At 46.1% G+C, this 115,343-nt stretch carries 98 protein-coding genes, 2 tRNA genes, 1 rRNA gene, 3 riboswitches and 1 other annotated feature (1 of these 105 running past the window's edge); of the genes, 25 read left to right on the forward strand and 76 right to left on the reverse strand.

What is annotated here, in order from left to right:
* The 46 genes from NLX82_RS16245 to NLX82_RS16470 form a co-directional block, all read right to left on the reverse strand.
* A 16S ribosomal RNA gene (locus tag NLX82_RS16245) occupies positions 1 to 64 on the reverse strand; the annotation flags it as partial.
* 490 nt (positions 65 to 554) lie between these two features.
* The gene (locus NLX82_RS16250; protein WP_254348610.1) at positions 555 to 2,165 is read right to left on the reverse strand and encodes a LysM peptidoglycan-binding domain-containing protein; all 1,611 of its coding nucleotides are present in this window, start codon (positions 2,163 to 2,165) and stop codon (positions 555 to 557) included.
* A 159-nt stretch (positions 2,166 to 2,324) separates the two neighbouring features.
* The gene (gene ilvE / locus NLX82_RS16255) at positions 2,325 to 3,209 is read right to left on the reverse strand and encodes a branched-chain-amino-acid transaminase (protein ID WP_254348612.1); all 885 of its coding nucleotides are present in this window, start codon (positions 3,207 to 3,209) and stop codon (positions 2,325 to 2,327) included.
* Positions 3,210 to 3,226: 17 nt separating this feature from the next.
* A complete protein-coding gene (gene pheA, locus NLX82_RS16260; RefSeq protein ID WP_254348613.1) occupies positions 3,227 to 4,126 on the reverse strand; it encodes a prephenate dehydratase in 900 nt (299 codons plus the stop codon).
* Positions 4,123 to 5,091: a homoserine kinase gene (gene thrB / locus NLX82_RS16265; protein WP_254348615.1), complete on the reverse strand. Its 969-nt coding sequence runs from the start codon at positions 5,089 to 5,091 to the stop codon at positions 4,123 to 4,125. Before thrB ends, pheA begins: the two co-directional genes overlap by 4 nt.
* Before the next feature lie 27 nt (positions 5,092 to 5,118).
* Complete coding sequence (locus tag NLX82_RS16270) at positions 5,119 to 6,405, reverse strand: homoserine dehydrogenase (protein WP_023989944.1); 1,287 nt, start codon at positions 6,403 to 6,405, stop codon at positions 5,119 to 5,121.
* A gap of 43 nt (positions 6,406 to 6,448) precedes the next feature.
* Complete coding sequence (locus NLX82_RS16275) at positions 6,449 to 6,886, reverse strand: ACT domain-containing protein (protein WP_013311587.1); 438 nt, start codon at positions 6,884 to 6,886, stop codon at positions 6,449 to 6,451.
* A 157-nt stretch (positions 6,887 to 7,043) separates the two neighbouring features.
* Positions 7,044 to 8,354, reverse strand: coding sequence for a GTPase ObgE (obgE, locus tag NLX82_RS16280; protein ID WP_023989945.1), 1,311 nt, complete (start codon positions 8,352 to 8,354; stop codon positions 7,044 to 7,046).
* 13 nt (positions 8,355 to 8,367) lie between these two features.
* Positions 8,368 to 9,105 carry a Spo0B domain-containing protein gene (locus tag NLX82_RS16285; protein ID WP_013311589.1) on the reverse strand — a complete coding sequence of 246 codons (738 nt, stop codon included), beginning with the start codon at positions 9,103 to 9,105 and terminating at the stop codon, positions 8,368 to 8,370.
* Between the two features lie 145 nt (positions 9,106 to 9,250).
* A complete protein-coding gene (rpmA, locus tag NLX82_RS16290; RefSeq protein ID WP_013311590.1) occupies positions 9,251 to 9,568 on the reverse strand; it encodes a 50S ribosomal protein L27 in 318 nt (105 codons plus the stop codon).
* A 5-nt stretch (positions 9,569 to 9,573) separates the two neighbouring features.
* Positions 9,574 to 9,912 carry a ribosomal-processing cysteine protease Prp gene (locus NLX82_RS16295; RefSeq protein ID WP_013311591.1) on the reverse strand — a complete coding sequence of 113 codons (339 nt, stop codon included), beginning with the start codon at positions 9,910 to 9,912 and terminating at the stop codon, positions 9,574 to 9,576.
* 13 nt (positions 9,913 to 9,925) lie between these two features.
* On the reverse strand, positions 9,926 to 10,237 hold the full coding sequence (gene rplU, locus NLX82_RS16300; RefSeq protein WP_013311592.1) for a 50S ribosomal protein L21: 312 nt from the start codon (positions 10,235 to 10,237) through the stop codon (positions 9,926 to 9,928).
* A gap of 13 nt (positions 10,238 to 10,250) precedes the next feature.
* Positions 10,251 to 10,338, reverse strand: a sequence feature (ribosomal protein L21 leader region).
* 98 nt (positions 10,339 to 10,436) lie between these two features.
* Positions 10,437 to 11,621: an Rne/Rng family ribonuclease gene (locus tag NLX82_RS16305; protein ID WP_254348617.1), complete on the reverse strand. Its 1,185-nt coding sequence runs from the start codon at positions 11,619 to 11,621 to the stop codon at positions 10,437 to 10,439.
* 48 nt (positions 11,622 to 11,669) lie between these two features.
* Complete coding sequence (locus NLX82_RS16310) at positions 11,670 to 12,548, reverse strand: M50 family metallopeptidase (RefSeq protein WP_023989949.1); 879 nt, start codon at positions 12,546 to 12,548, stop codon at positions 11,670 to 11,672.
* A complete protein-coding gene (locus tag NLX82_RS16315) occupies positions 12,541 to 13,389 on the reverse strand; it encodes a peptidoglycan DD-metalloendopeptidase family protein (RefSeq protein WP_254348619.1) in 849 nt (282 codons plus the stop codon). Before NLX82_RS16315 ends, NLX82_RS16310 begins: the two co-directional genes overlap by 8 nt.
* A gap of 340 nt (positions 13,390 to 13,729) precedes the next feature.
* A complete protein-coding gene (gene minD / locus NLX82_RS16320; protein WP_013311596.1) occupies positions 13,730 to 14,527 on the reverse strand; it encodes a septum site-determining protein MinD in 798 nt (265 codons plus the stop codon).
* 3 nt (positions 14,528 to 14,530) lie between these two features.
* Positions 14,531 to 15,193: a septum site-determining protein MinC gene (gene minC / locus NLX82_RS16325; RefSeq protein WP_013311597.1), complete on the reverse strand. Its 663-nt coding sequence runs from the start codon at positions 15,191 to 15,193 to the stop codon at positions 14,531 to 14,533.
* Positions 15,194 to 15,275: 82 nt separating this feature from the next.
* Positions 15,276 to 15,806: a rod shape-determining protein MreD gene (mreD, locus tag NLX82_RS16330; RefSeq protein ID WP_023989951.1), complete on the reverse strand. Its 531-nt coding sequence runs from the start codon at positions 15,804 to 15,806 to the stop codon at positions 15,276 to 15,278.
* On the reverse strand, positions 15,806 to 16,627 hold the full coding sequence (gene mreC, locus NLX82_RS16335; protein ID WP_023989952.1) for a rod shape-determining protein MreC: 822 nt from the start codon (positions 16,625 to 16,627) through the stop codon (positions 15,806 to 15,808). Before mreC ends, mreD begins: the two co-directional genes overlap by 1 nt.
* A 55-nt stretch (positions 16,628 to 16,682) precedes the next feature.
* A complete protein-coding gene (locus tag NLX82_RS16340) occupies positions 16,683 to 17,717 on the reverse strand; it encodes a rod shape-determining protein (RefSeq protein ID WP_013311600.1) in 1,035 nt (344 codons plus the stop codon).
* Between the two features lie 105 nt (positions 17,718 to 17,822).
* On the reverse strand, positions 17,823 to 18,515 hold the full coding sequence (gene radC, locus NLX82_RS16345; protein WP_025722728.1) for a RadC family protein: 693 nt from the start codon (positions 18,513 to 18,515) through the stop codon (positions 17,823 to 17,825).
* A gap of 13 nt (positions 18,516 to 18,528) precedes the next feature.
* A complete protein-coding gene (locus tag NLX82_RS16350) occupies positions 18,529 to 19,137 on the reverse strand; it encodes a Maf family protein (RefSeq protein WP_254348621.1) in 609 nt (202 codons plus the stop codon).
* A gap of 22 nt (positions 19,138 to 19,159) precedes the next feature.
* Positions 19,160 to 19,402 (reverse strand): DUF4321 domain-containing protein, encoded by a 243-nt coding sequence (locus tag NLX82_RS16355; protein ID WP_023989955.1) that lies wholly within the window; start codon positions 19,400 to 19,402, stop codon positions 19,160 to 19,162.
* 121 nt (positions 19,403 to 19,523) lie between these two features.
* Entirely contained in the window at positions 19,524 to 20,744 is a 1,221-nt protein-coding gene (locus tag NLX82_RS16360; protein WP_023989956.1) for an SPOR domain-containing protein, read from the reverse strand.
* A 167-nt stretch (positions 20,745 to 20,911) separates the two neighbouring features.
* Positions 20,912 to 22,291, reverse strand: a complete 1,380-nt coding sequence (gene murC, locus NLX82_RS16365) for a UDP-N-acetylmuramate--L-alanine ligase (protein ID WP_013311605.1) — start codon at positions 22,289 to 22,291, stop codon at positions 20,912 to 20,914.
* Positions 22,292 to 22,297: 6 nt separating this feature from the next.
* Positions 22,298 to 23,674 carry a bifunctional folylpolyglutamate synthase/dihydrofolate synthase gene (locus NLX82_RS16370; RefSeq protein ID WP_254348623.1) on the reverse strand — a complete coding sequence of 459 codons (1,377 nt, stop codon included), beginning with the start codon at positions 23,672 to 23,674 and terminating at the stop codon, positions 22,298 to 22,300.
* 36 nt (positions 23,675 to 23,710) lie between these two features.
* The gene (locus NLX82_RS16375) at positions 23,711 to 26,377 is read right to left on the reverse strand and encodes a valine--tRNA ligase (protein WP_023989958.1); all 2,667 of its coding nucleotides are present in this window, start codon (positions 26,375 to 26,377) and stop codon (positions 23,711 to 23,713) included.
* A gap of 409 nt (positions 26,378 to 26,786) precedes the next feature.
* Entirely contained in the window at positions 26,787 to 28,118 is a 1,332-nt protein-coding gene (locus NLX82_RS16380; protein WP_367995887.1) for a LysM peptidoglycan-binding domain-containing protein, read from the reverse strand.
* 126 nt (positions 28,119 to 28,244) lie between these two features.
* Positions 28,245 to 29,159, reverse strand: a complete 915-nt coding sequence (locus NLX82_RS16385; RefSeq protein ID WP_254348636.1) for an RluA family pseudouridine synthase — start codon at positions 29,157 to 29,159, stop codon at positions 28,245 to 28,247.
* Entirely contained in the window at positions 29,156 to 30,460 is a 1,305-nt protein-coding gene (hemL, locus tag NLX82_RS16390; protein WP_028541575.1) for a glutamate-1-semialdehyde 2,1-aminomutase, read from the reverse strand. The genes NLX82_RS16385 and hemL overlap by 4 nt, the downstream gene beginning before the upstream one ends.
* Before the next feature lie 30 nt (positions 30,461 to 30,490).
* Positions 30,491 to 31,489, reverse strand: coding sequence for a porphobilinogen synthase (gene hemB, locus NLX82_RS16395; protein WP_023989962.1), 999 nt, complete (start codon positions 31,487 to 31,489; stop codon positions 30,491 to 30,493).
* Between the two features lie 47 nt (positions 31,490 to 31,536).
* Positions 31,537 to 33,093: a uroporphyrinogen-III C-methyltransferase gene (cobA, locus tag NLX82_RS16400; RefSeq protein ID WP_023989963.1), complete on the reverse strand. Its 1,557-nt coding sequence runs from the start codon at positions 33,091 to 33,093 to the stop codon at positions 31,537 to 31,539.
* A 4-nt stretch (positions 33,094 to 33,097) separates the two neighbouring features.
* Positions 33,098 to 34,024 (reverse strand): hydroxymethylbilane synthase, encoded by a 927-nt coding sequence (gene hemC, locus NLX82_RS16405; RefSeq protein WP_023989964.1) that lies wholly within the window; start codon positions 34,022 to 34,024, stop codon positions 33,098 to 33,100.
* A 1-nt stretch (position 34,025) separates the two neighbouring features.
* Positions 34,026 to 34,673, reverse strand: coding sequence for a precorrin-2 dehydrogenase/sirohydrochlorin ferrochelatase family protein (locus tag NLX82_RS16410; protein WP_071558351.1), 648 nt, complete (start codon positions 34,671 to 34,673; stop codon positions 34,026 to 34,028).
* An 8-nt stretch (positions 34,674 to 34,681) separates the two neighbouring features.
* Positions 34,682 to 35,509: a cytochrome c biogenesis protein CcsA gene (gene ccsA / locus NLX82_RS16415; RefSeq protein WP_023989966.1), complete on the reverse strand. Its 828-nt coding sequence runs from the start codon at positions 35,507 to 35,509 to the stop codon at positions 34,682 to 34,684.
* Between the two features lie 16 nt (positions 35,510 to 35,525).
* On the reverse strand, positions 35,526 to 36,920 hold the full coding sequence (hemA, locus tag NLX82_RS16420) for a glutamyl-tRNA reductase (protein ID WP_013311616.1): 1,395 nt from the start codon (positions 36,918 to 36,920) through the stop codon (positions 35,526 to 35,528).
* Positions 36,921 to 37,168: 248 nt separating this feature from the next.
* On the reverse strand, positions 37,169 to 37,567 hold the full coding sequence (speD, locus tag NLX82_RS16425; RefSeq protein ID WP_053326605.1) for an adenosylmethionine decarboxylase: 399 nt from the start codon (positions 37,565 to 37,567) through the stop codon (positions 37,169 to 37,171).
* Between the two features lie 267 nt (positions 37,568 to 37,834).
* Positions 37,835 to 38,422: a hypothetical protein gene (locus NLX82_RS16430; protein WP_023989968.1), complete on the reverse strand. Its 588-nt coding sequence runs from the start codon at positions 38,420 to 38,422 to the stop codon at positions 37,835 to 37,837.
* Positions 38,423 to 38,710: 288 nt separating this feature from the next.
* On the reverse strand, positions 38,711 to 39,322 hold the full coding sequence (gene yihA, locus NLX82_RS16435) for a ribosome biogenesis GTP-binding protein YihA/YsxC (protein WP_053325975.1): 612 nt from the start codon (positions 39,320 to 39,322) through the stop codon (positions 38,711 to 38,713).
* An 18-nt stretch (positions 39,323 to 39,340) separates the two neighbouring features.
* Positions 39,341 to 41,677, reverse strand: coding sequence for an endopeptidase La (lon, locus tag NLX82_RS16440; protein ID WP_023989969.1), 2,337 nt, complete (start codon positions 41,675 to 41,677; stop codon positions 39,341 to 39,343).
* Between the two features lie 110 nt (positions 41,678 to 41,787).
* Entirely contained in the window at positions 41,788 to 43,515 is a 1,728-nt protein-coding gene (gene lonB, locus NLX82_RS16445) for an ATP-dependent protease LonB (RefSeq protein WP_076160836.1), read from the reverse strand.
* Positions 43,516 to 43,732: 217 nt separating this feature from the next.
* A complete protein-coding gene (gene ispG, locus NLX82_RS16450) occupies positions 43,733 to 44,851 on the reverse strand; it encodes a flavodoxin-dependent (E)-4-hydroxy-3-methylbut-2-enyl-diphosphate synthase (RefSeq protein WP_023989971.1) in 1,119 nt (372 codons plus the stop codon).
* A 110-nt stretch (positions 44,852 to 44,961) separates the two neighbouring features.
* Positions 44,962 to 46,218, reverse strand: coding sequence for an ATP-dependent protease ATP-binding subunit ClpX (gene clpX / locus NLX82_RS16455; RefSeq protein ID WP_023989972.1), 1,257 nt, complete (start codon positions 46,216 to 46,218; stop codon positions 44,962 to 44,964).
* A 12-nt stretch (positions 46,219 to 46,230) separates the two neighbouring features.
* Complete coding sequence (gene clpP, locus NLX82_RS16460) at positions 46,231 to 46,821, reverse strand: ATP-dependent Clp endopeptidase proteolytic subunit ClpP (RefSeq protein WP_016324659.1); 591 nt, start codon at positions 46,819 to 46,821, stop codon at positions 46,231 to 46,233.
* Between the two features lie 410 nt (positions 46,822 to 47,231).
* Positions 47,232 to 48,545, reverse strand: a complete 1,314-nt coding sequence (tig, locus tag NLX82_RS16465) for a trigger factor (protein WP_028541569.1) — start codon at positions 48,543 to 48,545, stop codon at positions 47,232 to 47,234.
* Between the two features lie 143 nt (positions 48,546 to 48,688).
* Complete coding sequence (locus NLX82_RS16470; protein WP_023989974.1) at positions 48,689 to 49,597, reverse strand: hypothetical protein; 909 nt, start codon at positions 49,595 to 49,597, stop codon at positions 48,689 to 48,691.
* A 257-nt stretch (positions 49,598 to 49,854) separates the two neighbouring features.
* Here NLX82_RS16470 and NLX82_RS16475 point away from each other — a divergent pair.
* The 3 genes from NLX82_RS16475 to NLX82_RS16485 all read left to right on the forward strand — a co-directional run bounded on the left by NLX82_RS16475 (position 49,855) and on the right by NLX82_RS16485 (position 52,100).
* A tRNA-Arg gene (locus NLX82_RS16475) sits at positions 49,855 to 49,928 on the forward strand.
* Positions 49,929 to 50,239: 311 nt separating this feature from the next.
* Positions 50,240 to 51,319, forward strand: a complete 1,080-nt coding sequence (locus tag NLX82_RS16480) for a hypothetical protein (protein ID WP_254348638.1) — start codon at positions 50,240 to 50,242, stop codon at positions 51,317 to 51,319.
* A gap of 16 nt (positions 51,320 to 51,335) precedes the next feature.
* Positions 51,336 to 52,100, forward strand: coding sequence for an exodeoxyribonuclease III (locus NLX82_RS16485; RefSeq protein ID WP_023989976.1), 765 nt, complete (start codon positions 51,336 to 51,338; stop codon positions 52,098 to 52,100).
* A gap of 86 nt (positions 52,101 to 52,186) precedes the next feature.
* Here NLX82_RS16485 and NLX82_RS16490 read toward each other — a convergent pair whose 3' ends face one another.
* The 5 genes from NLX82_RS16490 to NLX82_RS16510 all read right to left on the reverse strand — a co-directional run bounded on the left by NLX82_RS16490 (position 52,187) and on the right by NLX82_RS16510 (position 59,919).
* A complete protein-coding gene (locus tag NLX82_RS16490; protein WP_254348639.1) occupies positions 52,187 to 55,420 on the reverse strand; it encodes a cellobiose phosphorylase in 3,234 nt (1,077 codons plus the stop codon).
* 18 nt (positions 55,421 to 55,438) lie between these two features.
* Positions 55,439 to 56,785 carry a GH1 family beta-glucosidase gene (locus NLX82_RS16495; RefSeq protein WP_254348641.1) on the reverse strand — a complete coding sequence of 449 codons (1,347 nt, stop codon included), beginning with the start codon at positions 56,783 to 56,785 and terminating at the stop codon, positions 55,439 to 55,441.
* 23 nt (positions 56,786 to 56,808) lie between these two features.
* On the reverse strand, positions 56,809 to 57,627 hold the full coding sequence (locus tag NLX82_RS16500) for a carbohydrate ABC transporter permease (RefSeq protein ID WP_028541564.1): 819 nt from the start codon (positions 57,625 to 57,627) through the stop codon (positions 56,809 to 56,811).
* Positions 57,627 to 58,520: a carbohydrate ABC transporter permease gene (locus tag NLX82_RS16505; protein WP_254348643.1), complete on the reverse strand. Its 894-nt coding sequence runs from the start codon at positions 58,518 to 58,520 to the stop codon at positions 57,627 to 57,629. Before NLX82_RS16505 ends, NLX82_RS16500 begins: the two co-directional genes overlap by 1 nt.
* A gap of 70 nt (positions 58,521 to 58,590) precedes the next feature.
* Positions 58,591 to 59,919: an ABC transporter substrate-binding protein gene (locus NLX82_RS16510; RefSeq protein WP_028541562.1), complete on the reverse strand. Its 1,329-nt coding sequence runs from the start codon at positions 59,917 to 59,919 to the stop codon at positions 58,591 to 58,593.
* Positions 59,920 to 60,203: 284 nt separating this feature from the next.
* Here NLX82_RS16510 and NLX82_RS16515 point away from each other — a divergent pair, with 284 nt between their 5' ends.
* Positions 60,204 to 61,244, forward strand: coding sequence for a LacI family DNA-binding transcriptional regulator (locus NLX82_RS16515; RefSeq protein ID WP_254348645.1), 1,041 nt, complete (start codon positions 60,204 to 60,206; stop codon positions 61,242 to 61,244).
* Between the two features lie 85 nt (positions 61,245 to 61,329).
* On the opposite strand, the gene glpK is transcribed toward NLX82_RS16515, so the two are convergent.
* Positions 61,330 to 62,823, reverse strand: coding sequence for a glycerol kinase GlpK (gene glpK, locus NLX82_RS16520; RefSeq protein ID WP_053325979.1), 1,494 nt, complete (start codon positions 62,821 to 62,823; stop codon positions 61,330 to 61,332).
* 32 nt (positions 62,824 to 62,855) lie between these two features.
* A complete protein-coding gene (locus NLX82_RS16525) occupies positions 62,856 to 63,680 on the reverse strand; it encodes an MIP/aquaporin family protein (RefSeq protein ID WP_053325980.1) in 825 nt (274 codons plus the stop codon).
* A gap of 316 nt (positions 63,681 to 63,996) precedes the next feature.
* Here NLX82_RS16525 and NLX82_RS16530 point away from each other — a divergent pair, with 316 nt between their 5' ends.
* Positions 63,997 to 65,475: a PTS transporter subunit EIIC gene (locus NLX82_RS16530; protein ID WP_028541559.1), complete on the forward strand. Its 1,479-nt coding sequence runs from the start codon at positions 63,997 to 63,999 to the stop codon at positions 65,473 to 65,475.
* Positions 65,476 to 65,616: 141 nt separating this feature from the next.
* On the opposite strand, the gene NLX82_RS16535 is transcribed toward NLX82_RS16530, so the two are convergent.
* The 7 genes from NLX82_RS16535 to NLX82_RS16565 all read right to left on the reverse strand — a co-directional run bounded on the left by NLX82_RS16535 (position 65,617) and on the right by NLX82_RS16565 (position 72,766).
* Entirely contained in the window at positions 65,617 to 66,747 is a 1,131-nt protein-coding gene (locus tag NLX82_RS16535) for an acyltransferase (protein WP_068941700.1), read from the reverse strand.
* A 79-nt stretch (positions 66,748 to 66,826) separates the two neighbouring features.
* The gene (locus NLX82_RS16540) at positions 66,827 to 67,447 is read right to left on the reverse strand and encodes a malonate decarboxylase holo-ACP synthase (RefSeq protein WP_068941702.1); all 621 of its coding nucleotides are present in this window, start codon (positions 67,445 to 67,447) and stop codon (positions 66,827 to 66,829) included.
* Positions 67,441 to 69,114 carry a biotin-independent malonate decarboxylase subunit beta gene (gene mdcD, locus NLX82_RS16545; protein ID WP_254348647.1) on the reverse strand — a complete coding sequence of 558 codons (1,674 nt, stop codon included), beginning with the start codon at positions 69,112 to 69,114 and terminating at the stop codon, positions 67,441 to 67,443. Before mdcD ends, NLX82_RS16540 begins: the two co-directional genes overlap by 7 nt.
* On the reverse strand, positions 69,104 to 69,403 hold the full coding sequence (locus tag NLX82_RS16550) for a malonate decarboxylase subunit delta (protein WP_023989989.1): 300 nt from the start codon (positions 69,401 to 69,403) through the stop codon (positions 69,104 to 69,106). The genes mdcD and NLX82_RS16550 overlap by 11 nt, the downstream gene beginning before the upstream one ends.
* Before the next feature lie 27 nt (positions 69,404 to 69,430).
* The gene (locus NLX82_RS16555; protein WP_023989990.1) at positions 69,431 to 70,255 is read right to left on the reverse strand and encodes a triphosphoribosyl-dephospho-CoA synthase; all 825 of its coding nucleotides are present in this window, start codon (positions 70,253 to 70,255) and stop codon (positions 69,431 to 69,433) included.
* Positions 70,256 to 70,259: 4 nt separating this feature from the next.
* Positions 70,260 to 71,906, reverse strand: a complete 1,647-nt coding sequence (gene mdcA, locus NLX82_RS16560) for a malonate decarboxylase subunit alpha (protein ID WP_023989991.1) — start codon at positions 71,904 to 71,906, stop codon at positions 70,260 to 70,262.
* The gene (locus NLX82_RS16565) at positions 71,903 to 72,766 is read right to left on the reverse strand and encodes an ACP S-malonyltransferase (RefSeq protein ID WP_023989992.1); all 864 of its coding nucleotides are present in this window, start codon (positions 72,764 to 72,766) and stop codon (positions 71,903 to 71,905) included. The genes mdcA and NLX82_RS16565 overlap by 4 nt, the downstream gene beginning before the upstream one ends.
* 175 nt (positions 72,767 to 72,941) lie before the next feature.
* Here NLX82_RS16565 and NLX82_RS16570 point away from each other — a divergent pair, with 175 nt between their 5' ends.
* The 5 genes from NLX82_RS16570 to NLX82_RS16590 all read left to right on the forward strand — a co-directional run bounded on the left by NLX82_RS16570 (position 72,942) and on the right by NLX82_RS16590 (position 78,408).
* On the forward strand, positions 72,942 to 73,814 hold the full coding sequence (locus NLX82_RS16570; RefSeq protein ID WP_023989993.1) for a LysR family transcriptional regulator: 873 nt from the start codon (positions 72,942 to 72,944) through the stop codon (positions 73,812 to 73,814).
* 229 nt (positions 73,815 to 74,043) lie between these two features.
* Positions 74,044 to 75,327 carry an ABC transporter substrate-binding protein gene (locus tag NLX82_RS16575; protein WP_023989994.1) on the forward strand — a complete coding sequence of 428 codons (1,284 nt, stop codon included), beginning with the start codon at positions 74,044 to 74,046 and terminating at the stop codon, positions 75,325 to 75,327.
* Positions 75,328 to 75,358: 31 nt separating this feature from the next.
* Complete coding sequence (locus NLX82_RS16580; RefSeq protein ID WP_034095207.1) at positions 75,359 to 76,234, forward strand: carbohydrate ABC transporter permease; 876 nt, start codon at positions 75,359 to 75,361, stop codon at positions 76,232 to 76,234.
* 22 nt (positions 76,235 to 76,256) lie between these two features.
* Complete coding sequence (locus tag NLX82_RS16585; RefSeq protein ID WP_023989996.1) at positions 76,257 to 77,084, forward strand: carbohydrate ABC transporter permease; 828 nt, start codon at positions 76,257 to 76,259, stop codon at positions 77,082 to 77,084.
* A 151-nt stretch (positions 77,085 to 77,235) separates the two neighbouring features.
* On the forward strand, positions 77,236 to 78,408 hold the full coding sequence (locus tag NLX82_RS16590; RefSeq protein WP_053325982.1) for an iron-containing alcohol dehydrogenase: 1,173 nt from the start codon (positions 77,236 to 77,238) through the stop codon (positions 78,406 to 78,408).
* Between the two features lie 57 nt (positions 78,409 to 78,465).
* Here the strand turns inward: NLX82_RS16590 and NLX82_RS16595 are convergent, their stop codons facing one another.
* Both NLX82_RS16595 and NLX82_RS16600 read right to left on the reverse strand, forming a co-directional pair.
* Positions 78,466 to 79,884 (reverse strand): alanine/glycine:cation symporter family protein, encoded by a 1,419-nt coding sequence (locus NLX82_RS16595; RefSeq protein ID WP_023989998.1) that lies wholly within the window; start codon positions 79,882 to 79,884, stop codon positions 78,466 to 78,468.
* 159 nt (positions 79,885 to 80,043) lie between these two features.
* Positions 80,044 to 80,138, reverse strand: a riboswitch (glycine riboswitch).
* A gap of 18 nt (positions 80,139 to 80,156) precedes the next feature.
* A riboswitch (glycine riboswitch) is annotated at positions 80,157 to 80,233 on the reverse strand.
* Between the two features lie 169 nt (positions 80,234 to 80,402).
* Complete coding sequence (locus NLX82_RS16600; RefSeq protein WP_068941708.1) at positions 80,403 to 81,860, reverse strand: glycoside hydrolase family 1 protein; 1,458 nt, start codon at positions 81,858 to 81,860, stop codon at positions 80,403 to 80,405.
* A 213-nt stretch (positions 81,861 to 82,073) separates the two neighbouring features.
* Here NLX82_RS16600 and NLX82_RS16605 point away from each other — a divergent pair, with 213 nt between their 5' ends.
* The 4 genes from NLX82_RS16605 (at position 82,074) to NLX82_RS16620 (ending at position 86,980) form a co-directional block, all read left to right on the forward strand.
* Positions 82,074 to 83,045 carry a LacI family DNA-binding transcriptional regulator gene (locus NLX82_RS16605; RefSeq protein WP_023990000.1) on the forward strand — a complete coding sequence of 324 codons (972 nt, stop codon included), beginning with the start codon at positions 82,074 to 82,076 and terminating at the stop codon, positions 83,043 to 83,045.
* A 233-nt stretch (positions 83,046 to 83,278) separates the two neighbouring features.
* Positions 83,279 to 84,121 carry a BglG family transcription antiterminator LicT gene (gene licT, locus NLX82_RS16610; protein ID WP_023990001.1) on the forward strand — a complete coding sequence of 281 codons (843 nt, stop codon included), beginning with the start codon at positions 83,279 to 83,281 and terminating at the stop codon, positions 84,119 to 84,121.
* Positions 84,122 to 84,351: 230 nt separating this feature from the next.
* Complete coding sequence (locus NLX82_RS16615; protein WP_068941709.1) at positions 84,352 to 86,208, forward strand: beta-glucoside-specific PTS transporter subunit IIABC; 1,857 nt, start codon at positions 84,352 to 84,354, stop codon at positions 86,206 to 86,208.
* A 256-nt stretch (positions 86,209 to 86,464) separates the two neighbouring features.
* Positions 86,465 to 86,980 carry a thioredoxin family protein gene (locus tag NLX82_RS16620; RefSeq protein WP_023990003.1) on the forward strand — a complete coding sequence of 172 codons (516 nt, stop codon included), beginning with the start codon at positions 86,465 to 86,467 and terminating at the stop codon, positions 86,978 to 86,980.
* 196 nt (positions 86,981 to 87,176) lie between these two features.
* Here NLX82_RS16620 and NLX82_RS16625 read toward each other — a convergent pair whose 3' ends face one another.
* Entirely contained in the window at positions 87,177 to 88,535 is a 1,359-nt protein-coding gene (locus NLX82_RS16625; protein WP_049827706.1) for a sugar phosphate nucleotidyltransferase, read from the reverse strand.
* Positions 88,536 to 88,695: 160 nt separating this feature from the next.
* Here NLX82_RS16625 and NLX82_RS16630 point away from each other — a divergent pair, with 160 nt between their 5' ends.
* A complete protein-coding gene (locus NLX82_RS16630) occupies positions 88,696 to 89,391 on the forward strand; it encodes a response regulator transcription factor (protein WP_023990005.1) in 696 nt (231 codons plus the stop codon).
* A gap of 42 nt (positions 89,392 to 89,433) precedes the next feature.
* On the opposite strand, the gene NLX82_RS16635 is transcribed toward NLX82_RS16630, so the two are convergent.
* The 3 genes from NLX82_RS16635 to NLX82_RS16645 are packed head-to-tail and all read right to left on the reverse strand — an operon-like array spanning position 89,434 to position 96,097.
* Entirely contained in the window at positions 89,434 to 93,864 is a 4,431-nt protein-coding gene (locus NLX82_RS16635) for a polysaccharide biosynthesis protein (protein WP_075154657.1), read from the reverse strand.
* Between the two features lie 50 nt (positions 93,865 to 93,914).
* Positions 93,915 to 95,651: an ATP-binding protein gene (locus NLX82_RS16640; protein WP_076160814.1), complete on the reverse strand. Its 1,737-nt coding sequence runs from the start codon at positions 95,649 to 95,651 to the stop codon at positions 93,915 to 93,917.
* Positions 95,648 to 96,097 carry a hypothetical protein gene (locus NLX82_RS16645; RefSeq protein WP_028541546.1) on the reverse strand — a complete coding sequence of 150 codons (450 nt, stop codon included), beginning with the start codon at positions 96,095 to 96,097 and terminating at the stop codon, positions 95,648 to 95,650. Before NLX82_RS16645 ends, NLX82_RS16640 begins: the two co-directional genes overlap by 4 nt.
* A 45-nt stretch (positions 96,098 to 96,142) precedes the next feature.
* Here NLX82_RS16645 and NLX82_RS16650 point away from each other — a divergent pair, with 45 nt between their 5' ends.
* On the forward strand, positions 96,143 to 96,847 hold the full coding sequence (locus NLX82_RS16650; protein ID WP_023990009.1) for a response regulator: 705 nt from the start codon (positions 96,143 to 96,145) through the stop codon (positions 96,845 to 96,847).
* Here NLX82_RS16650 and NLX82_RS16655 read toward each other — a convergent pair.
* The 4 genes from NLX82_RS16655 to NLX82_RS16670 are packed head-to-tail and all read right to left on the reverse strand — an operon-like array spanning position 96,815 to position 101,287.
* On the reverse strand, positions 96,815 to 97,726 hold the full coding sequence (locus tag NLX82_RS16655) for a glycosyltransferase family 2 protein (RefSeq protein ID WP_023990010.1): 912 nt from the start codon (positions 97,724 to 97,726) through the stop codon (positions 96,815 to 96,817). The two genes, NLX82_RS16650 and NLX82_RS16655, sit on opposite strands and share 33 nt — an antisense overlap.
* Positions 97,686 to 98,912 (reverse strand): glycosyltransferase family 4 protein, encoded by a 1,227-nt coding sequence (locus NLX82_RS16660; RefSeq protein ID WP_023990011.1) that lies wholly within the window; start codon positions 98,910 to 98,912, stop codon positions 97,686 to 97,688. The genes NLX82_RS16655 and NLX82_RS16660 overlap by 41 nt, the downstream gene beginning before the upstream one ends.
* Positions 98,896 to 100,161 (reverse strand): polysaccharide biosynthesis protein, encoded by a 1,266-nt coding sequence (locus tag NLX82_RS16665; protein WP_076295604.1) that lies wholly within the window; start codon positions 100,159 to 100,161, stop codon positions 98,896 to 98,898. Before NLX82_RS16665 ends, NLX82_RS16660 begins: the two co-directional genes overlap by 17 nt.
* 4 nt (positions 100,162 to 100,165) lie before the next feature.
* Positions 100,166 to 101,287, reverse strand: a complete 1,122-nt coding sequence (locus NLX82_RS16670) for a glycosyltransferase (RefSeq protein ID WP_028541542.1) — start codon at positions 101,285 to 101,287, stop codon at positions 100,166 to 100,168.
* 505 nt (positions 101,288 to 101,792) lie between these two features.
* Here NLX82_RS16670 and NLX82_RS16675 point away from each other — a divergent pair.
* From NLX82_RS16675 to thiE, 5 genes are all read left to right on the forward strand, one after another.
* On the forward strand, positions 101,793 to 103,514 hold the full coding sequence (locus NLX82_RS16675) for an NAD-dependent malic enzyme (RefSeq protein WP_023990014.1): 1,722 nt from the start codon (positions 101,793 to 101,795) through the stop codon (positions 103,512 to 103,514).
* Positions 103,515 to 103,606: 92 nt separating this feature from the next.
* Positions 103,607 to 103,709, forward strand: a riboswitch (TPP riboswitch).
* A gap of 136 nt (positions 103,710 to 103,845) precedes the next feature.
* Positions 103,846 to 104,535 (forward strand): thiaminase II, encoded by a 690-nt coding sequence (gene tenA / locus NLX82_RS16680; RefSeq protein WP_254348649.1) that lies wholly within the window; start codon positions 103,846 to 103,848, stop codon positions 104,533 to 104,535.
* 73 nt (positions 104,536 to 104,608) lie between these two features.
* Positions 104,609 to 105,451, forward strand: coding sequence for a hydroxyethylthiazole kinase (gene thiM / locus NLX82_RS16685; RefSeq protein ID WP_254348651.1), 843 nt, complete (start codon positions 104,609 to 104,611; stop codon positions 105,449 to 105,451).
* Positions 105,448 to 106,278 carry a bifunctional hydroxymethylpyrimidine kinase/phosphomethylpyrimidine kinase gene (gene thiD / locus NLX82_RS16690; protein ID WP_254348653.1) on the forward strand — a complete coding sequence of 277 codons (831 nt, stop codon included), beginning with the start codon at positions 105,448 to 105,450 and terminating at the stop codon, positions 106,276 to 106,278. Before thiM ends, thiD begins: the two co-directional genes overlap by 4 nt.
* Positions 106,275 to 106,988 (forward strand): thiamine phosphate synthase, encoded by a 714-nt coding sequence (thiE, locus tag NLX82_RS16695; protein ID WP_254348655.1) that lies wholly within the window; start codon positions 106,275 to 106,277, stop codon positions 106,986 to 106,988. The genes thiD and thiE overlap by 4 nt, the downstream gene beginning before the upstream one ends.
* Here the strand turns inward: thiE and NLX82_RS16700 are convergent.
* From NLX82_RS16700 to NLX82_RS16710, 3 genes are all read right to left on the reverse strand, one after another.
* Positions 106,933 to 107,100: an aspartyl-phosphate phosphatase Spo0E family protein gene (locus NLX82_RS16700; protein WP_071558335.1), complete on the reverse strand. Its 168-nt coding sequence runs from the start codon at positions 107,098 to 107,100 to the stop codon at positions 106,933 to 106,935. The genes thiE and NLX82_RS16700 overlap by 56 nt on opposite strands.
* Positions 107,101 to 107,492: 392 nt before the next feature.
* Positions 107,493 to 108,911 carry a helix-turn-helix domain-containing protein gene (locus tag NLX82_RS16705; RefSeq protein ID WP_254348661.1) on the reverse strand — a complete coding sequence of 473 codons (1,419 nt, stop codon included), beginning with the start codon at positions 108,909 to 108,911 and terminating at the stop codon, positions 107,493 to 107,495.
* Between the two features lie 158 nt (positions 108,912 to 109,069).
* Positions 109,070 to 110,044, reverse strand: coding sequence for a LacI family DNA-binding transcriptional regulator (locus NLX82_RS16710; RefSeq protein WP_254348663.1), 975 nt, complete (start codon positions 110,042 to 110,044; stop codon positions 109,070 to 109,072).
* A 185-nt stretch (positions 110,045 to 110,229) separates the two neighbouring features.
* Here NLX82_RS16710 and NLX82_RS16715 point away from each other — a divergent pair, with 185 nt between their 5' ends.
* A complete protein-coding gene (locus NLX82_RS16715) occupies positions 110,230 to 111,573 on the forward strand; it encodes a 6-phospho-beta-glucosidase (RefSeq protein ID WP_013311670.1) in 1,344 nt (447 codons plus the stop codon).
* Between the two features lie 95 nt (positions 111,574 to 111,668).
* Here the strand turns inward: NLX82_RS16715 and NLX82_RS16720 are convergent, their stop codons facing one another.
* Positions 111,669 to 112,643 (reverse strand): nitronate monooxygenase, encoded by a 975-nt coding sequence (locus NLX82_RS16720; RefSeq protein WP_023990023.1) that lies wholly within the window; start codon positions 112,641 to 112,643, stop codon positions 111,669 to 111,671.
* Between the two features lie 191 nt (positions 112,644 to 112,834).
* Here NLX82_RS16720 and NLX82_RS16725 point away from each other — a divergent pair, with 191 nt between their 5' ends.
* Positions 112,835 to 113,443 (forward strand): TetR family transcriptional regulator, encoded by a 609-nt coding sequence (locus NLX82_RS16725; protein ID WP_069080426.1) that lies wholly within the window; start codon positions 112,835 to 112,837, stop codon positions 113,441 to 113,443.
* A gap of 127 nt (positions 113,444 to 113,570) precedes the next feature.
* On the opposite strand, the gene NLX82_RS16730 is transcribed toward NLX82_RS16725, so the two are convergent.
* Positions 113,571 to 113,644 (reverse strand) — tRNA-Arg (locus NLX82_RS16730).
* 174 nt (positions 113,645 to 113,818) lie between these two features.
* Here NLX82_RS16730 and NLX82_RS16735 point away from each other — a divergent pair.
* Positions 113,819 to 114,112 carry a magnetosome magnetite crystal formation protein family gene (locus NLX82_RS16735; protein WP_016324668.1) on the forward strand — a complete coding sequence of 98 codons (294 nt, stop codon included), beginning with the start codon at positions 113,819 to 113,821 and terminating at the stop codon, positions 114,110 to 114,112.
* A gap of 319 nt (positions 114,113 to 114,431) precedes the next feature.
* Here NLX82_RS16735 and NLX82_RS16740 read toward each other — a convergent pair whose 3' ends face one another.
* Positions 114,432 to 114,791: a hypothetical protein gene (locus NLX82_RS16740; protein WP_028541533.1), complete on the reverse strand. Its 360-nt coding sequence runs from the start codon at positions 114,789 to 114,791 to the stop codon at positions 114,432 to 114,434.
* A gap of 163 nt (positions 114,792 to 114,954) precedes the next feature.
* Between NLX82_RS16740 and asnB the strand changes: the two genes are divergently transcribed.
* A protein-coding gene (gene asnB, locus NLX82_RS16745; RefSeq protein ID WP_254348665.1) for an asparagine synthase (glutamine-hydrolyzing) crosses the window boundary here: on the forward strand, positions 114,955 to 115,343 show its 5' portion. It continues 1,456 nt past the right edge of the window; only the first 389 of its 1,845 coding nucleotides appear in the window; the start codon lies at positions 114,955 to 114,957; its stop codon lies beyond the right edge, outside the window.

Genomic DNA, 115,343 nt, shown 5'->3' on the forward strand with positions numbered 1-115,343 from the left:
CGACTTGCATGTATTAGGCACGCCGCCAGCGTTCGTCCTGAGCCAGGATCAAACTCTCCATTAAAGACCAACCGAAGCTGGTTTATAGAAAGAGCGATAAGCTCATTTTGAAACTGACGAGATAAAATATCTCTTGTTTGATTTCGCGAACAAAATCATTTTACTCACTCGTTGTTCAGTTTTCAAAGATCAAACCTGCATAATGTCTCGCTTTGTTTCACCACCGCATCTCAGCGGCGACTTAAATAATATATCATGTTTTCTACGTCTTTGCAACACTTTTTTTCAAGAGAATTTTTTAATCAATTCTGCTTTGTTTTTGTGTTGCTAACTATCTTGTAAAAGACAGCTATAAGAATATACCACATAAATATGCTAAATAGCAACACCTTTTTTTGAATTCTTTTTTCATCTTTAAATCACTGCATTTAAATAAAGAGACCATTATTCCCACAAGCAGAATAACAGTCTCTTTAACATTCATTTCTTTCTCTTAATGAATAATAAAGCCGGGGCACTACTAGGAGGTCCCTCTCTTTTTACATTTAGCCACGTCAGTCCTTAATCCATGGATTTTTACGCGAACGAGCATTATAGGATGAGGAACGGGGTTCTCCTCCACTTGAATTATGGGATTTTTGCTTCTTATTGCTAGCATTTTTACTGGAAACCTTGGCTTTGGACGTCTCTTCTTTGGATGTACTGCCAGAACCGTCTTTTGATTTACCTTTACGCACGCTACGATCCTTTGGTTTAGAAGAAGAAATAACTTCATTTTGGGATGCAATAGTCAGATTGTTACCCATCTCCTGCGTTCCTGGAATTGCTGGTGCCGACTGGACATTCTCTTCCCGGCATCCACAGTCTGGCATAAACATATAGGGGGTTGTATATCCCTCTAATGGATACATAGGTGCATTCCCATGCGCAAACGGATGATAAGGGGAATTCGCAGATTGTTGTCCTTGTAGCTGGCTATAGTTGGACACGTTTCCACCCGTAGGCAAACCATATTGAGGTCCTCCCCATGCCTGGCTCCATTGACTGCCCTGGACTGTACTCTCTGGATACTGCTGTGGATGCCCTTGATGGATAAATGGAGGATAGACAGGGTAGGATGCATTTTCAGACGCCTCATGACTCGGATAATATCCGGGGGCGCAGCAATCTGAGTAGGCAGGATAAGGTGTTGGATGGGCATTTATGGGTGATGTCTGCACAGGCCCCCAGCACCATGGATGCTCACAGTCATGATGATAGCCCTGATCAGAAACTACAGTAGGAGAAGCATATTCTGCTAAGGAGGTATTTATAGGCGCATTCCCCGAAGTTTGTGGAGACCCAATCCCCGGATACCACGAGTTCGGCATTGCATTTATTTGTGGGCTATAATCAAATGTCGGCTGTTGTATCGACCACTCGGAATTTACCATCGGCTCCGATTTTGTGCAGCCGCAAAATTTTTCAGCTACAGGTTGCTTCACAACAGTTGTAGGAAGCTGTGGCTTAGATGCAATCGGTTGGGTAACTATGGGCTGCATTTGAGGTGGAGCAGGTGGAGTAACTATGGGCTGCATTTGAGGTGGAGCAGGATTTACGGGTGCCATAGGAACTTCAGGCAGTTTTAATTCAGGAAGCTTAGGAGGATTCACTGTTTCTTTTGGCTGTGTCATCTCTTCTTTAGGGCTAGGCATATTCTCCTGCTTAGGCTGCGTCAACTCCGCCTTGGGCTGGGTAAGTTCTTGCTTGGTTGGGGATTCAGGTTTAGGCTGTGTCATCTCTTCTTTGACTGCGGTATTTTTTTTATTCTCAGTAAAATCAGACGCCTCTTCTTTGTAGTGTGGAATATTAACTGTTTCTCCAACCAGAAGTGCGTTCGGGTTTTTAAGCTGGGAATTGGCATCAATAATTAGCTTAAGCGGTACATTCCACGCCTTGGACAACTTCCACAATGAATCTCCTTGCTTAACCTTGTGTTGATATACCGTTGACGGCTGTGTTTCCATCGTAACAGGGTCTGTTGGAATTTTAATTTTCTCGCCGATGCTCAACTGATTAGGGTCTGCCAATTGGGGATTGGCGGCAATAACTTTCTCCAGCGTCACATTATACTTCTGTGCCAGCAAGTACAGAGTGTCACCTTTTTTGACGATGTGTATTTTCACAGGTCACAAACCTCCTAGACTTTCGTTCGGGCGGGATAAACGCCCGGCTTCTGTTATTACATCCTATGCACCTCCCGGGCGAATGACCCCATACAAACAAAAAAATCCTCTCAACCGAATACTCTCACGAGCATTCAGCTAAAAGGATTCGGTTTTATTTTAGTCCTGCCACACTTTGTAGCCATCCTGATCCACGATCTTCCGGAACTCAGCCAAGAGCTCCAAAGTCACTGGGCCAGCAACACCGGAGCCGATCGTACGACCATCCACTTCATAAGCTGCAATAACTTCTGCCGCAGTTCCTGTAAAAAACACCTCGTCCGCAACATATACATCATGCAGTGTAAAAGGTTGTTCCTTAAGGGGGTATTCAAGCTTAGTACACAAATCGATAATAGCATTACGAGTAATCCCTTCAAGCGCTCCCAAATAGCAAGGAGGTGTATATAACACTCCGTTTTTGACAATGAAAATGTTGTCCGCAGAGCCTTCTGTCACATACCCTTGGGAATTGAGCATAATAGCCTCACCTACACCAGCATAGTTAGACTGGATCTTCACGAGGATATTGTTGAGATAGTTCAATGATTTAATCTTCGGATTCAAAGCATCTGGGATGTTGCGACGCTGAGAGACAGAAATTGTCTTCAGGCCAGTCAAGTAAGCTTCTTCCGGGTAAATGGCGAGCTGTTCCACGATAATGATGACACTCGCCTTCGCACAACGAAGAGGATCTAAACCTAGATTTCCTGCACCTCGGGATACAATCAGACGGATATATCCGTTACGCATTTCGTTAAGACGAATCGTTTCAGCCATTGCTTCCAACATCTCATCAGGAGACAACGGAATGTTTAACTGAATGGATTTCGCAGAATCATACAGACGCTCCAAGTGCTCCTTACATTTAAAAATATTCCCGTTATAGATACGAATGCCCTCAAATATACCGTCTCCGTACAAGAATCCATGATCATATACGGAAACCTTTGCGTTTTCCTTAGTCACATGCTGCCCATCCAGATAGATCCATTGTTCTGCCATTAAAACCACACCTCCGATTAATGTTCCTTTAAAATAGGTTCGATCGCTGCTTCAACATACTTGTAACTTGGATAAGAGCCAAGAATACGTACATGGCATCCCAAAGCCTCAATCTCTGCAAAGGCTGCCGGAAGCAGAACGGAATGCAGAGATTCCAAAACTTCAATGTAAAAATAATAATTCCCCAATTGCTTTTTGGTCGGACGCGATTCAATACGGGACAGATTTAACCTGCGCCATGCAAATGCGGATAAAACCTGATGCAGCGCTCCCGGGAAATCCTGCGGTGGCGTGACCAAAATACTGGTTCGCTGACCTTCAGGTGTACCCGGGAGACTTATAGGTTGATGGCCGATCAAGACAAAGCGGGTAAAGTTGTTATCGTGATCCGTTACTTTGCTGGCCAAAATATCCAATCCGTGTTTGGCAGCCGCGAGCTTGGTTCCGAGAGCGGTCCAGCCTTTACCGGGGTTATGTTTAACAATTTCGACGGCTTCTGCCGTACTTCCTGCACCCTCCAGCTCGGCCTGAGGAGCGGAAGCCTGTATGAATTCTTTACACTGGGGAAGCGCTACAGGATGAGACATAATTTTGACCACTTTGCTCAAATCCAGCTTGTCCAAATCCTTCGTAAATTCACTACGATGTCCAATAAGATTTTGAATTGAAGGATATACCCATTCCGCCTGCATTTGAATGTCTACTTCATGTACAAGCCAATCCATATGCAAACTTACAGAGCCATCAATCGTATTTTCAATGGGAATTACACTATAGTCTGCCTGTCCCTTGTCTACTGCCTGAAATACGTCCGCAATATGCTTGTAAAACAGTAATTCATGGGGCATATCTCCTAACAAATACTTAATCGCTTCATGAGAAACGGTCCCCTCAGGAAGAAGTGCAATTCGTTTCATATCGTAAGTTCCCCTTTAATCATATCCATAAAAGGGAGTGTATTCCCTTCTGTATATACTTTAACTCCTGCACTCTCAGGGCGCAATTTTAAAACAGAAGCAGTGATCCCCTCTTTGTTCATGGTATCCGTTAAATACTGCTCCAGCTCCGCTTTCCGATTCTCCCGTTGATCCATCAATGCCAGCAGCGTCGGTCCAGCCCCACTGAGAGCCACACCCAAGGCACCATAATGGTGCGCATCCTGCAGGATCTCTGTCATACCCGGCACAAGCGCCGCACGGTAAGGCTGATGAAGCTGATCACGCATCGCTTCGGCAATTAAATCGGTTCTTCCCGACGCCAATGCTGCTACCAGCATGGAAGCATGACTTATATTATATACGGCATCCTTCAATGATACATGCGCGGGTAGAACCTCTCTGGCTTTCGACGTGGACAGCTGAAAATCTGGAATAACTACCATAACCTCCAGATTAGCATCCGGTTCAAGTCGTAAATGCCTAGCATGCTCGCCATCCCACATCGCTGTAATAATACCACCAAACAGGGAAGCTCCAACATTATCCGGATGTTTTTCAATGGCGCTTGCCATATCAAACAGCTTGGAATCCGGCAGAGGCGAGCCAATCAACGTATTAGCAGCGACCAAGGCGCCCACAATGGCAGAAGCACTGCTGCCCAAACCACGAGTAAGTGGAATATCCGAGTACATCGAAATATCGAGCTCAGGTACAGATACACCTGCTTCCCGAAAAACCATTTGTGCTACCTTGAAAATCAGATTAGTTTTATCTTGGGGAACACCATTCATTTCATTTCCGTATAAATGAAAAGCCGTCTGTTCGGCCTCCTTCATTTCAATCCATGCATATAAGGACAATGCCATGCCCAATGTATCAAAGCCGGGACCCAAGTTGGCCGTACTCGCAGGCACACGCACTCTTGCTGTTTTTAAAACGGTCATACAGACAATTCCTCCTGCTTTTATTGACTATCCCTCTACTCGATATACGCTCTTGATGCGACGGATGACGTCCAAAGTTTCAAAATGCTCCAAAACCTTTTTCATACTCGCTTTACTGGCTAAATGAGTCACGATAATAATTTCAGCATCGGGGTTAACCTCATTCGGTTGCTGCACAACAGATGCCAGACTGACATCAAATTCAGCAAATACTTGCGTAATCCGTGCCAACACCCCTGCTTTATCATCCACATGCAGAAGCACGAAGTTTTTGAAATACACATCTTCATCGTTACTAATTTTTTTGGGATTGTAAGGAACGATGGCTTTAAGCCCATTGACACCAAGTTTGAGATTTTTCACTACAGCTACTAAATCGGCTACAACCGATGTTGCCGTCGGCATTTCACCTGCACCCGCACCATAAAACATGGTTTCACCCACTGCTTCACCATGCACATACACCGCATTGAATACCCCGTTCACCGAAGCCAATGGATGCTGCTTGCGTACCATAGTCGGCTGAACGTTAATCGTAAATTCATCACCTTGGCGCTCTGCAATCCCGAGCAATTTCATTTCATATCCTAGTTTTTTAGCAAAAGCAATATCTTCACTGGTTACCTTTGAAATGCCGCTGACACTTACATCCTTGAGCTCTACATTAGAGCGGAAACCAAGCGTGCCGAGAATTGCCATTTTACGAGCTGCATCCAGTCCTTCCACGTCTGAGGTCGGATCCGATTCAGCATACCCAAGCTCCTGCGCTTCCTTGAGAACTTCCTCGTACGAGGCCCCTTCCTGACTCATTTTTGTTAAAATAAAGTTTGTCGTACCGTTCACAATCCCCATAATGCGGGTAATGCGGTCGGAGGAGAAGCCTTCAATTAATGTACGAATGATCGGGATACCACCTGCTACACTAGCTTCATAAAAAATATCACACTGCTTTTCCTGCGCCTTTGCTAATACTTCAGAACCGTGCAAAGCCATTAAGTCCTTATTTGCTGTTACGATGTGTTTACCCCGCTCCAGCGCTTCAAGAATGTACTCCTTCGTCTGATCAACGCCGCCCATGACTTCAATAATTACATCAATTTCAGGGTCCCGAATAACTTCCCATGGGTCCTCAGTAAGCTTGGCTGTCTCCACTTCAATGGAACGATATTTTTCTATGTTTTTTACAGCTATTTTTTCAATGATGATCGGTGAACCGACTTGTCTGCTCAAGTCTTCCTGATTGCCTTCTACGATTCGAACGACTCCCGTTCCAACCGTCCCCAAACCTAACAATCCTACTTTGACCGGTTTCATCCATTCCCCTCCCGCGAACTTATGCCTAATGAACTGAATCGCCTTAACCTTGCCCAATCAGGCGAACACGTTTAACTCCAGAGATATCTTCCAAGCCCTCAAGTAGAACACCCAACTCTTCACTGAGTCTGGACATTTCTACGGAGATGACTACGTTGGCTCTGCCTTGCAGTGGAATACTTTGCTGGATCGTCAGCACATTGCCTCCGAAATCAGCCACTCTGCCAAGCACCCTGGACAACATTCCGGATTGATGCTCTAAATCAATAGAGATATTGACAATTCGCTCACGCTCCAGCTGATTAACCAAATGTATGCCATCCTTATATTTATAAAAGGCGCTCCGGCTTAGCCCAACTTGCTCCACGGCATCATGCACGGTTTTAACATCTCCTGAAGCCAGCAGCAGTTTCACCTGTATGGTCTTAACAATAGCTTCAGGCAAAATATCTTCCCGTACCAAGTAATAGCGCTCTTTCAAGAACGTCCTCTCCTCAAAGACTTATGTTTTTGTATAGAGGACATTATATCGAAACTCTTGAAAATCGGCAAGCAAACAATGCAAAAAACGGCTACTGCCTTCTATAGAGTTTCCTATAGTACAGTAACCGTTCAGGTTTTAGACCTTTATTTAAAATTTAGTAGTAGCTGCTGCCTTCAACAAATTCGAACTCGAAATCAGCAATGCGTACAGATGTACCATCTTTGGCGCCGCGCTTGCGTAACTCAGCATCCACACCCATATGGCGTAACGTTCTTGCTAATTTCAAAATGGCATCATGCGAGTTCAACTGCATGCGCTTCATCATGCGCTCAATTTTAGGGCTCTGCACCACGAATGTGTCGTTTTCACGCACAATTGTAAAGCCATCGTCTTCTGCTGTATCCAGCTTAAATACCTTACGTTCATTGACTTCTGCTACTTCCTCAACAACCGGCTCGTCCGGTATTTGATCCAGCAAATCAGCAGCCCGGTAGAGCAGTTCCTTCACACCTTGACGTGTCAGTGAGGAAATAGGCATGATTTCAAGATCAGGACGTATAGAAGCAATCTGCTCTTTGAAGTGAGTCAGGTTTTCTTCCGCCTCCGGCATATCCATTTTATTGGCCGCCACAATTTGTGGACGCTCAGCCAATGTTGCATTATATTGCTTCAATTCGTCGTTAATTTTAGTCCAATCTTCAAACGGATCACGTCCTTCGGAGCCCGCCATATCCACGACATGGATAATAATACGCGTCCGCTCAATGTGCCGCAGAAATTCATGTCCCAGCCCAATACCTTCATGAGCTCCTTCAATCAAACCAGGCAAATCCGCCATCACAAAGTTACGATGATCCCCCACATCCACAACGCCCAAATTCGGAGTAATCGTTGTAAAGTGGTATGCCCCAATTTTCGGTTTTGCGGAAGATACAACCGACAACAAGGTAGACTTCCCTACACTAGGGAACCCGACCAAACCTACGTCAGCCATTACTTTTAACTCAAGCGTGATATAACGTTCTTGTCCCTCTGCGCCGTTCTCAGCCAACTCAGGCGCTGGATTATTCGGTGTAGCAAAACGGATGTTCCCGCGTCCTCCGCGTCCTCCTTTAGCTACGACGACTTGTTGACCATGACGTGTCATATCTGCTACTACTTCACCAGTATCATCATCTATGATGACCGTTCCCGGTGGTATACGTACGATCATGTGCTCCGCATTGGCTCCGTGTTGGCTTTTGTTACGACCTTTCACTCCACGCTGGGCTTTAAAATGACGTTGGTACCGAAAATCCATCAAGGTACGCAAACCCTCATCTACACGGAAAATTACGTCTCCACCATTCCCTCCGTCACCACCACCTGGGCCACCTTCAGGAACGTATTTCTCACGGCGAAACGCAATTAATCCGTCCCCACCGTCACCGCCTTTAACAAAAATCTTCGCTTTATCTACAAACATGGTTACACCTTCCTTATGTCTGGCACTGCATCCGAATTTGAAGCATTTCGCCCGTAGGGAGCTTCTCTGTTCGAATGCGTTCACTTCCGAGTACGGATCTGACCCGCTTCAGGATATTCAAATCCGCAGGTATGTCACTTCCTTCAAAACGGACGATAACATCATTCTGATCCATACCGAAAAAAAGTGTCAATCTGCGCACTTCTCCCCAGGACGACCGGCCCCCGCCATATTGATACGCACGCACCGTTTCTATGACGGCCGAGGCAAGCGACTCGCCGTCTTCGGGAGACATGACAGCGTCTAACTTTAACTGCTCCTCAACCTGTACCGACAACTGTAAATTACCGGCGTTCACGCGAAAAGACTGCAAATAAAACACCAGTGAGGGAATACCCAACTTAGATATTTTACTGTCTTCCGCCACGCGCCCTTTTATTGTTTCCACATAAGCAACAGATTTATCATGCTTATTCATACGAATATATCCATAAAGCACCTGCAAGTCATTCATCCAGTCATGCCGATGATGGTTAAGCATTGAAATCGCTGTACGCTCAAAAGAACGCAAAGCAGCTTTCCGCTCATACTCGACCTGTCTTTGCGTATACCACATACCAAAGCATGCAGCAACTACAGACCATACTGCTAATAAGATAATCGTTAATACTTCAGGATAGAGCAGTGAAAAAACCAAAGGAATCAGAATGGAACCCAACGCCAGATAAGGCGCTCTTATCCGCTGGAACATGGCTTCTCTCCGTTCTGCGAAATTAAATGGATTATTAAAGAACCTTAATCCAGTATAGCACAGACTAACTTTCCAGTTCATTACCATCATGCAAAAAAGCCTCCGACAAAAGTGCCGGAGGCTTTTAAGCGTGTCTAAGCCGCTATTAAGCTTCTACAGTAGCTGCTACTGGAGCAACGTCGATCGGGTAGATGCTCACCTTTTTGCGATCACGGCCCCAACGTTCGAACTTCACAACGCCGTCCACTTTCGCGAACAGAGTGTCGTCCTTACCGATGCCCACGTTCGTGCCCGGGTGAATTTTCGTTCCGCGTTGACGAACCAGGATGCTACCGCCGGTAACTGCTTGACCGTCAGCACGTTTCACTCCAAGACGTTTCGATCTACTGTCACGTCCGTTTTTTGTGGAACCTACACCTTTTTTCGATGCGAATAATTGAAGATCCAATGTCAATTTCAACATGATGTCTACCTCCTTCTTTGATTATTTTCTATTTGAATATACTTACCGTATGATTCAGCAATACTTGTCAGCATAATCACCATGGACTCCAGCAACAGTTGAACCTGTGCGTTCGCATCATGATAACTTTCAGGAGAAAGATACGCGCTTAAAAAGCCGTTTTCCATTTCCGTTTCCATCTCAACGTCCGTAAGAGCTCCAATCGAATTGACAGTTCCTACCGTTACCGCTGAAACGCCAGCACATACGATATCCTCGCCAGATTTAGCGAAATTCGCATGCCCTTTAACGGAAAACCCCTGTATGCTGCCATCCTCCAGTCGTGTAATACGCACGATAATCACTTATCGCACCCTCTTACGCTTGGATTTTTTCAATCGTCACTTTCGTGTACGGTTGACGATGACCTTGCTTCACATGGTAGTTCTTTTTAGGTTTGTATTTGTATACGATGACCTTTTGACCTTGACCATGCTTCTCAACTTTAGCTGTTACAGAAGCTCCAGAAAGAAGCGGTGTACCTGCTGTCAAGCCATTGTCGCCGGACACTGCCAGAACACGATCAAACGTTACAGTTTCACCATCATTAGCTTCCAACTTCTCGATGAACAATACGTCGCCCTCTTGAACTTTGTATTGCTTACCACCTGTTTCGATAATTGCGTACATTTGCTTGCACCTCCTTATGTCTCAGACTCGCCTAATAGCAGGTGACAGATTCCCTTAGGATACTGCACTTCAGTACCTGATTGGAGCGGTTACAGCATGTGCAGCCAATCTTACGCATCACACATACTAAATGATTGTAGCACAAGCTTTGTACACATTCAACCTTTAGTTTTAAAATGATTTTTGGTTTCGCACCACTCTACACGAGCGTCTTTTCCTCACGCACTTTTTTGCGGGTCATTTCCAGCAAACCTAACCGCGTCCAACCGACAACATAAGATTTGGTCCGATCCTTCTTCAATCTTGCTTCCAACACAGAGGATACTTCCCGACGGTTCTCCTCTTGTTCCATGTCAATAAAATCAATGATGATGATACCACCAATATCACGCACACGTACCAGGCGGGCAATCTCTTCGGCTGCTTCAATGTTAGTCTGGGTCACCGTCTCTTCCAGATTACTGCCTCCCGTAAACTTCCCCGTATTCACATCAATGACGGTTAATGCCTCCGTATGATCAATGACAATATAACCGCCGCCCTTCAACCATACCTTTCGCGCAAAATCGCGTTCCAGCTGCTCATGAATGCCATAAGCTTTAAAAATTGTTTCTTCTGCACCACGAAATATACTTACATGAGCTTTCGCAGGACCAATCTGTTGCAGCATTATTTCTGCGTCCTTTGCTTGCTCTTCACTGTCAATAACCAGTTCATCCTGTTCAGGTGTAAACACATCCCTAATCAATCGCTGAACGATACTTAAATCCCGATGTAATTCGCACGGAGCCGAGTGTTCACCAGCTTTACGCTGAATAGCCGCCCACTGCTTACGCAGTTGATTTAAATCATTTTCAATCGCCTCTATACTCATGTCTTCCGAAACGGTACGGATTATGAGTCCTTCCTCACTTGTGCGTAGCTGCTCTCCCATTGCTTTCAAACGGGTACGTTCGCCCTCACGTTCGATCTTCTTGGATACGGCCACATAATCAGCACGGGGCATATATACGATCCAGCGACCCGGAAGTGAAAAATGAGTGGTGACCCTGGCTCCCTTGCTACCAACAGCCTCTTTTAATACCTGCACTACAATTTCCTGCCCCACCTTTAACACTTCTGAAATGGATGGCTTTACCTCCGGCTGCTTGTCCAAATGAGCATGAAGTACGTCATCTACATACAAAAAGGCATTCTTTCGCTGTCCAATGTCAACAAAGGCGGCTTGCATACCTGGTAGCACATTGACCACCCTCGCTTTGAAAAAAGAACCTAGAATTCCCCGTTTTCGCGGTAGTTCAGCCGCATATTCAACCAATCGTCCCTCTTCCAACAGCGCCATTTGGGTCATCTGCTGCTGGCATTGTACAATCATTTGCTTCATGGTTTTTCAACCTCTCTGGATACAGCCTCTTCCTTAACTCATAAAACATTATTTGGGCTTGGGTTCTCCACCATCTGGCGGGCGTGTCGCAAAATAAGAGCGAATAAGACGTTGCTCCGGCAGTACGGCTACAATCCGTCCCTGTTCATTCATTACATAAACCATATGATACCGATCTCTTCTGAAAAGACGCAAAATAGGCTCCAAATGTTTCACTGGCAGGGATACAATAGGTAAGGCAATACTCCCCTTAGCTACTTCGCGGTAAAAAAGCTCGTCCCTCCCCAGCAAAAACCGTATAAAACGGTAAGGGATATTCCGATAATCCACAATATTAGAATAAAGCAAAAAAATCCCTACCGCCAGCAGATTTAAATGCATAGGTCCATTTTGCCTTAACAACGGTGAAATACCATACATACAAAATAGCAGACTCGTTACGATACTGGCTCTAAAAGTCCACACTAATGTGCGGTGATAAGAACAAGATAAGCTAATCAATGACTGTAATATTTTTCCACCATCAAGTGGTAAAATGGGCAGCAAATTAAACAGTGCAATAACTGCATTCCCCTGAATTATATAATTTACATAATCATACTCCAGCCCACTCACATTTCTGAACCACAAAAGGATGATGATCATGATTCCGTTTTGCAGGGGCCCCGCTAGCGCAATGACAATCTCCTTCCACGCATTGAGCTTCCCCTGATCCTCAATGACCGCCACTCCTCCAAAGGGTAACATCTGTATGGAAAGCACCCGCGCGCCCAACAACGAAGCAGCTGTCGCATGACCTAGCTCATGAATAAACACCAATGTAAATAAAGTTATGATCTCGATAAAATGTCCAGTTAATATAGAGGTCAGCATAACCAATACAAACAGTGGATGTAATGATAAGGTCACCCCTCGGACATTAATCAAGGGCTACCACTTCCGACGGGTCAATGTATTGATCCCCTCTCTGAACTGCCAAAAACAAAGTTGCCGCCTCGCTGCCACTGTGACTTGCTGGCAGTACACCGATCTCATCCCCCTCCTGAACCCAGTCGTTCACTTTTAAGGTAGAGCGGGAAAGCCTTCCGTAAGTTGCTGTGATACCGCCAGTGTGTCGAACTGTAACCGAAATCCCGCTTTTGGGATGATTTAATATGTCTAATACTCGTCCTGCATCTATACTTTTAACAGCGATTGCCCCGTTGTCGGTAACATTCGGCGTAATTTCTACTCCTTTAAGGCTCAGTACAAAAGGCTGTGTTATGTTGCCTTCGATCGGTGGAGATCCCTTTCGACTTGCGTCAACCTTGTGCGTTTCATGCTCCTCGCCAAAAATCGGCAAAAAGGAAGGAGCTCCGTCAAAATAAGTTTCATACCATTGTCCGACGGCTGCAAAATCCATATCCTTATTCAAGGCATCCGCAATAAACATTCTCAAATTCACTGCATAGGGAATATCCCAACGAAACATTCCCCATACCATTCCAAATAACACCGTTGCTATGACTGATCTTCGCCAAAAGGAAGTCCAAAAAGACGGACCACGATTCGTCCCAAAAGATTGCTGCCAGCGTTGCCGCTCATTTTTCCACTCAGTTTCTGGGTCTCTGGGCGAGTTGGCACTGACTATAGGCATCGACTTCATATCTTTATCCCCGTGCCTGTTCTGATATATGCCAGAGGGATGATACGTCTCCGCTTTGCTTCCCGCGATTAGCTGCTGTATACGTTCTTCTCTGCGCTGCTTGATTCCGGAATTTTTATTCATCCTGTTCAGCCCCCTTAGCGAGGTATGTTTGATACATCTTATGAGGACGGGCTTCAACTTATGTTGTCTGGTTCGGGAATACGCACCTAAAAATCAAAAAAAACCGGCGCTAGCGCACCGGTTATGTTTTGTATTTATGATATTTATGTAGTGACCCTAAATTTTGAGAAACTGTATTATGGAAATTTAAAAAACAAACCAAAAACACTTAAATAAGATTACTACTTATTTAAGTGTCTAGTATTACAAATGAATACTACTACAGCTCCTACCTTAGAACCAATGGAAAATCACGTAGGAAGTGTAGAAGCAATTTACCAGTCATAACTTCCGGTTTTCCTCATCCACCCATACCAAAAAACTTCTTAAAGCGTGTCATCACGCTTTTCTTCTGGTCCAGCTGCATGAGGGGCACTGTATCGCCCAAAATCCGTCTCGCAATGTTACGGTAAGCAATCGCAGCCTGTGAATCTGGATTCATAACGGTAGGCTCCCCTGTATTAGCTGCTTTAATTACCATTTCATCATCCGGCACAATCCCAATAAGGTCTATGCTAAGCACTTGTAAAATCCCGTCAATATCCAGCATATCTCCGGATTTAACCATGCTATTGCGAATGCGGTTAACCACCAACTTGGGTGATATCACATGTGAGCTTTCCAGTAAACCAATTACCCGGTCTGCATCGCGTACGGCTGCATTTTCCGGAGTGGTCACAACAATGGCCTGATCCGCTCCGGCAATGGCATTTTTAAAGCCTTGTTCAATACCCGCAGGGCAGTCGATCAATATATATTCAAAATCCTTTTTAAGCTCCAAAATAATATCCTTAACCTGCTCCGGCGTAACAGCACTCTTGTCCTTGGTTTGAGCGGCTGGCAGCATATACAGCTCCTCAAAACGCTTGTCCTTAACCAGTGCCTGATTTAAACGGCAACGACCTTCCGCTACATCAACAAGGTCGTAAATAATCCGGTTTTCCAGACCCATCACAACGTCTAGATTACGCAAACCGATATCCGTATCCACCAAACATACCTTTTTGCCGAGCAGTGCAAGCGCTGTTCCTATATTGGCTGACGTCGTCGTTTTGCCGACGCCGCCTTTTCCTGAAGTGACGACGATAGCCTCTCCCATGTGCTACACCCCTTTGAACACGTTAAAATCGCGGCCCAGACGCACAATATTGCTCATTTTATCTATTTGCATAGCGCCATCCTTGAGATACGCAAATTCCATACCGGATTCACGTGTCTCCCATTCGTCTGGTGGACGGCTGATCATTTCGGAAATTCGCAGCTGTGTCGGTGCAAAATAGGAAGCCGCAATAATCGCTTCACTATTTCCCTCCATCCCTGCATGCGCCATGCCTCGCAAAGCGCCGAGGACATAAATATCACCAGTACATGTTATAATTCCACCCGGGTTTACATCTCCCAAAAAGAGTAGGTTCCCATTGTGATGAAGCACTTGACCAGAACGGATAATCCCTGTCACCGTGTGAATAGGGGGCTTTCCCTGCACTTCCACAGGCAGTCCAGGTGATTCTACAGACCTGATGAGCAGATTCCCCTTCTGCTTCAAAATCTCCAGAATACTTTCCTTCTGTTCCTCTGTCACTTCTCGGCTTCCCAGCTTAATATCCACATGAATGATCGGGCCTGTTAAAATATTTTGATGACTGTGCTCCAGCTTAAAACGCAGCTCACCCAGCAAATCCTCAAACTCGCATTGATCGTCCAGCAGGAATACCAGGCCATCTTTGATGCCTTTAATCGTGACATGATTCGATTTCACCGCCATTAGCCTGTCCCTCCTATCTCAATCATTTCGTCCCCGGGACGTCAAATCCCTGCTAACCCGGACAAAATGTGTGTAAAAAGACCTAGACAGCCTCTTCCTTTTTCACACGGGTACCCAAACGCTGCAATTGCTTGCGAACTGGGACATAAATGATGAGGGCGAACAGAAAATGGATAAATAAATCAGGAATCATATACTGAGCAAGTGCCCAATTGAAAGTCTGATGATTCAGCTGGAACAACTGATCAATAGCAAATAGCATAGAATCCAGCAGGAAACTACCAATCAACACGGCTGCCATCATAATGGGCATCTGCGCACGTCGAGCTGTAAAAACAAGCCCCAATAAGTATGCAGACAACCCCATTGCAAAAGAATAAGGTCCAATGATAAACCCGTAGAACACTACATCATGAATAAGTCCAAAAACAATACCTAGCACCAATGCTGTATGACGGCTGTAATACACAGACACAAACAAGATCACGACATACACAAAATTCGGAACCATTCTTGAATGCCAACTATCCGGAAGAAGCCATGGAAGAATCGTCCCTTCAGCTATAAACAGTACAAACAGCAGCAGTATTAGAACCTGACCGCGCATCTTCATTATTCCGGTACCTCAGGAGTGTAGAGGATGAGCAATTCTTTCCAATCCACAAAGCTGGCTGCCGGTTTAATAATCGCTGTCCGTGTTTTGCCAAACTCTCCAACCTGAATCTTCTCTACCGTTCCAATCATTAGGTTTTTGCGGAATTTCCCGCCTGCGCCAGACGTAATAATCTGATCACCCTTTGCGATTGGATCTTTTTCCTCAATGCGAGTCATTTGAAATCTGTTCGTACCCGGATCATAGCTTTCAATCATACCAAACGATTGATTTTCCTTGCCCAAGACTGTCGCTGCAATGGCATAAGAATTCGGATTTTTAGGATCCAATGTAGTCAACAGTGTAACGGTGGACGTAAAATTCCCCGTTTGACTAATGACTCCTACAAATCCTTCAAGCGAACTGACTTCCTGACCAACCTTCGCTCCGTCCTTCTCACCAATATCGATCACAAGCGTTTTGGAATCATTGCTGACACTGTTCACTTGAGCAACACGATAATCATAATTATTCTTCGCCTTTTGCGTTTGGGTGAACTTCAGTTCATTCTGCAGTCTGGCATTTGTTTCAACATAATTATGGGTCTGAATCTGGTCACGAGTCAGCTTTGCTACAGCAATTTTTAACCGTTCATTTTCTTCGTAGATGCTGCGCATATTTCCGATATCTTCAAAGAAGCCCGCTATTGCTGAAGCGGGCCTGTAAAAGATACCTTGCACAAAGCCAATTGAATCTCTGGCGAACTTCTCGGGCCAGGTTAAGGAATTTCTCTGTCCAAGTGTAATCCCCATAAGGGCAATAAACAGAACGATTCCGATCAATAGAACAAATAGTCTTTTATTGCCAAACAGCTTAAACAGTTCCTACACCCCCGATTCAACGTTTGGAACGGACGGCAGAACTGCTGCGCGATTTGAACAAATGAATATTTTCCAGCGCTCTGCCTGTACCGATTGCCACACAATCCAGAGGATTTTCCGCTACGATCACCGGCATTCCGGTTTCACCTGCCAACAGCTTGTCCAGATTACGCAAAAGTGCTCCACCACCAGTAAGTACGATTCCTCTATCCATGATGTCCGCTGCCAACTCGGGAGGGCATTTTTCCAGTGTTACTTTGACCGCATCCACGATTGCATTGACTGTATCCGATAACGCTTCGCTAATTTCATCAGAAGTAATCGTGATCGTCTTCGGCAAACCTGTTACCAGATCACGTCCGCGGATTTCTGAGGTTTCCACTTGCTCTAATGGCATAGCTGAACCAACTTCCATTTTCAGTTGCTCTGAAGTCCGTTCACCAATCATCAGATTGTATTGGCGCTTCACGTATTGGATGATGGACTCGTCCATTTCATCGCCAGCCACACGCACGGAGCGGCTTGTTACAATCCCGCCCAGGGAAATGACTGCCACTTCGGTTGTACCTCCACCGATATCGACAACCATACTGCCTGTAGGCTCCCATACAGGAAGATCAGCGCCAATTGCTGCTGCAAACGGCTCCTCTATCGTATATGCCTCTCTTGCGCCTGCTTGCTTCGTCGCATCTTCAACAGCACGCTGCTCCACCGCAGTAATGCCTGAAGGCACACAAACCATCACGTTCGGATGGCGCGGAAACAAAGAGCGTTGTGCTTGCGCCTGACGGATAAAATATTTGATCATCGTTGCTGTCGTATCAAAATCAGCAATGACACCGTCCTTCATCGGACGAATCGCACGTATATTTCCCGGTGTGCGACCGATCATTTTTTTCGCAGATTCACCAACAGCCTCAATGGTTTTTGTATCTGTACGCAAAGCGACTACAGATGGTTCACGAACCACAATTCCTTTACCTCTTACGTATACAAGCGTGTTTGCCGTCCCCAAGTCTATTCCCAAATCTTTTGTAAAGCCACCCAGCATGATGTAATCTCCTTTTCTCTTCCCTGAAATCTGTTATCCATGTATAAACGGTTTATTCAGGCCGGATTATCCGGTCGTATTTAAATGTTTGATTTAAATATTATATTATATCAGACCTTGTTCCTTCAAACTTACAAAGGTCCCGTCCCCGATCACAATATGATCAAGCACGTCGATACCTACGATGTTGCCCGCTTCCATCAGGCGGCGAGTCAACTGGACATCCTCCGGGCTTGGCTTCGGATCACCGCTCGGATGGTTATGAGCGCAAATGATTGAAGCGCTGCTGCATTTGATTGCTGCCCGAAATACTTCACGAGGATGCACGATGGCAGAATTCAGGCTACCCATAGATAGTGTTTCCTGAGCAATGACATGATTTTTAGTGTTAAGGAACAAGCATACAAAATGCTCTTTCTGCAAATAACGAAGCTGCTCAAACAGCAGATCAGCCACATCCCGCGGGCAACTAATCACCGGGGTCTCCAAATGGCGAGACAATGCTAATCGACGCCCCAGTTCGATACCCGCTTTTAGCTGTATCGCTTTAGCATCCCCAATGCCCTTAATCTGGGTCAACTCGCTCAAGCTCATATCCACCAGTTGACGCAAATTTCCTGCCTGCTGCAAAATACGCTGCGCTAAATGCACCGAAGACTCATTTTGCGTTCCTGTACGCAGCAATATTGCCAGCAACTCCGCGTTGCTTAAGGCATCCGCCCCATATGTCATCATGCGCTCTCTTGGTCGTTCTTCATGGGGGAGGTCGCGAAGCATCAGTATTGGCGACTCCAGCATATGTTTATCCCCTTTATGGACGCAACACATTCACTCCAAAATCGGACAGCATGTCCGACAGCAAGGAAAGCGGCAATCCTACGACGTTAAAATAACAACCCTGAATAGATTCCACCAGCGTAGCACCCATGCCTTGAATGCCATACGCTCCTGCTTTGTCAGAAGGTTCACCAGTATTCACGTATGCCACAATTTGCTCTTGACTCAGAGGCTTCATTGTAACCTTCGTTTGGCGATGTCTGACAAGCATTTCGCCGGTTCTGGTATGTATGCAGGCTACCCCGGTGTACACACGGTGTGTCCTTCCCTGCAATGCAGTCAGCATGCGAACCGCGTCCGCATGGTCGGCAGGCTTGCCCAATACCGAACCATCCAGCACGACAATGGTATCACTGCCAATCACCAGTCCGGCTTCCTTCGACTGAGCGGCAGTGTTCACGACCGCTTCGGCTTTGCGTGCCGCAAGGGTCTCCACGATTTGCTGAGGCGTCCAGCTCTCAGGCGTGCTCTCATCCGCATGACTCGGCACCACCTCAAAGGGGAATCTCAAAAATGCGAGCAATTCCTTCCTTCTTGGTGAAGTCGATGCCAGAATAATGCGGGGCGTAATTTTCCCGTCCATAAGGGAAGCTCCTTTTCATCAGTTAGAGCCTGCGGTACAGCCAGAACGCGGCAATGATGCCGATCAGACTAAGCAGGCTCAATTCAAAATTTATCGTTATGTTGTAGCTGATAATATCCAGGTCCGCTCTCGGCGACCAAGATATCCTAGTGGGGTGGGTCAGAAAGGAAAGGAACTTGATCGATTGAAGGGCTTTGGCAATCCATGCACCCAAGAGCCAACCGAGCAACAAAAACAGTATAAGCATTCCTACATTTTTTTTCATCCTGATCTTCCCTCGCCATTTTTTGACACCTTCATTATTATACGGTGATTTGTACTGCAATACAAACAGAAATCCGGCATGGGGAACTATTTCCAGTTCCTTGCCGGAAAATATGGTTAGCTTATTGTTTTATGAATTGGATAAATTCCCTCTCACGCAAAACATATTCCATCATGGAGGATTGAATCTCCCAAATGTGTTCCTTGGCTGTGTTCTTGTTATATTCCCCAATTGCAGAGATCGCACTGTTCATCGCCTTTTCAAGTGAGGTTGCGGAGACAGCCGCTTCCTTCGAAAGCCCAGTGGGAAGTGCAGTGATATTTTGTGTCCACTGCTGATGCAGGTCGTTCAGCTCCTTCATGTCGGAGGCTGGCACCGTATTCGGACCTCCTTCTCCGAGCAAGGTTGAGGAAAGTCCGCTCAACTTACCCACCAATGAACTGCTTAACTGAAAAAAGCTAGTGAGTTTATCACCTTCGCCTCCGTAAGCTGCTTTTTCGAATCCAGGTAATTCAAGCTCACGAACATACAAATCGACTCCTTGTGTTTTCAACTGATTGCTGAGCAACTTGGCTTGCTCCCTATCCGGCGATATTCCTGCATATACCCGGTTTTGGTCCTCGGTATCCCCTCCTGCTGCAATGCCTGCCTTCAACAGTTCTTCTTTTGCTTGTAAGGCCCGTTCTGGAGTGCTGAAAACCCCATATTGCAGCAAATAGTAGGTTTGTGGAGGTACCTGAGCCTCTATGACAGTGACAGGGACAGAATTCTCTTTTGCAGATATTGCATCCACACCAACAGATTCTTTAAAGACCGGTACTGCCTCCTCTACTGAAGGATCTGATCCCGGGACCATGCCTCCTCCGTTAAACAGTAACAACATAATATATCCAAACATGCCTCCGGTCACCAGCGCGCTGGCTACAGAGCCAACCAGTTTCCATCTTGAAGGGTGGGGCGGACGCTTTCTGTACTCTTGGACAGAATGATAAGCTTCCTCATCCTCTTCCAGGCTATCTGGTAGAACTTCCGCATCTGACCAGGAAGCCGCCGAACGACCAAAGGGGTCATCCCATCCCTCTTGTACTCTTAATGTTGGAGCAAAACGCCGACTTGAAATGCGTTTGTTCAGATCCTCAGGCTCGTTGATCTCTGATTCTTGCGTAGCTACAGTATTTTTCTTCATTCCTCTGTTCCGTTCCGTTCCTTTATGCGAGTTATCAGTTTCACGCTGTTCGTTCGTAATCGACTCATTTTTGTACGGAAGCACCTGTAGCTTATCCTCCCGGCTTGTCTCCGGCAACTGTTGGTCGAACCGGAATGTCATCTTGGTCTTGTTCATGGATGCACTCCCTCCTTGTCCCATACTTCCTCATAGTCTGTTGTATGAGTCAAGCTAAGAATATATGCCCCAGCATTACAAAAAAAGGGTATCCCGAAACACAGTCGTGTTCGGAATACCCTCGAATAAATGTAATTCATTGGCGTAACAGCTCATTTTTATACGTATTACACTTGCTGTCCGCGAAGATGGCGCGCTAACGCGTCACCTGCTTTCCAGATATCTCCCGCTCCCATCGTCAGCACAAGATCACCCGGCTGTAAGCGATCTTTCAACTCTTCGATCACAGCTTCTTTGGTCGGCAAATAGATTGCATTCGCATTGCTGTTTTGGACGATTAAATCCACGAGCTTGGAAGAATGCACGCCTTCAATCTGTTTTTCTCCCGCTGGTGAATAAATATCGGTAATTATCACTTCACTAGCCTCGCTAAACGCGCGGCTGAACGCATCGAGCAGGAAAAAGGTGCGGCTATAGCGTTGCGGCTGGAATACAGCAATAATACGTTTGCCAGTCGCTCTCGCTGCGCTAATCGTAGCCTCAATCTCTGTTGGGTGATGCGCATAGTCATCAATAATCAGTATGTCATTGCTTTCACCTAGTACTTGAAAACGACGCTTCGCGCCGTGAAATTCCACAATTGTCGCAGCGATTTGATCGAATGGAATCCCTGCTTCCAAACATGAAATCACAGTCGCCATCGCATTATACATGTTATGTTTACCCGGCACTGATAGTTCGATCGTTCCGAGTGCTGTTCCCTTGCGGCTCATAGTGAAGCTTAATCGACGGTCACCTAATTGGATATCTGTCGCCATATAATCCGCTTCATGCTCCACTCCATAAGTAATGACCCGAGTCTGGAGTTGAGGCAGCATTTCCCGGATGTTCTGATCATCTGCGCATACAATAGCCGCCCCATCCGGTCGAATTTGACTCAAAAACTGTACATAGGCACTTTTCAGACGATTAAAGTCGCCATCGTAATTTTCCAAATGATCCGCTTCAATATTGGTTACGATGCCTTGCCAAGGATGATATTGCAGGAAAGAACCATCACTCTCATCCGCCTCAGCAACGACAAACTCGCTTTTACCTGCTTTGGCATTCGTTCCCAAATTCGTGATTTCGCCGCCAATAATATACGTTGGATCAACGTTACATCTCTCCATAACCAGAGCGATCATGGAAGAGGTTGTCGTTTTACCGTGCGCACCCGCAACAGCTATTCCCTTACGTTCGTTAAGCAAGCGAGCCAGCATCTGCGAACGGTGCAGAGTTGGAATATTCAATTCCTCCGCTGCCACCCGCTCCACATTGTCACGTGACAATGCTGTTGAATAGACGACGATATCCGCGCCTGCAATATGCTCAGGCGTGTGTCCAATATATATTTTTGCGCCTTTTGCCGCCAGTTTTTCTGTCAGCTCTTGTGATGCCACATCTGAGCCAGTCACGGTATAACCCATCTCCAGCATGACCCGAGCAATCGCGCTCATCCCGTATCCGCCGATACCGATAAAATGAACATGTTCCGAAGTAATCAACAAATTTCACCAACCTTTTTCCGAATCGGTTTGATACATAAGGGTAGCCCGTACATCCGCAATAAGGTACAGCGTGCCGGACACCACCCCCAGATCTTCCGCTTCCGTATGTGACTGAAGCAGGCCAAGAGCCTTTTTCCAGTCACCTTCTACAATTATTTTTAAATCCGTTTTGGCATAAGACGGCCGCAGCTTCTCCACGAGATGAGCCAATTCAGCGGCATTCATTTTGCGGCGAAAATCGGGCTCGGTCAGGATAAGCGTATCCACTAGTGGCAGTATATGCTGCAAGTATGCTTCATGATGCTTGTTTGACAGCATCCCCATCATTAAAACCAATTTTTTGTACGAATACACTTGAGGAAGACTCTTGGCCAGCGTCTGTGCTCCTTCTGGATTATGAGCTCCATCAAGGACAATCCTCGGCGAGGTACTGACTTGTTCGAGACGCCCTGCCCAGGCAGTTTGCCTAAAGCCCTCCAGCAATTCTGCATCATCCAACACAAAAGCCATATACTGACGTAGGACCTCAAGTGCCATCATAGCTCCTGCCGCATTAGAACATTGGTGCTCGCCTAACAACGTGATGTCAATTTCCATATGTCGGAAGGGCCCCGCGAATGAAAAGGTCTGAGCTGTTTCATCCCCATTTAGCCGTTCATACGTAAACTGTTCTCCTGCCAGGTACAAGGTAGCTCCTTGCTTTGCCGCCGTTTCACGTATGACCTGAATAGCCTCGGGTTGGGAAACACAACTGACGACAGGTACACCCGGTTTGATGATACCAGCCTTTTCCCTTGCAATCTGTTCGAGCGTATCTCCCAAAATATCCGTATGATCATAGCCGACATTCGTAATAACCGAGACGATTGGACTCACGATATTAGTTACATCCATCCTTCCCCCGAGACCTGTCTCCCATACCACAACATCTGGGAAAGATACCGTAGCATAGTATAAAATAGCCAACGCTGTCGATACCTCAAACATCGTAGGTGATCCCAATTCACTATCTGCGATTTCTTTCACCAACGGATACATGCGATTGGCAAGCAAAACCAGCGTTTCATCGGGAATATCGGTCCCATTGAATTGAAAACGGTTCGTAAATCGGGTGATGTACGGAGATGTAAAAGTTCCGACATCGTACCCACATTTCAGTAGCACAGAGGTCAGAAAGGCACAAGTCGAGCCTTTACCGTTGGTTCCCGCAATATGCACAAACTTCAGATGTCGTTGCGGATCACCCAACTTACTCATTAGCTGTTCAATTCGTTCCAATCCGGGTCTGATGCCAAACGGAATCAAGCCGTTAATCCATTCCACTGCTTCATCATAGCTTTGTAAAGGAGCCGTATCTCCGCCCCTGATCGTATCTGACATCCTCTTCACCTTCAGGTCATTTTATTGTGAGTGAAATTATCCCTTGAGTTCTTCAATACGTGCGATAACTTTAGCGCGCTTATCTGAGTAATCGGCTTGCTTGGCCTTTTCTTCCTCGATGACTTTAGCTGGTGCCTTCGCCACAAAGCCTTGGTTAGATAACTTTTTCTCCACGCGCTCCACTTCACTGTTCAAATGCTGAAGTTCTTTTTCCAGTCTGCTAATTTCCTGGGCAATATCAAGCAGTCCGGCCAGCGGCAGGTATAGCTCTGCGCCGCTAACTATAGATGTCATCGCTTTATCTGGAACGGTGAATTCTAATCCTGCGTCGAATTCAGACGTATTACAGAATCTACGTACATATTCCCCATTGCGGTTAATGATATCGAGAACGGCTTGATCGCCGGGTTTTATGAGTAATTCAATTTTCTTACTCATCGGCACGTTGACTTCAGCGCGGATATTGCGTACAGCGCGAATTACGTCGATCAGCAAATTCATTTCAGCGACTGCATCCTTATCCTCAAAAGCCGGATCATAAACAGGCCAAGCGGCCAGTGTAATCGTTTCTCCCTCATGCGGGAGATGCTGCCATATTTCCTCAGAGATAAACGGCATGAACGGATGAATCATGCGCAGCGTCCGATCCAATACATATGCAAGTACGGATTGCGTTTTCTTTTTCGCCTCTGCATTGTCGCCATATAGGGAAAGCTTCGCAAACTCAATGTACCAGTCGCACAAATCATCCCAAATAAAGTTATACAGAAGGCGGCCTGTCTCGCCAAATTCATAAGCATCTATTAGACGCGTGATGTCGCGTGAAGTTTCGTTTAGACGATGCAGGATCCAACGATCAGCGGTGCTCAAGTCACCAGTAATGTCTATATCTGCCGAAGTGACGCCTTCCAGATTCATCAGCGCAAAGCGTGACGCATTCCAGATTTTATTGGCAAAGTTACGGGCCTGCTCCACCCGCTCCCAGCGGAAACGAAGGTCTTGCCCAGGCGTGCTACTGGTGGAAATCATATAACGCATGGCATCGGTACCATATTGGTCAATCACGTCGAGCGGATCAACACCGTTGCCGAGGGATTTGGACATTTTTCTACCGTCCGCATCACGAACCAACCCGTGCATAAGTACGTCCTTGAACGGAATCTCTTCCGTAAACTCCAGCGCGGTAAAAATCATACGCGATACCCAGAAATAAATAATGTCATAGCCTGTAACCAAGACATTAGTCGGATAGTAGCGTTTGAGGTCCTCTGTCTGCTCAGGCCAGCCCAGTGTCGAAAACGGCCACAAAGCCGAGCTGAACCAGGTATCCAGCACATCCTCATCCTGTTTTAGCTTTCTGCCAGCATACTCAGGCAAAGTTGTAGGGTCCTCCGCCGATACAATAACTTCTCCGGTTTCCTCATCGTACCATGCCGGAATACGGTGTCCCCACCATAATTGACGGGAAATACACCAGTCACGCACATTTTCAATCCAATGCAGATAAGTACGTTCAAAGCGATCCGGTACAAAGTTTACCCCGTTGCCAGCCTTCTGCACTTCAATCGCTTTAGCTGCCAGAGGCTTCATTTCCACAAACCATTGTGTGGACAGATAAGGTTCTACAACTACACCTGTACGCTCACTGTGGCCTACTTGGTGTACGTGCTCTTCAATACGAATCAGTACGCCCTGCTCTTTCAGATCAGCGACGATTTGCTTACGGCAATCGCTACGATCAAGGCCCTGATATTTGCCTGCTTCGGCATTCATCGTTCCCGTTTCGTCCATCACCGTAATTTGTGGCAGCTGGTGACGTTGTCCCATTTCAAAGTCATTCGGGTCGTGAGCCGGTGTAATTTTAACCGCGCCGCTACCGAAATCTTTATCAACGTAGTCATCCGCAATGACCGGAATTTCCCGTCCGATGATTGGGAGCACAAGCGTTTTGCCAATCATTTGCTTGTAGCGTTCATCTTCCGGGTGTACAGCTACAGCTGTATCGCCCAGCATCGTTTCAGGACGTGTAGTAGCTACCGTAATAAATCCGCTACCGTCTTTCAGTGGATATTGCAGGTGATACAGATTTCCGTTCACCTCTTTGTATTCCACCTCAATGTCCGATAATGCAGTACGTGCAGCGGGGTCCCAGTTAATGATGCGTTTACCGCGATAAATCAGACCCTTCTTGTACAGTGTAACGAATACCTCGCGTACCGCTTGGGACAGTCCCTCATCCAGCGTAAAACGCTCACGAGAATAATCGAGAGAGAAACCCATCTTTTCCCATTGATTATGGATATTATCCAGATAAAGTTCCTTCCACTCCCACACTTTCTCCAAAAACTTCTCGCGGCCCAAATCATAACGTGTCAGGCCTTCTTCACGCAGCTTTTGCTCTACCTTTGTTTGGGTAGCAATACCCGCATGGTCTGCCCCTGGCAGCCACAAGGCATCATAACCCTGCATCCGCTTGGCGCGAATAATAATATCCTGCAAAGTAAAGTCAAGAGCATGTCCAATATGCAACATACCTGTAACATTCGGTGGTGGAATAACGATTGTAAAAGGCTCTGCCTCTGGATGTTGCCCGGCGCGGAAATAGCCCTTTTCCATCCACGTTTTGTACCATTTTTGTTCTGCTGATTTTGGATCGTACGTTGTTGGCATTTCCAAGGTTGTCTTGTTGTCTTGTTCTGACATATCAGGATACCTCCATGATTTTTCAATTGGCAAATAAAAAAAGCCCTTCATCCTCAAAGGACGAAAGGCTGTTCTCTCGCGGTACCACCTTTGTTTCACCCCTAGTGTATGTATCCACTGATCCATTACACATGGTGTGACACTTTATGCAGATAACGGTTGCGGACCGGCCTTATTCTACCGTGAACCTCTTATCTTCCGTAGGAATTAAATGAGGAACCGTTCAAACAGGCGACTCCCGGGTGACTTCGGCCAGTAGCTTCCTGCGGAACCTCACAGCGCTGCAATTCCACTCTCTGAAGGGCTTGCTGCCTACTCTTCCCGATCTCAGTCTTTCAATAACTATACCACATCATACATTTCCCATTGACTATAGTCAACACCCGCTGTGCATTTTTCAGCAACCGGATCAAGGGATGTACAATACCTGTCCTTCTTCCACATGATGCTCCGCCAATCTGTTATACAGTTGAAGCTCACGTGTGCTGAGCTGATAACGGTCAGCTATGGTTTCCAGTGTATCCTCGCGCTGTACAATGCATAAGCGCACCTTGCGAAAAGGTGTTTCATCTTGTGTATGAAAAAAAAGGTTCTTCCACTTGGCATTCTCCCGCTCTTCTTCGGCTTTCTGGTCCTGATCCTGCGGCTCCTGCTCCAATTGCTGCTGGTATTCGGCTTCCTTCACCGAACGGCTGGATTGGAGCAATGATGAGAAGACAACCGGGTCTGGCTCGTCTGCCCCTTCATCCTTTTTACTGTTAAGCGCCACCCGCATCTCTGGCTTATCCTCAGTAAAGGTGTCATGGGCCTCGTGGTTCACCTGTTCTGACGCTTCAGGCCTGAAGTCGAAGTTATCTACTTGACTCTCCTCCAACTGTGGCTCCAAATAGACCTCGGACTCCGTGGCAGGATGCGGTTCATTCAACAAAGGGTCATATACTATATTGGGAGATGCGGAAGATACTTTAGGTTCATTCTCCCCTGTCCATGCTTCCTCTTGCTGAAATCCCCACACTTCCGGAGACCCATGCTCATGCTTGACCTCTGGAGAGCTGTCTTCAACTGCTTTACCCGTCCAAGGCTCATAGAATCGGTTAGGATCTACTGCCGACTCATAAGCTTGCTGTTCCGACGATGCCTTCTGTTCTCCTTGGCCCTCAGACAGCTGTTCCCATGAAACGGACTCCTGTTGTGCTGGCACTCTGTAGGAGGTTTCAGGGTCTGTAACGTAATCGGAGGTCGAGTCATTGGTAGAATAGGCCTCTGCATGGCGATGCTCCCCATCGGCGGTATGGGATTGAACCGGATGCTCAGGTGCATGCACTACGGTGAATTCCTCATCCAGCCAGACCGCCGTCTCCTCCGCGTGCGAGCTTTCCACGCCATGCAAAGAAAGAACACCTGTAATGTTTAGACTACGTAAAGAGAGCAGGTCCACATCAAAATTTTCAATCTCGACAGAGATATCTTCCAATCTCCCTACGCGGTTTAGCGGAATGGTAATTTCCACAGGGATCAAATGATGAAGCTCGCTCGTAATCTGTTCAGGTGTGCGGTACACGCCCTCCAGCAGCAAATGCCCTCGCAAAGCGGCATGGTCGCCGTGGGTTACAACCTGAATGCGTGGCAGAAGCTCAATTTCCTCCAACTCAGCAATCCCGGCAGCTTCCTCCGTCAAATGAATGCGTTCATAAATATCAAAACGCAAGCCTTGCGGCTGATCATTCTGTTGTTTGTTCAAGGATGGCATCCTCCTTTGGGCAGTCTCCGCACATCCTCTGACTTCTGGTCAGGCGCACGGAAACTCCATATTGCAAACCGTTTCTAGGTTCAAGTATATGCGCCAAAATAGAAGGCATGCCATCTTTTATAGCTGTTTGTGCAGCTTTTGAAAATCATCCGGCCAAGCATCCTCCACCGTAATTGTTTCGCCACTCAGCGGATGACAGAAGGTAAGACGCTCTCCGTGCAGCGCCTGCCTGCAAAAATCAGTAGCCCGACCCCCGTATAATACATCCCCAAGCAACGGGTAGCCAGCATGACTAAGATGTACGCGAATCTGGTGCGTCCGGCCTGTCTCCAGCGTCAGATATACGAGACTCACTGCACTTGAACCGCTTCCCCATACTTCCCCGAGTTCAATATGGGTAACCGCCTTCTGCCCAGTCGGAGATACACGACGGCGCTGCTTATGATGCCTGTCCTTGCCAATCGGCCAATCCAACGTTCGCAGTGATGGAGGTACTTTCCCTCGTACCAAAGCTACATACCTGCGGCCGATATTCTTAGCTCTCATTTGCTTGTCCAGCTTAAGCAACGCAAATTCATTTTTGGCATATAGCACTGGGCCCGTCGTATCCACATCCAGGCGATGTACATGCCGTACCGCCGCATGTATGCCATTCATCTCATAGTAGGATGCGACAGCATGATCCAACGTCAGCGGACCATCCTGCACAGCGCCGTCCGGATGTACTGCCATACCTGCTGGTTTATGCACTACCAGGCAAAAATCATCTTCATACAGTACCTTTAAATCATACCAACGAGGGGTGATGCCAAGGTTCATTACAGGAAAAAGGGCCAGCCGCAGCCGGTCCCCTGTAAGTTCAATCTCTTTTTCATGACGCAGTCTGCGCCACAGCTTTTCCGGTAATTCCAAACGATTCAGCAACCACTGATCTACAGCATCAGCGCTGTTTTTTTCCCCGTCTGTGACTTCCCGTCCTGGCGTGACTTCCAGCCACGGTCCTCTTCTTTTCCAGCCACCTTGCCAGCTCATAGACGTTTGAGCGCGCGATAGTTCGCCTCAATGGTAGCATCAATATCCTCTACCGTATGCACGCCCGACACAAACATACCCTCAAATTGAGATGGTGCCACACTAACTCCCTCATTCACCATTTCAGTAAAGTAACGGCGGAAGTGGTCCTGATTACTCGTTTTAGCTGTGTCAAAATTGACAACCTTTTCTTCTGTAAAAAATGGACAAACCATAGAACCCACGCGATTGATCGTGACGGGGATACCCAGCTCGCTCGCATTACGTTCGAATCCGGCTTGAAGCCTTGCTGCCCGCTCTTCCAGACGATCGTATACTTCTGGCGTCAGCAATTTAAGTGTCGAATAACCTGCTGCCATAGCCAGCGGATTTCCGCTAAGCGTACCCGCTTGATATATTGGTCCCGATGGAGCAATCTGCTCCAGAATATCGCGACGTCCGCCGTAAGCACCTACAGGGAGTCCACCACCAATCACTTTACCCAGACAGGTAAGATCCGGCGTCACACCAAAGCGACCTTGAGCCGAATGAAGTCCAACCCGGAATCCAGTCATTACTTCATCAAAAATCAGCAGACTTCCGTACTGCTGGGTTACCTCACGCAAACCTTCCAAAAATCCAGGCTGTGGCGGTACAACGCCCATATTGCCTGCTACTGGCTCGACAATAATTGCGGCAATCTCTTCGCCAAATTTCTCAAAAGCTAGCTTCACCGAAGCCAAATCATTATAAGGGACGGTGATTGTATGGGTGGCCACGACTTCAGGTACACCCGGACTATCGGGCAAGCCTAAGGTCGCAACACCAGAGCCTGCTTTAATCAGCAAGCTGTCCGCATGACCGTGATATGATCCCTCAAATTTAAGAATTTTACTACGGCTCGTAAATCCGCGTGCGAGTCGAATCGCACTCATAGTCGCCTCAGTTCCGGAGTTAACCATACGTACAATATCCATGGAAGGAACACGTTCACAAACGAGCTTGGCCATTTCAGTTTCTGCCAACGTTGGTGCGCCGAAGCTGGTTCCTTTTACAACAGCAGCCTGTAAAGCTTTAACCACTTCGGGATGTGCATGCCCCATAATAAGCGGTCCCCATGAACATACATAGTCTAAATAGGATTGACCATCAATATCATATACGCGCGATCCTTCGCCATGGTCGATATATACAGGTGTAATCCCAACAGATTTAAAAGCCCGTACCGGGCTGTTTACGCCACCTGGAATGTATTGTTTTGCCTCATCGAAGGCTACTTTGGAGTTCGTATCCTTGCGCACTGTTCGTTGTTCATCGATCAATCTGACCACTCCTATCTTCTGAAAATAGACTTATTGCTTCAACCATCTTGCCGCATCCTTGGCCGAATAGGTAATAATCATATCTGCACCCGCACGCTTCATGCTTGTCAAAATCTCTAGCACCATTGCTTTTTCATCAATCCAGCCTTGAAGAGCTGCTGCCTTGACCATGGCATATTCACCACTAACGTTGTAAGCCACCATAGGCAGATCAAATTGATCCTTAATCGTGCGCATCACGTCCAGGTAAGAAAGAGAAGGCTTCACCATCAGCATATCCGCACCCTCCAGCACATCAGATTCCGCTTCTCGCAATGCTTCACGTGCATTAGCAGGATCCATCTGATAGGATTTACGGTCACCAAACTGCGGTGCAGAATCAGCAGCTTCCCGGAAAGGACCATAAAAAGCAGACGCATATTTGACGGAATACGACATAATCGGAATATGTGAAAAGCCTTCTAGATCCAGCCCCTGCCGAATCGCCTGTACAAAACCGTCCATCATATTAGATGGCGCGATAATATCCGCACCAGCTCTGGCCTGAGAAACGGCTGTACGTACCAGCACCTTCAGAGATTCATCATTCAATACTTCACCGCATACCTCACCATCATGCTCATGCATGTGTACCATACCGCAGTGTCCATGGTCCGTAAACTCACACAAACAAGTATCAGCCACAACCAGCAGTTCGGGATAACGAGACTTGATCAAACGAGTTGCTTCCTGAACAATACCATCGTCCACAAAAGCCGAAGTCCCTACACTGTCTTTTGTTTCCGGTATGCCAAACAGGAGCACGGCGGGAATGCCAAGCTCACTAATCTCTTTCAGCTCTTCCTCCAGCCGATCCAGAGAAAAACGGTATACACCTGGCATAGAGCTAATTTCCTGTTTCACTCCAGTGCCAAATGTTACGTAAATCGGTTGGATAAAATCAGCGGGATTCAATACCGTCTCACGCACCATACTGCGGATTGCAGCTGACTGGCGCAAACGACGATGTCTAGTAAAAGGAACACTCATGAATACAAACCTCCATTTTTTATACATTCATTAGCAAAAACAAAAAATTATAATGTCATAAGAGTACTTGATCGTTTCCAGTCACATAACGATTGAATCAGACTTTCAATGGTTGCCTTCTCTGACATAAAACTCACAGTCAAACCGGCTTGGGTAGCTGTCTCACCGGTCAAAGGACCGATCACAGCAATCGTAACTCCCTCCAGCAGCGACAACGGATCATGGATCCCCATTTGTCTGAGCGCTTCCAGAAAAAAGGTGACGGTTGAGGAACTCGTAAACGTAATCGCGTGAATGGCACGTTCCTCAAGCAGCTTGAGGAGCTCGTCATCCTGTGTGTTGGCTGCCAGCACCGTTTGATACAAATCAGCCTCGGTCACATGAAGGCCCATCTCCCTCAGCTTTTCTGGCAGCCACGACCGAGCTAGATCACCCCTTGGGAGAAATACATTCTGCCCTGCCTGCAAATCCTGCTCAAACCCTTCGAGCAAGCCCTCTGCCTGAAAAGGGCCTTCGATCTGTTCTGCCGCAATTCCGTGCGTCCGAAGCGCGGCTGCTGTAGCCGGTCCGACTGCGGCAATACGCGCTTTGAACAACGCGCGTACGTCCTTGCCCTGTTCCTTTAAGTGCGTGAAAAAGTATTCCACTCCATTAACGCTGGTAAAAAACACCCAATCATATTCAGGCAGTCGTGCAAATGCCTCTTTAATTTCCTGTTTGGTTGGCTCGTCCGAAGGGGCGACAGTCTGAATAACTGGAAATTCATAAGGCTCGCCACCAAGCTCTTCAATCCGGTGAACCAGACTGCTGGCCTGCGCACGCGCGCGAGTAACTAAAATCCGCTTGCCAAACAAAGGCATGTCCTCAGCCCATTTTAACTGTTCACGTTGATTGACCACTTCTCCGACAACGATGACGGCGGGAGGCTGAAAATTCGCGGCCTTCACCTTAGCTTCAATATCCGCCAGCGTACCCACCAGCGTATCCTGCTCGGCGCGGGTCCCCCAACGGATCAAGGCAACAGGAGTATCTGACGGCTTGCCGTGTTTTATGAGCTGTTCACTGATATAGCCGATCTTTGCTACACCCATCATAAAGATCAGTGTGCCCGTTGCGTTCGTCACTTTATCCCAATGAATACTTTTGTCGAGTTTATCCGGACTTTCATGACCTGTAATGATAGAAAGCGATGAGGCCATATCTCGGTGTGTGACTGGAATGCCCGCATAGGCGGGCACACTGATCGCTGATGTGATGCCGGGTATAATTTCATAGGAAATACCGTGTTTACGCAATAGCCCGGCTTCCTCGCCGACTCGTCCAAATATAGTGGGGTCTCCCCCTTTAAGACGAACAACTGTTTTGCCCTCCAAGGCCAAATCCACCAGCAGCTGATTAATTTCCTCTTGCTTCATGGTGTGACGATCTGGCAACTTGCCGACATATATTTTTTGGGCACCTGGCTTCATCAGTCCCAAGAGGCGTGGGCTTGCCAGCCTGTCGTACACAATGACATCGCCCAATTGAATGCATTCCCAACCCTTGACCGTAATTAATCTTGCGTCTCCGGGTCCTGCACCTACCAAATATACTTTTCCTGCCATGCTATCATCCCCTCACCTGCGCCAGAATCTGTTCCGCTCCTTTGGCTATCAAACTGGCCGCCACCGCTTCTCCCAGCTTTTGCGGATCATTTCCCTGGAGCGTTTCCTTCAAAATAAACTCGCCATCTGGCGATCCTACCATGCCCGTGAGGCTGATTTCTTGACCAGCCCAGACCGCATGAGCCCCGATCGGCACTTGACATCCCCCATTTAACACGCCCAGAAAGGTTCGTTCTGCCGCAACGGTAGCCGAGGTATCCCGGTCGTTGTAAAGGCGCAGCAAGGCCAATAGCTCTTCGTCGCTCGCACGACATTCAATACCCAGCGCTCCCTGCCCAACCGCCGGCAAACAGTCTTCTTCCGGTATATAGGACGTAATTCGCTCTTTCCAGCCCATCCGATGCAAGCCTGCTGCCGCCAAAATGATAGCGTCAAAACCTTCCGTCTCCAGCTTTTTCAGACGGGAATCAATATTACCACGCACAGGCTCCAATTGTAGATCAGGTCGCATGGACTTGATTTGACTGGCTCTGCGCAGGCTGCTCGTGCCCACCTTTGCCCCTTGAGGCAAATCCTCCAGGCTCTTGGCGCCCAATGTGATCAGGCAATCACGTGGATCCTCACGGCGCGGCACAGCGCCGTTGACAAGCCCTTCCGGTAATTCGGAAGGCATATCCTTCATACTATGTACTGCCATATCAATCTCACCAGCCAGCATGGCCTGTTCAATTTCTTTGACAAAAAGCCCTTTGCCACCCACTTTGGACAAGGTTACATCCAATATTCGATCACCCTTGGTCAGGATTTTCTTCACGACAAATTGCAAATCCATTCCATGCTCCGCGCACAGCGCGTTCAAATCTTCAATGACATGCCCGGTCTGAGTTAACGCCAGCGCACTCTGTCTGCTGCCTACCACAATTGTTCGCATGTTATTCCTCCTGATTTTGCGCAATCCATAGGTCTATTTCTTTTTCGGTCCAAGCCATAAATTCATGACGGCGTATTTGATCCAAAATTCCGCTACTCGCCAAGCGCCTCAGTAGTTTGGTCCTTTGCTGTGGAGAACTTATCTTATGTTTGATGATCTGTCGCATATCGTGCATGAAATCCAGATATGGCTCGTATTCGCTACCAAACAACGTATCCAAAGCTGATGTAATATCAGCGGTCACAGCAGGGCCAGCCCCTTCTGTGGAAATACTAATCGTCAATCTTCCTCGTCGAATGATACCCGGCGTTATAAAGTCTCCATCTTCCGATCGATCCGCCACATTTACCAGTATACCCCTTTGTCTGGCCTCATGCGCAACCTCATTATTCACTTCTCTCTGGTTCGTCGCCGCATATACAAGAAAGGCTCCCTGGAGGTCACCCTCGCGATATACGCGATTTACCCAGTGGAGCTGCTTGTGATCCGCCAGAACCTGTAAATCCGGCGTTATATTCGGGCTAATGACGGTAATGAATGCCCCACTTTCCATCATCCCCTTTACCTTTCGTTCCGCAATCCTACCGCCACCTACAACACAACAGATCCTATTCTTACAATTCAACGAAATCGGGACAAAATGCTGCAAAAGGCTTTTCACTCTCCCGTCCACTGATGAAATACAGACCAGGAATTCAGCAAAAAATTAAGAATCAATAGCGTGTAGCCCACCAATGCCCACTTTGCCATCACAAGCCCTGAACGCTGATTCAATCTTTTGCTCACTAAAAATACAATATACACGCACAAGGCAATCGCTGTCATCAGCACCTTGGTATCGAGCAAGAGACGCCAGCGTTCCTCGGCAATAATAGAAATAACGGCAACTACAATAGAGACTCCCAGCAAAGGAGTACCAATCAACAGCGCCATATGCGTATACCGATCCATCATTTCCAGACTCGGCAGGCGCCTGATCGTGTCATTCCATTTCTTTACTTTCAATTTACGATGCAAAAACAGATATAACCCCGAAAATACAGCCGCTACCGTCATTGCTACAAAACCAAGATTAGCCAGCGCAATATGAATCAGGAGCAGCCCATGCACTGTATGCCAATTTCCAAGCGGGTTGTCGAGAGGCTTCATCCATATATTGTTGAGCACTAGCACTGCAAAACTAATAATATTAAGCAGCAATACCGCAAATTCGGATCGCTGATAACGTGTCAGAATCAAAGAAATCAGTACCAAAATAACTGAGAACAGAAATAGAAAATCATAGGTCACGAAAATAGGAAGATGCCCTTCATTCCAGGTTCTTATCCCCATATAAGCAAGCTGGAGCACCAGAACGACAACAAGAAGCCCTGTACCTGTCCGTTTAGCATTCGCATTGCGACGAATCCCATCCGAGAATACAAACAGAAGGCTCAGGGCAAAAACATAAATCATTGAATCATATATAAGCATGCCTGAAGCCACGTCTGTTCACCCACCTTTACAGGCTGGCCGGCGCAAACGACGCTGGCAAAGCCTGAGCCTGAACGGTCTTTTCATGAACACCGGCTTCCGGTTTCATTAACGCAGATGCATCGCTTTTATCTACTTTCTGAGCGGCGTCATCCAAACGATCCTCCAGAGCAAAAATGTGGCTAAACATGTCTAGGGCCTCATTTCCCTGCTTTTGGACAGCCAGTTCCTTTACCCGATTGATCGGATCATGCATCATCTGATTCAGCATACTCTTCGTCAAGCGGCTAATCACTTTGCGTTGCCGTTCATCCAGCTCGGGAAGCTTATTGAACAAGCTTTCCAACGTATCCTGATGTACAGACTCCGCTTTTTCCTGTAATGCACGAATCACCGGACGCACTCCCATCGTTTTCAACCATTGATAAAACTCGCTAAGCTCATCTTCGATCATATGCTCGATTTTTGTAGCTTCGGTACGGCGCATTTCCAAATTGCTCTCCACGATCCCTTCCAGATCATCAATATCGTACAGGAAAACATTCTGTAATTCACCAATAGCCGGGTCGAGATCACGCGGAACCGCAATATCAATCATAAACAAAGGACGGGACTGTCGACGTTTCATACTTGCTTCAACCCGAGTCCGATCCAGAATATAACCCTGGGCACCTGTCGAGCTAATAACAATATCCACATCCGCCAACCGATTCATGCCTTCCTCCATCGTAACCGGCGTTCCATGAAACTTGGAGGCAAGGTCTTCCGCACGGGACAAGGTTCGGTTTGCTACAATAACCTCGGCTGCTCCGCCGCTGTACAAATGCTTAACAGTAAGCTCGCTCATTTTACCAGCACCGAGAATCAGTACCTTTTTATCGGTAAACATCCCGAAAATCCGTTTGCCCAGCTCAACTGCTGCATAGCTGACAGATACGGCACTTTCTCCAATAGACGTCTCCGAATGGGCACGCTTGCCCAATGTGACGGCCTGCTTAAACAACATATTAAACCACGTTGCCGTAATTTTCTGGGATTGAGCCTGAAGAAAAGCGTTCTTTACCTGTCCCAAAATTTGTGTTTCTCCGATTACCATAGAATCAAGACCACAAGTCACACGGAACAAATGCCGAATCGCCTGCTCGTCCTCATATATATATAAATGTTGTGTAAATTGATCACGCGGAATGCCAAACCATTGCTCCATAAAACTGCGTATAAAATAACCGCACATGTGAAGGCGGTCCACCACAACATATATTTCAGTCCGATTGCAGGTTGCGACAACTACGCCTTCCAACACACTTTTGGTAAGTTTGAGTTGTTCCAGCGCTTTTGGCAAATCTTGTTCTGCAAATGTAAAACGCTCTCTGACTTCCACAGGCGCCGTACGATAATTCAACCCAACAACGACGATGTGCATTGCAAATTCACCTGCCTAAACTGTAATAAGAATAACCACTGTTATCATAAACTATGTTAATTATATCACAGAAGTCCGAATCTCCTCCGGCTGTTTTATGAATTGTTTATGAAAATTGGATGGCTTTCATGAACATCTAGCACGTTCTGTATGATTTGATTTAGTGTAAACCACTTTTAAAACAAATAACCATGGAAATGTTCCATGGTTATAATATAGGACGCACAAATGGCTCCATAAAGAACGATTTACACTAACTCGGCCAGCTTGCACTCCGGTGATTCCACCTGAAGTTCTCCCAAGCCGCGAATCAGCTTCTTCGCATATGTTTTTTTCGGTTTTAGAACGGATACCAGGTAATCAATAGCCAGCTGCGGATCGACAGTCTCACCGCAAGTATAACAATCAATAGCGGCAAATCCTCTCTCAGGATACGTATGAATAGAGAGATGACTCTCCGACAACAGTACAAGCACGGTAGCTCCCTGTGGTTCGAATTGCTTGGATTGAACGGACATCACCGTTGCTCCGCAAGCTTCAGCTGCTTCAACTAATTGAGCCTCCAAAAGCTGCGCATCATTCAGCAATTCAAACTCAACACCCCAAGTATCTACGGCAACGTGTCTTCCGAAAGTTGAGTACTCCAATTCCATCTTTCGGTTCCCCCTTCCTAGGAATAAAATGTTTGAAAAAATTTCATCCGCTAGGACCTACGTCATTCACTTCCCGAGGGAATAACCTCTCGCAACATTCAATGTCCTGAGTGAATCCTGGTTCCTATATTCATTTTCAACGAGATTAAAAATAACATCTATGTGCAGCAAATGCAATCATTTTTTTGGAATAAAAAAGCCCCTTTCGGTAAAGAAAGGGACTACACTGCATAACGATTCATTCCATATATTCATGCCTTATTAAGCTTCCAGTGCAAATAATTTCGAGCAACTCATTCGAAGCTTGTGGTCAATCTGTTCCAACTCCGAGAAAGTGCGCGCCAAATTCCGCTGGTCAAGCAACGAATTAATGAGATGATATACGTCTGATATTTCATTTTCGACGTTCTGATGCTGAAAAAGCTGTTGCAGTTCCTGTACCGTATTTTTATATTCAAATACCAGCTTAGAGCCTGCGGCATTCTTCTCCATAATTTTACGAACCGTACCTTCATTATAAAAATACACCATAGTGAATCCTTGATACATTCGGTAAACGATGCCTTCACCCTTAAAACGAACAAAAAGTTTGCGTATAAATAGGGTTAGTTGCGGATGAATTAAGCGGCAAGTCAATTCACACACTAATGCTCCCTCTTTGGCTTCAAAAAACAAATGAACTTCCTCACCCGCACTATGCTCCAGAACGATTTCCTGACTTCCGTTATCCAGAACTTTAATGTGGTAATGCACCTGCGGATCATCCACTGCCCGCAAAAATTCGTCCATTTGAGTTTCCGACAAGGTCAATGTGGTTTTAACATACTCTGTGGCTAACCGCTGAGCCATACCAATCTCCTCAATTCTTTCCTGAACCTATAAGTTTAAGCTTTATGCTTTATTATACATCAGACCTACAGTGCTTTTCTTGCACATCAATCATAAATTTCCGCCATACATCGAAAAAAACAGAAAATAATGAGGTTGAGACTGCATTATCCTCCATATACACTCACTTTTCTGCTTAAAGTCCACGAGTTCCTTTAGTTATTATATATTATTCCTACCGTTTTAGTAAGTTTATTTTCCCGAAGCCCGAATCATGAAAAAAGGACGCCCTTAAGGACGTCCCTAGCCTTACAATTCCGCCTGCTCTTCGTCGTCATTCTCTATATAGCTGGAGATGACAGACCACAGCTCTTCCTTGCCCATACCTTCTTCGGATGAAAAGGGGATAAACAATCCCCCGGGAAGTATTCCGAGTTCCTGCTTGATTACTTTATAATGCTTTTCTCGTCGCGTTTTAGGGATCTTATCTGCCTTCGTGCCTACAACACATACGGGAAGCCCATTATGACGCAGCCAATCATACATCATGATATCATCCTTGGAGGGCGGATGGCGTAAATCTACCATTTGAAGCACCAGTTTGAGTGGCTCACGCTCCAGCAAATAAGACTCAATCATCTGCCCCCAAGCCTTGCGGGACGTTTTGGATACTTTGGCGTAACCGTAACCGGGAAAATCGACAAAATAGAGATCATCATTAATCCGGTAATAATTGAGTTGCTGGGTTTTACCTGGCGTAGAACTGGTACGCGCCAAATTTTTACGGTTAATCAACCGATTAATCAGTGAAGACTTTCCTACATTGGAGCGCCCCGCCAGAGCAATCTCTGGCAAAGCGTCCACAGGAAACTGATCGGGACCAACCGCACTTATTATAAATTCTGCTTTTGTTACTTTCATTGTGTCCTTAATTCCTCTCTAATGTACCCTTGCCTGCTCAACCAAAGCATGCTTTAGCACCTGATCCATATGGGCAACGGGGACAAATTCAACATCCTGCCGGATACTGTCGGGAATATCCTTCAAATCCCGTTCATTATCTTTGGGAAGCAGAATTTTTTTGTAGCCTGCCCGATGGGCAGCCAGCGACTTCTCTTTCAAACCACCAATCGGCAATACACGACCACGCAGAGTAATTTCGCCCGTCATAGCCACATCTTTGGATACATGACGGTTGGTCAAAGCTGAAATTAATGCGGTAGCAATAGTAATTCCTGCAGATGGGCCATCCTTCGGAATCGCACCCTCAGGAATATGAATGTGGATATCATTTTTCTCATAAAAGTCCAGTTCAATGCCCAGATCAACTGCTTTCGAACGAGTGTAGCTGAATGCCGCCTGTGCAGATTCCTTCATAACGTCTCCCAGTTTACCCGTAAGAATCAGTTTACCGCTACCAGGTACGACCGTCACTTCAATCATCAATGTTTCACCACCGACTTCTGTCCATGCCAAGCCTGTAACCGTACCGATCTGATCCTCCAGTTCTGCAACACCGTAACGGAATTTAGCGATACCTAGATAATCCTTCAGATTATCCGGTGTGATTTGAATCGGGCCTTCGCCACCAGATACAACGGACTTCGCCGCCTTGCGGCACAGAGAAGCCATTTGCTGCTCAAGATTCCGTACACCAGATTCACGGGTATATTCGCGAATGACACGCAATAACGTATCCTCCCCGATAACCAGTTGTTCCTCGTCCAAGCCATGCTCTCTCTTCTGCTTGGGCAATAGGTACCGATTGGCAATTTCCAGCTTCTCCAGTTCGGTGTAGCCAGGAATATAGAGTGTCTCCATGCGGTCCATTAGCGGACGCGGGATGTTGTGTGCAGCATTGGCTGTCGTTACAAACATCACATTGGACAGATCAAACGGCAGCTCGACAAAATGGTCACTGAACGTATTGTTTTGTTCAGGATCAAGCACTTCAAGCAATGCCGCCGATGGATCCCCTCGAAAATCGGAAGCCATTTTATCAATCTCATCCAGCAAAAATACCGGATTAGACGTTCCTGCGGTCTTCATCCCTTGAATGATCCGCCCTGGCATCGCGCCAACATAAGTCCGGCGGTGACCACGGATTTCCGCTTCATCCCGCACACCTCCGAGAGAGATGCGGACAAATTCCCGACCCATGGATTTGGCAATCGAACGAGCCAACGAGGTCTTGCCGACCCCTGGCGGACCTACAAGACACAGAATCGGTCCCTTAATGGTCTTCACCAGCTTACGTACAGCCAAATACTCCAATACACGCTCCTTGGGTTTATCCAGTCCGTAGTGGTCGTTATTGAGTACCTCTTCAGCTTTGACGATATCCAGATCATCATCGGTAAACTTGTTCCATGGCAAGCTTAACAACCAATCAACATAATTACGGATGACGCCACCCTCGGCAGAGCTTGCTGGCATTTTTTCCAGACGGTCGATTTCCTTTTCAACCTTCTCCTTCACCGGAACAGGCAACTCCAGTTCACTTAGCTGGTTGCGTAGTTCTTCAACTTCTCCTGCGCGACCTTCCTTCTCACCAAGTTCCTTCTGAATTGCCTTCATTTGTTCACGCAGATAATACTCCTTCTGCGTCTTTTCCATCTGCTTCTTCACACGCTGGTTGATTTTACGTTCCAGCTCCAGTACTTCACGCTCATTGTTCAAAATATCCAGAAGCTTCTCCAGACGCTGAGTAACGTCGATCGTCTCCAGTATATCCTGCTTTTCCTTAATTTTGAGCGTCAGGTGACTTGTGATCACGTCTGCAAGCCGTCCTGGCTCCTCAATATCGGATACCGCAGCGAGAGTCTCCGGTGTTACCTTTTTGGACAAGTTGATATAATGCTCGAACTGAGTTAATACAGTGCGCATAAGCGCATCCGTCTCAGGCTGTACGTTTTCTGCCTCGTGCAGCTCCTTCGCCATTACCTCGTAATATTCTTCATTGTCCGTATATTGAATAATCTCGGCGCGTTCCAGCCCTTCCACCAATACTCGAATGGTTCCATTAGGAAGCTTGAGCATCTGACGTACCTTGGCTACCGTGCCGACTCGAAAGATGTCCTCTTGTGTGGGTTCTTCAATATTTACTTCTGATTGAGAACACAGGAGAATCAAATTGTCTTCAACCATCGCTTTTTCCAAAGCCTTGACCGATTTTTCCCGGCCCACATCGAGATGCAGAACCATGCTCGGGTAGACCAGAAGCCCTCTTAAAGGCAGCAAAGGAAAACGACGACCTTTTGTCTTGGTGGGTCCCATCGCTTTCGCACCTCCAGTGATTCTCAGGTTCCGGATTTTACAATCCTCACGTTGCTATCTTTCATATTTTATCAAATGTTTTATGAAAAAACCAATGAAAGGGTGGTTTATCAGCAAGATCCTGTATCTGATATCGTCCCGTTATGCGTTCCATCAGCCTGTAACAAGGAAGATTGGGATGGGCGAAAAGTCTCAATTGGCGCATGCACAGGCAAATCCGACGTCATCTCTTCCCCAAACACATGTCGGAACACTTCGGTAACCGACTGTACGGGGATGACTTTTAAACCCTCAATGCTATCAAAAAGAGCTTGCCAGTTATCCTGCGGAATGATCACTTTTTTGGCTCCCGCCTGAAAAGCGGCTTCAACCTTGGCTAATACACCACCAATCGGTTTGACACGACCATGGATGCTAACTTCGCCAGTCATAGCAATTTCATGATCTACCGGGATTCCCCGCATCGCGGAAGCAATAGCTGTTGCCATCGCAATTCCTGCGGACGGGCCATCTACCGGCGTACCTCCGGGGAAATTGATATGCAGGTCGTAATTCGACGGAGCCAATCCGAGCGTACGCAAAACGGTCAGAACATTTTCCACAGAACCTTTAGCCATGCTCTTACGGCGCAGTGTGCGGGACCCACCTCCGATTTCTTCCTCATCCACGACTCCTGTAATATTATAGTTTCCCTTTCCCTCAGGAACCGGAACCGCGGTAACTTCAATTTCCAGCAGCATTCCCATGTTCGGACCGTATACAGCTAAACCATTAACAAATCCGATTTGCGGCAAGCCCGGTATTTTTCGGTCAGGACGCGGCTGAATTTGACTGCTGCCCGCTACCCATTCCACGTCGGAAGCATTGAGACGTTCCCTTTTCTCGGTAAGTGCCAAACCAGCAGCAAGCTGGATCATATTGACCGCCTCCCGACCGTTCGTGGCGTAACGCTGTACAACTTCTACCGCCTCAGGACAAGGACCAAAGCCTAGCTTGTGGACAGCGTCCTCAGCAATACGGGCAATCTCCTGTGGCTGCAAGGCACGGAAATAAATTTCCATGCACCGGGAGCGAATCGCAGGTGGCAACTCATGCGGCGAACGGGTCGTCGCACCTACCAAACGAAAATCCGCTGGCAAACCGTTTTGGAATATATCGTGGATATAAGCAGGAGTATGCGAATCTTCCGAGTTGTAATACGCACTTTCCAAAAATACCTTGCGATCCTCCAGCACTTTCAACAGTTTATTCATCTGCGTTGGATGCAGCTCACCAATCTCATCAATGAACAGCATACCCCCATGTGCCTTCGTTACAGCTCCAGGCTTAGGCTGCGGGATACCCGCCACCCCCATCGCTCCTGCCCCTTGATAGATTGGATCATGTACTGAACCTATCAGCGGGTCCGCAATACCGCGCTCGTCAAAGCGGGCCGTCGTGGCATCAATCTCCGTGAATTTGGCATCTCCCTTGAACGGGGATGACAGATTCTTCTTCGCCTCTTCCAACACCACGCGTGCAGCAGCCGTCTTCCCTACACCCGGCGGGCCATAAATAATGACATGCTGCGGATTCGCACTACATAACGCCGCCTTGAGCGCGCGCAATCCGTCCTTCTGACCCACGATATCCTGTAATGTGGCAGGACGTGTGCGTTCAGCCAATGGTTTGGTAAGTGAAATTGAACGCAATTTGCGTAGCTTATCTAATTCCTTCCGGGATTCTCGATCCACCGCACTACGGTTCGTTTTCTGGCTCCGCAGGAGGTTCCAGAAATACAGACCAATAACAATCCCGAAAAACATTTGCACCAATAACAAAATCATAGTCAAGTCCATCGTATTTCCTCCGTTTCTCATCTCAGCAATTTGAAAAATGCCGCTCTATGAAAAACAGTATTTCCTTTTCCGCGATAGCTAAACGGCGGTCTTTCAAAAGATCAGAGAGAAATACAAAAACACCGCGAAGAACAGTTCTGTAGCAGAGCTGCTCTCCACGGCGTATAAATGATGACAATAGATTATGACTATGCCTCTTTATAATAACTGCTTTTGCCTACACCTTCTCGGCGGTATGACGTTCTTCACGTCCAGGGATTTTCCCTGTTTCCTCATATGCCTTGACGATGATATCAATTTCTTTTTTCAATTCCTCGACCATATCAGCCTCAGGTACTTTGCGAATCATTTTTCCATAACGGAACAAAAGGCCTTCACCGCGCGCTCCGGCAATTCCGATATCAGCTTCCTTCGCTTCACCCGGGCCATTCACTGCACAACCCAGTACTGATACTTTAATCGGTACCTTGAGTTTTGCAATGTAGTCTTCTACCTCGTTAGCAATAGAGAACAGATCAATATCCAGACGTCCGCAAGTCGGACAAGAAATCAGTGTAGCTGCGTTTGTGATCAATCCAAACGTCTTGAGCAACTCACGTGCTACCTTCACTTCTTCCACCGGATCGGCGCTGAGCGAAATACGCATTGTGGAGCCGATGCCTGATGCCAGCAAAGCGCCCATACCTGCCGCGCTTTTAACCGTACCCGTAAAGAGCGTCCCAGCTTCGGTAATACCCAGATGGAGCGGATACTTAATAATTTCAGCTGCCTTCGTGTAAGCGGCAATCGCCATAGGAACATCAGACGCCTTCAATGACACGATAATGTCATGGAAATCAAGCTCTTCCAGTATCCCGATATGATACAGTGCGCTTTCTACCATCGCTTCTGGCGTAGGGTAGCCATACTTATCAAGTAAATGCTGTTCCAACGACCCGGCGTTCACACCAATCCGAATTGGAATCCCTTTTTCCTTACATGCCTTAACGACAGCTTCCACTTTTTCACGTCGTCCAATGTTACCTGGATTAATGCGAACCTTATCAATTCCATTTTCAATTGCCAGTAGAGCCAGCTTGTGATTAAAGTGAATATCTGCAACCAGCGGAATATGAATCCGTTTTTTTATTTCCTTAATGGCTGCGGCAGCTTCCTCATTGTTGACGGTAACCCGCACCAGTTGACATCCGGCTTCTTCCAAACGAAGAATCTCGGCTACAGTTGCTTCCACATCTGCTGTTTTGGTTGTACACATGCTTTGGATGATGACTTCATTGCTGCCGCCAATCGTCAGATTCCCGACTTTTACGGGACGTGTGTCTTGTCTTAAGAACATGTACTTTTCTCTCCCATTAACGCCAAACCTCCACCCCTTAAAACCTCATACAGGTTTAGTGAAGTGGAGATCCGGCTTCTCATGTTTTAGAGATCGCGAAGTATCAATCCTTAGGCGCTCTCTTCTTGTTTTTTATCCTTATCTGTACCACCGAGTTCCGGTGCGATTTTATCTTTTACAACCTGCTCATTGATGACGCAAGTAGTGATATCATCACGGGAAGGAACCTCATACATCACATCCAGCATAATGCCTTCAATGATCGCACGAAGACCACGGGCACCCGTGTTACGCTTGATGGCTTCACGGGCAATGGCTTCCAGAGCATCTTGCTTAAACTCCAAAGTAACATTATCCAGTTCAAGCATCTTCTGATACTGCTTGACTAACGCATTTTTCGGCTCAGACAAAATACGAACCAATGTGTTCTCATCAAGCGGCTCCAGCGTAGAAATAACCGGCAAACGTCCTACAAACTCCGGAATCAGACCGAATTTCAAAAGATCCTCAGGTAATACCATTGAAGTATATTCGCCTGGTTTCAGATCTTTTTGTTCGCTAGTAGCGTTAAAGCCGATGACCTTTTTACCAATACGGCGTTTGATCATTTGCTCCAGACCATCAAAGGCGCCACCGCAAATGAACAGGATATTCGTGGTGTCAATTTGAATGAACTCTTGATGTGGATGCTTGCGACCGCCTTGCGGAGGTACAGAAGCAACCGTTCCTTCCAAAATTTTAAGCAACGCCTGCTGTACACCTTCACCCGATACGTCACGCGTAATGGACGGGTTTTCGGATTTGCGGGCTACTTTATCAATTTCGTCAATGTAGATAATGCCGCGTTCGGCTTTTTCCACATCATAATCGGCAGCTTGAATCAGTTTCAGCAAAATATTTTCAACGTCTTCACCCACATAACCTGCTTCCGTAAGGGAAGTGGCATCTGCGATAGCAAAAGGAACGTTCAAAATTTTAGCCATGGTTTGCGCAAGCAACGTTTTACCCGAACCTGTAGGTCCAAGCATCAAAATGTTACTTTTTTGCAGTTCCACATCATCAATTTTGTTTTGAGTATTAATACGTTTGTAGTGATTATATACCGCTACAGACAACGATTTTTTCGCTTGATCCTGACCAATGACATATTGGTCCAGAATGTCACGGATTTGCATTGGTTTCGGAATGTCTTTCAGATCTACTTCTTCTTCATGACCCAATTCCTCTTCTACAATCTCCGTGCATAACTCAATGCATTCGTCACATATATATACGCCCGGTCCAGCAACAAGCTTGCGAACCTGATCCTGAGATTTACCGCAGAAAGAACATTTCAATTGTCCTTTTTCATCATTAAATTTAAACATAGAGCCACCCCTTTACAGATTAATCGGTTTAGACAGCACCTGGTCAATGATACCGTATGCTTTTGCCTCTTCCGCTTCCATGAAGAAATCCCGGTCAGTATCACGTTCGATTTTTTCGAGGGGCTGACCCGTACGCTCTACATAGATTTGATTCAGCTTAGCACGTGTTTTGATAATCCAGTCCGCATGAATCAGCATATCGGAGGCTTGCCCCTGAATGCCACCGAGCGGCTGATGGATCATGACTTCACTGTTGGTAAGTGCGTATCTCTTGCCTGGTGCACCCGCTGTTAGCAGCAACGACCCCATACTTGCAGCCATGCCTACACAGATCGTCGATACGTCCGGCTTAATGAATTGCATTGTATCATATATACCCATGCCCGCAGTTACAGAACCGCCTGGCGAGTTAATGTACAAATTAATATCCTTCTCTGGATCTTCCGCAGAAAGGAACAATAGCTGTGCAATGACGAGATTGGCGACATCGTCATCAATCGGGCCACTTAGGAAAATAATACGATCCTTAAGCAACCGCGAGTAAATATCGTAAGATCGTTCTCCTCGATTCGTTTGTTCCACAACCATAGGGACGAGACTCATCACGACCAACCTCTTTTCTTTATTAAAATGAACACCTGTATTCATCCGCTTCCTTATGTCCCATTAAAACGGAAGCAGCAAGCATGAAACGTGAACACCTTACAAAATATTTTAACATGTTCAGAGTCTCGTGTCATATTTGCATGCGCTCATATATGCAGTGCGGGCTGTTTAAAGTACACTCTGCCGAGACCTTCTCATATTTAACCATGTTTCGTATGTATGTGCAAATATACGGTAGTGACTTATGTAAAACAAGAAAACACGACTCACAGCACTTTCCATAAACGACTAAAATTTGGGTTACCAAAGGTAAAAATAAGGCACGTAACTTTCACTACGTGCCTTATCCCTATCTAATTGCTACGTTGCAGCTTGTTACAGCATACTCCGTATATTTATCGTCTGAATTATTCAGCAGCTTCAACTGGCGCTTCTACTTCTTTGCTGTTTTCCACCAACAAAGCAATTGTTTTGCGCAGTGAAATTTCTTCTTTCAGGTTAGCGAACGAGCCGTTACCTTCCAGAATGCTGCGGATTTCCTCAACTGAACGTTTGTAAGCTTCAGCCATGTTTTTCAGTTCTTCATCAATTTCCGCTTCGGAAACTTCGATGTTTTCTGCTTTAGCCACTTGCTCCAGCACGAGATTGTTACGTACGCGCTTCTCAGCATCAGCTTTCATTTGCTCTTCCAGGTCTTCCTTGCTTTGACCAGAGAATCCGAGGAACATTTCAAGGTTCATACCTTGGCTACGCAAACGGTTGTCGAAATCGCGAACCATGTTTTGCACTTCGCTCTTCACCATTGCTTCAGGAATGTCGATTGTTGCATTCTCAGCAACTTTCTCCACTACAGCACCCTCACGGGCTGCTTTAGCTTCGTTTTCCTTACGATCCAACAATTGCTTTTTCAAGTCTTCCTTGAATTCAGCCAGTGTGTCAAATTCGCTTACATCTTTAGCAAATTCATCGTCCAGTTCAGGAAGAACTTTGCGTTTCAGTTCGTGAACTTTCACTTTGAATACCGCTTGTTTGCCAGCGAGGTCAGCAGAATGGTAGTTCTCAGGGAACGTTACTTCAACGTCCTTGGAATCGCCAGTGTGCAAACCAACCACTTGCTCTTCAAAACCAGGGATAAATGTGTTAGAGCCCAGTTCCAAAGAATACTTCTCAGCTTGTCCGCCTTCGAACGGCACACCGTCCACGGAACCGTCGAAGTCAATAATAGCTGTATCACCGGATTGAGCAGCATCTTCATCAACGACAACCAATTCAGCATGACGTTGTTGCAGGCGCTCCAGTTCTTGAGCCAATTCTTCGTCGCTTACTTCGAGTTTGCTTACAGGCACTTCTACGCCTTTGTAATCGCCCAAAGTCACTTCAGGTTTAACAGTAACCTTCGCTTTGAACTTGAAAGATTCGCCTTTAGCAAATTGATCAATTTCAACGTCAGGGCTGTCAACCGGGAAGATGTCCGTTTGCTCTACAGCTTGGCTGTAAGCTTCTGGCAACAGGATGTCAATTGCATCCTGGTACAGACTTTCAATACCATAGCGTTTTTCAAAGATAGGACGTGGTACTTTACCTTTACGGAATCCTGGTACACTTACTTGTTTTGCCACTTTATTAAAAGCTTTGTCGAGTGCAGCGGCTACACGATCCGCGTCAACCTCAACTTCAAGAACCCCAAGGTTCTTCTCTATTTTCTCCCAAGTTGCTTTCATTTTATGCTTTCCCCTCCAACAAAATCTTCACTTAGTTTTCATTACAATCAACGCACACAAAATAACCACTATAGTATATCTAACATTACTGTCTTTTTCAAGAGCAGCCCTTTGAATGCTTCACAGGTAAACGTTTCCGGTCATTAAGGAGTGTTCATTCCCGCCGCTACGAATAGTCGCATCGAGCGATACGCCTGCTCAAAACGGAAACGCAACGCATCTGTAATGCCATATATAGCACGGGTTTCTTCCTCATTATTATTTCCGTTCAAACTTTCCGAAACTGTCTGGTGGAGTGCTGCAGCCCAAATATCCGGCATTCCGTCCTCTTCCACCAACATTGATCTATAATCTTTCGTACCGTATACTGCCATCACAAACTGTGACCACAGCTCCTGTGCAAAATAGAATAGTGTAGGCTCGTGCACCTCAGTCTGATCGGCCACCCGTTCCAAAATACGCATAATCGACTCTGGAAAATCACCTGGCTGTAACGGAACCGTTTCAATGTCGATTTCCGCTTGTTCATCACCCCGTCTGATTTCTATCGTCCCTTCCGTTCCGCGTCGTCGCATGGTCTGTAGAACACGGAATTGAAGTAAAGGATGGATTTCCCGTTCCGTAATCCAGCGAAGCAAGGCATCGTCGATTTCTGGGAGTTCCAGATAGGACAACTGCTCCAATGCTAAAATCGTCTGTTCGGATAAGGGTTCATCCATAGCCATCCGCAACAGCTTGTTGCCGTAGCCTGCATCCTGCTCCTGCTTAAAGCGTGCATGACGGCGAGCTAACTCTACTTCACTGACTTCTTCTTCCACAGCGTCCGTTACCGCCCCGCTGTCAGCGTACTGTGGAAATGCAGCTTCCAGCCATTGTAATAGAGCGTTCCATTCATCGTATTGCTTCTGCTCCTGTCCCTGACACTGCATTAAAAAACGCAGCATCGCCATCGCCTCTCCGTAACGTTCGTTTTCAAGCATCACAGTAAGTTGAATTTGATAATAGTCCAGTGTCTTCGGAAACAATACAATATTATTTTCTTTTGTCGTCACCTTGGAGTCCTTTATTCAAGGCACCCCCTCTCCTTCGCAAGCTCAAGTATTTGTAGATTATATGAGAAACAGTAGCCGAAGTCCAACCACTCGTCTTACACATATTCACCTGTATTCTAACATACCCTTTTATAAGGCAAAAAAAACTACGTCTACTCAGAATTTATGCTGTATAAAGCTTAAATAAGCGATATATGCAAAATAAGACTTGAATTTCTTTTATCCATATGATATATTAATATTCGCTTGAATTTTATGTCCCAGTAGCTCAGCTGGATAGAGCAACGGCCTTCTAAGCCGTCGGTCGGGGGTTCGAATCCCTCCTGGGACGTCATAACAAGATGCTTCCATAATGGAGGCTTTTTTTGTTCTCATGAGATAAACCACGGGGGAACGTCGGGCCATCGGCATCGTTAGCCTATACTTCGCAGTCGACCATAGGAGAGTTCTCTCCTGATATATTACACCAAAAAAAGCTTCCGCAAGGGAGCTTTTTTTCATTATAAATAATGTAGAAAGAGTAGTCTGCCCAACGCTACTTTAGGCGCTGGTTTCAAGTCTCTACTCTTTCAAAAAAACGCAGAAATTGCTATCATCTATCATGTTGCACCATTTTTAAGTAAAGGAGGTAGACTGACTCCCTTGACTACGAATAACCTCCAAAAGTCGCGGGAAATTCATCGTTTTCTTGCCACTTTGCTTTCTATATTAGGTACTGGATTGGGTATGTTTTATCTCGCCATTCCTTCCTATATGATTGGAGGAGCGGCTCTTATCATCACACAGGGAATTCTGATCTATTTTACAATGTTTTCACTCGGATACCTGCTTATTATCTCGGGACCGTTGGCCATTCTTTTTCACATTTTAGGCATTGTTTTTACAGTACGATCTTTTCAAATTCCACACCATGCGGAGAGAGCACCGACAGGTGTATCCTTGCCATCCAAATGGCGCACTTTACTCAGTCTCGCTTTAGGAGCTACACTTCTACTTCTTGCAGTCACAATGAAATACGTAGATATTATCGAGCCTTTTACACAAACAGGTGAAAATAAACGCAACGTAGCCGCAGAATCAGAGCAATATCTGGAGCAGAAATATGGAGAGGACTTTCAAATTCAAAATATTAGCTATCATAGTATTCCCTTCACTGAATATACCATGGAGGCGATCTCTAATCGTCATCCTTCCGTCCTCTTTAACATGACCAAGCGTCCTTATGATGATGTCCCATTTAGAGAAAATTATCTTAACGCCCTTTGGGAGAGTCAACTGGACATGAAGCTCAAACCCGTTATACAAAAGCTATACGATGATTCAGCCGCTGTTCATTCTGGAGTGCAAGAAGGGAACACGGATAAAATGATCAAAGAATACGACGATTTTAAACTGAATCCCAAAGCGGTCGGCGATCAGTATATTCGTATAATTGTATTCGAGGATCTAACTGACTCAGGATTGCCATTGGAAAAAGAACGAGTATTACAAACCGCGAAAGTTCTCAAGACAGTGTTGGCCGGAAATAAAGCCTCATTAGATATCGAATACTTCCCTTCGACTATGAATACCAAACGAAACCTTAAGGCAATAGAAATAAACGATTATATGTTTGGTCAGGACCATTTTGATGAAAAGACCTATGAAGTCCAGATAGAAGACATTTATAAACTTGTGTCAACAAAGGATATACAAATCACATCGCTTGACCGCGTGAATTAGCAAGGAGATTAATCAAATGAAATTAATATCTTGGAATGTAAATGGCTTAAGAGCCTGTGTGACCAAAGGGTTTTATACTTATCTAAAAGAAACAAATGCCGATATTTTTTGCGTACAGGAAACGAAGCTTCAAGAAGGTCAAATCCTCATGGAGAACATGGAGGAATACACACAATACTGGAATTATGCTGAGAAAAAAGGATATTCCGGCACGGCTATTTTCACCAAAATCAAGCCGCTCTCTGTGCATTATGGACTTGAAGAAAATGAAGAACCGGAGGGCCGAACCATTACTTTGGAATTCGAAAAATTTTATCTCGTCAATGTGTACACACCAAATACCAAACGGGACTTATCCCGACTGCCCTACAGACTGGAATGGGAAGACCGTTTTCGCAGCTACCTGCAACAACTGGATGCTTTGAAGCCTGTCATCGTTTGTGGAGACTTGAACGTAGCTCATCAGGAGATCGACCTCAAAAATGCCAAAGCTAACTACGGAAATGCCGGATTTACGCCTGAGGAACGGGAACGCATGTCACAGCTGCTAGACGCCGGATTTATAGATACCTTCAGATACTTTTATCCTGACCGGACGGATGTTTATTCCTGGTGGTCCTACATGCTAAAGGTGAGAGAAAGGAATATCGGCTGGCGGATTGATTACTTCCTCGTCTCGGAGAGACTTCGTCCGCTATTGATGGATGCGAGCATTGATTGTCATATTACAGGCAGTGACCACTGTCCTGTGATATTGGAGTTGCAAGATATTTCAGCATAGCCCCCCCTGCCTGGCACAAGGATTTATGAAGTCTTAAAAAGCCGTCATGCTCTGTTATTGCAGCATGACGGCTTTAATTAATGGAGCTATTTCCCCAAATATACCTCGATACGGGAAATCAACCGCTCTCTCACATCTTGCGCCTCTTTTTGATCTAATACAGCCTGGCTTATCGTCTTCTTTTCGCCACTGGCGTAATGCAGTACATACTGGGTCACTATGCATTCCGGTGCATAAGTATCCTTGCGATCCGTATTAAAATAAGTCACCTGGCAGCTTCCGAGAAAACAGAAAGATAGCTCACCTGTAGCTGTGAACAGCCAGCCTGGCAGCTTGGGCTCCAGTCTCAAGGATAGGCCCCTATGATCATAGCCAAACGGTTGCCCGCCGGTCATCATCCATATCCACATATGAATAAATTCTGCCGTAGATCCGCTCAGCCTCGCAATATATCCCGTTCCATGCAAACTTGCATCAGGATTAGCAATACTAGCAATAAAGGAGCTGTTCTCCAGCGTGCTTCTTCCGTAGACCTCTGGGTCCATAAAAGGCGGTAATGCTTTTTTAATGTCTGAAAAAAATTCAGTGTATAGACCCGCCCTTAAGCATTCAAGTAAATATTTATATTCCATATGCATAAATATAGATTCATTTTCCAGCCAACCCGGTGTAAAAGCTCTGGAACGACCGAGTTCGAATGGCTGCCCCGCCAGACTTTCATTCACCTTATACATGCCCAGCTTCCTGTCGTAAAGTCCACTCTGCCTGATTTGCCGATACAGCTTCTGCCCATTTACAATGTCACCAACCACTTTCATAGCCCGGGTCGGTCCCTCCAGAAAATATGGTGTATCCTTACGTTCGAAGGAATGTATGTTTACGAGCTTGTCCCCGCAGTCATCCTCCTGTACCTCGAATTCTCTGGCTTCATAATAAAAGAAGGTTGGGTATATTCCCTCACCGATAAGCAGAGCCTTATCCATCCCCTGTTGGAGCTTACGTTCAGCCTGGCGCAAAAACACCAGCACATCATCAAACGCTAGCGGTGTCTCTACCCCTTCAAATCCAAAACGAACTGTTTCTCGATACGCTTCTCTAGCATCCGAAATTCGTGACCAGAAGCTGTAATCCTTGCTTTCATTCCTGTAATCAGCCTCATCAGAAGCGTGGTAGTATTCCTCCATTGTGAGCCTCAGCTGTTGGATCAACTTAGCAACTTCTCGCGGCAACCGTAGCACAGAATCGCCCGAAAGCTTCACCTGTGCATTTATTAAAAATCTTACGAGTCGCTGTAATTCACACAGTTCACTGAATCCAGAAGCAAACAGCCCCGGAAGTCCGTTCATGGAATCATTCCATCCCGGCTTGCCCGCCTCCATCTCAATTCCCAAGCCCTCCGGGTCCAGCGTGGACAGCTTGATGGCTGCCAATGACAGCAGCTTTTCATATAAATTGGACTTATAAATCTCTCCGCTTCCATGTTCGGTTCGAACCCAATGAACATCGCGATCCCGGGCGTGCAGCTGAGCTTCTTTCTCCTTGCTCTCTACGACCGCCCCGTACTGACGGATACGTCCGTCCTTCATCTGCACGTATTTGTTTCGACGTGGCTGTACCCATGCCGGACTGTCGTAATACATGTACTCTCGGGTCGCGAGCAAGAGTTCCTCTTGTTTGTCCGGATAAATACTTAGATAACTTTCGATTAGATCCATGTTATAAGTCCAATGGTCGATCCAAAAACCTTCACCAAAATCAGCCTCATAGCATTGTTCGGAATGCTTGAGAGCTTCGGTTACAAACGTCTCAACCGTTTGCTTTAGCGCGATGTTGTCATGAATGATATGTTGAATCAGCTCACCCGGGGTGAACGACGATTGGAAAAAAGCACGCAAAGACGAATGATCTGCCACCTCCACCTGTCCTAGCAACGGTTCCAGCTCTCGTATTTGAAAGCTACACCCCTTTACAACAAGCGGATTATAGCCGTCTGGCTGAATCAGGCTCATAAACAAACGGATATTGAAATCTCCTACGCCGGGGTTAAACCACACATCATTTCTCCGGTTCTGGTTTGCATCGCGAAAATTACCATTTCCTTGAGAATAATATCCCGCCTGGAGCTTAAAGAAATTATAGTCCCGTTCCAGATCCCCATGCTTGCGCGAAAATACATGATATACAAATGGTTGCTCGGTGCCGTTATCCAGCAGCAATGGATAACCACCGCGTAACAGGTTATCCAGATAGTTCTGACGGCAGTATTCGTCAAATAACGGAATGGATGTCCGCGTTGCCATTTCATCCGTCAACTCTTCGATCAACGCTTTGGCTTCCTCCGCCTTCCGCTCAATATAAGACATGGTTGCAATTTCCGTAATCCGTTCATTAATAGAGTGAATATCATTCACATGCCCGATGATCGTACAGTGATTGACGGCAGTACCTGCCGCTAGTCGTGCTGTGTAGCCGCTAAACCCACAAGGCACTTTATTCGTCGTCACAGGCTGCTGTGAAACCAAGTCTTCGACGCGTGAATGGATAAAGCGATCCGGGAAGGTCAGTGCCGTATTTTCACCAAATATTACGGACGGATCGACAATTGGACTCAATAGCCTGGTCTTGCCCTCCTCCTCCACAAAGCTGTACATAAAATGTCCCGCTTCAATTTGATGAATCTCACTTGTATCCGCTGTACTTCCACGTACCTTATAGTAAGGAATGCTGTTGTTGAGATTATACACATCCATCCAGCTTTTCAGTGTATGTCCAAGCTCCTTGTATGCCCCATTATCAATACCGAAGGGCAACACGGCAGGCATGCCGTCCAGCACCTCCAGTTCAAGCTCTTGAGCGGAATGATTGACAATCTCCACCTTGCGCACCAAAGCAGCGTAACTTTCATGAGGAAGCGTGAAATATTGCACACGCACCTCAAGACCTGCGTCTGGATTGGAGCTATGTATTTCCAGCATGTGGCGGGATATCAGCATTTTTTGCTGTTCACGCTTCATAGGATGCACAGCCGAAAATGGCTCCACATAGTTCCACTCCCCCTGCATCTTCACCTTTAAAAACGTTCGAAAGCCATGTATCGGCACGAGACTATAGCTGCGGTTGGCCGGGAAAAACTCCATGATTGCTCCATTCTTATCCTCCACACCAAAGCTCGCAATTCCTTGTCCACGATTAACATAATATGCCCACAGAGGAATCCCATGAACCCCAGCAATACCGGGTAGAAAACTGGAAAAGGGCTTGACCTGCGCATAATTCTCAATCACAAAACGTCCTTGATCGTCAAAATAATACTGCTGCATCGTATCCCCCTTTTCTATTTAAAACCCGTTATTCGCCATCACTTGTTTGAACCACAGCGCACTTTGTTTGGGAGTCCGTTCCTGTGTGTCGTAATTGATGTGTATAATACCGAAACGTTTGCTGTATCCCCAGGCCCATTCAAAGTTATCGAGGAACGACCAGACAAAATAGCCCTTAAGCTGACCTCCCTCCCCAATAAAGCGATGGCATGCCTTTAAATGTTCCTCAATGTAATGCTGACGCTCAATGTCCTCAATCTTTCCATTCACCAGTTCGTCCTTCATCGCTGCTCCGTTTTCCGTAATCAGGATAGGTAATCCCTTGGTAAAATCCTTCTCAATCCGCGTTAGCAGCTTATAAAAGGATTCAGGGTGAATCTCCCATCCCATATCCGTTACCGGTTCCTCTATGGAAATCTGCTCGACCTGAAGCAACGAAGCGTCTGTAGTCGCTTGAATGATACTGCGGGCGTAGTAGTTGATGCCCAAAAAATCCCCTGGCTGCTGAATCAGCTCCATATCACCAGGCTGTACAAAATCCAATCCGTTCAAGTGCCCCCCGTACCATTCCACCATATCCTCAGGGTATTTCCCGTTAAACAATGGCTCGGCAAACCAACGATTAATAAAACCATCCCGCCGGACAGCAGCGGCTACATCTTCGGGGTGTTCAGAGGCTGCATCGACATGCTCCATGTTTAGCGTAATACCGATGTTGCCCGTCAGGCCCTTTTCCTTGTGTAAGTTCATGGCTATCCCGTGACACATCAGAATATGATGAGCGGCAGTAAAGGCTTCCCTCCAGTTCTCGTGGCCGGGGGCATGCTCGCCTGTACCATAGCCCAAAATAGAGGCGCAGTAGGGCTCATTTATCGTATTCCACCAGCTTATACGCTGTCCAAATCGATCCATGATTACAGAGGCATACGTTTTAAAATGTTGGATAATCTCTCGCTGCGTCCAACCGCCCTCGTCCTCAATCCACTGCGGTAGATCCCAATGATACAGCGTCAGCATTGGAATTAACCCGGCCGACTCAATCTCATCCAGCAGACGCTCATAGAAGAGTAGCCCCTGTTCGTTAACCACGCCGGGTGCGGGAATAATGCGCGGCCAGGCCACGGAAAAACGGTAATGTAAAAAGCCAAGTTGCTTCATTAATTGCACGTCTTCCTTAAAGCGGTGAAAATGGTCACAAGCCACATCTCCGCAGTCCCCTCCTATCACCTTCCCGGGTGCTCGACAGAAAGTATCCCAAATAGAAGGCGTTCTCCCTTCCTCATCCACGCCACCTTCAATTTGATAAGAAGAGGTCGAAGTTCCCCACATAAACGTGGTGGGGAATGTATAGGTATTCTCACTCATACTCGGTATCATCCTTTCAGGAATCAAGACTTCACAGCTCCGGCCATTGCACCGCCGACAATAAAGCGCTGGAGGAAAATATACAAAATCACGAGCGGTAGTGTAACAATCAGAATGCCGCAAGCGAGCAGCGGCCAGTTGTTCATGTATTGTCCGTAGAAGGAGAACAATCCCTTGGTCACTGGCTGATAAGCAGGATCAGACAAATAAATAGTAGGACCTATAATGTCGTTCCACGCCCCAATAGCTGTCAAAATAATGCCTGTCGCCAACACCGGCTTCATCAGCGGGACAAGAATCGTAAACAAATATCGTGAATATCCGCACCCGTCCATTGCAGCCGCTTCATCCAGCTCTCGGGAGACAGACTTGATATACCCTACAAACATCAGGAAGGCGATGCCGGTACCTGTTGTTTTCAGTAAGATAAAACCAAGCTGTGTATTGTAAAGTCCCAGACTATTAATAAGAGCAAATTGCGGAATCAGAGGATTCGGGAGATACATAGATATCAGGAAAAACACATAAAAGAAGGTACTGAACTTAACGTATCCCCGTGCCAACGGAAAAGCTGCGAACACGGATATAATCAGTGTTAATAACGTAGATACGCCTGTATACAAAATGCTATTCCACATGTATTGAGAGAAGTTCCCTTTCTCCCAAGCATCCATGAAATTTTCCAAATGTAGACTCTTGGCTAGAGCTACAGGATTCATCAAATACTCACTTTGAGTCTTCATGGATACATTAAAAAGGTAAAAAAGAGGGAACACATATAACGAAAGCATGAGCAGTACGATGATGTAGCTCAGTATTTTGGTCCCTTTGGTACTGCTCATTACATTTCCACCTCTCTTCTACGTAAGTAATACAAGGCAATCATCGATACTGTAAATACGAACACGAACTGGATCATAGCAACTGCGGAAGCAAGGCCGTAATCTGATGTCCCAGAGCCAAAGGCTGTGGCATATACATCAAACGCAAGTGTCGTCGTGTTGAATTTACCACCTGTCAGCACATAAATAATGTCAAAGGTCTGCAAGGCGCCGATAATGGACAGCAGCATATTGACGGTAAAGGACGGTGCAATCATCGGAAAGGTAATATTTTTGAACGCTTTCCATCCAGAGGCACCGTCCATATACCCTGCTTCATATAAGTCACTGGGGATAGATTGGAGTCCGGCTAAGAAAATAGTCATCGAGTAACCCATATACATCCAAATTTGCACAAAAATAATCAACTCAAATGCAATATTGTAATCCCCGAAGAAGTTAGAGCTCGTTCCAAAAAAGTTCATCAAGGCTTGCGCAGGACCCCCAAGCGGATTGGCAAGCAGCTGCCAGATCAGGCCGGATACCGTTACCCCGAGTACAACAGGGAGGAAAAATACAGAGCGATATAACATATCCCCTTTAAGCTTTTTATTAATCAGGACGGCCATGAACAGCCCTACCGCATTTTGAATTACAACCACCGCTACGGCAAAATACAAGGAACGTCCTATAGAAGCGAGACGATCTCCAGAATCGGAGGAGGTGAAGAAAGTTGTGTAATTCTCGAATCCGATAAAACTCCATGTCTGTCCCGGAACCCCGGTAGCATCTGTAAAGGAAAAAAGCACCGTTACCATAGAGGGTCCAAAACCAAGAAGCAAATAGAGCAGAACCGGTATACCCAGCAAAAGATAGGGCATTATCCGGGCCGCACCCTTTCCGAAGGGATACATGTGCCTCACACCTTTTTACATTATTTAAGGTCTTGCAGTTGCCCAATTGTTTTCCTGTAAAATCTATGCATTATTTAGGAGCAGCCGCATCCCAGTCAGCCTGAGATTTCTGAGCAAGTTCCAAAGGCGTCTTTATCGGACCAGCAGGAGCCAAGAATTCTGCATGTGCACTGGCATCCTTAACGTATTGCCCAGCATTCTTACGGTTGATAAACAACTGATCCCAAGAGAGCTTGAAGTTTTCAAGTGACGGCTGAATTTCAGCAACAAAATCACTTTTTATCTTCACATCAGGCTGTGTTGGCAAAAATCCAGCAACGTTCACGAAATCGGTATAGTTCTGCTTCTCAGAAAGCATTTCAAGCCATTTAATCGCATATTCCTTATTCGGTGATTTTTCCAGAACCATCCATGTCATATCGTATTTTCCTGCTAGATTTTTATTTTTGGCAGGATCATTACTACCTGGAATCGGGAAATATCCAAATTTCATCTCTGGATTGGCTGTCTGAATCGTAGTTGCATCCCATGTACCATCCGCAATCATGGCCACACGACCTGAAGCAAACAAGCTTGGCAAGGTTCCATAGTCAATCCCCATAAATCCACTAATGGCGTTGTTCATCAAAATTTGTGATTTTTCCAAAACCTCGAGCTGGACGGGGTCTGTCAGCTTCGTCTTACCTGTCCACAACCCTTTGATATATTCCAGCTGATCATCATGGATAGAGGCTTGAAGCCCTTGGACAGCAAGGTTAATAGGCCATACATCCTTACCGCCAAAACCAAGCGGTTCTACGCCATTATCCTTGAGCACCTTCATCACATTCACCAGTTCGTCCCATGTCGTTGGCACAGTAAGATTATATTTTTCAAAAATCTCTTTGTTGTAAAACAGACCTGTCAGGGCCACCTTTCCCATGTTTACACCGTATACTTTGTCGTTGTAGGTCATGGCATTTTTGACATCTGTAGGATTATAGTTTTTGATAAAAGCTTGATCCGACAGATCTGCAATGAGTCCTCCCTCAATCCACTGCTTCCACATCGGATCAGCTGCTCCCTTAGACCATTCCTGCGGTGCGCCTACGAAGCTGAATTTCAAAGGAATAATGTCTGCATCACCGGTTGAACCAGCATTCATACGCGTTTGCATCAGTTGATCATAAGTTGAATCAGCAGGAACCGTCGTATACTCCACCTGAACATCGGGATACTTCTCTTCAAACTTTTTATTAAATTCCTTTATATAGTTATTAATATTTTCTTGCTGCCAATGAATAATCTTTAACGTGACCTTTTTATTCCCGTTCTGTCCAGCTTCACCACCTTTGCCGCAAGCAGCCAATACCACTATTAAAGCGGTTACAACAAGTAAAGAAAAACACTTTTTCAGCATTGCAAAATTCCCCCTGTACTCTTAGAATAAATGCATTCACTTTTACGAAAGCGGTTTAGTTAATTACAGCTACTATTATGTATCGGATAGCCTGTATTTGTAAATAGAGAATTGTAAATTATCAAATAAAACATAAATCACCGTTATTACTCCTTGAAATATTAGGCAATATCCTTTATTCACACTGTTGACTCACTTCTATGAGGTAGCATAGAATACGAGTAATCATTAAGTTTGAAAAGCAAAGTCAATTTAACTAAATCAGTTTAGTTACGGAGGATTCCATGAATATAAAAACAATAGCTAGCATGGCAGGCGTTTCAGTGGCAACGGTTTCGAAAATCATTAACAATTACACGGACATCAGTGAGGAAACCCGGCAGCGGGTACTTAAAATCATGGAGGAAACAGGCTATAGACCCTCCTCCTCGGCTAAAACGCTTGCTACCAAAAAATCTAATCTGGTAGGCGTTATATTTGCCGGCAAGCTGAATGTTGATTTTAGTCATCCTTTTTTTGTAGATATCATTAATGTCTTCAAAAAACAGATTGGCTTGCTCGGTTACGATCTGCTGTTTTTTTCAAATGAGAAATTTCTGGATAATGGAGAGGACTATTTGGCTCGCTCGAAATATTTTTCAGTGGACGGGTGCATTATTATTGCTGGAGATGAGGTGGAGAAGAGTGTTTTTGATCTCGACGCCAGCCCTATCCCCTGCATCGGTGTCGATATTGAGCTAACCGGAGCTAGTTCCTGCTATATCATGTCCGACAATCAGAAGATTTCAATGAAGGTTATTGAGCACTTTTACATGAATGGATACCGCGAAATGGGTTTTATAGGCATTGAACGCCCCTCCTTGGTTATTAAAGAGAGAGAGGAGGCTTTTATTGCTTCACTAAAACGGTTTAGTCTTGATGTCAGACCTGAATGGATCGTGTATGGTAAGGACTACGCGGCAGAAGATGGATACCAGATCGCGAAGGCGTGGATACAGCAAGGAAATTTACCAAAAGCTATTTTTGCGGCTACCGACTTACTTGCTTTTGGTGCCATACGTGCTTTCAAGGAAAGCGGCTTGAGGGTACCCGAGGATATTGCTGTAGTGGGATGTGATGATATAGAAGCCTGTCGTTATACCGAACCTCCACTGACGACGGTAAAACAAGACAAGCAAAAAATAGGCCGTCTAGCCGCTATGGTGCTGTTTGACCTGATGAATAAACAAATGGACACGAAATGTATTAAAGTAGAGCCGGAACTAGTCATTCGTAGCTCCTGCGGAGCCCGGCAACATTGGAACCATACGAAGGTCAAGAGTTAGCATATGCCTTAAAAAAGATGACTTCTGATAAATTCAGAAGTCATCTTTTTGCAGTTTAATATTCAGAGACCCAACGCTTAATCTATTACTTGTAGGCCATCGTCGCATTCACAGCCTTTTTCCAGCCTTCATACAAGCTTTCACGTGTTGATTCATCCATATCCGGGGCAAAAGAGGTTTCCACCCTCACCCGCTTGCGAAGTTCATCCGTGCTCTTCCAATATCCAATAGCCAAACCTGCCAGACATGCAGCCCCCAGTGCCGTCGTCTCATGGATAACTGGCCGCTCCACTGTTGCATCCAAAATATCGCTCTGGAATTGCATCAGAAAATTGTTCAATACAGCTCCTCCATCCACCCGCAGCGTCTTCACTGCAATACCTGAATCAATCACCATGGCTGTAAGCACATCCTTGGTCTGATAAGCAAGTGACTCCAATGTGGCGCGAATAAAATGCTCCTTCGTGGTCCCGCGTGTCAAACCGAACATCGCTCCGCGCACCTCGCTATCCCAGTAGGGGCTGCCCAGTCCGACAAAAGCGGGTACAAGATACACTCCTTCTGTAGACGAAACACGGGCGGCATAAGGCTCACTGTCCTTCGCTTCACGGAACATACGCAGCCCGTCTCGCAGCCACTGGATCGCCGACCCCGCTACAAACACACTCCCCTCGAGTGCATATTGTACTTTGCCTTCCTCCAGTCCCCAAGCGATGGTCGTAATCAGGCCGTGCTTGGATTCAACAGGCTGATTCCCCGTATTCATCAGCATGAAGCAGCCTGTGCCGTAAGTATTTTTGATCATCCCTTTTTCGTAACATGCCTGACCAAACAAAGCTGCCTGCTGGTCACCTGCTGCACCGGCGATTGGTACATTCTGACCAAAGAAATGATAATCCACGGTGTGCGCATATACCTCGGAAGAAGGTCTTACCTCAGGTAGCATGATTTTCGGAACACCCAGAATGTCCAGCAGCTCTTCGTCCCACTTTAGTTCATAAATGTTGTACATCAGCGTCCTAGCTGCATTGGAGTAGTCTGTTACATGTGCCGTTCCGCCGGATAATTTCCAGATCAGCCACGAGTCAATCGTACCGAATAACAGGTCACCTCGTTCTGCCTTTTCCCGAGCGCCCTCCACATGGTCCAGTATCCACTTTACTTTAGTGCCTGAAAAATACGGGTCGATCAACAGCCCTGTTTTGCTGTGAAACAGCTCCTCGTGCCCTTGCCGCTTCAATTCTTCACAGATGTCCGAGGTTTGGCGTGATTGCCATACGAGTACGTTATACACAGGCACTCCTGTATTTTTGTCCCACACAGCCACCGATTCTCGCTGATTGGTAATGCCGATGGCAGCCACTTGATTTGCTTTTACACCGGATTCGGAAAGACAGGAGGCAATGACTCCGAGAATAGAGCTCCAGATTTCATTCGCATTCTGCTCTACCCAGCCGGGATGAGGAAAATATTGTGGAAATTCTCGCTGAGCCGAGTACACTACATCTCCTTCGCTATTGAACAAAATCGCTCTTGAGCTTGTCGTTCCCTGATCTAGTGACAAAATATATTTTCCCATTGTTCATCTCTCCCCGTGTAAATCCATCGTTTTTACGCTGTAAGTTTGTGATCCGTTTTATGATTTTTATAAGTACGACTCATACGGAAGGTAATCAAGAGTACAATCACGATGATCCCTAGTAAAATCCAGAAAGCCGGAGTCACACTCCCCTTAAAAACAGCCTGATAAAATAGCCCTGCGAAAGATCCACCCAACAGCGGCCCTACAATGGGCACCCAGGCATATTTCCAATTGGATGCTCCCTTACCGGGAATCGGTAGTAAATAATGCATCAGACGCGGCCCAAAATCTCTCGCTGGATTGATGGCATAGCCCGTTGTGCCTCCAAAGGATAAACCGATACTGACAACCAAAAAACCCACAATCAGCGGTTTCAAGCCCCCTGTAAATGAATTGGCACCAAATGACTGCAGAGCAAGAATAAAGATGAAAGTACCTATCATTTCACTAAGAACGTTGGCAAATGGATGATCAATAGCCGGTCCTGTCGCAAATACACTGAGTTTGGTTGCTGTGTCCTCCGTCTCTTTCCAGTGAGGCCAATAATGCAAAACCACGATTATCGCACCCGCCATGGCCCCGAGAAGCTGAGCCACAATATAGCCGGGAACGTCCTGCCACGGAAAAATGCCCTGAAATGCCAACGCCAGTGTCACTGCCGGATTCAAATGCGCTCCGCTGATTTCACCCACTGCATACACCCCAATAGCAACCGCGAGCCCCCATCCCATTCCAATCACAATCCAGCCGGAAGCGTGAGCAAATGACTTTTTCAGGGACACCCCTGCGCACACTCCGCCACCTAGGGCAATAAGAATCATTGTCCCTATGAATTCGGCTGCGTATGGCGACATACAACCTACCTCCTCAATAGATCATCCGATTTCGATCGCTTTCATCGCGCAAAAAAAGAAAAGCCATCACAAACCAACCCTGTGCTGTACCATGGGTGTCTGCGTGGCTCTCTTGTCTCCGTCACGATTATTAACTTAAATTTGATACTATATAAGCATGTAAGCGATGTCAACTACGGATTTACGTCTTTTCATAGCTTAAAATAATCGTTGACCATGTTAGTTTCTCCGATTTATGATGTAAAAAAATGGTTTAATGTAAGGGTTTCAGGATGAATACGACACTCCCAAACTCGATGAAGAAGGGAAGAATGTTATGCTGAAATTTCTGCAAAAAATCGGCAAGTCGTTAATGCTTCCAGTAGCCACTCTACCCGCCGCAGGGATTTTGCAAGGATTAGCACTGATTAATTATGAAACGGATATACCACTTGGTCCCGGAGTTGGCGGATTTCTGAATCATTATGTCACTCCTTTTCTGAACGAGGGGGCGGGGGCCATCTTCGGTAACCTTGCGCTCATTTTCTCCATCGGTGTTGCCATTGGTCTGGCAGGCGACGCAGTAGCCGCATTATCGGCAGTCATTGCCTATATGGTGCTGACCCGTATTTTGGCGGCAGTGCCGGGTATATTTGCATATATTCCAGACGACGTCAAGCTGGACATGGGCGTATTGGGTGGTATTTTTATCGGTGGATGGTCTGCTTTTCTGTTTAAAAAATATCATAATATTCAACTTCCAGATTGGCTTGGATTCTTCTCAGGCAAACGTTTTGTCCCCATGATCACCGCCTTTACGACCATGATTCTGGCCATTCTGCTCGGTATGATCTGGAGTCCGATACAAGATGGGATTGCAGTCTTCGGCAACTGGATTGTCGGCTTTGGCGGAATCGGATCAATGATATTCATGATTGCCAATCGGCTGCTGATCCCACTCGGTTTGCATCATGTGTTGAACTCGATCGCTTGGTTTCAAATTGGTGACTACACCAATGCTGCCGGTGAGGTCGTTCATGGTGACCTGACGCGTTTTTTCGCAGGCGATACATCGGCGGGTATATTCATGTCCGGCTTCTTCCCCATTATGATGTTCGCTCTGCCAGCAGCAGCCCTCGCATTCATTCATACGGCCAAACCGGAAAAACGTAAAGCCGTCGCTTCCATTTTCATCGGTTCTGCACTGGCATCGTTCCTGACCGGAATTACCGAGCCCCTCGAATTTTCGTTTATGTTCATTGCACCATTGCTTTACGGCGTTCATGCTCTGCTGACAGGCCTGAGCGGCCTGGTCGTATACCTATTGGATGTCAAACTCGGCTTTTCTTTTTCAGCAGGACTCATTGACTATCTGGTCAATATGAAACTCTCCACCCACCCATTGCGAATGATCCCGGTCGGGCTTGTCTTCGCCCTCATTTATTACTTTCTGTTCCGATTCATCATTCTCAAATTCAACCTAAAAACTCCTGGGCGTGAAGATGATGTAGAAGACGGTCTCCTGTCTGAGGCTAACGAATCTGTACCCATTGGAAAGGCAAGCGCCACATCCGACACTCAGTCCAGTCAGGCAGGCAGAATACTAACCTATCTCGGCGGTTCAGACAATATTCAAAGCATTGATGCCTGCATCACACGGCTGCGTCTTGTCGTCAAAGACGACAAAGCGGTTAATGATCAAGCTCTCAAGCAGCTCGGAGCATCGGGAATCATCAGGCTTGGTAACGGTACCCTGCAGGTTATTTTCGGGACTCGGTCCGAAATTCTGAAAGATGAAATACAGCGATTGATGTAAGTAAGTTCAGGTTCACAAAAAGGGTATCTCTTCAATCATCGAGATACCCTTTGGGGTTGCCGTCAATACGCCAATAACTTAGATACGCCTAAATTATGATGTCATATATGCATTGTTATCTGTATTATTTCTTTTAGGCATTTATCTTAGATCGGTGCTTTGCGCTCTTTTTTGTTTCAACAATAACCATTCACGACATACCTTTACCTTTATCTGCGCAAAGGCATAGACGATGCCGAAGGAGCATGCTACAGTCGTCAGATAAACCAAAAGCAGTGCCACAAATAAAGGAAGCTGACTTACCAAATCACCGACCAAGCGCAGCACGATGACCAAAATAAATACGTTCGCTGTAAAGGCCCGGTACGCATAAGTAGATAACCATTTGTAATAGGGAAGTGAACGGGAATTTACGCTGATCAAATGTCTTGCCAGCATGTAAATCAGGAAAATCACTACCAAGCTGTACAAGGTCATGGACGGCTTCAGATAAATCAGATTTCCGAAGGACATATCCTCAAATCCAAAACCGAAAAATTCGTGATTTGTCCAAATGAGAATAAGAAGCATTACCGGAATGAGTATGAACTGAATCCGGCGAAGCACTCCGTCGAACTGTTTCTTATATACCCAAGCGATTCCACCTAGTAAAGCATAAATAAAATAACTAACGAAAAAGCGGTCAAGGTAACGCAGACTAATCGCATATGCTCCTTGGAATACGAAGGTATCGTACATCCATAGCCACGCTCCGAAGATCACGAAGCTCACAATAAGCAGCGGAATGACCCGCTTAGGCTTAGCCAAGTATTTGTAGCAGATGAAAATAAGGACTGGCATCAGCAATTGAAATTGCAACATCATCACCGTGTACCAAAACTGTGATGATGCATTACCGAGCACAAATGACTCGATGAGCGTCCGGAATGATGCAACGTGCTGATTAACCTGAATTTCCGGGAAGAAAATTAAGCCAGCCGCTGCCCACAGTAAATAAGGGATCACGAGCTCCCCGAATTTTTCCTTGTAAAAATGGGATACCTTCGTATGCTGATTATTTTTCACCATCCCATATACAATGGCAAAAATAAAGACTGGCGCAGTATACTTTACTATATTGAAAATGACGCCTAATAAGGCTAGGTTATCGTTAGTGTGTGCATACTTCAGAAACATCCCCAGAACGCTTTGCAAGATCGCTCCGCTGACGGCAAACACCTTTAAGATGTCGCTCTCATTAATATTAATATTCCGCTCTTCAGTGTTTTCCATAATACGCACTTCCCCTTTGACAGCTTGCCTGAAGCCAAATGGTCGTGCATTCCTCCCTTTTGCCGTTGATTATAGCTCCTTATTGCCAAGGATTACGAACGAGCTTGGGACCCGAAGAAGTTCGCAGCACCACAGTGCTGGCCCGTCTCTCAAGAATTTCGCGCAGGACGTAGGCACCGTCTCTTGTCTCCAATTGAATGTCAATTCGAACACCCAGATGCTCCAACTTGTGCACAAGTCTTTCAACTACTGCATAATCAATAACCTCTGAACCATCTATAACAAGGTCAAGATCACTCGTTTCCTTCACAGTCGGGTATTGCGTTACTATTTCGAATCCTGCGCTCCCCGCTGGCCCCCAGCGCCAATCCGCCATCATTTCTGCTAACAAGTCCATCAACTGAAGAACAGGCTGCTGCCGTCTCTCTGTAGGCAAGGAGTTCCACATCTGACGTTTCACTATCGCATAGGGAGACACGAGCTGGGACACCCCCTTCGGGTCCAGGAATGCAGCTTCCCGTTGATTTCGCTCCTGTCCACGTACTCCGACGGGAATACAACCATCCGCCGACGGATCGGCTCGGCGAACGACCACAAAGGGGGTCCGCCTCAGCGAGGCGGTTACCCACTCCTTGTCTTCATATAAGGAGAGATATTTCAAATTGGACACTTCAATCAGATCATGTGGATGGATTACCATTGCTCCAAAAGCGCATCTCGAACGCCACGGGTTGCAGTCCGCCCGCCCGCCATAGCTTCCTTGGTCTGCAATCGGAAGCTAAGGTCGCGGGGCGCTCCTTTTGTACTCTCGATTGCCTCGGAAACGGTCTTTTCCACGATGGCTACATCACTACTCTGTGGATCGTCTGCATGGATACCGCTCAGCATCTGATATAATGCCCCCAGAGTACTGTAGCTACTAACATCGTAGGCCATAGCTGGAACTTTCTTGGTAGCTTCTTCAAGCTCGGCAATCGTCCGCTTGGTAATCCGAGCAGCAGAAGCCTTGGACATGGCCTGAATATTGACCTTGCTGTCATCCAGTGCGATCAAACGATTCGATTGCAGCCCATGCGCGAGGAAGCCCCCGGAAATCGCGTTACCGACAATCACACCGATAACTGGATGGCCTTCTAATCTAGCGGTTGCGTAAGCATCTGCACTTGCAGCCAGGGCAAGACTGATACCGACCATTTCTTCCTTATAGCCATAGGCTTGACTGGGTACATCAATGATGGCAATGATCGGACGTTTGGTTTCTTTTTTCTCATCTTGACGGATTGCGTCCCTGATGATTTGAGCCACCGTCCAGCCTTCAAGCATACCAACCTCACCGTTTCTGACACGCGGGAATCGGTTGGAGGCATTCGGAACAATGGCGATATATCTGCACAGTTGTCCGTTCTTATCCACGTCTGCCGCAAGCACTGAAGGAACATCGCTGATTGGGTGAGCAATGCCCGTCAAGCGGGAGAACCAGCGATAACCTCTACTATCCGACATGTCGGCCGCACCCTCTTTTGCCAGCGGGACAGGCTGCTGCACAGGCTGTATCTGCGTGTAAAATTCGCGATAGCGCTCAGGTGTCCAAGCTTCTGTAGGATCAAGAGTGTTTAACAGGGTCAGATAGAAATCGATTTGCTCTGTTTTAGCAGGCTTCGCCGGTGCCTTGAGCGCAGTATCAATCGCTTCGACAACTGCATCCGTCGTATCTTCCACCATTTCGTCAATCAATCCGGTTTGGAAGCGCTGGTTAGCTCCGATTGTGTTCCAAATCAAGGCTTTGTCGCTTGCATCGAACTCCATGACCCCTGCTTCCTGCTCAATGACCTCCGGCCCGTTCAGACCGAGGCGCGCTTTCTTCGTAGCAATCAGAGTGGTAAACAATTCTGCAGTAATGGACATTCCCCCAAATGCCCCTACGCGGCCCGGGATCAGTCCGATAACAGGAACGTATTTACGCAGGGCAACGATCTGGGTAGCAATCTCCGAAATCGACAACAATCCATAGTTCGCTTCCTGTAGCCGAACACCCCCTGTATCGAAGATCATGACGGGATATAGTTTGTTCCCTCTCTTATTCTCTTCCAGTGCCAGTTCGAGCGCTCCGGAAATTTTGGCCCCGCTGACTTCTCCAATCCCCCCTCCTTGAAAAGCGCCTTCCATCGAAATGATCAAGACCTTCTGTTTGTGTATTTCGCCAAGAGCCAGAATAATCCCGTCGTCGCTCTGAGGAACAATGCCTTGCGGCTCTAGGTGGGGGGATTGGATTTTGTCTAACGGCCCAAGTATCTCACGGAAAGTCCCTTCGTCCAGCAGCGCTTTAGCTCTCTCGCGTCCATTCAGCTCCACAAAACTATTCTGCATAATCCAGCACCTCCAGCACTTGCGTAAATCTAAGCATTACTACACCCGGAGTAGCTCCGAAGTCATGAACTGTAATATTGGCAGTAATCGGATAACGGTTAAAAAAACGGGTCAGAACATTCTCCCATACTTGTTCAAATCCTTCACTGCCTGTTAAAATGCTGACGTTGGTGGTCTGGCCTTTTACAGGCTCTACAATAATCTCCAAATCTCCCGAACCGACAACACCGATATGTGCCGGCTTACAGATGGGCTTCGTAGTCTGGTATTGAAACTGTAATTTTTCCATCCTTCAGAAACACCTCCAATTAAAGTATCAATCGATTAGAAATAATGTGGCAGCTAGCAGATCGGCACTACCTCCGGGTGAGAGTTGTCTAACATTACAATACTCGGACAAGCGGTAGAGCAGCTTTCTGCCCGACTGGGTTCTTAATCCATCTGCTGCAAGGAAGGCTGCGGCCATACTCTGAATCGCCATCAGATCCGTCAACTGACCGCGGTGTAGGATGCAGGTATCATCCACACATGCCACCAAGGCCAATAAAGCTTCTAAGCGTGCTTCGACCTCTGTCTTCCCACAAGCCCTAGCGCGCAGCAAAGCAGGTAAAGCTTCGTCCCGGATGTGCGGAAAGCCTAGCTTCGCTTCTTCCTCTGCCCCCACTACCGCGTATTTCTTCTTAACCGTTCGTCCATTCGTCTGCTGCATCGGACGGTACCGGTCATGGAACGATGCAATTCTTCCTGCAATGCTCATAATCTGATGTGGGTCCCGCTCCCTTGGAAAGGCTGCCCGTGCACTTGTTAAAAGCCCAAGGGCCCAAATGGCACCCTTATGTGTATTGACACCGTTCGTTGCACTGAGCATCACCTTCTCGCCCTCCCGCCCGATTAGAGCGATCTGCTCACGCAAAGTCTGGTCCACCGGGTGAAGGTATGACACAATGGCTATTTCCCGAAACGTATCCTCCAATGCTCTTGCGGATGCAAGCATAAGATCGATGGACATATCAGTATGAGAGCCATTGTCTCTGGCATCGACAAGTCCAGGCTTGGGCGTAAGAAGAGCCTCTTCCATCAGTGCCTTTACAGCTTTGGCAGCCAGAGAAGCCGCGAAAGCTGAATGATTCATCGTGAGCATGGCTTTAAGACCAGCTCCGGAATTTAGCCGGTGGATCATACAATCCGTCTGACCAATCTACGAGATCGTTAATCGTCTGTGCTGCCAGCATCGAGCGCTTGGCTTGTCTGCGCATGATCCCAAGATCCTCCGGATAGGCCACGATCCCTCTGTCACGCAACAGGCTTGCATCGCTTTCATTACTTTCCATTCCTAAAGGTGTTACGCCTCCGATTGCCGCGAGAGCCTTCTTTCTCTCCTCTATGCTGTCCGTCTTGTAGAGGTATGCAATGCCTTCCTCGGTAAGGACGTGGGTGACATCATCCCCGTAAATCATGATTGGCGTAATGGCGAGACCAGATTCATCCTTCACCTTGATGGCATCTAGCGAATCTACAAATACTGGCTTTTTGTTGGCACCGTATGTTTCAACCATCTGCACGACCAATTTCCGGCCTTTGGAGAGTTCCGTCGGGCGCTCGATCATGTCAAGCCAGGCAGGAGTCGCATGTCGCCGCCCCCGAGGATCATGCCCCATATTCGGCGCTCCTCCAAAACCGGACAATCTGCCGGAAGTAACGGTAGACGAATTACCTGCACAGTCCATTTGTAGCGTTGATCCGATAAACATATCTACAGCGAACTGGCCTGCAACCTGACACATCGCGCGGTTGGAGCGCATAGATCCGTCCTTGCCGACGAAGAACACATCTGAACGAGCCGCAATGTATTTCTCCATACCGACCTCGCCTCCAAAGCTGTGAATGCTTTCGACCCAACCCGATTCAATCGCCGGAATCAAAGTTGGATGCGGATTCAGGGCCCAGTGCTTGGCAATCTTCCCTTTCAGGCCAAGCTGTTCACCATAGGTCGGCAGCAAAAGCTCAATCGCTGCAGTATTAAAGCCAATGCCGTGATTAAGCGACTGCACCTGATGTTTTCCATAAATACCCTTGATCGCCATCATGCCCATCAGGATTTGCAGTTCAGTAATATTCTGCGGATCACGGGTAAACAGTGCTTCCAGTGCGTACGGTTTTTCGGCCTGTACAATGACGTCGACCCAGGACGCTGGAATATCGGTTCGCGGCAGCTCATCCACGATTTCGTTAACCTGCACGATTACGATCCCATCCTTGAAAGCCGCTGCTTCCACGATCGTCGGAGTTTCTTCCGTATTGTTTCCGGTATACAGATTGCCCTCGCGATCTGATTTGTCTGCCGCTACCAGCACCACATCTGGAATAAGGTCAATGAAGAGACGTCCGAACAATTCCAAATACGTATGGATGTCACCGAGCTTAAGTATCCCGTCATCAATCATTTGCGCAACACGCAGGCTTTGGGAGCCACTGTAGGAGAAGTCCAGCTTCCCGGCGATGCCCTTCTCGAAAATATCCAAATGTTCGGGTCTTGAAATGCTGGACATAATCATATGCAAATCATGCACTTTGCCAGGATCGACTTCCAGCAGCTTCTGGGAAAGGAAAGACGCTTGCTTCTGGTTATCTCCTTCCAGGACGACCTTCGCGCCTGGATCAATTAGCGCCTCCATCAGGTCGACAATTCGGGAGGAGTCGATGTATTTTCCGTCGAGCCACTTTTCCACCTTTCCTAACTTTTCCTGCTTTTTATCACGTTTTTGTGACCAGGATCGCAGTACTTTATTCATTCTTCTTGCTCCTTCCATTTTCTAATCAGATACTGAGTCGCTTCCAGACCGATCTCGTCCACGGCCATTTGCCGGGTATCCTTGTGGGCTTGCTTGACAAGTCTGGAAAGAGTATGACCCGGCGGCATCTCGATGAAACAGTCAGCTCCCGATTCGACGCAGACAGCCGCCATATCCATCCACCGAACGGGATATGCTACGTTTAGTGCAAGGTCCTCCGCGATTTTTTCCTTGGCTTTCGTCTTTCTGCCCGTATGATTCACCAAATATGGTATTTGAGCGTCCCGCAAAGAAAAAGTGTGTATTTTCAGCAATAGCTTATTGGCTACCTCTGACATCAGCAGGGAGTGTGAAGGAATCGGAACCTTCAGAAACGCCGTTTTAGCGGTCCCAAGCTCTTTCACATGCATAAATGCTTTATTTAACCCTACCAATGATCCGGATACGACGATTTGCTGCTCTGCGTTTATATTCGAGAGGTAGACTGGCGTCGCCTCACTATGGGAGAGAAGCACGGCTTGTTGAACCTCGGCCTGCGTAAGCCCAATAATCACACCCATTCCATAGCCTTCAGGAAAGGTTTCTTCCATCAACCGGGCACGGAGCCATACGATCCGAAGCGCATCCTCGAACGAGAGAACTCCCGCGATGACCGCCGCAGGAAATGCACCAATGGAATGCCCTGCCACGAATTGGGGCCGGATACCCTGCTCGATCAACCGGTAGGCTATTGCCGTCTCCTTAACGAAGAGTGCCATCTGAATCCAGACCGTTGAGCCCATAGCCTCCTCATCATCACGCAGTTCAGTTCCGATGATACTTGTTGCCTTTTTCACATACTCGGGTACATCTTGGAGCATTCCAGGAACCTGTGACCCCTGGCCGGGAAATGTAAAAACGATGTTCAGAATCTCACCACCTTTAGCGGATTCATTTTCTTTACATTGTTAATTGTAAGAAGTGAGTAAATACCTGTAAAATATATATATTCACATATGATCGATAACCTAGTGGTTATAAAGGAGATTTTTCACTATGGATTATTTGCAGCTTAAGTATTTTCAAGTGACCTCGAAGTATGAGCATGTCACACGTGCCGCGAACGAGTTGTTTATCTCACAGCCTGCCTTAAGTAAAATGATTAGAAACCTGGAGACGGAATTGGGTGTGCAGCTATTTGACCGCGAAGGAAAACATATCGTGCTGAATGAATATGGCAAGAAGTTCCTGAAAAGAGTGAACCAGTCGCTATCAGCACTAGAGCAAGGCGTATCCGAAGTCAAAGAAATGAAGAACGAAAAGGTAGAGGTCATCACGTTATACGTCGCTGTCGGCTCTATGCTATTGCCCAACCTTGTCGGCAAGTTTCGCGATCTCTATCCTCAAATTAGATTCAACCTGACCCAGCACCCTGCGAAGATGAAGAAAGGACCGGCGTACGATTTTGCGATTACGTCCGAAGAGTTGGCGGACAACGAGCATGCGATCCTGCTGGAGGAGGAAATTTTGCTTGGCGTACCAAAATCTCACCCTCTGAGCGTTCAGGACACCGTATTCCTGAAAGATCTAGAGCATGAGAAGTTTATCAGCCTTACACCTGGTAATTCGCTTAGGAAAACAACGGACCTCTTTTTTACTCACATCCCTTTTGAACCCAACATCGTCTTTGAAAGTGATGATCCGGCTACGGTAAGAGGGTTGATTCAAACAGGACTTGGCATCTCCTTTATTCCTTCTATCCTGTGGAGGAACGTCGTAACCGAAGACATTAAGCTGCTTCAAATCAGGGAGCCTCGATGTACGCGAACAATCTATCTGTCCTTTCCTACTGGGGAACTGCACACCGATATAGAGAAATCGTTCTTCGAATTCATCATTAGATTTTTCCAAGATATTGCTCAGCATTGACGATTTAGATACCTTTTGACATAATATCTGCCTTATTGTTTTATCATTCTTCGGATTAGTAAGATCAATATCTTTAGAGTATTTAATTTCTATACATGCTTTGTTTCAATTTTTTTGTTTTTGGTTAAGTCAATGCACATAAATGGGTAACAGCTTCATATGATGGAGCTAAACCATTTACAACTTGTTTAGCAGGCAGATTATCTCAGACAGCAAGGAGGGAAATGATGTGAAAACAGTACAATGGCTGGTATTATGTCTTGCTTTTCTCACGATGTTCAGTGCTTGTAGTGGACCCTCGTTCTCTGAAAGTCAATCATCTGAAACTAATTTGTCAAACGGAAAAAAGATAACGCTTACATTGTGGTACTGGAACCGTTCCATTGACGATGAACTACTCGCCCAGGCGGAAAAACAATTTCCCAACATTGAATTAAAAACTCAAAAAATAGGCGGTGACTTCAAAGCCAAACTGAAGACAACGCTCGCAGCTCGTTCCGGTGAACCAGACATCGTAGCTCTGAACGATTGGATGGTGGAGCTGTTCCCCAGTGCGGATCGTTTTTATGACTTAAGGGAACTCGGAGCAGACCGCTTAAAGGATCAATATTTGGAATGGAAATGGAATCAGGGGATTACTCCTGATGGTAAAATGATCGCATTTCCCATGGATACAGGACCTACCGCCCTCTTCTACCGAAGTGATCTGTTTGAACAAGCAGGCTTGCCTAGTGATCCTGAAAAGGTTAGTGCCTCCATTCGCACATGGGATGATTACATGGCGGCCGGAGAACAACTTCGCCAGAAATTCGGAAGCCGTTCATTTTTGGCTGACAATATTGTAAACGTTTACAATCAGGTACTCGCTCAGCATACAAACCTTTACTTCAAGCCAGATGGCAGCTATATCGGCAATCAATCTCCTGACATCCGTCTGGGCTGGAAAACCGCTGTCGATTTCCACAAGAAGCATCTGCTCGCCAATGCGGATGGCTGGACTCCCGAATGGAACGCTTCAGTCAATAACGGCAAAATCGCCTCTTTTGTAGGGGCTATCTGGATGAAGCAAGTTCTCACAGAGGCCGCGCCGGATACAGCGGGTAAATGGAGAGTCGCCCGTGCTCCTGGAGGAGACGGCAACCTGGGTGGTTCTTTCATTTCTATCCTCAAATCCAGCAAACATCCCAAAGAAGCCTTTGAAGTGCTGACCTGGCTGCAAAACCCGGAACACCAACTGGAAGCCTACCACAAAATCGGACTGTTTCCGTCCACTCCCGGCGTCTATAACGATCCTATCATGGGGACACCCGAGCCTTTCTTTGGTGGTCAGGCCACCGGACTCATCTTTGCCACCTCCGCACGTAATGTGAAAAGCAGCTATTTCGGCGAGCGCTATCCTGTCATCCACGGCATTGTGACCCGTCGTCTTGCTAATGTCGCCAAGCAGGATGCCAATTCCGATGCATTATGGACGGAAACAATGGATCGAATCGAACGGGAATTACAGCGGTAAAAACAAAATCCAAAAAAGGCGTGTGGACAATATGCTGAGAGAAATCTGGAAGCACCGTGCCGTTTATGCTGCGATCTCGCCGTTTTATCTACTGTTTGGCATCTTTGGACTGTTTCCGATTGGTTTTTCATTATATCTAGCGTTTCACAAATGGGACGGGATCGGAGACATGACCTACAACGGCTGGGGCAACTTTCGCTACCTTGTAACAGATCATGAATTTTGGCAGGCTGTAGGCAACACCTTTGTGATCTGGGTGTATGCAACGATTCCGATGCTATTCTTCGCACTGATTATTGCCTTTCTGCTTTATGCCCCTTTTGTGAAAATGCGTACCTTATGGCGAGTCGGATTCTTCCTGCCAAATGTGACGTCTATTGTAGCTGTTGCCATCATATTCGGTGCCTTATTTGCCAACAATTTTGGATTTCTCAACTACCTTCTGCAACTCATGGGGCTACCCATGGTTCAATGGCTGAATGTGCCATGGGGTATCCAAATCGCCATTTCTTCTATGGTCGTATGGAGATGGATGGGCTATAACTCAATCATCTATCTGGCTGGACTCCAGAGTATTCCGCATGTGCTGTATGAGGCCGCCAAAATAGACGGGGCAACCGGAGCGCAAGCTTTTTTCCGCATCACTATCCCCATGCTACGCCCAGTCATTCTGTTTACGGTGATTACGTCCACCATCGGCGGTATGCAGCTCTTCACCGAGCCACAGGTCCTGGTCGGTAATGACGGCGGTTCCGGGGCAAGTGGCATGACCATCGTTTTATACCTGTATCGCGAGTCGTTCATTAACAACTATTTTGGATATGGTGCAGCCGTCGGATGGGGCATGTTCCTCATCATTGCTCTATTCTCCATCATAAACTGGAAACTCGTTCAAGGTAAAAAATAACGATGGGAAGGAGCTTCACAACATGATGCAGACACGCGCAAAATCCTTTGTTTTATATGCTGGATTGTTGGTGGGAATCATCCTGTCGATGTTTCCATTTTACTGGCTGATCGTCATGGCAACCCGTACAACCTCAGACATCTATCGTTTTCCACCACAATTGTGGTTTGGCAGCCACTTCTTGGATAACATAACGAGAGTATTACAACAGATTAATTTTGCCGGAGCCTTTTTTAATACCCTTTTTGTAGCCGGTTCTGTTACCCTATTGGTTCTGTTTTTCGATTCACTAGCAGGTTTTGCATTCGCCAAGTTTGATTTTCCGGGCAAAAAAGTGCTATTTATCGTTCTGCTAGCTACGATGATGGTCCCTTCACAACTTTCGCTTGTCCCCTCCTTTGTCATGATGGCCTCCTTTGGATGGGTAGGTACGTTCAAAGCGCTTATCATCCCGGGGATGGTAAATGCCTTCGGCATTTTCTGGATTCGTCAATATGCGGAAGAATCCATTCCAAAGGAACTGCTGGATGCGGGCCGGATGGACGGATGCAGCTTTTTTCGACTGTACTTGAATGTAGCACTGCCTATTCTACGTCCTGCGTTCGCTTTTCTCGGCGCGTTTACCTTTATAGGAGCCTGGAATGATTATTTATGGCCGCTAATCGTCTTAACGGATGAGCGTAAATTCACGCTCCAGATTGCACTGTCACAATTGAACGGGATTTACAATACGGATTATGCGATGGTCATTGCGGGCACCCTGCTGGCTGTACTGCCACTTATTATTTTATTTCTTTTCATTAGCCGCCAGTTTATTTCCGATCTTGCCGCCGGAGCGGTCAAAGATTAGATTTACTTGAATTCCCTTATTCATTTCATGTATAATGGTTAATCGTCATTTCAAATAGCTTACATGATGAAGTTAGGTATCCAACAGGCAATCAGGTTAAGCGATTTACGATTTGAACATGAACAATGAAGAACTGAGGGAAACTTACCAGATGAACAAATTCACATATTATAACCCCACCAAATTAATTTTTGGAGACAATCAAATTGAAGAACTCCAGCAGGAACTGCTGAATTACGGCAAAAACATTTTGCTGGTATATGGAGGCGGAAGTGTCAAACGAAATGGTCTATATGACCAGGTATTAAACGCGTTAGAACCGCTACATCTGAACATTCATGAATTGTCCGGCGTAGAACCGAATCCGCGCTTGTCCACCGTTAAGAAGGGTATCGACATTTGCCGAAATGAAAAAATCGACTTCTTACTTGCTGTAGGCGGTGGAAGCGTTATTGATTGCACCAAAGCCATCGCAGCAGGGGCTGAATATGACGGCGATGTGTGGGATATTATCAACAAAAAGCACATGCCGACCCAGGCTCTGCCATTCGGCACCATCCTCACACTCGCCGCCACCGGTTCAGAAATGAATCCGGATTCTGTTATCACCAACTGGGAAACGAACGAAAAATACGTATGGGGCAGCGCGGTAACGCATCCGAAATTCTCGATTCTGGACCCAAAAAACACCTTCTCTGTGCCACGTGATCAGACGGTATATGGCATGGTGGATATGATGAGCCATGTGTTTGAACAATATTTTCACAATGTTAAAAATACACCGTTGCAAGATCGTATGTGCTTTTCCGTGTTGCAAACCGTGATCGAAACTGCACCTAAGCTGCTGGAGGATTTGCACAACTACGAGCATCGTGAAACGATTTTATATGCCGGAACGATTGCCCTTAACGGAACACTACAAATGGGCTACTTCGGGGACTGGGCTTCGCATACGATTGAACATGCATTATCCGCTGTATATGATATTCCTCATGCTGGCGGTCTGGCGATCCTGTTCCCCAACTGGATGAGACATACGGTGGATCAGGATGCTGCACGCATGAAGCGGCTGATGCTCAGCATGTTTGATTTAGATACCACTGGTAAAACGGATAAGGAAATTGCTTTGGAGGGGATTGATCGCCTGAGTGCATTCTGGACAAGTCTCGGTGCCCCTTCCACCCTGGCCGATTACAATATTAATGATGAGCAATTGGAAAAAGTCGCAAACATTGCAGCCCGTGAAATGGAATACGGAGGCTTCGGTAATTATAAAAAGCTGAACCAAGAAGATATTTCAGCTATTTTGCACGCATCGTTATAACATTCAAAAGGGAGTGTCCTCAAGCCTGTGATGACTGAGGGCACTCCCTTTTGGAATTTATGAATTAACCGTTTGTCCTTTTTCTTCTACTTGGATAGCTGCCCCTACACTGGCACCTGCAAGAATGCCCTTTTTCTTACTAGAATTCAGAGAATCCATATAGGTTCGGGTTTCTGCGACTACAATTCCTGATAAGCCGAGCAGGGCAATCAGGTTCGGGAAAGCCATCATTGCGTTAAAGATATCTGCCAGCAGCCAAATCGCATCCAGTTTAATGAACGCGCCCCCGGCAACCAGTAGGATGAACAGATAGCGGTATGGCTTAATCCACTTGACCCCAAGCAAATATTCAACACAGCGTTCCCCGTAATAGTTCCAGCCGAGCATGGTGGTGAACGCAAACATAATCAGAATGATTGTGAGCAGTTCTGCCCCCAGCGGGAATGCGCTGGAAAATGCTTGCTGAGTCATCAGGCCCGCATCGGTAGGCCCGCTCCACACACCACTAACCAGTAGCGTCAACCCGGTCATCACACAAATAACCATCGTATCAATAAACACGCCTGTCATGGAAATTAGCCCTTGCTCCGCAGGCCATTTGGTTTTGGCAGCTGCGGCTGCAATCGGTGCGCTTCCCAATCCGGCCTCATTGGCAAAAATACCTCTGGCTACCCCACTTCGCATCGCCAGCATAATCGTAGCTCCGGCAAATCCGCCCGTTGCAGATGTAGTTGAAAATGCCGAATGGAGCACCAGCGCAATTGCGGCAGGTAGTTGGTCAGCAAACCGAATCAGTACGATGAGACAGATCAGTACGTACAAGCCTGTTTTAAAAGGAACGACCTTCGTCGATACCTTGGCAATGCTTTTGAGTCCTCCAATAGTAACAAGTCCTGTAAGGATAGCAATAATCAGTGCCGTTACAATGGGCGGAACGCCAAAACTGTTTTCGGTCGAAGATACAATCGCTTTGACCTGCGGAAACGTTCCAATCCCGAACAACGCTACCAGCATGCCCGAAAAAGCAAACAGCATCGCCAGCGGTTTAAAACGGCGTCCCAGACCTTTCTCAATATAATACATCGGGCCGCCGGAAAATTGCCCATTCCGATCCTTCACCCGGTATTTTACCGCAAGTACACCTTCCGCATATTTCGTCGCCATCCCAAAAAAGGCTGCAACGACCATCCAGAACAAGGCACCCGGCCCGCCCAGCTTAATGGCTGTCGCTACGCCGACAATACTTCCTGTGCCAACTGTAGCCGCCAACGCTGTACTCAAAGCCGCAAAACTACTTACATCCCCGCTGCCTTCATTCGGGGCCTTACCGATCAGCTTGATCGCCAGGGGCAGGCGGAATACCTGCAGCATCTTCAAACGTATGGTCAGCCACAACCCCGTTCCCATGACAAGAATGATGAGAGGCGCCCCCCATATCCAACTGCTAATCGCTTCTAACACATGTACCAAATTCATTTCAACCCGCTCCTCCAGCATATTAGAAAACAAAAAAGAGTCAAATCCGCTGATTCGACTCCTGGAGAGGTTAAAGGCACGAAAAAATACAACCATCTTGCGCAGGTTTCTGCCTCTAATAGCTTATAAAAAAGCCTAGGGCATTCCCTGTCACAGGTTATTCGCGTCTCTGTCCTTTTGCCTGAGAGTTTAAGCAGATGTTCTCTGCGGTGCACCTTCGGCGCCCAATTAAGGGTCTCTCCAGAGTTCTGTCCGTTTACGGTCCCCGCTTGTTGCTGTAATCAGCCTAAGCACCTGAGAGTTTTGCCCCTTCGGTCGGAACTTTCGTTCCATCTCCCGCAAACATCAACCAGACATATGAAATTTTTATTTATTATACAGAAAACTTTCAGCTTATTACAAGTGAAAAGTTTGTGAAGCCCTCTGAAACATTATTATTATGTCTATCAAAAAAAGCGGGTACAGCAGATTGCATCCTTAGGATGTCCTCTGCTATACCCGCCCGAGAAAATTTGGAATTACAATTCTTCACCATTGGTTGCTATCACATTTTTATACCAGTTAAATGAGTCCTTTTTGGAGCGTTTGAGCGTTCCGTTACCGTCATCATCCAGATCAACGTAAATAAATCCGTAGCGCTTGGACATTTCGGAAGTAGACATGCTCACAAGGTCGATAGGACCCCAGCTGGTGTAACCAATCAGATCAACACCGTCGGCAATCGCTTCCTTCATTTGGGCAATATGCTGACGCAAGTAATCAATGCGATACGTATCATGCACAGAGCCGTCTTCTTCCACCTTATCATACGCACCCAAACCATTTTCCACGATGAACAGCGGCTTTTGGTAGCGGTCATAAAACGTGTTCAGCGTAACACGCAGGCCGATCGGATCAATTTGCCATCCCCAGTCAGAGGACTGTAAATATGGATTTTTCACGCCGCCAATCAGGTTTCCTGCTGCTTTCTCGCCTTCTGGACCTGCAGATACGGTCAAGGTCATGTAGTAGCTGAATGAGATATAATCGACCGTGTTATTTTTTAAAATTTCGGCATCGCCTGGTTCTGTGTGTATAACAACATTATTTTCTTCAAAATAACGATCCATGTAGTTGGAATATTCCCCACGGGCATGCACATCCGTAAAGAACAGGTTCATCTGATTTTCATGCTGGGCTTTCAGTATATCCTGTGGGTTACACGTATGTGGGTAGCTTTCCAAACGAGCCAGCATACAGCCGATTTGAGAGCCCGGGATGATCTCATGTCCTCGTTTTGTCGCCAGTGCACTAGCTACAAATTGATGATGCAGTGCTTGGTATATCGCTTGCTGCTTGTTTTCTACGCGGTCAATGACCACCCCGCCACCAGTAAACGGACTCATGGTCATTACATTGATTTCATTAAAAGTCAGCCAGTATTTTACTTTATCCTTATAACGCGTGAACACAGTTTCGGCATAATTTACGTAGTGCTGTATAACTTCACGACCCAGCCAGCCATTATACTTCTGAGTCAAACCCAGCGGTGTCTCATAATGTGACAATGTTACCAGCGGTTCAATACCATATTTGCGCAGCTCATCAAATACATTATCGTAGAATTGCAGTCCCGCTTCATTCGGCTCGGCATCATAGCCATTCGGGAAAATCCGCGACCAGTTGATGGACATACGAAATACCTTAAAGCCCATTTCCGCGAACAATGCAATATCTTCTTTGTAGTGGTGGAAGAAGTCCACACCTTCACGTTTTGGAAAACGGGCATTGACTTTGCCTGCCAAAATGTCTTCGAGTCGCTCGGACGAAATCTCCATAGCATGATCGTTCTTGCGCTCTGCTTTGGGTACATAGGCAACCATGTCCGCACTGGACAATCCTTTTCCATCTACGTCAAAAGCACCTTCCAATTGGTTGGCTGCGGTTGCCCCGCCCCACAAGAAGTTTTTCGGAAATCCTTTTAGCGTCTTCGTCATGGTATAAAAACCTCTTTCCGTATTTAAGATTTTTACTTTGGTCAAGTAATCCCATCAAGTGCTGCAAATGTGAATCAATACCTAACGGTAACCGTTCTTCCTTTGAAAAGGATTGACAGATGCTTTAAAATAGACGTAATGCCTTCATAAGCATCCTAATCGTTGTAACGCGTTTCATGTCAAGTATTTTTTTCTTATGTGAGGAGAAGCATCATGTCGAATCTTGATCAAATTGCAAAACTGGCGGGCTTTTCCAAAGCTACGGTATCCAGAGTATTAAATCAGTCACCCCATGTCAGTCACGAAACAAGAACTAAGATTTTAAAAATCATGCAGGAATTGGATTATGTTCCTAATCGGAATGCCATTTCTCTATCCAAGGGTCAGACGCTTCAGATCGGTATCATTACTTCAACTATTAATGAAATTGTTCTGGCTTTTCTGGACAGCTTTGTGGAAGTAGCCGGCCAGTATGAATTCCAAACCATTATTTATACTTCGGGAGAAGACAAAAAGAAAGAGCTTCAAGCCTTTGAGGATTTAAAAAGAAAAAGAGTCGATGCGCTGGTCATCATTTCCTGCGTGAATGACACTGATTTTTTGAGTACCTATTGCAAATATGGCCCGATCGTTTCGTGGCAACGAATGGAGCATACCGATATTCGCTCCGTCGCTATGGATCAGTATGAAGGATATATGTTAGCGCTAAAACATTTGATACAAAAAGGCTATACTCGTATAGCCAATGCTTTTGGTCGTCCGAGCAGCATCAATACCCATAGCAGACAACGAGCCTACGAACAGATCATGAGTGAGCACAATCTTCCAGTGTTGCAACACTGGAATCACTCTTCTATTTATAATATCCGTGATGGCGAACAGGTCGTACGGGATTTGTTACAGCGTCGGGAAGAATTCCCAGAGGCTATTTTATGTGCTAACGATTATGTAGCAGTGGGCATTCTCTGCGAAGCACGCAGACAACGGCTGAACGTACCGGAAGATCTGGCGATTGTCGGATTCGATAACACGGAGCTGGCGCATACGATGGGGATTACAACGATTCAAAATCCCATCATGGCTCAAGCACAAAATGCTTTTTTCATGCTTTCCCCTCAGCTGATTGGACGCCAAATGGAGCTTCATTCGCTAGAGTACTGCCTCATTGAACGTACGACCACGTAAGGTAACGATTTACTTGCAAATTAGGCAAAAGGGCCTTGATATGAAATATTTTTTGTCGAATCAGAATAAAATATGTTGAAATCGCTTTTTTTTGTGCTACAATAGCACTATATCGAAGGATTGTGACCGGTGATGCGGGCAATGCCTGAGTTCAATTGAGTGCTATTGCTAACAATAGTGTTGAATTGTGCTTAGGCATTTTTTATTGGTAAAGGATGGGAGGGGGAACTTCAATGATTATTGAGAAGGTGCTCAATAACAACGTCCTATTGACTAAAAACGATAAAGGCAAAGAGGTCATCGTGATGGGAAGAGGTATTTCCTTCAAAAAGGTGGCTGGCGATCAAGTCGATGATGATAAAATAGATAAGATTTTCATGTTAAATGAAAACGAGTTCACGGCTAAACTAACTGAACTGCTGAACGATATTCCAGTGTCTCATCTGGAGGTCGTGAATGAAATCGTAACCCATGCAACGGAAGTGCTGGATACGGAGTTAAGCGATAATATTTATTTAACATTGACCGACCATATTCATTTTGCCATACAACGGCAAGAAAAAGGACTGGCACTCCAAAACGCGATGCTGTATGAAATTAAACGCTTTTACAAAAAAGAATTTGCAGTTGGACTGGATGCTCTCCAAAAAATTGAAAATACGCTCGGAGTAAAATTGGGCGAAGATGAAGCGGGATTTATTGCATTGCATATGGTGAATGCACGGATCGACGGTAACGAAATGAAATCTACACTGAAAATGACCGAGATTGTCCAACATATATTGAACATTATTACGTATCATTACGGAATTGTGCTGGATGAGTCTTCTTTTAGCTATTCGAGATTTTTGACACATTTGCAATATTTTGCGATGCGAGTGATTCGCAAAGAAGTCATTCACAGTGGTGAAGAATTTTTGTACAACCAGGTGAAGCAGACGTATACCGAAGCTTTTGCTTGTGCCCAAAAGATCAATGAGTATCTGGAAAAAACATACGATCAATATTTAAGCAAGGATGAATACGTATATCTAACTATCCATATTCATCGGGTAACTGAGCGTAATAACATATAAGATTAACAACTTCATATCCTCATCGTTCATGGATTGTGACTGGTAAGGCAGGCAAAACCTAAACTGATGGTGAAATCGACGTTCCTCTATAGGAGAGTGCGTAGTTTTCACCACGAGTTTAGGTTTTTCTTGTTTACAAGTTTAAAAAGGTGCACGCCGGCGCATCTTAGCAACAGATGTAAACAGTAAATCCTATCAGTAGCAAGAATAACCCATAAGGAGTTCTGAACATGAGTGATAAAGAACTATCTAAAAAAATAGTGACCCTCGTTGGTGGCGAAGAGAATGTCAATTCGGTATTCCATTGCGCTACACGCTTGAGATTTAAATTAAATGATCGTACAAAAGCAGACAAAGCCGCACTGGAAGCAACCCCTGGTGTCATTACAGTAGTGGAAAGCAGCGGCCAGTTTCAAGTGGTCATCGGTAACAATGTAGGTCAAGTGTTTGAGCATATGATGGCAGAAACGAATTTGCAGGATGCAGACAATCCTAATGCCAAAAAAGAAGAATCTTCTGAAAAAACGAATTTTCTTGGCAAAGCGGTCGATATCATTTCCAGCATTTTTTCTCCCATTCTCGGTGCTCTTGCCGGGGCAGGTTTGCTTAAAGGGCTACTGGCGTTAATTTTATCTTTTCAATGGATTAATGATAAAAGCGGTACGTACCTGATCCTAAGTGCAGCTTCCGACAGTGTTTTCTATTTTCTACCTGTGTTTTTGGCTATTACATCGTCCCGTAAATTTAAGACAAACACCTTTGTATCGGTGGCAATCGCTGGAGCTCTGGTCTATCCAGCAGTTATAACGGCGGTAAGCAACCCAGAAAGATTGGCGTTTTTAGGTATTCCGATCATTCTGATTAATTACAGTTCCAGTGTCATTCCAATTATTCTCGCGGTCTGGGTTCAGTCCTATGTGGAGCGCTGGTTCAATTCCTTTATCCATCAATCGGTTAAAAACATTATCGTGCCGATGCTTTCGCTCCTGGTCGTTATTCCGTTAACATTTCTGGCCTTTGGTCCAGTAGGTAACCTGATCAGTCAGGGCTTGGCAAACGGTTTTACATGGGTATACAATTTAAGCCCACTAATTGCCGGGGCTGTTGCCGGGGCATTCTGGCAAGTGTTTGTTATTTTCGGCGTACACTGGGGCTTCGTTCCGGTCATGCTGTCGAATATTGCAACATTGGGCTATGACACGATGCTTCCGATGCTTACAGCAGCCGTACTTTCTCAGGCTGGTGCAACATTGGGGGTATTCCTGAAATCCCGGAACACTCAGATGAAGGCTTTGGCAGGTTCCTCTACGCTGGCCGCTATTTTCGGGATTACAGAACCAACAATTTATGGCATAACTTTGAAATTGAAAAAGCCGTTCATTTATGCTTGTATTTCCGGGGCAATCGGCGGGGCGATTATCGCTTCTGGCGGAGCGCACGCACAATCCTTTGCATTACCGGGTCTACTGGCGTTGCCGACTTATTTCGGACCTGGATTCTTGTGGGTAGTCATCGGTTTGCTCGTTGCCTTTGTACTTGCAGTTGTATTGGTTATGATTTTGGGCTTTGATGATCCAAAAGAAGAAACTGCAAAAACAGAAGCTGCACCCGTAAAGAAAGAAATGGCAATCGAGAAAGAAATTCTCGTAAGCCCACTGCAAGGTAAAGTATTGCCTTTGGAACAATCTTCTGATGTTGCTTTTGCTTCAGGTGCTATGGGGAAAGGAATCCTCATTGATCCTACAGAGGGTGTGCTGACATCTCCTGTCAATGGAACGATTACGACAGTATTCCCGACCGGACATGCCATCGGTATTACTTCCAATGACGGAGCAGAAATTCTGATTCACGTGGGTGTTAATACAGTGAAGCTGAAAGGACAATTCTTTGACAAGCGCGTCAAGGAAGGCGATATAGTTAAGCAAGGACAACTGTTGCTTGAATTTGATATCGAGCAAATTAAGGCAGCAGGCTATACTACGGCTACGCCGATTATCGTAACAAATTCCGCTCAATACCTGGATGTGTTGAACACAATGGAAACTGAAGTGAAGCGTGAGGATTACTTGTTGACTGTTGTGGTCTAACGTTTAACTTTCAGACTAGAGCATTTTGCATAAATCCCAGGAGCGTTTTCAAATCAGCAGTATATAGATCGAAACGCTTTAGTTCGTCTATATACTGTACTTACAAGCGTTGGGAATCGAATTATGCAAAATGCTGATTAAAGAAGCTTTCCCCATGGAAAGCTTCTTTTTTTATACATAATGAGACAAGTGTTACAGCGAAAAATGGAAATATCATTTATTGTAAGTGTAAGAATGTAAAAAAAGGAGGATTTCTGTGAAAAAAGGATATATCGCCGGGTTAAGTGTCATTGTGTTGCTTATCATTGGTATCGCTATTTCAGCTGTAGTTAAATTTCAAGACCTAGAGCAGGTTGTTCTACAAAAAGACAAAGAAATCCAAGCGAGCAAAAGCAATTACCCAGAAATATATGACCACTTGAATGCGGTTACATTTGATGGTTTTAAGAGTTTGATTCAACAGGATCAAAGTGTATTTGTCTATGTCGGCAGACCGAGTTGTGGCGACTGCAATCGGTTTGAGCCTAACTTTAACAAGATGATCGAACAGTATAATCTAGGCTCTAAAATTACTTTTTTGAACGTTCACAAAATCCATAAGGACAAGCCCCAATGGAATAAATTCAAAGAGGATTACAACGTTAAATACACCCCCACCATTGCAGAATTCAGAAACGGCAAGCTGGTTGATAAAATAGAATGGACGCCTAAAAGAGATCTCAGTACAGACGCTGTAAAAGAGTGGCTGACCTCCAAGAAACTTATTTTATAAGTCTCTTTTCTATCCATTTCATTACGCACACAAAGAACTGTTTATGCAAAAAAAGGTATTCATTCGTGTAGCGCATGAATACCTTTTTTAGGAATGTACAGGTCATCTAAGCTCTAATAAAAAATAGTTCCTACTACTCTTCACTGCCTTCTGATAAACCTCGTTCGTATCTATCAGTCCCTATATTGTAGACACTTCATAGAGTATGATCGTCAATCGAATCAGGAAATTCATATCGGATAATATCCGTTTCGGATACGATATGTCCGATTTGTGACTCAATGAATTCTAAATCTCCCTCTACTGCCCCTATAAAATGCTTTGTACCGGGTTCTATGACGATGACCTCACCAGGGCTGACTGTCTGTGTCACGCCATTGATAGAGACACTCCCGGTTCCAGAAACTATAGTCCAAACTTCTTTACGAAACTGATGCTCATGATAGCTGATAAATCTCCCATTTGAAATGACCACGCGTTTGGTCACTGTCTGCAATCCACTTGCCGCCTGTTGATGGGATAATACGGTTTGCTTTCCCCAGAAGCGCTCCTCAAAACGCGGGCCGATTTCAATTTCTGCCACCATATCCTTAATTCCTGTTGACGACTGTCGATCCGTAACCAGCACGCCATCTGGACCAGCAACGACAATAATGTCTGGAACATTCCAGATGCTAACCGGAATCTCCAGTTCATTGATGATATGCGAGTCATGTGAAGCTTCTGAAATATATCCCGGGCCACTCAGCTTCGAACTTACTTCCCGTACCAAAGAATCCCATGTGCCCAAGTCTCTCCACTCTCCATGATAGGGAAGCACGGAGAGCTTATGAGTATGCTCTACTACCGCAATATCGAAGCTAGTTTTAGGTAAGTCTGCGTAATTTGTCGAAAGAGATTCATAGTCGGCTGGTAAACCCATTTGCTCCAGAATATCCAACAAAAAGCCCAGTCTAAAAGCAAACACCCCGCAATTCCATAAGGCCCCTTCACGGATCAACGCTTCTGAACGGATCAGATCCGGCTTTTCAACAAATGAACTAACCCTGTAATATGGCTGGTCAAGTGAAGGAGAGGCTGAAGGCACAATATATCCGTATTTATCTGAGGGCTCCGTTGGGGCAGCCCCCATTAATGCGATATGGCTTCCTGATTGCTCTAATATCGAAGGAAGCCTACGCAGATGCTCGAAAAATTCATCCCCCGCATACCCGTCCACAGGCATGACCCCTACGATCTCATCGCGTGATGCACCTGCAACGTCATGCAAGTAGGCCGTAGCCAGGGAAATGGCCGGGAAGGTATCCCGTTGAGTCGGCTCCTCAATAACTACAGCATCTCCGCCAATTTGCCCCCGAATCAGCTCGGCCTGAGTTCCACTCGTTGAAAAATAGGCCTCATCTGCCAAATTCGCCTCATCTAATTGCCTCCATATTCGTTGCAGCATGCTTTCTGGACGTTCATCATGACGTAAAATAGAAAGAAACTGCTTGGGGCGGTTCACATTGGATAAGGGCCATAGACGTTTACCCGAACCTCCAGATAATAAAATCATTCGCAAAGATGCAACCTTCTTCCTCTAAATTAATATTTTTCTTTCATTATAGGACTGTTCGATTTTCGCATTTCTGCCGAATACATAAGTATGTATTATCGTGGAAAATACATACTTATGCAATGTAATTGTATCTTTATCCGTACAGGAGATGTCAGTCATGCCCATAAAAATACTCATCATTGAAGATCAAAAAAGTTTGGCAGATATGATTGCTCTTCATCTGCAGGAGGAAGGCTATCATACCGAACTTATCTATGACTCTAAACTTGCAATTCCTACACTTATGCGTTTTAAGCCCGATATTATTGTGACCGCTCTAATGTTTTCCGGTAAAGTCGAATGTGCGCTGATCAGCCAAATCCGTCAATTTACTACGGTCCCTATGCTGGTTATCTCTAATAACACCCTGCTGAATATAAGAATAAAGGCTCTGGACGACGGAGCAGATGACTTCTTATGCAAACCATTCAGCCTGATAGAGTTAAATGCCCGCATCAAAGCCCTGCTGCGCCGCTGCGGCCCCAACATGCCCATTGAATCGCAAACGGTAACTCAAAAGCTTAAAAAGGTAAGAGTGTGGGTGAATGATTACCGTCATAGCCTGTTAGTCGATGACCAAGAAATAGAAGTCACTCAAATTGAATTTTCCATTATAAAAGAGATGTCCTGCAATCCAGGTAAAGTCTTTACCCGCAGCGAGCTGATGGATCGGATCAAAGGCGGAGATGGCGCTTATCTGGATCGTACCATCGACGTACATATTTCCAGCCTTCGCAAAAAAATAGAACGTGACCCTAAAAATCCTCAGCATATCCGTACCGTCTGGGGCAGAGGCTACAAATATGAGATGTAGCCGTATCATGGCTACCCATTTCCCCACTGAGCAGCTTGCTTTTTATGAAAGATTTCGCTTCTTCCATCGCCGATAAGGAAGAAAACAAGCTGCTCCACCCAGTATCCCTATGAGGAACAGTACCCAGCCGAAACGGTAGGCGGAAGCCAGAATAACGACGACTTTCCCGTTCCCGTTACCATTGGTAATGAATCCGGTAGTCACTCCATTGACGGACAGACGGGCTCGCTGATTTTCGCTACCTAGCCTGAACTCCCACAGTGGATTGGGTGATTCGGTCTCCCGGATCAGCACCTGTTCATGCGTTGGATTATATAGCGTAAAACTGCGTTCCATGGAATTTTCACGAGTTGCCTGAATGCTCTCCGATGCATGTGGAGCCATAAAAAAGGTATCCATATCCGATCCCTCAAACAACGTAAACTGATCCACTGTAATCATGGCTTGATAAGGGATGATGGAATATTGCTTCATTTGAAATAAGCCTGACTGCTTCTTGTGCGCATGCGCCAAAATCTGAAACTGCATCAAGGCAGTTCCTGCCGGAGCCTTCACAATTTGATCATAATGATTCCATTGTTCCTTATCTCTCTCCTCCACCTCATCAATATAGGAGGTTTGGAGAACCTGGGACGCTTTATTCAAAAAAATGACCTTCATATGCCGACTTCCAATTTGTTCTGATCGCGCATCCAACTGAACGGCATACTCTTGCAGCGGCTCTGCCTTCATTTTCTTGGACGCATAAATATTCCAGTCACAGGAATAGCTAGGTGCGTAACGGATAGAGAGTCCTTCGTCCTTGATTGACAGATTCGTCTGCCCAGGTCGAATATCCGCCACACATCCGACATCCGTCGTGCTCAATGATTCCTTCGTATCCTCCCCCGGCATCACCGTCACTTCCTGCGCAGCCATTCGATGAATATCTCCAAAACGGCTCAATGACGGCACCTGACTATCCAGCACAAGGGTTAAGCGATACTTCCCCTTGGTTAGGAACAGATTTTTAAATTCGACTCGGCCGTAGTCATTCAGCAGACCGGGAATTTGTATGATTTTCTTGGCAAAACCATCCTGATCGGGCACCGTTTCAATAACCTGCTTTTCGGATAAAGAGGTCGCGGGTAGCCGCTTATACGACTCCTTCGTACGAATCGTTCTGGTCAGCACCTTTCCCGTCTCTTCATTCGTCCACTTCATCGTTAATGACCCCTGGTACCCAGCGGGGAGATTAGCCAAAATAGCTGTGGCATAGGTTCCCGTTTTGGCGACTTCCACATCCCTGCTTAACGTCCCCTTCTGATAGCTGATCCCCCGCCCCATACTAAGTCTTGGTAAAGCACGTTCCGTCTGTACATTCCCTTGTGCGTTAAAATCGCTCTCTGCCTCCAAGGTGAAAAAAAGCTTGCCCCGCTTCAATGCCTGCTCCACTGGAAAAGATAGCTGATCTAGCTGATCCACAGGGACAATCGCAAATTGATTGATCGCATTAAAGCCTTGCAGGTTATTAACCGTGACTGGAGTATCTCCTTTTGGAAAAACATGTTCTCCCAGATCCACCCATTGAAATTGGTTTAAACCATCATCCTGAGTCTTGATACTAACCACTTTGTCCGGCAGTGTGACTTGTAATTTTCCGCCTGCCTTATTCATAAACACTCTAGCATATACATGCGAGGTTTGAGGTTGATCCAGTTTTTTGTGCATCGTAAACGTATTAGGCTTGCTATATTGCCCCAAATCACGCAGCTGGATATCATGAATCCACCAGTAATTTTTTTGCTGTGGACGCTGTAGGGTTAACAAATCCATTCGCATCCAATAGCTACCGGGCGGCGACACGTATTCCCCGTAAAATTTCACACTGTCAAAATTATATCCCTCCGAAGGCGCCACGACATAGCTAACCCCCAGTTCACGCATTTGCTTATCGTAAAATCTCATTTTCACATGCATTTTGTTCGTTCCGCGACCGGAAACAGTAATTTGGAACTGATACGGATTATTTTCCTTGGCTTCCAGCAAACCCGATCTAGCGACCTGCCATATATTACTCGGGTCTCCCTTCATAATTTCGCCGTGCAGAGTTGGCACATCATTCAATTCCTCACGGGGATTAGCCTGCACACTGAACAACTGCGGATTATCCGGCTTGAAGAAGGTTTCGGTCCGCAACATGGAATCAAAGTCCACGACCGTCTTCCCTTCGATACTGCTCATCTGATACGGGGCCACATCCAGCTTCTTACTGGCAAAGGTGACCGCAATCCCTGCATCCATTTCCATATCGAACGGAAAGTTCCGTATATTTTGGGAGGATAAATACCATAACCAATCGTTAGTCGAGGCAAAGGTTTTGGACCATTTTAAAAAGGCATTACCATCCTCAATGGCATCAAAAGGGCGTAAGTAATCCTCGGCTGGAAGCTGTGACAACAACAAGTCATTAAAGGACGCCGCTTCCACATAATCCCCTTTGTTAATCGTCTGGATGGTTTTTAGCTCAGGCTTTAACGCACTGAACAGCACCCCAAAGCGGCTAAAATCAAAACCAGGCAGATGACTGTAGCTCTCCAATCGGCTAAAACCGTAAGGTGTTACAATTTTACTCGCAAGGATGTTCATATAGGGCGGTGTCTGATCGAGATTGAATATGGAAAATAGCCCGTTCTGGTACGTACGTTTCAGCCCGGTCTGACCTTCCAGCTGAGACAGGTGGAAATCCTGCCGCTTCTCCTGCCCCACATATTCATCATGGTAGACCAACTGATTGACCCCAAAGGTAGAGAACAGCCAGCCTAATCGGGAGCTTAATCCATTGTCCATGACATACTGCAGAAAATTCATATAGTATGTAATGCCGGGATCATTCCCCTCATGATGAAAGATCGTATTTTTAGGAGAAGAGTATACCTGAAAATCTCCGGTTGCCTTTTCGTTTGCGGTCTTCCCTTTATTCCATTTGGGCGTGGCTACTCCGTTATAGCTCTGAATCATATTGTCAGCAATCGGAAAGTATAATGCCTTGCTATCGAAACGATCCGGGTCAGTCAGCTTTTCAGCCATTTGACTATAAGCCTCCGGCACTTGTACCGGCTTGTAGTACCCCTCAATGAACTGAGTACGCAAGGGAGCAAAATATATCCCCAGGCATAAAACGACAATAACTACCGCCAGCTTTTTATATACACGCTGCAACGGGGATGATCCGAACCATTCCATAAATTGAATAACACCGAAGGTCAGCAACACCCCGAAATTAAGGGCAATCAGTCCAATAAATTTGTTAGGATCACGGAAAACCGAACCAATCACAGGGGTTTTCGTAACCAAAATGACAAACCACTTGGCAATGGATGGGAACGTCGTCCCGGTAGCTGCAACCAGAAACAGCAACGTAAGTAGCGAGAAGATCAGAATGATCGGATTTTTATGTGAACGTGTCACCATCGCATACCCAATCAATAGCAACAAAAATCCCCCTCCTACATAAAACATGCCAGGCAGTGAGGACAAGGAAAACATGGGCCACCAATAGCTCAGTAAATAACCCACATTATCTAAGCTGCTGTTACGGCTGAACAAAGACAACGTATCCACGACGTTGATATTATGCTGAGACGCTTGAGCGTCCATCAACATGCTACCGACATATAGAGACAACCAATAAAAACTGAGCAGACCGAAAAACACGCCAAAAATGATCCCTTTACGCAAAAAATTGCCGTATAACGGCTGCAAATAGGTGCGACCGGCCTTACGGTGGGTCCAGGTCAACTTGATTAATAGCAACATGGTGAACAATCCCAAATAAATCATGCCGAAGAAAAAATAATGAATTGCTGCAGCACTAACGGTGAATACCGCAGCCAACAGGAACAGGTCGATCCAGTTTCGCTGATACAACTTGTGGGGATGATAGTTTTTAATTTGTTGAATTTGAAACTTGGGGTCCACCGCACTGAAAAAGAATCGCAGCATTAACGGAAACAAACTATATCCACAGAGCAAATAAATATGCTGAATGCGGAAAATAACCCACGGATTCAGCGCATAAAACAACGAGCCGACCATGATGGCAAAAATACGGGTCTTCGTAAAGCTTGGTGAATAATACACGCTAACCAGACGCTTGGCAAAGGCATACATCGAAAATGCCGAAACAAATAACAAGCCTGTAATAAACGACTTGAGCAAGACCGGGCCGCTTTCGTCAAATAAGAGTGACAGTCCATAGAAGGGCAAGATGTACAGGATACGTGGAGCATTGAACAAGGTCGAGGTAGACCATCGCTCGTTCCATACTCCGGTTATTTCCTCCAGATACCGATGAGAGGTGGCTCCAAAAGCAATGTCGCTAAACACAATTTGCCCTGGTCCATAGATGGGTGCAAGATATGCAACAATCGCAATCAGCATCAACATCATTGCCGCCATATCGTAGCGGTAGCGAAATATCCATTTTTTCATGCTTGTCCCCCTCTCTTGAACTTCTCGTATATCTGTCGGTTATCTTGGGCCTATCTCCTCAAACGAACGATTGCCTGCAAGCCCTGATCGGTATTACGCAGCTTTAAACGACCGCCTATGGTCTTCAGGTATGCATCCATATGATACAGGCTGAACGCATGCTCCTGGGAGTTTTGGGAATAGTCTGGCTGGAAATAGCTCCAACGCATTTTATCATCAATCCCGCCGCCCGTGTCTTCAATGTTAATAATAATTTCTCCTTCTTCCAGCCGTGAACTAACCTTAAGCACTTGAGATTGCCGCTTGGACCGCAGACCTGTTCGGCCCTTTTCCTGATTCTCAGGCTGCTCTTCACCTTGGCCCATGGCCTGAACTGCATTTTCCAGCAGCCCCTGAATCGTTTTGTACAGCATGGGTGCTTGTGCTGCAATCGATGGAACAGGCTCTTGCCGCAAGATCACTTGAATGTTCTTCATGTTCAATGAACGGTTCGCCCATTTCAGCGACTCAGACAATACTTCATTCATATCTGTAAAGCTAATTCCACTATTATCATGCATCTTCTCTTCCAGCTCATCGCGCAAGCTACGGACTCCCGTCAGTAACTCTCCCAGTGAGGATTCCTGTCTGAGACGACCCTGGATGAAATTTTCATTCAACTCGCGAAAATACTCCAGTTCCTCATGAGAGGCTCCTTTTCCCTGACTGGAAGCCGCTTCAAAACGGTTTGCTAGATCATGATAAAATCCCAGCAGCTTCAAATCATCACCGCCTGTGAGACGGCTAGTCTGCTCTTGCAGCTCTTGTAGCTGCTGCTCAATCGTCTGCATTAACGGCAAATAATATGTGTCCTGCTGCTGTCGCATATCTTCATCGCGCCGTTGGTCACGCACCTGATTGTTCACGATGGCATCCTTTACAATCCTTTTGCGGAACTGTACGAGCATGGCCCACAGAATGAACAATATCAGAACCATGACCATCCACAATTGTTTGCGAAAGGAGCTGATTCGCTGTGCTGTATCCTCGCTGACATCCTTAATCGATATGTAAAGGGCCTCTTCCCCAATGCGGCTGAATCCTATTCCGTGTTTCTCACCGTCATCTTCAATGACACCTGTATTGCCCTCCAGCAGCCTACGGGTTACGCCCGTGATGTCCGTTCGGTTAATATCCGGAGTACTTCGGGAAGCTACGACCTTAAATTGACCGTTATAAAATAAAGTCTCATGCTGGTTAACTGGTTTACTTTTAATAATCCCGCTGAGCATATCAGCGTCAACCGTGCGCACCATAAAACCGCCCATCTGCGCTCCTTGAATCCTGCATGCTATATACTGGGCAGGCTGATGATCCTCTGTCACAAAAGAGCTTACTGCACAACCATTTTGCAGCCATTTAATCTGCTGGACCGCACTTTTCATCTCACGATTGTCTCGTCCGACCATCACACGATACTGCTCATCCAGCACATAAAAGGCCCCGCCGCTTTCACGCTTAAACCCTTCAGGATACTGGCGTGTTCCCTGATTCAGCATATCTCTGCCCAGACTGGACGACAGCTCCTTCAGTTCAGTCTGCCATGCAGCATAACGCTCGGTTATGCTGCTGGAAAGTTCCTGTACCTCATACTGGAGCTGCTCGTTCTGAATCTCCGCCAAGTGACCACTGAATTGCCGCACAACAAACCATTGAAGCACAGCGGCCAAGAACAATGTCACACCCAGAACGATCAGGTACAGGATCAGCTTTTGCCAACCTGGTTTCAACAAAGCCCATTGCTTCATGCTCCCCTGTCCCCCCCATTCTGTTCAAGACGGCTCAAAATAGCCTGCATCAGGCATTCCAGCTCGTAGCTGACCAGCGGTAGCCGTGCGCACAGCAACCGGGGAGTACGGCGCTGGAGTGCAGCAAACCTCGCAGCGGTTTCCGTTGCCCCGTCCGTCAGTAGGATCAACTCGCATGTTTTTGCGATATATAAGCGATCCAGCTCTTCCTCACCGTATTCTCGCAGATCAACAACGTAAATATCATGACGATCGTCCATATGCTGAAGTGCGCTGGAGACAGCCAGGGTCACTCCTGTATGCCGTGCAGCATGATACTGATGAAGGAGACGCATACCTTTTTCCCAGAGGGCATGTTCAGCCGAATCAAATCGTTCACAAAAAAGACGCAACGCCCGTTCTGTATTGACATCTTTCAAAAATGCCAAAACGCTGATATTATACATGTAGTTCCTCATTTCTTACTTCCTGATTGGAGTTGCGCAGTTCTTATGACACCCCAAAACATTCTATTTGTTGACGACAGCCCTATGGTTCTGTCCCTGCTTGAACGGACCTTGACGCAAGAAGCATTCACCTTACATACCGCTCACACGCCCAAAGAAGCCTTACAAGTGCTGGAACAGCACCCGATTGATGTGGTAGTTTCCGATCTGCTCATGCCTGGTCTGGATGGGATTACCTTCCTTCGCATGATTAAGAAGGATTATCCACATATCGTACGAATTATTTTGTCTGGTCACCTGCATACGCAGTCCATTTTATCGGCGATTAACCAAGTCGGTGTGTTCCGTTTTTTGACGAAACCGCTGGAGCTGGATGATGATACGCTAAAAAAAATACTGTATGAGGCGCTTGATCAGGCCAAACTCAACCGAAACAGCCTACATGCAGACCAGAACGTAGCTTCCAACCTGTCAGTTTTTATAGACAGCATTTTGAATGCACCGTACCGACCCTATGTGCTGCTGAATGAACAAGATATCGTAACCGCTGTACACATTGCACTCGCTGAGCTGTATCCTGTCGGCTGCTCACTACGTCATCCTGACGGGGAAGGTATTCAGTTAACCACGCATTCATTATATATACCGTATGAGGAGTCGGAATCTTCCGATCCCGACTTATACACGCTGGATACACTGACCCTCGGCCATTCATCGTTACGCCTTATCCGCCTTAGCGAGATCGCCTGAGTGACGGGTGCCGCCCTTTAACACGGCGGCTACCCCAATCACAGTCAGGCATACATACATCCACAACATCCCCATCGTCAGCAAGGGGTGACGGATATAGTTTTTCAAATTCCCCCATGTATACAGCACCGGACGGAAGAAGTACCAACGTTCCAGCGCTTTTCGCAATCCGCCCTCTTCAGATGACATCGTACGATCCATCACCGAAAAGTAGTAGGCTTTTTTACGTAATACATCGTGCAGATACACCTGTTTTTCATCATGGTATACCCGTGTAAATACCGCCCGGCGAATGACTCCGCCAGACTCTATATAACGCAAGGTCGGCTGTATTTCTTCAAAAGCAATTTGCTCCGCATTAAACCCGCCCGTCGATTCGTAAGCGCTCATTCGCCAGAAGCGTGCCGCTTCAATGGAGCGTTTTCCCAAGGTCTCACCCGCATTGTTAATCACATTTCGCTCAAAAACTTTCACTTTGGAAAAAAAATTGTTTGCTTCCGAATACGCCTCTTCCGGAACGACCAAGGCGCCAATATCCTGATGATCGTCAAAAAAGTCAATGCTCTGCTGAATCAGATGTTCGGCTAAAATCATATCGGAATCCAATACAAATATGTATTCGGCACCCAAGCGTTTCGCTTCCTCAACTGCCCTGACCCTAGCGACTCCCCGCTCCCCATGGGGAAGCTCCAATACCGTTACGGGTACTGAACTCCCTGCCGACAGCATACGAATCGTCTCAACGGTCCGGTCATTGGAGCCATCATCAGCAATTACAATATGCAGATCCTTGTAATTTTGCCCCATACAGCTTCGCAAACAAGGCTCTATCGTCCGTTCATTGTTGTACGTGGAGAAGAGAATGACCACTTTGTCCACTCTGTTCCGCCTCCTCTACCCAATCTTCCATCAACTGCTCAAACGCAGCAGCCGTATGATCAAAATGGAATCTTAACGCATATTGATACGCCCGCTCACGGATGGCCATGTAATCTTCGCCGCCCTTTGCTGCTCTTTCCATTTGTTCAGATAATCCTCGGATGTCGCCGTGAAAGCATAGATACCCGCTCTTCCCAAAATCCGTTGCATCCACCAGACCCGGTGAATTGCTGACAATGCTAGGGGTTCCAACGGCTGCCGCTTCGGTAATCGTCAAACCCCAGCCTTCACGTAAGGAAGGAAATACGAGCGCGTGAGCACGACTCATCAGCTCCAGCTTATGCTCTGCTGAAACAAATCCGTAAAAGGTAATATCGGCTTGCGATTGCCCCTGTTCATCCGGTTCTCCGTATGTCAAACCATACTGTTTCATAATCGGCACTAATTGTTCTGCCACATAGGTTTTATCGGTTTTTCCGGCAATCCATAACATAGCCTGAGGGAACTTTTCCTTGAGCTGCCCAAAGGCCTCAACGACCAGATCAATACCTTTATATTTGACGAAGCGCCCAGCATACATGAAGGTCGGATTAGGCTCCTTCGTTAAAAATTGTTCGCGCGGCCAATGATCAAACTCAATGCCTTCCGGTAAAAGATGAACACGATCCGGGTGAAAGCCCAGCTTAAGCAGATCATATCGGGTAGACGGAGATACCGTAAGCGTCCGATCCTTACGAGCCAGCTTAAGCATCAAGGGCTCCATATGAAACCCAATAACATTTAGCGGGAATTTGGCGTTCTCAAACCATATTTCCCTTGTTAGCTGATGTATGAAAAAGATCCGCTTGGATGCCTCCACCCAAAATCGGGTAAAGAATTGATGCGTATTCGCCTGGTTAATCACATAATCGATCTTCCCTCGATGACGACGGTAATAGCGCATCGCATAATAAATAACACTGTATATGTTCCCTTTTCGAATATACGTAATACCGTCAATAATTTCATGCTCAGGCATCCCCTCAAATTGGGGTGAAAAATGAATGAACTGGAAACGTCCTTGCTGTGAGCGTTTAAGCATTTCATGGGTAAAAATTTCTGCTCCCCCGCTTTTAGGTGAACGAATGTCACGCCAGGAAAGCAATAGAACTACGGTTTTACCGTCCTGTTCATGTATGGTATTCATGGGGTAAATCCCCCTTTATCTTTATTTTGAACAAATGCACATAGGCGTCTATCACAAAGTAGAGAGCCATAGCCCCGTAAACTATGAACTCAGATAGCAAAAAATCTACCGGATCTGTGTGGGCAATATGAAAGGCTACTAATAAAGCCGCGGCTCCTGCCATCAGACTGAACATAAATTTGCGTCTGCCCACCAATACGTGCACATGCACAAAAAACAGCACGATGGAAAATAGCCAGTACACCCATCCTCCCCATGGAATATAGGCCTCGGCCGATTGGTAAGAGGCTCCGAATAATATGGGAATAGAGGAAGGGAACACAAAGGTCGTGCCCACATATACACAGATTGCAGCTATAGCCATTAAACCGGCATAGACGGCAATCAACTTGCCCAAAGCTTGGCGGTCATGCCCCTGCGCACCGATCTTTGGAATAAAGGCAGCAATTAGACTATACGAAACGTAATAGACCAACTGGCTGTACTTCAGCGCAATGGCATAGCTGCTGGCCTGCTCAGGAAAGTAATGCTGTACATACAACATGTCGATGGAGATACAAAACAAAATGAATAAATTCGTCATAAGGCTATCGGTGAAATCCTGACCCAATGATTTCCATAGCCCAGAAGGGATATGTTCTCCACTGTATGTGAATAAGGACAAGCCACGAGCCGAAACGATCCAGCCGTGGAGCAGCGACAGCAACATTCCTCCACAGCTTGCTAACAGTAGGGCTTCCAGCTTTAACCCCAGTGCAGCCAGAACAAAAAACAGGCTCAGCTTCCCTAATACCTCAATGTAATAGTTCACATTGAGCGCCAACATGCGTTCCCTGCCCTGTAAATCTCCGCGGCACGAACTTACAAGAATATGCAGTCCGATCAAGCCATACAGCATGAACAGCGGGCCGGATTCGACGCCTAATAGCGAACGCAGTAACGGATGAAAGATGAGTAAAATGATCATGGCAAGCACGGTTAGCACCAGAGGTGCTTTGAGTAATAAAGAACCGAGCGGTAAGCTTCGTAGCGCAAGCTTTTTGTCTCCCTTAGAGACCAGTTTGGCGGTTAATAGCTGGATGGATAAACCCAAAACGGATAAAAGTGCAAAAAGTGCCAGCAGCGCATTCGCCTGGCCATAAGCTTGTCCGGTAAGATACCAACTCGCTGCAATGTGGAAGAAAAAATTAAATCCGTTAAGCAGCACATTAAAGAGAGGGAACATCAACGATCGCAATCGGTTGTTCACGTTGTTATCTCACCCGCCGATCCAGTCGCCAAATATCAATGATGGAGCGTAAAAAACGAATAGAATCCTTCCAGACATGAATGTGCGATCCATCGCGGTCAATACATTTGACGGGTAATTGCAGCACACGAAGCTGGAGTCGCTTGGCAATAAACATCATTTCTAGATCCAGCGCCAGTCCGAGCTGTTCCTTTAAATGCGGAAACATCCGTTTCACTGCAACCGAACTCATCACTTTAAGCCCAGTCTGCGAATCTACCACACCTGTTGGTAAAAAAGGACGGGAAATGACCCGCTTACCAAAGCTGACAACAGATCGCAATAAAGATCGATTCTCGGCGGTCATATCCTTGGTTCCGATCACGACATCATAATAGCCCTGCTGAACAACATTAATCATTCTGGCAATATCCTCAATAAAAAAGGAGTCGTCCGCATCCACAAATACGTAGTAATCCGCACCTATGGTCCGCATCCCTTCCAGATACGTCCCTGCCTTACGTGTATTGCGTCCCAATTCCCTTGTTTGAAGCAGCGGGCTAAGATTCTGATTAATCCTGTTTACGGACAAGTCCGTTGCTGCCTCCAGCGCTTTAATCAAGGCATTGGTACCATCGTGACTGCCATCATCAATGAGATAAATCGAACCTTCAATAATATGGCTGCGGATAAAGGCTTGCAGTCGTTCAGCAAAGGTTTTGACATGAACAAAACGTTGCTCTTCGTTATATACAGACAAGATAAATGCAATATGTTGGCTTTTGGTCGAATACTCGGGATAGAGCAAGCTTTGTATTTCCGAAAGCATTTCTTCGGTGTCATTGGCTTGCCAAAATAGCAGGCGCAAACGGCCTACTCCGGTGATTTGCACCATATGCTGATCACTGAACGGAATTGTTACATCCGTCACCAGTAACAATGGCATTTGCGGAAATTGGCTACGGATCTGATTGGCTTTCCGCACCGCCTGCCCCGGCTCCCTATAATCAATCAGGCAACAACATGCGTTCTCGTAGACTGAAGCTGCCTCCGTGTCCTCGCACTGTATATATTGGTAAAAACAAATCACATTGGGATAATCAATAGCCCTGTCGTTATCGCTAAAAATGGCTATAGGTCCCTGCACACAAACCTCTCCTTTTCCTCCGAATAGTTCTATTTTGTTGAAAAAGAATTAAGAATGTTTGCTTATAGGAGTTAAATTAATGTCCAAATACTTCATATTTCCTTAACAAAATAGCTGACACTCCATGATATATAAGGATATAAGAGAAGAAAAACTGATTTTCATATTTGATAAAAACAGAGTATTTAGACCTGATTCATTAGAACCAAAACCATCAGAATAAGTTAGCGCATCCATATCGAAAATTAGTTCTTTTAGATCAACAGAAGGAAGAATATATGGTTATTTTGTCATAGATAAATAGAAGAATAAAACAGATTCGCACGTCCATACTATGGACAACATGTCATCTTGAGGATTTTGCAAAAATCCGATAAGCGACTTTCAATGAACAAGATATAGATCGAAATGGTTTAGTTCGTCTATATCTTGCACTTCGGAGCGACTGAAATCGAATTTTGTGAAATTCTTACAATATGAAAATGAAGAGAAGGAAGGTCTTTCTATGGAAGCATTTTATGTCAATCGCGATGGGTCATTATCTACTCCATTACGGGGAAAGGATGTGTTGGCAAATCCCCTTTTGAACAAAGGTGTCGCTTTTACAGAAGAAGAACGCAAGGAGCTGGGTTTGGAAGGAATCCTTCCTCCAACCGTCCTTTCATTGGAGAAACAGAGCGTACGGGCATATCAGCAGTTTCTCGCACAACCCACCATGCTGCGTAAAAATGCTTCTCTCAACGACCTTCACAACCGAAATGTCGTACTCTACTACCGGCTGCTAACCGATCATTTGAGTGAAATGCTGCCCGTAGTCTACACGCCGACCGTAGGAACCGCGATTCAAGAATATAGTCACGAGTATAACCGCCCTGGAGGCGTATATTTGTCGATAGATAACCCGAACGGTATTGGACAAGCATTCCATAATTCTGGTTTGAGCGGCCATGATGTGGATCTGATTGTCGTGACAGATTCCGAAAGTATTTTGGGGATTGGTGACTGGGGCGTCGGGGGGATTAACATTGCTATTGGCAAGCTTGCAGTATATACGGCTGCGGCAGGCATTCATCCTGGGCGGGTGCTGCCAATTGTACTGGATGTAGGCACGAATAATGAAAAGCTGCTGAATGATCCACTGTACATCGGAAACCGCCATAAACGAGTTCGCGGAGAAGCCTATAACCAGTTTATTGATACTTTTATCAGCAAAACGTTAGCGCAATTCCCGAAGGCGCTTTTACATTGGGAAGATGTGGGTAGCGTTAATGCGCGCCATATTATAGGAAAATACGGTCAAAGCATACTCACCTTCAACGATGATATACAAGGTACAGGAGCAGTGACCCTGGCTGCGATTCTTTCGGCGGTGGGTGTCACCAAGACTCCGCTGCGTGAACAAAAAATACTTGTTTTCGGCCCAGGGGCTGCAGGGATCGGTAACGCTGATCAAATTCGGGGCGCTATGATCGAGGATGGCCTTTCCGTAGATGATTCATTCAAGTCCTTTTGGGCCTTTGATTATCGCGGGCTGTTAACGGAAGATATGGAAGACGTATTGGAGTATCAGAAACCGTATGTGCGCAAAAAGGATGAAGTCAGCTCATGGACCCGGTCGGGTGACGGCAAAATACCGCTACTGGAGGTCATCCGTCAGGTGAAGCCTACGATATTGATTGGAACTTCCGGTGTAGCAGGTGCCTTTTCTGAAGAGATCATCAAGGAGATGGCAAAGCATGTAGAACGCCCGATCATTATGCCCATGTCCAATCCTACAAACCTTGCAGAAGCAGTACCCGAGGATTTGATCCGGTGGACAGATGGCAGAGCACTGATCGCAACCGGAAGTCCTTTTGAGCCCGTTACCTATAACGATACAAATTTTGAGATTGGACAGGCGAACAATGCCTTTGTTTTTCCGGGACTGGGTCTGGGTGCGATTGTGGTTAAAGCCAAAAGGATTACCCCTGCGATGTTTACAGCGGCAGCAGTTGCTGTTGCCAATGGTGTAGATTCGAATACGCCTGGCGGTGCGCTACTCCCTCATATCCGAAAATTACGCGAAGTTTCGTACGCTGTTGCGATTGCGGTTGCAAAAGCCGCGATTCAGGATCAGGTAGCGCAGGCGCACATTTCAGATGTGGAACAAGCTATACAAGATGCAATGTGGAAACCGAAATATGCCAAGGTCAAAGCAGTGGAAAGTGTAATTCATCACCCTCACTAAGCCCAAAACACCTAACTAGAGGAAATTTAATATTTTGTACACTATGTTTGACATAGCATATGAACGAATGTACAGTAATAGTCAAAAGAATAGAAGTCCACTAGGGGAGCCACTATGGCTGAGACAAGAGCGTATCTTGGACCCTTTGAACCTGATCTAGTTCGTACTAGCGTAGGAAAGTGGAGCCTTCGTATATAAGGTTTCAAGCGTTTTTTGCGTATTGGGCCTATTGTTGAAGCCGCTCCATTTTTCCGGGGCGGCTTTTTAGCGTTGTTCCGGAATTATATTCTTACAGGACTTCTTGCTCTTCAATTTAATGGAGGTGGGGAAATTGAGTTTTACACAAGAACTCCGTCGGCAGGCGGACGGCATTTTTCAAGCGATTTTTGAGCATCCCTTTGTGAGAGGTATTGCTGAAGGAAGTTTGACAAGGGGACAGCTGATTCACTATGTAAAACAGGACTTTGAATATTTGAACGCCTACATGCGGATATACGGCATCGCAATCTCCAAATGCACGAATCGGGAGGACATGGCTGTATTTAATGAACAAATCTCTTTTATTCTCCACAGCGAGGTTCATCCGCATCAAAATTTCTGTGCTGTCGCAGGGGTGAGCTATGAAGAGTTGCAGGGATATCCGCTCGCTCCGTCGGCTCATCACTATATCCGTCACATGCTGACGGTTGCGCATGAGGGTAGCCTGAGCGAGATCTTGGCTGTGCTGCTGCCATGTATGTGGACGTATGCCGAGATTGGTCGCAGACTGCTGGATGAAGTAAAGCCGGATGAGTCCCATCCGTTCTATGAATGGATGGGCTTCTATGGAGACCAGCTTGATGATACAACACTCAAGTTCCGAGAACGTGTAGATGCTTGGGCGGAAGGCGCAACGGCTGCTGAGCGAGAGCGGATGATTGAGCATTTTATACTGAGCTGCCAGCTGGAATATAAGTTCTGGGACATGGCCTATAAGCAGGAAGAATGGCCGGTCCAGATACAGGCAGCGGTCTTGGAATAGTCAGCCTGGCAATTCGATGCGTGAAGTACAGTTAATGCCCTTTGAACCACCAACTATAGAGAGGATAATCATTATGAGTACATGGGAAAAAAGTTATTCGGATCTCCTGACGAAGGTACAAAACAGCAAACCCCTCGTTCACAATATGACCAATGTGGTAGTCACTAACTTTACGGCCAACGGCCTGTATGCATTGGGCGCCTCCCCGGTGATGGCCTATGCACCCGAGGAAGTAGCAGACATGGCAAAAATAGCGGGAGCCATCGTGTTAAACATCGGTACGCTGAACCGCGAACTGGTGGATGCCATGATCATTGCTGGACAATCGGCGAATGCACACGGTGTTCCGGTCCTGCTAGATCCGGTCGGTGCGGGAGCAACGAGCTTTAGAACCGAATCGGCACTGCGAATCCTGAGAGAAGTCAAAATCTCATTGGTGCGGGGCAATGCAGCCGAAGTCGCGCATCTTGTTGGAGAAGCGCGTGAGATTAAAGGCGTAGATGCTGGTGACAGTGCTGACAGCGGAAATGTCGATCTGGCAATTCGGGCTGCTCAAACGCTCAATACAATGGTTGTCATTACTGGAAAAGAGGACGTCATCACCGATGGGGCCGAAGCACGAATGATAAGCGGTGGAGACGCGCTGCTCACGAAGGTAACCGGAGCAGGCTGCCTGCTGACCTCTGTGTTAGGTGCCTTTGCAGCTGTTGAACCCAACCTGCTGCTCGCAGGTACAGCAGGCTTGGCATTTTACGGTGCAGCAGCTTCCCGAGCCGCAGCACGTACCGCAGAGCTGGGGCCCGGCAGCTTCCAGATTGCCTTTCTCGACGAGCTCGCCAAACTACATACAGGTTCGCTAGAGGGGCATGTCACTGTCCGTGAAGCCGGAACAACCACAGCAGGTGGTGCGCGATGACAGACGTTCGTGTACCCAGAGCACTGACGATTGCCGGTTCGGACAGTGGCGGCGGGGCCGGGATTCAAGCCGATCTCAAAACCTTTCAGGAGCTTGGCGTTTACGGCATGTCGGCTATTACGGCCATTACCGTACAGAATACTTTAGGGGTCCACGGCGTATATCCGCTGCCACAGGAAGCAACAGCGGAACAGATCGAAGCTGTAGGATTAGACCTTGGAGTGGATGCCCTGAAGACTGGCATGCTGTTTAATGCGGGCATCATCCGTCTTGTGAGCAAGCAGATTCGAAAGTTCGGCTGGAAAAAGGTTGTCGTCGATCCCGTGATGATTGCCAAGGGAGGCGCTGAACTGCTGCAACTGGAAGCGGTGCAGGCTTTGAAGGACGACCTGTTTCCCTTAGCCCTGGTCGTTACACCGAATATCCCGGAGGCGGAAGCCCTGACAGGGATCAGCATCCGTACGATGGAGGATCGCCGCGAGGCTGCGAGACATATTAGCAGTATGGGACCAAATTTCGTTGTGATCAAGGGTGGCCACGCTGACGAGAGCGAGAGCAGCGAACAGATTGTGGACCTGCTCTTTGACGGAACCGCCTTTACAGAGCTGAGCGGCAAGCGGGTACGGACTGTCCATACACACGGAACAGGATGTACCTTCTCGGCAGCGATAACTGCTGAATTAGGGAAAGGAATGTCTGTACTGGAAGCTATCTCGAATGGTAGAGCCTTCATCCAGGCGGCGATTGAGGATACTTTACACCTTGGACAGGGACATGGCCCAACCAATCATTGGGCCTACCGCCGTCGTCAGGAGGTACTCCGATGAGCAGCAGAATATTGCCACAGATGATGCGTCAGCATTTACAGATGTATCTGGTTCTTGGAAGCGTGAACTGCCTCGCTGAACCAGGTTGGGTCGTGCAAGAGGCTGTGGCTGGCGGCGCAACCATGGTCCAGTTTCGAGAAAAGGGCCACGGCGCGTTAACGGGCGTTCCTATGTTCGAACTTGCGCGCCAGCTACAGGAACTGTGCCGTCACGCTGGTGTCCCCTTCATCATCAATGACGATGTGGAGCTGGCTCTTGAACTCGACGCCGACGGTGTTCACATCGGTCAGGACGATGAATCCGCCGAATCCGTCCGCGAGCGAATCGGAAATCGAATTCTAGGCGTCTCTGCCCATACCATTGAGGAAGCACGTCGAGCCATCCTGCAAGGTGCTGATTATTTCGGCGTCGGACCCATCTATCCCACCATCTCGAAAGATGATGCCCATGCCGTACAGGGACCGGCAATTTTATATGAGATGCGTAAAGCGGGAATTGATGTGCCGATTGTTGGGATCGGAGGTATTACAGTGGACCGTGTTGAGGAAGTCGCACGTGCAGGTGCAGATGGTGTGGCGGTGATTTCAGCCGTGACACAGTCAGAACAGATTAGAGGTGCGGTCAAGGAATTAAAGAAAAATATGGTATCATTTCTCAATGATCCGATCTACATGTTTGATAATGATTCAACAGATCATCCAGCTTTTTAGATTGTTCTATTACTTTGGGATGTGTTAAAAATCCATACTTTTTCTGGACCTGGTACAGTTTCTTCCTAGCTCGTTCGACACAAAGTAAAGTCACACCTTGGTTCATCAGCATGATCCCTCCTATATGTCATATTTTATGACAAAAAGACGTTTTTTGGATTTTCGAATGATGCGCCTAACAAAAAAAGAACATCCCAAAAGTTTGCATAAACAAAGATGCCCCTAAATCCACGTTAAAAGAGCCTCCGTTTCCACTAATTAAGTGGAACAGAGGCCCTTTTCATAAAAAGATCCAATGAATACAGAGCATACATGCCAATTCTGACCTAGAGATTAACCTTATTTTGTTGGCTCTCTAATAGTCGCTGAACTCCCCAAACTTGAACTAGTCGGTGAGAATTGTCTTTGTTTCTAGCCGTTTAAGCACCTCCAATTTGTACGTGAGGCGTTATTCTTTGATTTTGGTTATGCGACTGAACAGGCATTGCTAAAATAAACAAGAAGCTAGCTGCGATGACCAGCAGAATCATTTTTTTCAACATTGTCTAACCACACCTTTTCTAATAGTTTGAAATACTCTTCCCTTGTTTCGGGAAGCGCATGTGCTTGGAAATGTGCAAAAAGTCCTGTACAGTTTATGAAATAAGTCTCATTATTTAGTATATGGGCTTTTACCAATGCATATATTAAGTGTTTAAAGCCATCATTGTACATTCCCCGTCTTAAATAGTAATAAGCCAGTTCGTAACCAAACCATGCAAAATAATCCGGCATCACTTGTTGGGTGTACATATCAGTAGATTGTGATAGCAGAGCAAAAGAATTAATCTCCACTTCAAAACGTGAAAGGACATCATTAATATCTATTGCATATCGGTTAGCAGCTATCATAACGTTCAGCAACTTGGATAGCTTTTCATTCTCGGTAGTGATTGATGTGGATGCAATATATTCAACATAATCAGGAAGCACATTCGTATCTCCAGATAGGAGTTTATTTACATAAGTATTACCTTCTGCCCAATGCTTGAACAAGTTGACCCAGTGTTGAGTTTTCTGGTCTGTCTCGATCACCCAATCTAAATCTGCGTAGGCATTTGTAAATTGTAATGCTTGCTGATAATCGCCTTGGGCTTCACAGACACTCGCACACAGTAAATCAGCATAGGTAATGTACACAAACATCGGGCGACTCAGCCTCTTTTCAGACTCCTCCCACTCTCGCTTTTTCTGTTGATGTTTCAAAGAATATTGGATCTCCGCTTTGGCTCTCATTTTTCGAGCAGTTGCATCGAGCTTGTCCCATTCACGCAGAGAACGATACACATTCGCCAAATCTTTTAACGCATCGAGTTGATCTATTTCATTCAGACGTTCGACAAAGGGTTCAAATCGTGTAGCCGCCTTGAGATTTCGGATCTGATTGTTACCCACCTGAATGGTAAACAGACGATACTGACAGATAGCCAAACGTTCAGAATGCTGGTACTTCTCGCCTTCCGCAATCCCTTCGTAGAGCAACAATGCAGCATTGTGCTGACCTTGTGCGAATAATTTTTCTGCTGCATCAAATAACTTTGGGGAATATAGAAGATTGTCCATAATATGTCCCACTACAAGCTGGATAGCATCCAACTTGTCCAGTTCCGCACAGCGAAACAACAACGGCTCAATTCGCCTCCAATCCGGGGAGCGCTCAATGATGTAGTTATCTATGTATAGTTCGTAAAAAAAACCCTCTGGTAGTCCCATAGCCCAAGTGATTCGATCTAGCTGATGTATCGCAACAGGACGATGCTTGGCAATCCAATTATTAAGTGTTCTTTGATGAACACCTGAATGTTCGGCAAATTGTGCCAGCGTCAAATTATTTTCCCCTAAATAATCCTCTAACTTCGCCAAAATCGTAGGTGTATGTCCCAAGTCATAACCACCCTTCATACAAAAAATCCAAATTTTATACTTTCACCTCAAATTATTCACCAATTATTAACATGTGTCAACATTTTTCTTCCATTATTCCTACTATATAAACTTGAATATGGTAATTAATAACCACTAACATGAAGTCCCTTTTGGAATCAGGTGGTCGCTCGTTCTACTAATTTGAATTCCAGATGATGTATCGTTTCATCCAGCCCTTCAAGGGCATTGCAAATCATAATAAACGCATTCTCCGCTTGCTTGTCTATCGGGTAATGAATCGTTGTTAAATCAAGCAAATGCGATATTTCGGTGTTATCAAAGCCTACTACTGCAAAATCCCTTGGTACAGAAACACCGAGTCTCCGTGCTTCAGTCAAAAGACCTGCTGCCAAATAATCGGTAGAACAGGCAAAGGCATCCGGTCTATCTGTTTGTTCTCGTTCTGCCCACCAATGAGCTATTTGTTCACCAGCTTCTATTGAATTTAAATCATAAAAATGCGGGAAGGCCTCAGCATCCAAATCATATTTCTCGCAAAAGTCATGATAAGCTCGAATGCGTTCTTTTGTGTTCAACCCCCGCATGCTGCCGTACACATTCACAATTTTCCGATATCCTCGGGCGTACAAATGTTCCAACGCCAGCGTATAGCCCTGATACTGATCCATAAATACAGACGGGATTGCCTCAATGTTTACACGCTGCCAGGTCACAATCGGACCATATTTTGTATAGTGCTCAATCACACTCCACTCATTAACACGAATCATACAGACCAAGGCGTCCAGTTGCTTTCTCCGCAACATTTCCAGCGCTTCAAGTTCTCGCCCCTTCTCCCCATTCGTAATAAACAGTGCTATATTAAAGCCATGCTCCTGGGCATACATTGTAAATCCACGCACAAATAAACCCAATGAATCATTAAAAGAAAGTGAAATAATCCCTATGAGCTTGGTCATGCCTTTTTTTAAAGATACCGCATTTAGATTAGGAACATAATCCAGTCGGTCTATGACCTCCTGCACACGCTGTCTTGTCGGTTCACTTACATACGGATGGTTGTTAATGACACGGGACACCGTAGCCGAGGATACGCCCGCCAGCTTTGCAATTTCATGAATATTCGCCATTTTTCTCACCTCGTTCTTTCTATTTTAGCATGTTCGTGTTCAGCATGTTCGTAGTGCCCGCCCTATAATTGTCACCTTCCCAAAATAAGTTTTTTAAAAGCGCTTGACCTGTAATGCATTACAGGGATTACAGTGAATTTGTGCTTAAGAAAGCGGTTAAAAAACATACTTAGGAGGCACTAACCATGAAAAAAGGCATAAAGATTGCAACCATTGGCGGAGGTTCCAGTTATACACCAGAATTAGTAGAAGGCTTCATCAAACGTTATGCAGAGCTTCCCATTCGGGAATTGTGGCTGGTAGATATTGAGGCAGGACGTGAAAAACTGGAGATTGTAGGCGCCATGGCCAAACGGATGGTGAAGGCCGCAGGCATTGATTGTGAGGTACATTTGACCCTGGATCGTCGGGAAGCGTTGAAGGACGCCGATTTTGTAACGACCCAATTTCGGGTAGGCTTGCTGGAAGCCCGGATTAAGGATGAAAGTATTCCGTTAAAACATGGCATGATCGGTCAGGAGACCAATGGTGCCGGAGGAATGTTCAAAGCGTTTCGCACCATACCCGTTATCCTCAGTATCGTCGAAGATATGAAAGAACTGTGTCCGAATGCATGGTTGATTAATTTTACCAACCCTGCGGGTATGGTCACCGAAGCTGTGCTTCGTTATGGTCAGTGGGATAAAGTCATTGGATTATGTAATGTTCCAATCGGCGCGATCAAGAGTGCATCGGCTGTGCTGGACAAACCGGAAGAAGAGTTGTTCTTTAAATTTGCAGGTATTAACCACCTTCATTGGCACAAAGTTTATGACAAAACAGGAGCAGAATTAACAGAGCAAGTCATTGAAGGACTGTACGCTCCGGGCGCAAAGCCAGAGAAAGTCGTTGAAAATATTAAGAACATGCGCTTCCTGTATGATCAAGTTCGTCAATTGAAAATGCTGCCTTGTCCTTACCATCGGTATTACTATATGACGGATAACATGCTCAAGGAAGAATTAGAGGAAGCCAAAAACGAAGGAACTCGGGGTCAAGTGGTCAAACGTCTGGAAGAAAGTCTGTTTGAATTGTATAAAGATCCGAATCTGGATTACAAACCAGAGGAACTATCCAAACGCGGCGGTGCGCATTACAGCGATGCAGCCTGTGAGATCATTAATTCCATTTATAACAACAAAGGCACATTGATGGTGGTTAGTACACGTAACAATGGTGCGATTGATGATGTTCCTTATGATAGCGCCATCGAAGTGACCAGTGTCATTCGCGCCCATGGCGCCGAACCTGTCAACTTTGGCAAATTCCCACCTGCACAGCGGGGCTTGCTGCAAGTGATGAAAGCAATGGAAGAGCTGACGATTGAAGCGGCGGTCACCGGTGACTATGCAACAGCACTGCAAGCCTTCACCCTGAATCCGCTCGTACCAAGCGGGGACATTGCTCAAACCGTACTGGATGAATTGCTGGAAGCACACAAAGAGCATCTACCTCAATTCTTTGCTCATAAGGAGAAGGCGACGGTATAAATTTATAAAACAGATTGTTCATGCTGGACGTATGAAAAAACGGTCGTCTCCCTCATTTCGGTTGGGATCACGGCCGTTTATAATGACATTAACTTTTAAACTTCAAACTTAGTCATCTTAGATATTGTTTCATGGTATCCTTCTAATACATCATTTATGATATCTTTTACACTCTTAATCTCAGTTATTAGTGGTACTATTTGTCCCACCATAACAGCGCCCTTCTCTTCAACGTCGCCTTCCAGCATCGCCTTTTTCAAAGAACTTTCAGCAACTTCTTTTAGTTTTACTGCTGCTTCTTTTTTGCTGTAATTGTTTTCAATTTCCGTCATTTCCTCTGAAAGCTTGTTCTTCAATTGTCTGCATGGCTCATCAGTAGAATATCCTGTTATCACAGTCTCCATGTCACCAGCTTTTAACATGGCATCTTTTACATTTGCATGTACTACTGTTTCCTCTGCGCACATAAAAATGGTTCCCATTTCAATGCCTTCAGCACCAAGAGCGATAGCTGCTGCCATTCCTCTTCCATCTGCAATACCGCCAGAGGCTATCACTGGTACAGATAAGCAGTTCGCTGCTTGTGGAACAAGAACCGTTGTTGCTTCATAAGTAGTATGTCCGCCACCTTCCCAGCCTTTTACAATAACTGCATCAGCCCCCGCCTTCTCCGCAGTCATTGCATCTTGAATTGTACTTGCTTTTACGATTACTTTTATTCCTAATTCATGCCATATAGAAAAGTATTTTCGGGATAACTCAAAATCAAGTCCCACTAGCGTATCTGCATATATTACTGGTGGTTTTTCCTCCGAAGCAACTTTAGTTACATGATCTAATAATTCAGAGTTCATAATTACATTGATTCCAAACGGTTTACTCGTAAGATTTCTTGTAGCAATAATCTGGTCCCTAATAAAATCTAAAGGAGCAAATCCTACTCCTAATACACCAAGACCTCCACTTTCAGAAACTGCTGCAACTAATGGTGCTGTTGAAACCCAAGCCATAGGTCCTTGAATAATTGGTTTTTCAATTCCTAAAACTTTACATAAACGATTGTTAGACATAAAAAATTCTCCTTTTCATATTGAACAAAATGGATACCATTTATACAAATATTCTTTTATATTAAGATTATAATAAAGAAAAAAGATCCAGAATATCAGTAAGGCTTACCCTGAATGTTGCTTAAACAACAGTTCTGATAGCTTTTGTTGTTTTTAATATGTAGAATTAGTGAATTGGAGTGTGACACATATTGAATGAGATAACAGACTTACGTGTTGTGAAAACACTTGAAAATATAAAACATGGGTTTGCTAAATGTATTAGTCAAAAAAACTTTTCATCTATTTCCGTAAAAGATATTACTACAACTGCAAGAATTAATCGTTCTACATTCTACAAATATTATGAAGATAAATATCAGCTAAGAGAATCATTGGTAAAATCAACATTAGAAGAACTTTCAAACAATATTAATCTAGCATCTTTTAATCTGGAGAATAATGACATCGAATCCTTGAATGCTTTAAGAAAACAACTCCAATTTATGTATGATCATAAAGATTGGTACCTTATATTGTGGAATAAAAATATGGAGTTATATGTCTATGAAGATATGACACGCATATTTGAAAGGAGAACCGGGGAATGTCTTCGTGAAAATAGCAATGGAACAGAAATTACGAAGAAGGAACTTTCAGAAAAGCAGGAGTTATTAACTCGTTTGTTTGCAGCATCTGCAATGACAACGGTTAAATGGTGGTATGAATATTCACCAAATATGACTCCAAAGGATGTGGCAAATATTATTATGGATAATATCAAATTTGGAATGCATCATACCTTTTTTCAAGCTCCATGAACATGGAATACCCTCTCCATTAGCTTCACCGGATAAAATCCACCATGTGCGCAGGTATCGTAGCGCAGCGCTTTGGCAGCACTGAAAAACAAAAAAGCTTCCTACATGTAGGAAGCTTTTTGCTATACGTCCCAGGAGGGATTCGAACCCCCGACCGACGGCTTAGAAGGCCGTTGCTCTATCCAGCTGAGCTACTGGGACAAGATGGTGATCAATAAAACCTTATGTATTCAGCGCATTGATTATTATATCACAATTCGGCCAACTGTCAAAAGCATTTTTTTATGATACAGGGAAGCTGGCTGCAAAAGGAATCATTTGGACGCTAACGGGGTATTATGTACAAAGAACCATGCATAAAGGAGGGGTTAATCCGTGAGAGGTCTTTTGTCGTCACTTTGTTATTTCAGCATTTTCTTCGCACCTTTTCTAGTACCTGTCATTGTGTGGATTGCAGTACGGGACGAATATGTTCAGGGACATGCAAAAAAGGCTATTTTATCGCATATTTTCCCCATTATTGCGGCAATTCCGCTAGTGTATTTTATTATTACGGCGAATCATGCAGGTTCAGTGATCGGGTTTGTACTGCTATTCGTAGTGGTCTATCTCGGGGTTTTTGTTTATAACATCTACAAAGGGATCATGACGCTGCGTGAAGCGGCTTAGTTCAAAAAGAAGCCTCCTGCATACCGCAAATTTGGCGGGATACGGAGGCTTCTTTAGGGTCATTTTTGATGAGTTGCTGTTGCTATTTAGTTCAATGGCTGCTTATTTATTCCCAAAGCGTTTAGGACTTTTCCGTACTTCATGTCTTACGTTTTTCTCCAGCACTTCTTCCGCGAACTCATTGTTATGAATATAACTGCTGCCTTTGTTTTTCTTATACTTCGCTTTGCCGTCTATGATTTCCCCCTCCTTTCACGCTGATCCGGCGATGGCGCCGGAGCCCAAATCAACAAAAGCCGAGGCATAGCACACCATATCCTCATGCCCCGAACTCCTTGGCGAACTCTGTACTGAGCTGCCCATAGGAGAGCAATTCTTTTTTAAACTTCTCTCGCTCCTCACCAGCAGTAATGTGTGTAGAGTCGGTAAAAGCCTTGTCTGTCACTTCCTCAAATGCCGAATGCAGATTATTGTCGTACCAATCCAGCTCCAGATCGGCGTCATTGCGGATGATCCGTACCATGTCATAGTCATGCTGACCATCCGTCTGATCCCTGGCCGTGATATAGACCAGCAATTCCGGGTCATCTGCGGCACCGGGCCGCACCTCTACCTCAGCGCAGCGCACTCCGTCAAGTTCAGTGAAGCGGCGTATTTTGGCATCCTTGATGTAGTACATGGTCTCCCTCCTTCCTTGCGAGTAGACGGGTTTCCCCATCTGTAGTTTTCGGAACGGACAGACATTTTATGCTTCTTTTCGGCATATATACTGATGAACTGGGGATTTAGTTTTTGATTCATTCCAACACTGGATGAACACGACAAAGAGAGGATGAACAGACATGTGCGGAATTACAGGTTTCATACAGTGGAACGGAGACTTAATGCATCAATCTGAGCTGCTGCTGAATATGACACAAACGCTCTCCGATCGCGGACCGGATGCTGCGGGTACCTGGATATCCAACCCGTGTGCCTTCGGACACCGAAGACTGAGCGTAATGGACCCGGAAAATGGCGCTCAGCCCATGATCCGGCAGCTGGAGGATATCACTTATACGATTGTATATAACGGGGAAATATATAACGCGCCTGAGCTGAAAAAAGAGCTGCAACAGCGCGGGCATTTTTTCCGTACACAATGCGACACGGAGGTGCTGCTCGAATCCTATATCGAATGGGGCCCCGAATGTGTAGATCGGTTAAACGGCATTTTTGCGTTTGCGGTCTG

Source organism: Paenibacillus sp. A3M_27_13, assembly GCF_024213315.1.
Taxonomy (GTDB): domain Bacteria; phylum Bacillota; class Bacilli; order Paenibacillales; family Paenibacillaceae; genus Paenibacillus; species Paenibacillus polymyxa_B.

What these genes read in the sequence shown, in the direction of transcription:
- minD (WP_013311596.1), bottom strand. Translation starts at nt 14,527, where the DNA reads ATGGGAGAGGCTATCGTCGTCACTTCAGGAAAAGGCGGCGTCGGCAAA.
- obgE (WP_023989945.1), bottom strand. Translation starts at nt 8,354, where the DNA reads ATGTTTGTAGATAAAGCGAAGATTTTTGTTAAAGGCGGTGACGGTGGG.
- NLX82_RS16550 (WP_023989989.1), bottom strand. Translation starts at nt 69,403, where the DNA reads ATGGAAAAATTACAGTTTCAATACCAGACTACGAAGCCCATCTGTAAG.
- NLX82_RS16370 (WP_254348623.1), bottom strand. Translation starts at nt 23,674, where the DNA reads ATGTCAGATACGATCAGGGGCGGAGATACGGCTCCTTTACAAAGCTAT.
- NLX82_RS16605 (WP_023990000.1), top strand. Translation starts at nt 82,074, where the DNA reads ATGTCGAATCTTGATCAAATTGCAAAACTGGCGGGCTTTTCCAAAGCT.
- rpmA (WP_013311590.1), bottom strand. Translation starts at nt 9,568, where the DNA reads ATGTTGAAATTGACATTGGATCTTCAATTATTCGCATCGAAAAAAGGT.
- mdcA (WP_023989991.1), bottom strand. Translation starts at nt 71,906, where the DNA reads ATGAATAAAGTACTGCGATCCTGGTCACAAAAACGTGATAAAAAGCAG.
- clpP (WP_016324659.1), bottom strand. Translation starts at nt 46,821, where the DNA reads ATGAGTCTCGTCCCTATGGTTGTGGAACAAACGAATCGAGGAGAACGA.
- NLX82_RS16375 (WP_023989958.1), bottom strand. Translation starts at nt 26,377, where the DNA reads ATGTCAGAACAAGACAACAAGACAACCTTGGAAATGCCAACAACGTAC.
- NLX82_RS16315 (WP_254348619.1), bottom strand. Translation starts at nt 13,389, where the DNA reads ATGAATAAAAATTCCGGAATCAAGCAGCGCAGAGAAGAACGTATACAG.
- NLX82_RS16645 (WP_028541546.1), bottom strand. Translation starts at nt 96,097, where the DNA reads ATGTATAATATCAGCGTTTTGGCATTTTTGAAAGATGTCAATACAGAA.
- NLX82_RS16635 (WP_075154657.1), bottom strand. Translation starts at nt 93,864, where the DNA reads ATGAAAAAATGGATATTTCGCTACCGCTACGATATGGCGGCAATGATG.
- NLX82_RS16495 (WP_254348641.1), bottom strand. Translation starts at nt 56,785, where the DNA reads ATGAGTGAGAATACCTATACATTCCCCACCACGTTTATGTGGGGAACT.
- NLX82_RS16590 (WP_053325982.1), top strand. Translation starts at nt 77,236, where the DNA reads ATGAACAAATTCACATATTATAACCCCACCAAATTAATTTTTGGAGAC.
- NLX82_RS16430 (WP_023989968.1), bottom strand. Translation starts at nt 38,422, where the DNA reads ATGGCTCAGCGGTTAGCCACAGAGTATGTTAAAACCACATTGACCTTG.
- NLX82_RS16270 (WP_023989944.1), bottom strand. Translation starts at nt 6,405, where the DNA reads ATGAAACCGGTCAAAGTAGGATTGTTAGGTTTGGGGACGGTTGGAACG.
- mreD (WP_023989951.1), bottom strand. Translation starts at nt 15,806, where the DNA reads ATGAAGATGCGCGGTCAGGTTCTAATACTGCTGCTGTTTGTACTGTTT.
- thrB (WP_254348615.1), bottom strand. Translation starts at nt 5,091, where the DNA reads ATGACCGTTTTAAAAACAGCAAGAGTGCGTGTGCCTGCGAGTACGGCC.
- cobA (WP_023989963.1), bottom strand. Translation starts at nt 33,093, where the DNA reads ATGGCAGGAAAAGTATATTTGGTAGGTGCAGGACCCGGAGACGCAAGA.
- NLX82_RS16720 (WP_023990023.1), bottom strand. Translation starts at nt 112,643, where the DNA reads ATGTCTAACAATCGTTTATGTAAAGTTTTAGGAATTGAAAAACCAATT.
- NLX82_RS16615 (WP_068941709.1), top strand. Translation starts at nt 84,352, where the DNA reads ATGAGTGATAAAGAACTATCTAAAAAAATAGTGACCCTCGTTGGTGGC.
- clpX (WP_023989972.1), bottom strand. Translation starts at nt 46,218, where the DNA reads ATGTTTAAATTTAATGATGAAAAAGGACAATTGAAATGTTCTTTCTGC.
- tig (WP_028541569.1), bottom strand. Translation starts at nt 48,545, where the DNA reads ATGAAAGCAACTTGGGAGAAAATAGAGAAGAACCTTGGGGTTCTTGAA.
- thiM (WP_254348651.1), top strand. Translation starts at nt 104,609, where the DNA reads ATGAGTACATGGGAAAAAAGTTATTCGGATCTCCTGACGAAGGTACAA.
- NLX82_RS16515 (WP_254348645.1), top strand. Translation starts at nt 60,204, where the DNA reads ATGAATATAAAAACAATAGCTAGCATGGCAGGCGTTTCAGTGGCAACG.
- thiE (WP_254348655.1), top strand. Translation starts at nt 106,275, where the DNA reads ATGAGCAGCAGAATATTGCCACAGATGATGCGTCAGCATTTACAGATG.
- thiD (WP_254348653.1), top strand. Translation starts at nt 105,448, where the DNA reads ATGACAGACGTTCGTGTACCCAGAGCACTGACGATTGCCGGTTCGGAC.
- NLX82_RS16340 (WP_013311600.1), bottom strand. Translation starts at nt 17,717, where the DNA reads ATGCTGGGTGGCTTTACAAAAGATTTGGGAATAGACTTGGGGACGGCA.
- NLX82_RS16305 (WP_254348617.1), bottom strand. Translation starts at nt 11,621, where the DNA reads ATGAAGCAAATGATTGTACAATGCCAGCAGCAGATGACCCAAATGGCG.
- NLX82_RS16500 (WP_028541564.1), bottom strand. Translation starts at nt 57,627, where the DNA reads ATGAGCAGTACCAAAGGGACCAAAATACTGAGCTACATCATCGTACTG.
- NLX82_RS16530 (WP_028541559.1), top strand. Translation starts at nt 63,997, where the DNA reads ATGCTGAAATTTCTGCAAAAAATCGGCAAGTCGTTAATGCTTCCAGTA.
- NLX82_RS16630 (WP_023990005.1), top strand. Translation starts at nt 88,696, where the DNA reads ATGCCCATAAAAATACTCATCATTGAAGATCAAAAAAGTTTGGCAGAT.
- licT (WP_023990001.1), top strand. Translation starts at nt 83,279, where the DNA reads ATGATTATTGAGAAGGTGCTCAATAACAACGTCCTATTGACTAAAAAC.
- NLX82_RS16540 (WP_068941702.1), bottom strand. Translation starts at nt 67,447, where the DNA reads ATGGTAATCCATCCACATGATCTGATTGAAGTGTCCAATTTGAAATAT.
- radC (WP_025722728.1), bottom strand. Translation starts at nt 18,515, where the DNA reads ATGCTGGAGTCGCCAATACTGATGCTTCGCGACCTCCCCCATGAAGAA.
- rplU (WP_013311592.1), bottom strand. Translation starts at nt 10,237, where the DNA reads ATGTACGCAATTATCGAAACAGGTGGTAAGCAATACAAAGTTCAAGAG.
- NLX82_RS16675 (WP_023990014.1), top strand. Translation starts at nt 101,793, where the DNA reads ATGGAAGCATTTTATGTCAATCGCGATGGGTCATTATCTACTCCATTA.
- NLX82_RS16660 (WP_023990011.1), bottom strand. Translation starts at nt 98,912, where the DNA reads ATGAATACCATACATGAACAGGACGGTAAAACCGTAGTTCTATTGCTT.
- NLX82_RS16625 (WP_049827706.1), bottom strand. Translation starts at nt 88,535, where the DNA reads ATGATTTTATTATCTGGAGGTTCGGGTAAACGTCTATGGCCCTTATCC.
- pheA (WP_254348613.1), bottom strand. Translation starts at nt 4,126, where the DNA reads ATGAAACGAATTGCACTTCTTCCTGAGGGGACCGTTTCTCATGAAGCG.
- NLX82_RS16525 (WP_053325980.1), bottom strand. Translation starts at nt 63,680, where the DNA reads ATGTCGCCATACGCAGCCGAATTCATAGGGACAATGATTCTTATTGCC.
- NLX82_RS16510 (WP_028541562.1), bottom strand. Translation starts at nt 59,919, where the DNA reads ATGCTGAAAAAGTGTTTTTCTTTACTTGTTGTAACCGCTTTAATAGTG.
- hemB (WP_023989962.1), bottom strand. Translation starts at nt 31,489, where the DNA reads ATGAGTGTTCCTTTTACTAGACATCGTCGTTTGCGCCAGTCAGCTGCA.
- NLX82_RS16350 (WP_254348621.1), bottom strand. Translation starts at nt 19,137, where the DNA reads ATGGACGGGAAAATTACGCCCCGCATTATTCTGGCATCGACTTCACCA.
- NLX82_RS16640 (WP_076160814.1), bottom strand. Translation starts at nt 95,651, where the DNA reads ATGAAGCAATGGGCTTTGTTGAAACCAGGTTGGCAAAAGCTGATCCTG.
- NLX82_RS16570 (WP_023989993.1), top strand. Translation starts at nt 72,942, where the DNA reads ATGGATTATTTGCAGCTTAAGTATTTTCAAGTGACCTCGAAGTATGAG.
- NLX82_RS16355 (WP_023989955.1), bottom strand. Translation starts at nt 19,402, where the DNA reads ATGAAAAAAAATGTAGGAATGCTTATACTGTTTTTGTTGCTCGGTTGG.
- NLX82_RS16600 (WP_068941708.1), bottom strand. Translation starts at nt 81,860, where the DNA reads ATGACGAAGACGCTAAAAGGATTTCCGAAAAACTTCTTGTGGGGCGGG.
- NLX82_RS16285 (WP_013311589.1), bottom strand. Translation starts at nt 9,105, where the DNA reads ATGTTCCAGCGGATAAGAGCGCCTTATCTGGCGTTGGGTTCCATTCTG.
- NLX82_RS16715 (WP_013311670.1), top strand. Translation starts at nt 110,230, where the DNA reads ATGAAAAAAGGCATAAAGATTGCAACCATTGGCGGAGGTTCCAGTTAT.
- NLX82_RS16650 (WP_023990009.1), top strand. Translation starts at nt 96,143, where the DNA reads ATGACACCCCAAAACATTCTATTTGTTGACGACAGCCCTATGGTTCTG.
- NLX82_RS16385 (WP_254348636.1), bottom strand. Translation starts at nt 29,159, where the DNA reads ATGAGCTGGCAAGGTGGCTGGAAAAGAAGAGGACCGTGGCTGGAAGTC.
- NLX82_RS16360 (WP_023989956.1), bottom strand. Translation starts at nt 20,744, where the DNA reads ATGAACAAGACCAAGATGACATTCCGGTTCGACCAACAGTTGCCGGAG.
- NLX82_RS16710 (WP_254348663.1), bottom strand. Translation starts at nt 110,044, where the DNA reads ATGGCGAATATTCATGAAATTGCAAAGCTGGCGGGCGTATCCTCGGCT.
- NLX82_RS16740 (WP_028541533.1), bottom strand. Translation starts at nt 114,791, where the DNA reads ATGTACTACATCAAGGATGCCAAAATACGCCGCTTCACTGAACTTGAC.
- lonB (WP_076160836.1), bottom strand. Translation starts at nt 43,515, where the DNA reads ATGGACTTGACTATGATTTTGTTATTGGTGCAAATGTTTTTCGGGATT.
- NLX82_RS16505 (WP_254348643.1), bottom strand. Translation starts at nt 58,520, where the DNA reads ATGTATCCCTTCGGAAAGGGTGCGGCCCGGATAATGCCCTATCTTTTG.
- ispG (WP_023989971.1), bottom strand. Translation starts at nt 44,851, where the DNA reads ATGTTCTTAAGACAAGACACACGTCCCGTAAAAGTCGGGAATCTGACG.
- NLX82_RS16485 (WP_023989976.1), top strand. Translation starts at nt 51,336, where the DNA reads ATGAAATTAATATCTTGGAATGTAAATGGCTTAAGAGCCTGTGTGACC.
- hemA (WP_013311616.1), bottom strand. Translation starts at nt 36,920, where the DNA reads ATGCACATCGTCGTTGTTGGGTTGAATTATCGTACGGCGCCTGTGGAA.
- lon (WP_023989969.1), bottom strand. Translation starts at nt 41,677, where the DNA reads ATGGGACCCACCAAGACAAAAGGTCGTCGTTTTCCTTTGCTGCCTTTA.
- minC (WP_013311597.1), bottom strand. Translation starts at nt 15,193, where the DNA reads ATGGCGGTGAAATCGAATCATGTCACGATTAAAGGCATCAAAGATGGC.
- hemC (WP_023989964.1), bottom strand. Translation starts at nt 34,024, where the DNA reads ATGCGAACAATTGTGGTAGGCAGCAGACAGAGTGCGCTGGCGTTAACT.
- NLX82_RS16595 (WP_023989998.1), bottom strand. Translation starts at nt 79,884, where the DNA reads ATGAATTTGGTACATGTGTTAGAAGCGATTAGCAGTTGGATATGGGGG.
- ilvE (WP_254348612.1), bottom strand. Translation starts at nt 3,209, where the DNA reads ATGGCAGAACAATGGATCTATCTGGATGGGCAGCATGTGACTAAGGAA.
- NLX82_RS16535 (WP_068941700.1), bottom strand. Translation starts at nt 66,747, where the DNA reads ATGGAAAACACTGAAGAGCGGAATATTAATATTAATGAGAGCGACATC.
- NLX82_RS16580 (WP_034095207.1), top strand. Translation starts at nt 75,359, where the DNA reads ATGCTGAGAGAAATCTGGAAGCACCGTGCCGTTTATGCTGCGATCTCG.
- NLX82_RS16700 (WP_071558335.1), bottom strand. Translation starts at nt 107,100, where the DNA reads ATGCTGATGAACCAAGGTGTGACTTTACTTTGTGTCGAACGAGCTAGG.
- NLX82_RS16565 (WP_023989992.1), bottom strand. Translation starts at nt 72,766, where the DNA reads ATGCTCCAAGATGTACCCGAGTATGTGAAAAAGGCAACAAGTATCATC.
- NLX82_RS16585 (WP_023989996.1), top strand. Translation starts at nt 76,257, where the DNA reads ATGATGCAGACACGCGCAAAATCCTTTGTTTTATATGCTGGATTGTTG.
- mdcD (WP_254348647.1), bottom strand. Translation starts at nt 69,114, where the DNA reads ATGCAGAATAGTTTTGTGGAGCTGAATGGACGCGAGAGAGCTAAAGCG.
- NLX82_RS16490 (WP_254348639.1), bottom strand. Translation starts at nt 55,420, where the DNA reads ATGCAGCAGTATTATTTTGACGATCAAGGACGTTTTGTGATTGAGAAT.
- NLX82_RS16555 (WP_023989990.1), bottom strand. Translation starts at nt 70,255, where the DNA reads ATGCTCACGATGAATCATTCAGCTTTCGCGGCTTCTCTGGCTGCCAAA.
- yihA (WP_053325975.1), bottom strand. Translation starts at nt 39,322, where the DNA reads ATGAAAGTAACAAAAGCAGAATTTATAATAAGTGCGGTTGGTCCCGAT.
- glpK (WP_053325979.1), bottom strand. Translation starts at nt 62,823, where the DNA reads ATGGGAAAATATATTTTGTCACTAGATCAGGGAACGACAAGCTCAAGA.